111 protein-coding genes, 2 tRNA genes, 1 pseudogene and 2 riboswitches (1 of these 116 cut by a window edge) are annotated in these 112,615 nt (G+C 63.3%); of the genes and pseudogenes, 45 read left to right on the forward strand and 69 right to left on the reverse strand.

The genetic code is table 11. The annotated features are described in order from the left end of the window. Positions 1–120 precede the first annotated feature (120 nt). Positions 121–603: pseudogene (locus U0S50_RS12015) on the forward strand (transposase); the annotation flags it as partial. A 405-nt stretch (positions 604–1,008) separates the two neighbouring features. On the opposite strand, the gene U0S50_RS18535 reads toward U0S50_RS12015, so the two are convergent. From U0S50_RS18535 to U0S50_RS12110, 20 genes are all read right to left on the reverse strand, one after another. Then, positions 1,009–1,119, reverse strand: coding sequence for an SEC-C metal-binding domain-containing protein (locus U0S50_RS18535; RefSeq protein ID WP_416194988.1), 111 nt, complete (start codon positions 1,117–1,119; stop codon positions 1,009–1,011). 164 nt (positions 1,120–1,283) lie between these two features. Then, a tRNA-Phe gene (locus tag U0S50_RS12020) sits at positions 1,284–1,359 on the reverse strand. 96 nt (positions 1,360–1,455) lie between these two features. Continuing rightward, positions 1,456–1,650, reverse strand: coding sequence for a DNA gyrase inhibitor YacG (locus U0S50_RS12025; protein ID WP_322309004.1), 195 nt, complete (start codon positions 1,648–1,650; stop codon positions 1,456–1,458). Continuing rightward, positions 1,640–2,623, reverse strand: coding sequence for a ribonuclease (locus U0S50_RS12030; RefSeq protein WP_322309005.1), 984 nt, complete (start codon positions 2,621–2,623; stop codon positions 1,640–1,642). The genes U0S50_RS12025 and U0S50_RS12030 overlap by 11 nt, the downstream gene beginning before the upstream one ends. Further along, positions 2,616–3,206, reverse strand: a complete 591-nt coding sequence (locus U0S50_RS12035) for a Maf family protein (RefSeq protein WP_322309006.1) — start codon at positions 3,204–3,206, stop codon at positions 2,616–2,618. Before U0S50_RS12035 ends, U0S50_RS12030 begins: the two co-directional genes overlap by 8 nt. Continuing rightward, entirely contained in the window at positions 3,203–3,421 is a 219-nt protein-coding gene (gene infA / locus U0S50_RS12040) for a translation initiation factor IF-1 (RefSeq protein ID WP_003049127.1), read from the reverse strand. Before infA ends, U0S50_RS12035 begins: the two co-directional genes overlap by 4 nt. 141 nt (positions 3,422–3,562) lie before the next feature. Further along, positions 3,563–4,429 carry a cupin-like domain-containing protein gene (locus tag U0S50_RS12045; protein WP_322309007.1) on the reverse strand — a complete coding sequence of 289 codons (867 nt, stop codon included), beginning with the start codon at positions 4,427–4,429 and terminating at the stop codon, positions 3,563–3,565. Beyond that, positions 4,426–5,619 (reverse strand): GNAT family N-acetyltransferase, encoded by a 1,194-nt coding sequence (locus U0S50_RS12050; RefSeq protein WP_322309008.1) that lies wholly within the window; start codon positions 5,617–5,619, stop codon positions 4,426–4,428. Before U0S50_RS12050 ends, U0S50_RS12045 begins: the two co-directional genes overlap by 4 nt. A gap of 79 nt (positions 5,620–5,698) precedes the next feature. Then, on the reverse strand, positions 5,699–7,594 hold the full coding sequence (locus U0S50_RS12055; RefSeq protein WP_322309009.1) for an XrtA/PEP-CTERM system amidotransferase: 1,896 nt from the start codon (positions 7,592–7,594) through the stop codon (positions 5,699–5,701). A 9-nt stretch (positions 7,595–7,603) separates the two neighbouring features. Continuing rightward, on the reverse strand, positions 7,604–9,100 hold the full coding sequence (gene xrtA, locus U0S50_RS12060; protein ID WP_322309010.1) for an exosortase A: 1,497 nt from the start codon (positions 9,098–9,100) through the stop codon (positions 7,604–7,606). Beyond that, positions 9,097–10,302, reverse strand: coding sequence for a TIGR03087 family PEP-CTERM/XrtA system glycosyltransferase (locus U0S50_RS12065; RefSeq protein WP_322309011.1), 1,206 nt, complete (start codon positions 10,300–10,302; stop codon positions 9,097–9,099). Before U0S50_RS12065 ends, xrtA begins: the two co-directional genes overlap by 4 nt. After that, entirely contained in the window at positions 10,302–11,384 is a 1,083-nt protein-coding gene (locus tag U0S50_RS12070) for a FemAB family XrtA/PEP-CTERM system-associated protein (protein ID WP_416194992.1), read from the reverse strand. Before U0S50_RS12070 ends, U0S50_RS12065 begins: the two co-directional genes overlap by 1 nt. A gap of 5 nt (positions 11,385–11,389) precedes the next feature. Beyond that, positions 11,390–12,250 carry an XrtA system polysaccharide deacetylase gene (locus tag U0S50_RS12075; RefSeq protein ID WP_322309012.1) on the reverse strand — a complete coding sequence of 287 codons (861 nt, stop codon included), beginning with the start codon at positions 12,248–12,250 and terminating at the stop codon, positions 11,390–11,392. A 45-nt stretch (positions 12,251–12,295) separates the two neighbouring features. Then, complete coding sequence (locus U0S50_RS12080; RefSeq protein WP_322309013.1) at positions 12,296–13,483, reverse strand: XrtA/PEP-CTERM system-associated ATPase; 1,188 nt, start codon at positions 13,481–13,483, stop codon at positions 12,296–12,298. Between the two features lie 22 nt (positions 13,484–13,505). Then, the gene (locus U0S50_RS12085; RefSeq protein WP_322309014.1) at positions 13,506–15,221 is read right to left on the reverse strand and encodes a hypothetical protein; all 1,716 of its coding nucleotides are present in this window, start codon (positions 15,219–15,221) and stop codon (positions 13,506–13,508) included. Then, positions 15,218–16,261: an AAA family ATPase gene (locus tag U0S50_RS12090; protein ID WP_322309015.1), complete on the reverse strand. Its 1,044-nt coding sequence runs from the start codon at positions 16,259–16,261 to the stop codon at positions 15,218–15,220. Before U0S50_RS12090 ends, U0S50_RS12085 begins: the two co-directional genes overlap by 4 nt. A 14-nt stretch (positions 16,262–16,275) precedes the next feature. Beyond that, positions 16,276–17,820 (reverse strand): XrtA system polysaccharide chain length determinant, encoded by a 1,545-nt coding sequence (locus U0S50_RS12095; protein ID WP_322309016.1) that lies wholly within the window; start codon positions 17,818–17,820, stop codon positions 16,276–16,278. 52 nt (positions 17,821–17,872) lie between these two features. After that, on the reverse strand, positions 17,873–18,529 hold the full coding sequence (locus U0S50_RS12100) for an XrtA/PEP-CTERM system exopolysaccharide export protein (RefSeq protein WP_322309017.1): 657 nt from the start codon (positions 18,527–18,529) through the stop codon (positions 17,873–17,875). A gap of 168 nt (positions 18,530–18,697) precedes the next feature. Further along, entirely contained in the window at positions 18,698–19,927 is a 1,230-nt protein-coding gene (locus U0S50_RS12105) for a pyridoxal-dependent decarboxylase, exosortase A system-associated (protein WP_322309018.1), read from the reverse strand. Further along, positions 19,924–21,465: an acyl-CoA ligase (AMP-forming), exosortase A system-associated gene (locus tag U0S50_RS12110; RefSeq protein ID WP_322309019.1), complete on the reverse strand. Its 1,542-nt coding sequence runs from the start codon at positions 21,463–21,465 to the stop codon at positions 19,924–19,926. Before U0S50_RS12110 ends, U0S50_RS12105 begins: the two co-directional genes overlap by 4 nt. A 35-nt stretch (positions 21,466–21,500) precedes the next feature. Here U0S50_RS12110 and U0S50_RS12115 point away from each other — a divergent pair, with 35 nt between their 5' ends. The 4 genes from U0S50_RS12115 to U0S50_RS12130 are packed head-to-tail and all read left to right on the forward strand — an operon-like array spanning position 21,501 to position 24,233. After that, positions 21,501–22,499, forward strand: a complete 999-nt coding sequence (locus tag U0S50_RS12115) for a GNAT family N-acetyltransferase (RefSeq protein WP_322309020.1) — start codon at positions 21,501–21,503, stop codon at positions 22,497–22,499. 10 nt (positions 22,500–22,509) lie between these two features. Continuing rightward, entirely contained in the window at positions 22,510–22,770 is a 261-nt protein-coding gene (locus U0S50_RS12120) for a phosphopantetheine-binding protein (protein ID WP_322309021.1), read from the forward strand. A 15-nt stretch (positions 22,771–22,785) separates the two neighbouring features. Further along, positions 22,786–23,454 carry a hypothetical protein gene (locus U0S50_RS12125; protein WP_322309022.1) on the forward strand — a complete coding sequence of 223 codons (669 nt, stop codon included), beginning with the start codon at positions 22,786–22,788 and terminating at the stop codon, positions 23,452–23,454. Further along, positions 23,439–24,233 (forward strand): hydrolase 1, exosortase A system-associated, encoded by a 795-nt coding sequence (locus U0S50_RS12130; protein ID WP_322309023.1) that lies wholly within the window; start codon positions 23,439–23,441, stop codon positions 24,231–24,233. Before U0S50_RS12125 ends, U0S50_RS12130 begins: the two co-directional genes overlap by 16 nt. A gap of 120 nt (positions 24,234–24,353) precedes the next feature. Here the strand turns inward: U0S50_RS12130 and trxB are convergent, their stop codons facing one another. Beyond that, positions 24,354–25,319, reverse strand: a complete 966-nt coding sequence (gene trxB / locus U0S50_RS12135) for a thioredoxin-disulfide reductase (protein WP_322309024.1) — start codon at positions 25,317–25,319, stop codon at positions 24,354–24,356. A 90-nt stretch (positions 25,320–25,409) separates the two neighbouring features. On the opposite strand from trxB, the gene U0S50_RS12140 reads away from it, so the two are divergent. After that, complete coding sequence (locus U0S50_RS12140; RefSeq protein ID WP_322309025.1) at positions 25,410–26,426, forward strand: hypothetical protein; 1,017 nt, start codon at positions 25,410–25,412, stop codon at positions 26,424–26,426. Next, positions 26,423–27,052 carry a class I SAM-dependent methyltransferase gene (locus U0S50_RS12145; protein WP_322309026.1) on the forward strand — a complete coding sequence of 210 codons (630 nt, stop codon included), beginning with the start codon at positions 26,423–26,425 and terminating at the stop codon, positions 27,050–27,052. Before U0S50_RS12140 ends, U0S50_RS12145 begins: the two co-directional genes overlap by 4 nt. A 22-nt stretch (positions 27,053–27,074) precedes the next feature. Here the strand turns inward: U0S50_RS12145 and U0S50_RS12150 are convergent, their stop codons facing one another. From U0S50_RS12150 to U0S50_RS12160, 3 genes are read right to left on the reverse strand one after another with little or no spacing between them, the layout of a single operon-like run. Then, positions 27,075–27,623, reverse strand: coding sequence for a retropepsin-like aspartic protease family protein (locus U0S50_RS12150; protein ID WP_322309027.1), 549 nt, complete (start codon positions 27,621–27,623; stop codon positions 27,075–27,077). A 33-nt stretch (positions 27,624–27,656) separates the two neighbouring features. After that, the gene (locus tag U0S50_RS12155) at positions 27,657–28,655 is read right to left on the reverse strand and encodes a hypothetical protein (protein ID WP_322309028.1); all 999 of its coding nucleotides are present in this window, start codon (positions 28,653–28,655) and stop codon (positions 27,657–27,659) included. Further along, positions 28,652–29,368: a folate-binding protein gene (locus tag U0S50_RS12160; protein ID WP_322309029.1), complete on the reverse strand. Its 717-nt coding sequence runs from the start codon at positions 29,366–29,368 to the stop codon at positions 28,652–28,654. Before U0S50_RS12160 ends, U0S50_RS12155 begins: the two co-directional genes overlap by 4 nt. A gap of 58 nt (positions 29,369–29,426) precedes the next feature. Here U0S50_RS12160 and pyrC point away from each other — a divergent pair, with 58 nt between their 5' ends. Continuing rightward, positions 29,427–30,449, forward strand: coding sequence for a dihydroorotase (pyrC, locus tag U0S50_RS12165; RefSeq protein ID WP_322309030.1), 1,023 nt, complete (start codon positions 29,427–29,429; stop codon positions 30,447–30,449). A gap of 31 nt (positions 30,450–30,480) precedes the next feature. Here pyrC and rarD read toward each other — a convergent pair whose 3' ends face one another. Beyond that, positions 30,481–31,398 carry an EamA family transporter RarD gene (rarD, locus tag U0S50_RS12170; RefSeq protein WP_322309031.1) on the reverse strand — a complete coding sequence of 306 codons (918 nt, stop codon included), beginning with the start codon at positions 31,396–31,398 and terminating at the stop codon, positions 30,481–30,483. Positions 31,399–31,420: 22 nt separating this feature from the next. After that, a complete protein-coding gene (locus tag U0S50_RS12175; protein WP_322309032.1) occupies positions 31,421–31,642 on the reverse strand; it encodes a hypothetical protein in 222 nt (73 codons plus the stop codon). Between the two features lie 179 nt (positions 31,643–31,821). Between U0S50_RS12175 and U0S50_RS12180 the strand changes: the two genes are divergently transcribed. The 4 genes from U0S50_RS12180 (at position 31,822) to U0S50_RS12195 (ending at position 34,267) form a co-directional block, all read left to right on the forward strand. Further along, entirely contained in the window at positions 31,822–32,223 is a 402-nt protein-coding gene (locus U0S50_RS12180) for a glycine zipper 2TM domain-containing protein (protein WP_322309033.1), read from the forward strand. Between the two features lie 219 nt (positions 32,224–32,442). Continuing rightward, positions 32,443–32,988 carry a GNAT family N-acetyltransferase gene (locus U0S50_RS12185; protein ID WP_322309034.1) on the forward strand — a complete coding sequence of 182 codons (546 nt, stop codon included), beginning with the start codon at positions 32,443–32,445 and terminating at the stop codon, positions 32,986–32,988. After that, complete coding sequence (locus U0S50_RS12190; RefSeq protein ID WP_322309035.1) at positions 32,961–33,431, forward strand: DUF1330 domain-containing protein; 471 nt, start codon at positions 32,961–32,963, stop codon at positions 33,429–33,431. Before U0S50_RS12185 ends, U0S50_RS12190 begins: the two co-directional genes overlap by 28 nt. Before the next feature lie 86 nt (positions 33,432–33,517). Further along, the gene (locus U0S50_RS12195; RefSeq protein ID WP_322309036.1) at positions 33,518–34,267 is read left to right on the forward strand and encodes a hypothetical protein; all 750 of its coding nucleotides are present in this window, start codon (positions 33,518–33,520) and stop codon (positions 34,265–34,267) included. A 142-nt stretch (positions 34,268–34,409) separates the two neighbouring features. Here U0S50_RS12195 and U0S50_RS12200 read toward each other — a convergent pair whose 3' ends face one another. The 5 genes from U0S50_RS12200 to thiS all read right to left on the reverse strand — a co-directional run bounded on the left by U0S50_RS12200 (position 34,410) and on the right by thiS (position 37,300). Beyond that, complete coding sequence (locus U0S50_RS12200; protein WP_322309037.1) at positions 34,410–34,592, reverse strand: CsbD family protein; 183 nt, start codon at positions 34,590–34,592, stop codon at positions 34,410–34,412. Positions 34,593–34,719: 127 nt separating this feature from the next. After that, entirely contained in the window at positions 34,720–35,760 is a 1,041-nt protein-coding gene (locus U0S50_RS12205; RefSeq protein ID WP_322309038.1) for a rod shape-determining protein, read from the reverse strand. Positions 35,761–35,970: 210 nt separating this feature from the next. Beyond that, positions 35,971–36,747: a thiazole synthase gene (locus tag U0S50_RS12210; protein ID WP_416194989.1), complete on the reverse strand. Its 777-nt coding sequence runs from the start codon at positions 36,745–36,747 to the stop codon at positions 35,971–35,973. Positions 36,748–36,749: 2 nt separating this feature from the next. Further along, positions 36,750–37,100, reverse strand: coding sequence for a VOC family protein (locus tag U0S50_RS12215; RefSeq protein ID WP_322309039.1), 351 nt, complete (start codon positions 37,098–37,100; stop codon positions 36,750–36,752). Continuing rightward, entirely contained in the window at positions 37,100–37,300 is a 201-nt protein-coding gene (gene thiS / locus U0S50_RS12220; protein WP_322309040.1) for a sulfur carrier protein ThiS, read from the reverse strand. The genes U0S50_RS12215 and thiS overlap by 1 nt, the downstream gene beginning before the upstream one ends. An 80-nt stretch (positions 37,301–37,380) precedes the next feature. Here thiS and U0S50_RS12225 point away from each other — a divergent pair, with 80 nt between their 5' ends. The 8 genes from U0S50_RS12225 (at position 37,381) to U0S50_RS12260 (ending at position 44,049) form a co-directional block, all read left to right on the forward strand. Continuing rightward, complete coding sequence (locus tag U0S50_RS12225; RefSeq protein WP_322309041.1) at positions 37,381–37,821, forward strand: type II 3-dehydroquinate dehydratase; 441 nt, start codon at positions 37,381–37,383, stop codon at positions 37,819–37,821. 70 nt (positions 37,822–37,891) lie between these two features. Beyond that, positions 37,892–38,380, forward strand: coding sequence for an acetyl-CoA carboxylase biotin carboxyl carrier protein (accB, locus tag U0S50_RS12230; RefSeq protein WP_322309042.1), 489 nt, complete (start codon positions 37,892–37,894; stop codon positions 38,378–38,380). Between the two features lie 13 nt (positions 38,381–38,393). Further along, a complete protein-coding gene (gene accC, locus U0S50_RS12235) occupies positions 38,394–39,755 on the forward strand; it encodes an acetyl-CoA carboxylase biotin carboxylase subunit (protein WP_322309043.1) in 1,362 nt (453 codons plus the stop codon). 115 nt (positions 39,756–39,870) lie between these two features. Continuing rightward, the gene (locus tag U0S50_RS12240) at positions 39,871–41,232 is read left to right on the forward strand and encodes a L,D-transpeptidase family protein (protein ID WP_322309044.1); all 1,362 of its coding nucleotides are present in this window, start codon (positions 39,871–39,873) and stop codon (positions 41,230–41,232) included. 73 nt (positions 41,233–41,305) lie between these two features. Beyond that, on the forward strand, positions 41,306–41,767 hold the full coding sequence (locus tag U0S50_RS12245; RefSeq protein WP_322309045.1) for a GNAT family N-acetyltransferase: 462 nt from the start codon (positions 41,306–41,308) through the stop codon (positions 41,765–41,767). Positions 41,768–42,056: 289 nt separating this feature from the next. Next, positions 42,057–42,626, forward strand: a complete 570-nt coding sequence (locus U0S50_RS12250; protein WP_322309046.1) for a hypothetical protein — start codon at positions 42,057–42,059, stop codon at positions 42,624–42,626. A 44-nt stretch (positions 42,627–42,670) separates the two neighbouring features. Then, positions 42,671–43,186, forward strand: coding sequence for a hypothetical protein (locus U0S50_RS12255; RefSeq protein WP_322309047.1), 516 nt, complete (start codon positions 42,671–42,673; stop codon positions 43,184–43,186). Positions 43,187–43,338: 152 nt separating this feature from the next. Beyond that, positions 43,339–44,049, forward strand: coding sequence for a hypothetical protein (locus tag U0S50_RS12260; protein WP_322309048.1), 711 nt, complete (start codon positions 43,339–43,341; stop codon positions 44,047–44,049). Positions 44,050–44,086: 37 nt separating this feature from the next. Here the strand turns inward: U0S50_RS12260 and U0S50_RS12265 are convergent, their stop codons facing one another. Continuing rightward, on the reverse strand, positions 44,087–44,815 hold the full coding sequence (locus U0S50_RS12265; protein WP_322309049.1) for a murein L,D-transpeptidase catalytic domain family protein: 729 nt from the start codon (positions 44,813–44,815) through the stop codon (positions 44,087–44,089). Positions 44,816–45,014: 199 nt separating this feature from the next. Here U0S50_RS12265 and U0S50_RS12270 point away from each other — a divergent pair, with 199 nt between their 5' ends. Next, positions 45,015–45,359 carry an ArsC/Spx/MgsR family protein gene (locus tag U0S50_RS12270; protein WP_322309050.1) on the forward strand — a complete coding sequence of 115 codons (345 nt, stop codon included), beginning with the start codon at positions 45,015–45,017 and terminating at the stop codon, positions 45,357–45,359. Between the two features lie 96 nt (positions 45,360–45,455). Here U0S50_RS12270 and U0S50_RS12275 read toward each other — a convergent pair whose 3' ends face one another. The 3 genes from U0S50_RS12275 to recF form a co-directional block, all read right to left on the reverse strand. Next, positions 45,456–46,298: a hypothetical protein gene (locus tag U0S50_RS12275; protein WP_322309051.1), complete on the reverse strand. Its 843-nt coding sequence runs from the start codon at positions 46,296–46,298 to the stop codon at positions 45,456–45,458. A 69-nt stretch (positions 46,299–46,367) separates the two neighbouring features. After that, on the reverse strand, positions 46,368–46,841 hold the full coding sequence (locus U0S50_RS12280) for an NUDIX domain-containing protein (protein WP_322309052.1): 474 nt from the start codon (positions 46,839–46,841) through the stop codon (positions 46,368–46,370). 154 nt (positions 46,842–46,995) lie between these two features. Then, positions 46,996–48,105, reverse strand: a complete 1,110-nt coding sequence (gene recF / locus U0S50_RS12285; protein WP_322309053.1) for a DNA replication/repair protein RecF — start codon at positions 48,103–48,105, stop codon at positions 46,996–46,998. A gap of 242 nt (positions 48,106–48,347) precedes the next feature. Between recF and U0S50_RS12290 the strand changes: the two genes are divergently transcribed. Beyond that, a complete protein-coding gene (locus U0S50_RS12290; protein ID WP_322309054.1) occupies positions 48,348–48,476 on the forward strand; it encodes a hypothetical protein in 129 nt (42 codons plus the stop codon). Between the two features lie 55 nt (positions 48,477–48,531). Then, positions 48,532–48,711, forward strand: a complete 180-nt coding sequence (locus U0S50_RS12295; RefSeq protein WP_322309055.1) for a PspC domain-containing protein — start codon at positions 48,532–48,534, stop codon at positions 48,709–48,711. Between the two features lie 279 nt (positions 48,712–48,990). Here the strand turns inward: U0S50_RS12295 and rpoC are convergent, their stop codons facing one another. Both rpoC and rpoB read right to left on the reverse strand, forming a co-directional pair. Further along, complete coding sequence (rpoC, locus tag U0S50_RS12300; protein ID WP_322309056.1) at positions 48,991–53,274, reverse strand: DNA-directed RNA polymerase subunit beta'; 4,284 nt, start codon at positions 53,272–53,274, stop codon at positions 48,991–48,993. 51 nt (positions 53,275–53,325) lie between these two features. Next, positions 53,326–57,498, reverse strand: coding sequence for a DNA-directed RNA polymerase subunit beta (gene rpoB / locus U0S50_RS12305; protein ID WP_322309057.1), 4,173 nt, complete (start codon positions 57,496–57,498; stop codon positions 53,326–53,328). 365 nt (positions 57,499–57,863) lie between these two features. On the opposite strand from rpoB, the gene U0S50_RS12310 reads away from it, so the two are divergent. From U0S50_RS12310 to U0S50_RS12325, 4 genes are all read left to right on the forward strand, one after another. Then, the gene (locus U0S50_RS12310; RefSeq protein ID WP_322309058.1) at positions 57,864–58,655 is read left to right on the forward strand and encodes a hypothetical protein; all 792 of its coding nucleotides are present in this window, start codon (positions 57,864–57,866) and stop codon (positions 58,653–58,655) included. A 162-nt stretch (positions 58,656–58,817) separates the two neighbouring features. Then, the gene (locus U0S50_RS12315; protein ID WP_322309059.1) at positions 58,818–59,321 is read left to right on the forward strand and encodes a DUF2975 domain-containing protein; all 504 of its coding nucleotides are present in this window, start codon (positions 58,818–58,820) and stop codon (positions 59,319–59,321) included. Further along, complete coding sequence (locus U0S50_RS12320) at positions 59,321–59,545, forward strand: helix-turn-helix transcriptional regulator (protein WP_322309060.1); 225 nt, start codon at positions 59,321–59,323, stop codon at positions 59,543–59,545. The genes U0S50_RS12315 and U0S50_RS12320 overlap by 1 nt, the downstream gene beginning before the upstream one ends. Beyond that, entirely contained in the window at positions 59,535–60,302 is a 768-nt protein-coding gene (locus U0S50_RS12325; RefSeq protein ID WP_322309061.1) for a hypothetical protein, read from the forward strand. Before U0S50_RS12320 ends, U0S50_RS12325 begins: the two co-directional genes overlap by 11 nt. 10 nt (positions 60,303–60,312) lie before the next feature. On the opposite strand, the gene U0S50_RS12330 is transcribed toward U0S50_RS12325, so the two are convergent. Continuing rightward, positions 60,313–62,097, reverse strand: coding sequence for a diguanylate cyclase (locus U0S50_RS12330; RefSeq protein WP_322309062.1), 1,785 nt, complete (start codon positions 62,095–62,097; stop codon positions 60,313–60,315). Positions 62,098–62,180: 83 nt separating this feature from the next. Continuing rightward, positions 62,181–62,801, reverse strand: coding sequence for a TetR/AcrR family transcriptional regulator (locus U0S50_RS12335; RefSeq protein WP_322309063.1), 621 nt, complete (start codon positions 62,799–62,801; stop codon positions 62,181–62,183). Between the two features lie 50 nt (positions 62,802–62,851). Between U0S50_RS12335 and U0S50_RS12340 the strand changes: the two genes are divergently transcribed. Both U0S50_RS12340 and U0S50_RS12345 read left to right on the forward strand, forming a co-directional pair. Beyond that, positions 62,852–64,294 carry a carotenoid oxygenase family protein gene (locus U0S50_RS12340; RefSeq protein WP_322309064.1) on the forward strand — a complete coding sequence of 481 codons (1,443 nt, stop codon included), beginning with the start codon at positions 62,852–62,854 and terminating at the stop codon, positions 64,292–64,294. A gap of 668 nt (positions 64,295–64,962) precedes the next feature. Next, positions 64,963–65,589 (forward strand): hypothetical protein, encoded by a 627-nt coding sequence (locus tag U0S50_RS12345; RefSeq protein WP_322309065.1) that lies wholly within the window; start codon positions 64,963–64,965, stop codon positions 65,587–65,589. 109 nt (positions 65,590–65,698) lie between these two features. Here U0S50_RS12345 and rplL read toward each other — a convergent pair whose 3' ends face one another. The 3 genes from rplL to U0S50_RS12360 form a co-directional block, all read right to left on the reverse strand. Next, complete coding sequence (gene rplL / locus U0S50_RS12350; protein WP_322309066.1) at positions 65,699–66,070, reverse strand: 50S ribosomal protein L7/L12; 372 nt, start codon at positions 66,068–66,070, stop codon at positions 65,699–65,701. Between the two features lie 59 nt (positions 66,071–66,129). Next, positions 66,130–66,645, reverse strand: coding sequence for a 50S ribosomal protein L10 (rplJ, locus tag U0S50_RS12355; protein WP_322309067.1), 516 nt, complete (start codon positions 66,643–66,645; stop codon positions 66,130–66,132). 337 nt (positions 66,646–66,982) lie between these two features. Then, entirely contained in the window at positions 66,983–67,621 is a 639-nt protein-coding gene (locus tag U0S50_RS12360; protein ID WP_322309068.1) for a TetR/AcrR family transcriptional regulator, read from the reverse strand. A gap of 119 nt (positions 67,622–67,740) precedes the next feature. Here U0S50_RS12360 and U0S50_RS12365 point away from each other — a divergent pair, with 119 nt between their 5' ends. Then, positions 67,741–68,232, forward strand: coding sequence for a DUF2218 domain-containing protein (locus tag U0S50_RS12365; protein ID WP_322309069.1), 492 nt, complete (start codon positions 67,741–67,743; stop codon positions 68,230–68,232). On the opposite strand, the gene U0S50_RS12370 is transcribed toward U0S50_RS12365, so the two are convergent. The 4 genes from U0S50_RS12370 to U0S50_RS12385 all read right to left on the reverse strand — a co-directional run bounded on the left by U0S50_RS12370 (position 68,222) and on the right by U0S50_RS12385 (position 73,547). Further along, on the reverse strand, positions 68,222–70,999 hold the full coding sequence (locus U0S50_RS12370; RefSeq protein WP_322309070.1) for a DUF3857 domain-containing protein: 2,778 nt from the start codon (positions 70,997–70,999) through the stop codon (positions 68,222–68,224). The two genes, U0S50_RS12365 and U0S50_RS12370, sit on opposite strands and share 11 nt — an antisense overlap. Positions 71,000–71,119: 120 nt before the next feature. Continuing rightward, the gene (locus tag U0S50_RS12375; RefSeq protein ID WP_322309071.1) at positions 71,120–72,517 is read right to left on the reverse strand and encodes an amino acid permease; all 1,398 of its coding nucleotides are present in this window, start codon (positions 72,515–72,517) and stop codon (positions 71,120–71,122) included. A 93-nt stretch (positions 72,518–72,610) separates the two neighbouring features. Then, on the reverse strand, positions 72,611–73,252 hold the full coding sequence (locus U0S50_RS12380; protein ID WP_322309072.1) for a YoaK family protein: 642 nt from the start codon (positions 73,250–73,252) through the stop codon (positions 72,611–72,613). A 7-nt stretch (positions 73,253–73,259) separates the two neighbouring features. Continuing rightward, positions 73,260–73,547 carry a 4a-hydroxytetrahydrobiopterin dehydratase gene (locus U0S50_RS12385; RefSeq protein WP_322309073.1) on the reverse strand — a complete coding sequence of 96 codons (288 nt, stop codon included), beginning with the start codon at positions 73,545–73,547 and terminating at the stop codon, positions 73,260–73,262. Positions 73,548–73,599: 52 nt separating this feature from the next. Here U0S50_RS12385 and U0S50_RS12390 point away from each other — a divergent pair, with 52 nt between their 5' ends. From U0S50_RS12390 to U0S50_RS12410, 5 genes are all read left to right on the forward strand, one after another. Continuing rightward, entirely contained in the window at positions 73,600–74,028 is a 429-nt protein-coding gene (locus U0S50_RS12390) for a metallopeptidase family protein (protein ID WP_322309074.1), read from the forward strand. Beyond that, positions 74,025–74,609, forward strand: a complete 585-nt coding sequence (gene ccmA, locus U0S50_RS12395) for a heme ABC exporter ATP-binding protein CcmA (protein WP_322309075.1) — start codon at positions 74,025–74,027, stop codon at positions 74,607–74,609. The genes U0S50_RS12390 and ccmA overlap by 4 nt, the downstream gene beginning before the upstream one ends. Beyond that, complete coding sequence (locus tag U0S50_RS12400) at positions 74,606–75,253, forward strand: heme exporter protein CcmB (protein WP_322309076.1); 648 nt, start codon at positions 74,606–74,608, stop codon at positions 75,251–75,253. Before ccmA ends, U0S50_RS12400 begins: the two co-directional genes overlap by 4 nt. Further along, a complete protein-coding gene (locus U0S50_RS12405) occupies positions 75,250–75,660 on the forward strand; it encodes a VOC family protein (protein WP_416194993.1) in 411 nt (136 codons plus the stop codon). Before U0S50_RS12400 ends, U0S50_RS12405 begins: the two co-directional genes overlap by 4 nt. A 345-nt stretch (positions 75,661–76,005) precedes the next feature. Next, positions 76,006–76,746, forward strand: a complete 741-nt coding sequence (locus U0S50_RS12410; protein ID WP_322309077.1) for a hypothetical protein — start codon at positions 76,006–76,008, stop codon at positions 76,744–76,746. Positions 76,747–76,819: 73 nt separating this feature from the next. Here U0S50_RS12410 and rplA read toward each other — a convergent pair whose 3' ends face one another. The 7 genes from rplA to U0S50_RS12445 all read right to left on the reverse strand — a co-directional run bounded on the left by rplA (position 76,820) and on the right by U0S50_RS12445 (position 81,046). Further along, positions 76,820–77,518: a 50S ribosomal protein L1 gene (gene rplA / locus U0S50_RS12415; protein ID WP_322309078.1), complete on the reverse strand. Its 699-nt coding sequence runs from the start codon at positions 77,516–77,518 to the stop codon at positions 76,820–76,822. Between the two features lie 4 nt (positions 77,519–77,522). Then, positions 77,523–77,954, reverse strand: a complete 432-nt coding sequence (rplK, locus tag U0S50_RS12420) for a 50S ribosomal protein L11 (RefSeq protein ID WP_322309079.1) — start codon at positions 77,952–77,954, stop codon at positions 77,523–77,525. Between the two features lie 281 nt (positions 77,955–78,235). Beyond that, positions 78,236–79,171, reverse strand: a complete 936-nt coding sequence (locus U0S50_RS12425; protein WP_322309080.1) for an acyl-CoA thioesterase II — start codon at positions 79,169–79,171, stop codon at positions 78,236–78,238. A gap of 60 nt (positions 79,172–79,231) precedes the next feature. Further along, positions 79,232–79,768, reverse strand: a complete 537-nt coding sequence (gene nusG / locus U0S50_RS12430) for a transcription termination/antitermination protein NusG (RefSeq protein WP_058454563.1) — start codon at positions 79,766–79,768, stop codon at positions 79,232–79,234. 31 nt (positions 79,769–79,799) lie between these two features. Then, entirely contained in the window at positions 79,800–79,997 is a 198-nt protein-coding gene (gene secE, locus U0S50_RS12435; RefSeq protein ID WP_322309081.1) for a preprotein translocase subunit SecE, read from the reverse strand. 206 nt (positions 79,998–80,203) lie between these two features. Continuing rightward, the gene (locus U0S50_RS12440) at positions 80,204–80,524 is read right to left on the reverse strand and encodes a multidrug efflux SMR transporter (protein WP_322309082.1); all 321 of its coding nucleotides are present in this window, start codon (positions 80,522–80,524) and stop codon (positions 80,204–80,206) included. Between the two features lie 204 nt (positions 80,525–80,728). After that, positions 80,729–81,046, reverse strand: a complete 318-nt coding sequence (locus U0S50_RS12445; protein WP_322309083.1) for a zf-TFIIB domain-containing protein — start codon at positions 81,044–81,046, stop codon at positions 80,729–80,731. A 387-nt stretch (positions 81,047–81,433) separates the two neighbouring features. Here U0S50_RS12445 and U0S50_RS12450 point away from each other — a divergent pair, with 387 nt between their 5' ends. From U0S50_RS12450 to U0S50_RS12480, 7 genes are all read left to right on the forward strand, one after another. Further along, on the forward strand, positions 81,434–82,483 hold the full coding sequence (locus U0S50_RS12450) for an AraC family transcriptional regulator (RefSeq protein WP_322309084.1): 1,050 nt from the start codon (positions 81,434–81,436) through the stop codon (positions 82,481–82,483). 189 nt (positions 82,484–82,672) lie between these two features. Continuing rightward, complete coding sequence (locus tag U0S50_RS12455) at positions 82,673–84,229, forward strand: acetolactate synthase large subunit (protein WP_322309085.1); 1,557 nt, start codon at positions 82,673–82,675, stop codon at positions 84,227–84,229. A 2-nt stretch (positions 84,230–84,231) separates the two neighbouring features. Beyond that, positions 84,232–85,413 carry an L-lactate dehydrogenase gene (locus tag U0S50_RS12460; RefSeq protein WP_322309086.1) on the forward strand — a complete coding sequence of 394 codons (1,182 nt, stop codon included), beginning with the start codon at positions 84,232–84,234 and terminating at the stop codon, positions 85,411–85,413. A gap of 82 nt (positions 85,414–85,495) precedes the next feature. Next, a complete protein-coding gene (locus tag U0S50_RS12465) occupies positions 85,496–86,890 on the forward strand; it encodes an FAD-binding oxidoreductase (protein WP_322309087.1) in 1,395 nt (464 codons plus the stop codon). Positions 86,891–86,902: 12 nt separating this feature from the next. Beyond that, positions 86,903–87,685: a 2-keto-4-pentenoate hydratase gene (locus U0S50_RS12470; RefSeq protein WP_322309088.1), complete on the forward strand. Its 783-nt coding sequence runs from the start codon at positions 86,903–86,905 to the stop codon at positions 87,683–87,685. Between the two features lie 10 nt (positions 87,686–87,695). Then, positions 87,696–88,478, forward strand: coding sequence for an HpcH/HpaI aldolase family protein (locus U0S50_RS12475; protein ID WP_322309089.1), 783 nt, complete (start codon positions 87,696–87,698; stop codon positions 88,476–88,478). A 167-nt stretch (positions 88,479–88,645) separates the two neighbouring features. Then, positions 88,646–90,799 carry a PQQ-dependent dehydrogenase, methanol/ethanol family gene (locus tag U0S50_RS12480; protein ID WP_322309090.1) on the forward strand — a complete coding sequence of 718 codons (2,154 nt, stop codon included), beginning with the start codon at positions 88,646–88,648 and terminating at the stop codon, positions 90,797–90,799. A 46-nt stretch (positions 90,800–90,845) separates the two neighbouring features. On the opposite strand, the gene U0S50_RS12485 is transcribed toward U0S50_RS12480, so the two are convergent. The 5 genes from U0S50_RS12485 to U0S50_RS12505 form a co-directional block, all read right to left on the reverse strand. Further along, positions 90,846–92,210: a GntP family permease gene (locus U0S50_RS12485; RefSeq protein ID WP_322309091.1), complete on the reverse strand. Its 1,365-nt coding sequence runs from the start codon at positions 92,208–92,210 to the stop codon at positions 90,846–90,848. Next, complete coding sequence (locus tag U0S50_RS12490; RefSeq protein WP_322309092.1) at positions 92,207–93,154, reverse strand: D-glycerate dehydrogenase; 948 nt, start codon at positions 93,152–93,154, stop codon at positions 92,207–92,209. The genes U0S50_RS12485 and U0S50_RS12490 overlap by 4 nt, the downstream gene beginning before the upstream one ends. 4 nt (positions 93,155–93,158) lie before the next feature. After that, positions 93,159–95,012, reverse strand: coding sequence for a dihydroxy-acid dehydratase (gene ilvD, locus U0S50_RS12495; protein WP_322309093.1), 1,854 nt, complete (start codon positions 95,010–95,012; stop codon positions 93,159–93,161). A gap of 186 nt (positions 95,013–95,198) precedes the next feature. Next, positions 95,199–96,065: a pyridoxal kinase gene (gene pdxY / locus U0S50_RS12500; protein ID WP_322309094.1), complete on the reverse strand. Its 867-nt coding sequence runs from the start codon at positions 96,063–96,065 to the stop codon at positions 95,199–95,201. Further along, positions 96,062–97,288, reverse strand: coding sequence for a benzoate/H(+) symporter BenE family transporter (locus tag U0S50_RS12505; protein ID WP_322309095.1), 1,227 nt, complete (start codon positions 97,286–97,288; stop codon positions 96,062–96,064). Before U0S50_RS12505 ends, pdxY begins: the two co-directional genes overlap by 4 nt. 112 nt (positions 97,289–97,400) lie before the next feature. Here U0S50_RS12505 and U0S50_RS12510 point away from each other — a divergent pair, with 112 nt between their 5' ends. Next, a complete protein-coding gene (locus U0S50_RS12510; RefSeq protein WP_322309096.1) occupies positions 97,401–98,885 on the forward strand; it encodes a PLP-dependent aminotransferase family protein in 1,485 nt (494 codons plus the stop codon). A gap of 50 nt (positions 98,886–98,935) precedes the next feature. Here the strand turns inward: U0S50_RS12510 and U0S50_RS12515 are convergent, their stop codons facing one another. Further along, complete coding sequence (locus U0S50_RS12515) at positions 98,936–100,705, reverse strand: tetratricopeptide repeat protein (RefSeq protein WP_322309097.1); 1,770 nt, start codon at positions 100,703–100,705, stop codon at positions 98,936–98,938. A gap of 510 nt (positions 100,706–101,215) precedes the next feature. Next, positions 101,216–101,291: transfer RNA gene (locus U0S50_RS12520), tRNA-Trp, on the reverse strand. A 92-nt stretch (positions 101,292–101,383) separates the two neighbouring features. Here U0S50_RS12520 and U0S50_RS12525 point away from each other — a divergent pair. Both U0S50_RS12525 and U0S50_RS12530 read left to right on the forward strand, forming a co-directional pair. After that, positions 101,384–102,319: a DMT family transporter gene (locus U0S50_RS12525; RefSeq protein ID WP_322309098.1), complete on the forward strand. Its 936-nt coding sequence runs from the start codon at positions 101,384–101,386 to the stop codon at positions 102,317–102,319. Continuing rightward, positions 102,316–102,936 carry a glutathione S-transferase family protein gene (locus U0S50_RS12530; protein WP_322309099.1) on the forward strand — a complete coding sequence of 207 codons (621 nt, stop codon included), beginning with the start codon at positions 102,316–102,318 and terminating at the stop codon, positions 102,934–102,936. The genes U0S50_RS12525 and U0S50_RS12530 overlap by 4 nt, the downstream gene beginning before the upstream one ends. A gap of 40 nt (positions 102,937–102,976) precedes the next feature. Here the strand turns inward: U0S50_RS12530 and U0S50_RS12535 are convergent, their stop codons facing one another. From U0S50_RS12535 to gcvT, 9 genes are all read right to left on the reverse strand, one after another. Then, positions 102,977–104,170: an acyl-CoA dehydrogenase family protein gene (locus U0S50_RS12535; protein WP_322309100.1), complete on the reverse strand. Its 1,194-nt coding sequence runs from the start codon at positions 104,168–104,170 to the stop codon at positions 102,977–102,979. 12 nt (positions 104,171–104,182) lie between these two features. Next, on the reverse strand, positions 104,183–105,742 hold the full coding sequence (locus tag U0S50_RS12540; protein WP_322309257.1) for a fatty acid--CoA ligase: 1,560 nt from the start codon (positions 105,740–105,742) through the stop codon (positions 104,183–104,185). Between the two features lie 152 nt (positions 105,743–105,894). Further along, a complete protein-coding gene (locus tag U0S50_RS12545; RefSeq protein ID WP_416194994.1) occupies positions 105,895–106,539 on the reverse strand; it encodes a DUF938 domain-containing protein in 645 nt (214 codons plus the stop codon). A gap of 14 nt (positions 106,540–106,553) precedes the next feature. Beyond that, positions 106,554–107,018: an ABA4-like family protein gene (locus U0S50_RS12550; RefSeq protein ID WP_322309102.1), complete on the reverse strand. Its 465-nt coding sequence runs from the start codon at positions 107,016–107,018 to the stop codon at positions 106,554–106,556. A gap of 28 nt (positions 107,019–107,046) precedes the next feature. Continuing rightward, positions 107,047–108,600, reverse strand: coding sequence for an aminomethyl-transferring glycine dehydrogenase subunit GcvPB (gene gcvPB, locus U0S50_RS12555; protein WP_322309103.1), 1,554 nt, complete (start codon positions 108,598–108,600; stop codon positions 107,047–107,049). Continuing rightward, positions 108,597–109,955, reverse strand: coding sequence for an aminomethyl-transferring glycine dehydrogenase subunit GcvPA (gene gcvPA, locus U0S50_RS12560; protein WP_322309104.1), 1,359 nt, complete (start codon positions 109,953–109,955; stop codon positions 108,597–108,599). Before gcvPA ends, gcvPB begins: the two co-directional genes overlap by 4 nt. 3 nt (positions 109,956–109,958) lie before the next feature. Next, entirely contained in the window at positions 109,959–110,780 is an 822-nt protein-coding gene (locus U0S50_RS12565) for a glycosyltransferase family 2 protein (RefSeq protein WP_322309105.1), read from the reverse strand. Positions 110,781–110,877: 97 nt separating this feature from the next. Next, positions 110,878–111,249 carry a glycine cleavage system protein GcvH gene (gene gcvH, locus U0S50_RS12570; RefSeq protein ID WP_322309106.1) on the reverse strand — a complete coding sequence of 124 codons (372 nt, stop codon included), beginning with the start codon at positions 111,247–111,249 and terminating at the stop codon, positions 110,878–110,880. 3 nt (positions 111,250–111,252) lie between these two features. Further along, entirely contained in the window at positions 111,253–112,389 is a 1,137-nt protein-coding gene (gene gcvT / locus U0S50_RS12575) for a glycine cleavage system aminomethyltransferase GcvT (protein ID WP_322309107.1), read from the reverse strand. Between the two features lie 53 nt (positions 112,390–112,442). Continuing rightward, positions 112,443–112,578: riboswitch (glycine riboswitch) on the reverse strand. Beyond that, positions 112,579–112,615, reverse strand: a riboswitch (glycine riboswitch); it runs 63 nt beyond the window's last position.

The following is a 112,615-nucleotide window of genomic DNA, read 5'->3' on the forward strand; positions in this document are numbered from 1 at the left end:
TCCCCGCCTCATGCTCCTTCAATATCGCGATGATCTGCTCTTCGCTGAACCTGCTTCGCTTCATTACGTCCGACTCCTTCGCGCCGGACTCTACTCAAAATCGGTCACATTTCAGGGGAGCACGTCATCGCCTGGAAGCTGTGTACCAACATGCGCGCCGAGGACGTCACCGACACGCTGGACCTCGCCCTGGCGGCTTCCGGATGTGACAGCGCCACAGTGCTGCACAAACCCAGGCTGCTCAGCGACAATGGTCCGAGCTACATCGCGGGCGAACTGGCCGAATATATCGAGGCCAACAAGATGACCCATGTCCGCGGTGCTCCGATGCACCCGCAGACCCAGGGCAAGATCGAGCGCTGGCAGCAGACCCTCAAAAACCGCATCCTGCTCGAGAACTACTTCCTGCCCGGTGACCTCGAAGCCAAGATCGAGGCCTTCATCGACCATTATAATCACCGACGTTACCACGAGAGCCTGAACAACGTGACGCCCGCCGATGCCTACTTCGGCCGGGCACCTGCCATCATCAAACAGCGTGAAAGGATCAAACGACAGACCATCGAATATCGGCGCTTGCAGCACCGCAAGCTCGCCGCCTAACATCAAACCCCGGACGAGGCCCACACTCCGCTAATTTACGCCGCGATCTGAGCCAAATGTCCTGACGACGGACAATCGGACCGCTGATCATCGTCCCGTCAGCGACCTGCAGAGTCTTCGCCTGCTCCACCGCACGGGCATACCATTGCATGATCGGATGTCGCGCGTTGACTGGCTTCACCTGCTCGGCGTTGGTCCAATCGGCTCCTAAGCTTCCAAGGAGATAGTCGCGCAAAAAATCGTGAAAAGTGCACCACTTCATCGAATGATAGAGCCGCTTTCCCACAGCGACCGCTCGCCCCCCCCCGCGACTTGCTCGGATATGATCGGGCGACCTAGCCCCTGCTGCTGCTGTCGGCGGCGCTGGAGCGCCTCGATCTCCTGGTGCCTGCGATCAATACCTGCCTAGACAGATCGTGGACACGCAGAGTCCGCCGTTGAGTGCGTGCCGCAGCAATGTTTATGTTTTCTCCTGCTCCCGCAAGGACAATGCTGGTTCCTGCCGATTTTTCCCATGATAGCAACATTGGCGCTCGGCCGTCTTTCATCAAGCTTCGGATTCCGTCCTATGCGGATGTGTTACGGAGGTAGACTCGAAGAGGTTCTTAGAGAGCAGAAACCCTCCCTAAACGTGCAGCTGGCTGATCTTAAGCGAGCGGGATCAATCGATGTCGAGAAAGTGGTGCCTGGGGACGGGATCGAACCGCCGACACTGCGATTTTCAGTCGCATGCTCTACCAACTGAGCTACCCAGGCAAGGCTGCTACGGCCGGACGGCCGTGCTGGCGAGCGGCGGCTATAGGCAGGCCATCGGGTCCTGTCCAGAGGCTTTTGAAACGAATTTTCGCGCGTTCAATCTTCGTCGTAACGATCGACATCGGCCGTGCCGTCGGGCGCCTGATGCGCCGGCACGCGATAGGATTCGCCGAACCAGGAAAGAAGGTCGCGGTCGCGGCATCCGCGGCTGCAGAACGGCTTGTAAACCTCGTCGCGCGGCTGGCCGCAAAGCGGACATTTGCCCGCCTTTTTCGCCACGTTACTGGGCATGCCCCACTCCCTTCGCCTGTTGATCGCGGCAGATTTCCACCGAGCGACCGGTACTGCGTTGCAGCCGCTCGATCCATTGCGGGTGCCGAACGATATGATCGGCGACCGACGGGCGCGCGACGAGCCGCAGCATTCCCGTCCCCTGCGCCCGTTCAGCCTGGCGCAGCAGCAGTGCCGCGTCAGTGCCGACCGGATCGAATCGCACCTGTTCGATCAGCGAGGGGCGTTCACGGCGGCGAATGATCTGCATAAAACCGAAGCCGTTGACAGCGGTGCGCTCGAACGGTGGCGGCAACAATGCGTCGATAGTCTCGGCGATCGCGAGACGGTCGCCCCGCCCGGCCAGCGAAGGGAAATCGATCCCGATCGCGCCGCCCACGCCGCAACAGCGTATCGCCTGTGCCGCGGCAACCGCCCCGGAACGGGCCAGGGCGAACGCGTCGCCGTCGCCGTCGATATCGATCAATAGCATGGCCGGGGTTGCATCGATCCAAAGCTCGCCGCCGCCGAAAGGCCAGCGGCCCGCCCGGATGCGATCGATAAGTTCGGACCAGCCCGCTTCTTCGAGCCGGTCCGGTCCCGCCGGCGAAAGGTCATGAATCGGAAATCCGGTTTGCGCTATCCGCGCGCGCAGATCGGGACCGGCATCGGGTAGCTGGCCCGAAGCGGCGATGCGTCCCCGCGCCGCCTTGTCGCGCCCCCGTTCCCGCAAAGCCATGCGCGTGATCTCGACGATCAGCGACGCACCCACGGAAGCGCCCGGCAGCACCGAATCCAGTGTGGCCTCATACCCCTCCGGGCCGTCCAGCACGGCGCGCGGCCGCGCCCCGCCCTCGGCCAAACGCCCCCGAAGAACAGCACCGATCCGTGGACCATCCCGGTCGCGTTCGACCCGGGCCTCGATAATGTCTCCGCCAGCGACGAGCGCCGCGCGCGCTTCGCCGATCCCGGCTTCGTAGAGCCACTCAGCCAAGCGACACGCCTGCGCCGGTCAGCAGGGAATAGGTTTCGAAAAGAGGCAGGCCGACGACGTTCGAATGGCTTCCCGACAAAAAGCGGACGAATGCCTCGGCGCGGCCCTGGATCGCATAACCGCCAGCCTTGCCCATCCCTTCGCCGCTTGCGACATAGCTTTCGATCTCTTCGGCGGCCAAGGCCTTGAACGCGACGATGGTATCGACAACCCGCACACGCGGCTTGCCATCCCGGCCCACAACGCAGACGCCCGACCACACATGATGGCGGCGCCCGGACAGCAGACCGAGCATAGCGCGCAAATCGTCCTCGTCGGCGGGCTTTTCCAGAATGCGGCGCCCGACCGCTACCGTCGTATCACCCGCCAAGACCACCTCGTCAGCGGCGCGCGCTACGGCAAGCGCCTTGCTCTCTGCAAGGCGCGCGACATAGGCACGGGGGATTTCGCCCCTTAGCGGCGATTCATCGATTTCAGGGGCAGCAATGCGCGCCGGAACGATACCGATGCGCGCCAGCAACTCGCGCCGGCGCGGCGAAGTCGAAGCGAGAACCAGCGCGGGAGATGTCGCCGCGCCGCTCACTTGAAGCGATAGGTGATCCGACCCTTGGTCAGGTCATAGGGGGTGAGTTCGACGAGCACTTCGTCGCCCACCAACACGCGAATGCGGTTCTTGCGCATCTTGCCGGCCGTATGGCCCAAAATCTCGTGGTCGTTTTCCAACCGGACGCGGAACATCGCGTTGGGCAGCAGCTCGACGACCTGGCCGCGCATTTCCAGAAGTTCTTCTTTCGCCATCAATCCTCTATGGGCTCGAAAAAATAGGATGGGCGCCCATAGCTCCAAATGCGCGCAAATGAAAGCCATCTGTCACTTGAGGCGCCGAGGCGGCGACGGCCGTAAACGGCGGCGCCCCCTTTCCCCCTTCCCAAGCCGCGATCAGGACACCAGCCGCATTTTTCGCAGAACCCGCCAGCCCACCGTTCTGACATAGGCGTGACGCGGCCATCGCGGCGGCATTCTCGGGTCGAACCCCAGTCTCCGCAGCGCCGCATTGGCGGCGTGCGCCTCGGATTCACGGTAGCTCCACTCGCTGCGCCAGGTGATCGACAAGGAGATAGACGGAGCGTCGCCATTGGCGACGAAATGCGGCGCCATGACCGGCATCAGCACCGCATCGCCAGGCTCTAGCGCGATAGCCTGCTGGTCGCCGTCGAACCCATCGCGCCAGGGAAGATTGCGATGCCCGCCGGTATGATAGCGTTCATGCTCCCGGCGGTCCGCAAACCGCTCGTCGCCTGCGGGCCAGACATTCATCACCTTCGCCCCGCGAAGCTGAAGGAGAATATTATGCTCCGGATCGAAGTGGAACGGCGTGATCGATTGCGGCGAGGAAACGAAGATGAACCCCTGCGGCGTCAGCATGGCTCCGGTGCACGGCTCGACGACAGGTCGCAGTTCGTTCAGCAGGTCCATCAACAGCGTGCAATAGTCAGGCTCAGTCTCGATATTCTTCAGCACCGCCCAGCTACGGTTTGTTTCGATCGTGCGGATCGTTTCGCCGATCGACAAACCGTTCGACGGGACATCCTCGGGCGCGATGCCGATCGGCAAGTCGCCCGGATTATACTCGACCTGCGCCGCGGGCAGCGCATCGGCAAGGTCGGCCAACGCATCGATCGACAGAAGCGGATGGTCGCGCAGTTGATGGCGCAGCGGACCCGCGCGGCCAGGGTAGAGGGCGCCCATCGCCTCCAGCGCATCGGCGGCAAAGACAGGCGGAACAATCGGTTGGCAAAGTGTCATGGCGCGTCCTGTTGCTTGGCGGTCGTTGTCCGGTTTTTCCAACGCCGCCAAAAGCCCTCCGCCCTGGTCAGCAAAGCGAATCTTATGCGGTCCGCCGTTCCGGACAGGGGCACATTCACCCAGACTAGGCGCCGACGTTCGCGCCATACGCTGTCGATCATCGGATGATCCGGCGCCGCGCAACTGTCGGCCCACCGGATACGATCATCGGAAAGAATATCCAGATTGTCCTGCTGGAGCAGCACGCCGGGCGAAAAGCGAGCATAATCTTCGTCGAAGGCCGTCTTGAACGAAAAGGCCCCGGGCGGACTGAGAAAATTGATGAGCATCGCCAGCGGCCGACCATCGAGTTCGAACGCTCGCATATCGAGCCGGCCTGCCTCGGCCCCGGCGGCTATGATGGCTCGAAACCAGGCAGCGGTGTCATTTTGGCTGGCGAGCGCCGAACGCTCGCGCCCTTTCCACCCGCTTCCTTCCAGTTGCAGAAACGCATCAACCCAATCGTCGACCCGTTCGCCCACCTGCCAGCGCCGAAACCCTATTGCGCCCAGTTCGGCGAGACGATTTGCCTGCCGGCGCAACTCCTTGCGCTTCTTGGCGCGCACCGATGCGTTCCAATAGTCGCCGGGCGACAGGTCGCTGTCGAGAAAGGCGCGCTCTTCGTGGTGCACGGTGACGGCTTCCCTGCCCCTTACGCGCGCAACGTCCATCAGCGCGCAATGCAAGGGGCCGTCCTCGGTCAAGCGCGGGGCATGCAGCAGCGTCCGCGCCCAATGCGACGCATCGCACCAGCCGAGAAGTATCGACCAGAACAACCGTTCGAATCCGGCGCGAACCAGCGGCGCGCCGTGAAAGTGATTGGCATGCACCCAACCCGCAACATGGCGGATCGGGACGCGGCCGTAGCGCGCGGACAATATGAGCGGCATCACGCCGATCACCGGGCCATCAGAACCGTCACGAACCATCACGAGACGCGCCTGCCGATCAGGGTCGAGCAGATGCAACGCTGATTGCAGGCACCAGCGTTCGACAAAGGGGTTGGGCTCGCTCGCCTGTGCCGCAAGCCGATCCCATGCCTCTGCCAACATCGGCGACAGTGCCAGCGGATCCACGACACGCACCGTCAGCGGGGCCAATTCGGGGTCCACTGGGCTGCTGTCGGCAGGAAAGGCGGGATGCACGGTCATCGCAGGCGCGCATAACAGCCAAGCGTTAAGATCGGGTGGCAGCGCCGTCCATGCCCGGACTGTGTTCCGGGCATGACCCTCAGATTCCGAACAGCTTGGCGAGAGATTTTTCGAGCATGAAAAACTGCCAGATCAATCGCCCGTGATCGCGCCGCCCCGATTGGTGCGCCGCAACGATACGTTCGATTTCCGCCATATCGAACCAGCCTGAACGCGCCAGCGTCGATGAGGTCGCAAGCCCGCGGGCCTGATCGGTCAGCGCACCGCGAAACCATTGCGACACCGGGGTCACAAAGCCCATTTTGGGGCGATAGAGAATCTCGTGCGGCAAATAGCGCTCCATCGCCTGTTTCATGATCGCCTTGCCGGTGCCGCGCTTCACCCGCATCGAAGCCGGCAAGCTGGCGGCGAATTCAACGAGCCGGTAATCGAGCAGGGGCTCACGCGCCTCCAGGCTGACCGCCATGCTCATTCGGTCGGTCTTGGTCAGAATATCGCCGGGCAACCAGATTTTGAGGTCGGCATATTGGGCGCGGTCGAGCGGTTCACGCGCCGGCGCCTCGGCCATCGCCCGCCAATAGCGCGCCTCGGCGACATGATCGCCCAATCCCCGAAGCGCCGCATCGTTGAACAGCCGCGCGCGCTGGCCGGGGCCGGTGACACCGACCGCTTCGGCATATCCCTCTGCCCCGCCTTTCGACAGGCTGGCGAGCGTCGCGCGAGCACGCAGCGGCCGCGGCGCCCAGTCCATCTGGGGCCATATTCGTGCCAGCGGTCCCAGTACGCCGCGTCGCAGCGCCGCCGGAATCAAACCACGCAGCCGTTCTTCCTGATGCTGGAATACCAGTCGGCGATAACCGGCGAACGCCTCGTCGGCGCCGTCGCCAGACAGGGCGACCGTCACTTCTTCGCGCGCCAGTTCGCAGACCCGGTAGGTCGGCAGCGCGCTGGCGTCGGCAAAGGGTTCATCAAACATGTCCGCGATCCGGTCGATCAGCCCGAAATCGGACGCGGCGACGGTCCGCGTACGATGGTCGGTCGCGAACCGGTCGGCGATCATCTGCGCATAGGCCGTTTCGTCGAGCGCCGCCTGATCGAAGCCAATGGTGCAGGTTTTGACGGCCTTTGCACTCGCCTCCGCCATCAGCGCGACGACCGCGCTGGAATCGACCCCGCCCGACAGAAAGGCACCGAGCGGCACATCGGAAACCATACGATCGGTCACTGCCGTGCGCATCAGATGGATCAGATGCTCGGCAGCTTCGGCTTCGTTCGCCCGGATGCGCTTCGAAAAATCGGGCGCCCACCAGCAGGTCGGCGCGGGCACCGGCTTGCCGCGTTCGAGCAGCAAGAAATGACCCGCCGCCAGCTTCTCGACCCCCGCCACGATACAATTGTCGTCGGGAACATAGCCGAGCGCCAAATAGTCCTCCACCGCCGACAGATTGGCTTCCTGACGCAAGAGCGGGTGCCGCAGCAGCCCCTTGAGTTCCGACGCAAAGGCAATCGAACCATCCGACAGGCGGGCATAGTGGAGCGGTTTCACGCCCAGGCGGTCACGCGCGAGAAACAGGCATCCGCGGATATGGTCATGGATCGCAAAGGCGAACATGCCATTGAGCCTGGACAGGCAGTCGGGACCCCATTGCCGCCACGCGGCGATGATGACCTCGGTATCGCCCTCGGTGCGAAAACGATGGCCGCGATCCTCCAGTTCGGCACGCAGCGCACGGAAATTATAGATCTCGCCATTGTAGGTGAGCGTTACCGCCTCGTCATCGCTGGCCATCGGCTGGGGACTGCCCGCGATGTCGATGATCGAGAGCCGCAGATGCGCCAATCCCACGCCGGGAGCGGTCCATTCGCCCGCCCCGTCAGGACCGCGATGCTGCATCGGTTGCAGCATGGCGCGCACCCGCGCCGGATCGACCGGCTTTGCCGTTTCCAGATGATAAAGACCTGCGATACCGCACATATGGGCTGTCTAGCGGCTTTTGAGCGCGCGGTCAGCCATTGCCTGCGCACCGCCCGAAGCGGACACGAATGCGGCGATCGCGTCGCGCCCCCCCTGCCCCTGTTCGGCAGAGACGACCAGCGACAAGGCGCGCGGGTCGCCGCTGAACAATCGGGCCGACAGTTCGGCCAGTTTGGCGCGGCGCGGGTTGCCCGTTACGCGGCCGTCGACGACATACCAGGTCGCAGCATCACGCAGCACCGGTCCAGCGTGCAGCAGGCGTTCGCTTCTGGCACCATCGATCGGGTCGAGCGCCGCGCTCCACGCCCAGCCGCCATCGGGATCGATCGCGCCTTGCCCGAATGCGACCACCTCACGCCCTTCGGACTGGCGTTCATAGCCGCCGATCGCAACGGTGACACGTCGGCCATCCGGCCCTTCGAAATGGCGAACCAACCGCCGGTCGGCGCCGTCGAAGCGCGCGGCCCACGGTGTTCCTTGTTGCGGCGCCCGGCTCCACCCCGGAGGCGCCGCGACCGTCATCATCGGCGCCAGCGGTGCAGAGCGACCACCGACCAGCATCGCCCATCCGGCAAACAGCAAGGGTATGGCGACCGCAATAGGCAGCGCGGCGCCCGCCGAGGCGGTGAAGCGCGGAGTGCCTTCTAACCCAGACACGTCGACCGCCGCATCGTCGGCAGGCCGGTCGAACCAGCGCCGCGCGACCAGCATCACCAGCAGGATCACCAATCCGAAGAATATCCAGCCATAGAAAATATGGTCGATGCCGCCCGCCGCCTCTATCCCCCAGATTTCGGCCGCGACCATCGTGCCATAGGCGCGCAGTGCATTGGCGAGGATCGTCGTCGCAAGCGCACAGACGACAAAGACGATCCGCCGCGTCCAGCTGCGAAAACACAGATGTGCGGCAAAGACCGAATAAGCGAGCATCGCGATCAGAAAGTTGACCCCCGAACATTCCTCCGCGACTTCGAAGAAACCCGCCCGCGTCGTGATGAACACTCCTTCCATTTCCGCCGACAGGCCGGTCAAATGAAGCAAGGCGACACTGATATGGGCTGTGAAATTCTGGAGCAGCGGCACCAGTTCTTCGCCAAAAGGTATCAGCAAAAGCGCATAGGCGAGCGGAAACAGCAGAGCGCGCACCAGCTTTTCGCCCAGCGTGACCGCCACTGCACCCTGCAGCATCAGGACCAGCCCGAGTTGGCGGAACAGCGCAACCCCCGCAGCTTCGCCGACGAGCCACACCAGCCCGCCCCCCGCCATCCAGACGAGCGCCGGCCACCACCAAGCCGGCACCAGCGGGCGCAGCAGCGCGATGCGCTGCGACACCAGCCAGCCGATCATGGGGACCATCAGCAGACAGTGGGTAAAGGTCGAACTGTGCCACCAGATGCCCGCCATATCCAAAGCATCACGGTGAAACAGGAGAAGTATGAGGCCGGCCAGCAAGACGAGCGCGGTCAGATGCCGCTTCCAGAGCGCCGCAGAGGGGGCAACGGTCATGCGGCGAGCCCCAACAACGCGCCAAGCGGAGCCAGGCGGGCGTCCCAGCCATAGCGCGCGATCATCCTGGCCCGTGCCGCATGGCCCATTTTTTCCGCCGTAGCCCGATCGCCGAACAATCGCCCCGCCGCCTCCGCCATTGCTTCGGCCGTGTCGGCGACGAGCAAATGCGTGCCGTCCTGTGCATCGATGCCCGTCGCGGCGGCGGCGCTGGCAACGACAGGCCGCGCCATCGCCATTGCTTCGAGCAGCTTATTCTGCACCCCGCGGGCCAGCAAAAGCGGCGCAACCACCACATCGGCGGCGGTCAGCCAAGGCCGGACATCGGGCACTTCGCCCGTGACGATCACCCCGGGTATCGCGCCAAGAGTCCGGACCTCGTCGGTCGGCGCTCGGCCAACAATCGCAAAGCGGGCGGCGGGATGCTGTCGGCGGATTAGAGGCAGAACGTCGGCCACGAACCAGCGCACCGCGTCGATATTCGGCCGATAATCCATCTGCCCTGTAAACACCGCCAGCGGCCCTTCGCCCTGGCCTACCATTTCCATCGGCTGCGCCGGGTCGAAGCGCGCCGTGTCGATGCCATTTTCGACCGCGCGCACCCGGTCGGTCGACAGGCCGCTGCGGGCGCGGAACAGCGCGGCTTCGGCCTCGCTGACGAACAGGCTGACATCAGCGTCACGCGCAACCTTTGCCTCGAAAGCGCCGAGCACCCGCGCTTCGCGCGCATGGACCCAGTGGAGCGGCTGGCGCTTGTCCTGTTCGGCGTAGCTGGCAAATTTCGCCGAATCGACATCGACGAAATCCATGATCACCGGCCCGCCGAAACCAGCGGGAACATATTGCGCCATCTGACCCGAAAAGGCCACGATGTGGGTGATCGTGCCGCGCGCCAGCAGCGCCTCGACATGGCGCCCAAGCGCGCGGCTGCGGAACAGTCGGTTCGATACCGGTTCGCCGCGCAATACCGCGTGCGCCAGCGCGAGCGGCCGCGACACGCCGCGAACCTCGACCGTCAGACTCCGGCAAAGCGGCGCCATCTTCTCGCGCGCCAGCGCCGCATCAGCGGAATTGTCGGCAAGCGCCGCAACATGAACCGGCGCCAGCTTTGCCAGTGCTTCGAACATGTGCCAGCTGCGGATGCGGTCGCCGCGATCGGGCGGCCATGGCGCCCGGTGAACGAGGAACAATATTTCGGCCATCAGCCAAGCCCGCGCGCGATCAGCGGTCCGACCCGGTTCGCCGCCCACAGGGGGAGCCGTTTCCAAAGGTCGACCTGCAGCCGATATTTGGCACTGTTGGGATTGGTGTCCCGCGGTTTTTCACCCGGCGCCAGCCAGCGCGCATAGACCAGCGAGCGCGGTTCGAAACCCCAATTCTTCTTATAGGCATAGGGGCCGGTCCCAAGCTTTGAACGACCGAAATCGAAGCGCATTGCACCGCGTCGCCGCGCATGGCCCATCAGCGCATAATACATCAGCTCATTGGCTCGCAGCCCGCGTGCTTCGGCAAGCCCACCGCCCCAATAAGGCATGACTGTGCCGCGCCAATAGAGGCTGAGAACGCTCGCAACCGCGCGCCCGCCTCCGTCGCGCACCGTCAATATGTCAGCATCCGTGCCAAAGGCATCGAGCACCGCATCGAACAGCGACCGCGGGAACACCGGCGTTCCAAGGTTGCGCACGCTGGTCGCATAGACATGATAATGGTCACGGCGCTCGTCGGCATCGCGTCCCGTTGTGACGCGCAATTCGCTTGCCAGTGCCTTGCGCACTTCAGCCCGCTGCTTGCGCGGAATGGCGAGCAATTCGCTGTCATCATCGGCCGCGAGGTCGCGTACGAAACCCGCATAGACATCGGCTTCGCGGCACCAGCCATCCCCTTCGGGCAGCGCACCGCCGCGCAGTTCAACCGACGGCACGCCGAGCGTGCGTGCCATATCTGCCACGCCAGCGGACAATGTTGCGGCAATAGCGGGATCGTCGGCCAATATGCCGCCATCGACTGCAAAACCGCTCCCCACCAGCGCCTGTCCGAACAGCGGCGAGCGGACATGATGAAGCGGCAACAAGCCGGTGAGCGCGCCATCGGCCGCGCGCGCCGTTACGAGATGGCATTGATGCCCCGTCGCCAGGGTAATCGCCTCGCACCAGGCGCGGCTGTGGAAGGGTGTAGCATCGGGGTGGGCCGCGACATAGGCATCCCACGCGGCGCCATCGGACAACGGCACAGCGGACGGAATCTTGCCACCTGCCCCTTCCGCCGCGATCACTTCCGGCTGCAACCCACTCACGCCGCCGCCCGCCACGGCTGCGCGCGGCCTTGCTGCGCGGCCAACAGGGCGTCGGCACGGGTCCATTCGAAATCGACAAGAAGTTTTCGTAACTTGCCGGCCATTGCCGACAAGCCGCTGTAATGACGTATTTTCGATTTAAGCGGCGCTCCCGCGACACGCGGCTGATCGGGGTCGATTTCCCAGGGATGGAAATAGAGAATGGCAGGATGCCCCTCCGCATTCATTCGGGCAACCGCCCAGCGGGTAAAGGCATAGGGGAGCATCCGCATAAAACCGCCGCCGCCCGCAGCCAGCGTCCGCCCGGCGAAGCGCGCCGTCGTCACCGGCCATTCCACCAGATCGCTGTCGGGCAATGGCATCCACGCATGGCGCGGGCTTTGTGGCCAGCCATAATGATCATGGACGACGGGCGCGACACTGGAAGAATAGGCATAGCCTTGTTCGGCGAGCACCATATGTGCCCAAGGGGTGCGCGCGTCGACCGAAAAGCTGGGTGCGCGATAACCGCGCACCGCCGCTCCGCCCAGATCCTCCAGGATCACCTGCGTCCGTTTGAGGTCGGCGGCAAACTCATCGGCGGTCATCGTGAAAACGCGCTTATGATCGTAACCGTGGCTTGCGAGTTCATGCCCCGCCGCGACAATGCGCCCGATCAGCGCCGGGTAGCGCTCGGCGATCCAGCCCAAAGTGAAGAAGGTACCCCGCACCCCGGCATCGGCGAAAATCTGAAGCACCGCATCGCAATTCGCCTCCACCCGGCATTCGAGTGTGGGCCAATCGGCACGGTCGATCGTCCGCTCAAAGGCGCCGACCTGAAACCAGTCCTCCACGTCGACCGACAGGCCGTTCTGCATTTTCCTTCACCTTCATCGACCGCATAGCAGAGGAAGGGCGGACCGTCAGGCCGCCCAGACCTGCGACGTTGCCGGATTCGGCGCATTTTCCGGATCGCGCTCAACCCATTCGATCAGCAGGTCGAGGACGCGGCGCAATGCCACATCCTGTTCGGCCAAACGCCCCTCCAACGCCGTGATCCGGTCGCGCAGCGCCGTCACTTCTTCTTCACTCGCCCCCGAAGGCAGCGAAGAGGCAACAGCCGCCGCTGGCACCAGTTCGAGCACATCTTCGTCGTTCCCGACTGGCGGCGCCGCAAAGGGACCACGCGATTCAGGCGCCGCCGCAGGCTGCGGCCATTCGACCGGAGCTGTCACGACGACCGCCTCCGCGACAATCTCTTCGACTGGAAGCGGCGCCAGCGACGCTTCGTCGATACCCCGATCGGATTCGATCTCGGCGATGACGCTACGCACATGATGTCCGCCGATACGGTTCAATTCCTCGACCGCGCCAAACAGCAGCAGGCGGCTGACCAATACGTTCAACTTGCGCGGTACACCCTCGCTATAATCGAAGATCAGTTCGAACGCCTCGGGGCTGAAGCTAGGGTTACCGGTCCATCCGACCTTGCCAAGCCGATGAAGGATATAGGGCTCGACCTCTTCGGGCTCCATCGGGTCCAGATGGTGAGTAGCGATTACCCGCTGGCGCAGCTGCTCCAGACTCGGCGAATGGAACAGGGTCTGACGGAATTCGGGCTGGCCGAGCAGGAATATCTGCAGCAGCGAATGGCCGCCAAGCTGAAAATTGGAGAGCATACGTAGCTCTTCGAGCGCCGAGATCGCAAGATTCTGCCCTTCGTCGACGATCAGCAGCGTGCGCTTTCCAGCACGCGCCTGTTCGCGCAGATATTGTTCCATCGAACGCAGCAGTTCGGCCTTGCTCTGCCCTTCCCACTCCAGACCGAATTGTTCGGCTACCAGACGCAGCAGATCGTCGCCTTCGACCTGCGTGGACACCAGTTTCACAGCCGTCAGCCGGTTGGGATCGATTGTGTTCATCAAATGCCCGACGAGCGTGGTCTTGCCAGCACCGACATCGCCGGTGATGACAATAAACCCTTCGCCCTGCGCCAAACCATAGCCAAGATAGGACATGGCCTTGCGATGCGTTCCGCTTTCGAAATAGAAATGCGGGTCCGGTGTGAGCTGGAACGGACGCCCGGTAAAGCCGTAAAATTGATCGTACATCGCAATAATTCCTGTTCCGGGATCAGAAGCTGTAACGCATTCCCACCAAAGCCGATCCGATAAGCTGGCTGTTGAAACCATCCTGATCGAACGCGTTCAGGCTGGCGGCGGCGGTGCCGCTGAGGCCGCGCCAGAAACGCCGCGAATAGGATGCCGTCAGCCCCGCCGACTGAACATCGCTGGCCCCCGGCGCCCCATTGTCGAAATAGTTGAGATATCCCGACAATGTGATGTCGGAATCGGCGTCCAGACGGCGGCCAGCCGTGACGAAGAGATAGTAGTTTTCATCGACAACCCCGTCGAGCGAGGCGATGACCGATGATGCCGGAACCAGCAAGCGGCGGCGATCATAGCCGACGCCAACGCCATAGCTCCATCCGTCAAATCGCGATGCCAGCGACGCCTGAACGCCGCGATTACGGAACTGCGCCGCACTGGCATTGCCAAGGCGATTCGAAAGGCAACTGCCCCCTTCCGCCCCGAACACGCACGGATCGACATCCCCGCCGATGGGATTGCGCGTCGGATCAAACTGGGTCGGCAGCGCCGCCAGTCCTCCGGACAGACCACGCCCGAAGCTGGACAGGCCGTCATAGACGCCGATTTGCAGCTGCGTGGCATGATTGGGGCGATAGGTAAAACTGCCCGTATATATGGTGTCGCCATAGCGACGACCGACCTTTGCAGTCAGCGACGTACGGCGGCTGGGCTGCCACATCACGCCTGCGTCCCAAATCAACCCGTCGACATCGAAGGAGAGGACGCGCGGGCTCGACTTGTCGGTGACGAAGCGCCCGTTGCTGTCGCGAACGGGCACGCCGTTTGAATCCAGTACCGGTTCGCGCTGGCCAATCTCGATATCCTCATACCCCACGCCGCCAAGCAGCGCGAGGGTCGGGCCGATCGGCACCGTCACGTCGGCGCGGGCATATTTCCCCTGAAAGCGTTGGTCGAGCTGGCTCGCATCCTCGCGCTCATATCCCCCCGAGACTTGCCAGCCGAACGGCAATTCGCCGGGGCGGGCACCGATGCTGGCATAGGCCACATGGTTGGTCGAGCTGTCAAAAATATCCTGCCGGACCGCACCCGACGGCAGCAGGGCCGGGCTGTCGATATCGGTTTTGGTATAACCGAAGCGATAGCCAGCACCAATGTCGAGCCCGCCGATCCGCTGGGTCAGCGTGGGGCCCGCATAGACCGAATAGATATTGGCCACATTGCTCGAACCGCCGTTGATGATGCCATTGTCGGCGCCCTGACCATCGGCGCGCGTGCGCGTCGCGAGTGCCCCCGCCTCCAGGTTCAGGCCTTGCACCAGTTCGACACGCCCTCGGGCCAAGCCGCTGATCACGTCCTGATCGCGAAGATTACCGCCCCACCCGAATTGGCGTTCGTAGCGCAGCGATCCCGCCAGTTCGACCCGGCGCGTGATGATCGCGGCATCCACCCCAATCGCAGCCGTGGTATAGGTCAGCACGTCGCCGCCATTCTTCAGGTCGGCGCTGAGTACCTGTCCGATCTCCAGATAGGGGGTAACGTCAACGCGGCGTTCCGTCCGCTGTCCGCCGCGCTGGACCGTCCGCGGATCAGCCGATGGTGCCGACGCCCCCGACGGCTCGCCTGCCCCGCCACCTTGCTCTCCCGACCATTGCGCCTGCGCGCTGCCCGCGGTTCCCACGAGCAGCAGGGTCGCAATCATCCCGATGCGGCGTATCCCGACGTGTCTGTTGCGCATCATGATGCGCCCCCCTGTCCATAATAGGTACCGAAACGGCGGCCGCCCGGCGAAAACTTCACGCCGTTCAAAAGCAACTGGATATGCGGGCATCCGCCCATCAGGCCGATCGCATCGCGCAGCGAGGATTCCAGCGTTTCGTCGGCGCGCACAACCATGATTAACTGGCCGACATGACCGGCCAGGACCGCCGCAGGCGATGCTGCGAGCACTGGGGGTGAATCGAGGATCAGAATACGCCCGGGAGCACCCTGTTCCAACCGGGCCAGCAACGCCTCTGTCCTGGCCGAGGCCAGCAATTCGGTATCGTGCATATGCTGGGTGCCCGCAGGCATCACCTTCAGCCCCGGGATGTCAGTCTGGATCAGACATTCGCCGAGCGGCAAGCGCGCGTCGGCAAGCGCATCCATCAAGCCCGGTCCATCCTCCAGGCCCAATGCGCCCAGAACACTGGGCTTTGCGATATCGGCATCGATCAGCAGCACATCGTGATCAGCCTCGGTCGCGAGGCTGAGCGCGAGATTGACCGCCGAAAAAGTCTTGCCTTCGCCCGGATTTGCCGACGCGATCAGCACGCGATGCCCCCGTGGCAGCACCGGCCGATTGCCGCTACCGGAGAAATTGCGGATCAGTTCGCGCTTCACGATCCGATATTCTTCCGAAATGCCCGTCACCGGCATTCCTGGCACGATCATGCCGTTCGCCGCGAGGCGATCACGGTCGATAACGCCCTGGCGCTGCGGTACCACTGCGGGTTCGGACCGCGCGATTTCCTTGCTGACGGAAGGTTTGGGTGCGGGATCGATCGTCGGTGCGGCCTCTACGGCCGGGGAAACGGGATCCAGAATTTCCTGCTTTGCAACCGGCTCGGCCGCGATGGCAGCGCTATCCGCCTGCCCGGCCTTCTTCGGCTTTTTCTCCGGCTCCGGGGGAAGTTTCGACACGTCGATGGTCGGCGCATTTTTTGCCGCATCGATACCGAACATGTCGGCAGCGCGCTCCAGCAACGAGGGCTGACGCTTTACGGGGCGTTGATCATTCATTTCCTTATCCCCCGTCACGCAACCATGCCGCGCTGGATGAACTCGGCGACCAAAAGCAGGACATAGAGGCCAAACAGTGCCCCGGTTCCACCGGCCAGCCAAACCAGCTTCTTTTTCCGATCGAGATGCCTTTCGGGCGTCACGACCTCCGTAATCGAACCGATAACCGGCAAGCCGCTCGCCCGTTCCAGCTTCGCAGCCGTCGAATAGCTTGCCCGCACCTGAGAGAGAGCGAAAGCCCCGCCGACCCCGGCGCCGATCCCCGCGAACAGCACGAGGGTCAGGAACAGCGGGCGGTTGGGTGCCGCGGGGCTCGTCGGTTTGGACGGCGGATCGAGCAACTCAACCCGAATTGCGTCGGTTTCCGTCTGAACCTCGCCGCGGATACGTACCTGTTCCCGCTGGGAGAGGAGCTTGTCATACTGAGCCTTCAGCGCATTATACTCACCATTAATGCGATCATATTCGGCCGCGATCCCAGGATTTTGGATTTGCTGGGTGGTGATCTTCGAAATGTCACCCATCAGCTGCGACTTGCGCGCCGACAGAGCGCTGACGGTTGCCTGCCGCTCCGCCCGCATCGCGGCAAGCGAAGCATAGGCGGGGTTCTGCGCATTGCCGCCGCCGTTGCCGCCGGAGCCTTCGCGATCGGCCTGCGCCTTCAACGAGGCGATCTGGCTCTTGATCGCAATCACGTCAGGGTGGGCGTCGGTCAGCCCTCTGGCGCGCATCGCCGACAGTTCGGCCTGCGCCCCCGCCAGTTGCTGACGCGCGACACCGCCACCGGTCGATCCGATCCCGGGGACGTTAATCGTCGCCGGGGTCGAGGCGAGCTGACCGTTCGCGGCCGCGAGCGCGGCCTGCGCGGCGACGAGCTGCGAGTCGATCTGGCTGATCTCGGCACGCGCGGCCTCCACACGCTGTGCGGGGGAACCCGTACCGCCTGGAATCAGGCCGATATTCTGCGCCTCGAAGGTCGCCCGGCGCGCTTCGAGGTCGCGCAGGGCCTTTTCACGGTCGGCAATCTGTGCATCGAGGAACTTCAGCCCTTCGCGGGCATCGATCCGTCCACCGCGCAGCTGATCGTCCCGAAAAACGGTGATCAGGCTGTCGAGCACCCCGGCCGCGAGCTTCGCATTGTCGGCATCGGACAGGCTGCTGACCGCGATGCTCGAGGTGATTTCAAAGATATTATCCTGCTGCGGCTCGACCTTGATGCTGGTGCGCAACATGCCAACCGCTCCCGCCTTTTCGCGTTCGCTTGCGCCGGCGGGGACGAGCCCCGTCGTTACGGCAACCTTTTCCAGGTTGCGCGTGCTCGTCAGCGTCTCGCGTATCTGGTCGAGTTGTTGCCGCCCGCCGAAGCTGGGCTGCGCATCGTCGGGCAGGATCTGGTTGACGTCGACCAGCAGCCGCGCCCGCGAATCATAACGGTTGGGAATCGAGGCAATCGCCAGCCAGCCGAGGATACACACGCCCCAAGCGATCGCCAGCACCAACCACCGGCGCGTCCAGACGCTGTGCAGCGCCACCCGGATTTCGTCGTAAAGGCCGTTCATCGTCTGGTATCAATCCTTGGCTGTCGGGCGTCGGGGAGCGGCTTGCGCGCCGTCAGAACATGCTTTCCGGGATGATGATCACGTCGCCGGGCTGCAAGCGGACATTCGCCTTGATATCGCCCCGCTTGATCAGATCGTTCAGCCGCAGCGCATATTCCTTCTGCTTGCCTGTTCCCTTGTCGAAACGGACGAGCCGCGCCTTGTTGCCGGCGGCATATTCGCCGAGCCCGCCAACTGCGATCATCGCGTCGAGCACCGTCATATTGGCACGAAACGGGATCGATGCGGGCTTTTCGGTGGCACCGACCACACGAACCTGCTGTGAAAAGGTACTGTTGAAGCTGGTAACGATCACGCTGACGATCGGATCGGTGATATATTGCCCCAATTGCAGCTTGATATCCTGCTGCAACATCGTCGGCGTCTTGCCGACGGCCGGCATATCGGTGATCAGCGGCGTGGTGATGCGCCCGTCGGGCCGCACCTGGACCTTTCCGCCGAGTTCTGGGTTGCGCCACACGAAAATCTGGAGCTCGTCGAGCGGGCCGATGATATATTCCTCACCCGGCCCTTCGCGATTTTCGACGAAGTTCGCGCTGGGAAGTTCCGGCGCGGCCGTGCCGGCTCCCATGCAGCCGCTCAGCGCGGTCGCCACAATGCCCGACACCAACGCGACACGCGCGACGCGGAGGGAGAAAGAGGAAGCCATATTCATCAACCTTTCGAGCGACCGGCGGTGCCGCATCTGATCATCGGGCGCGCAACAACCATTGCGTCAGGGTCCGCCATTGCTCAAAAAGGGTGAACATACCGTTAGTATTGAGACTTTTTCGGATCGCGCCGATGCGATTCCGTCCCAATGCGGAACAAAAGAGCCCTAGACGAGCATTTCGCAGGCCGGCCCCTGCCCCAGAAATGCGGCGGGACTAGCCGATGCTCCATAGGCGCCCGCCTGAAAAATCGCAACCAGATCACCAACTTCGGCGCGTGGCAACGCGACCTGATCACCCAATCGGTCGAGCGGCGTGCAAAGGCACCCGACGACGGACACGGTTTCCGCCGGAGCGGCGTCGAAGCGATCCGCCACCGCGATCGGATAGTTGCGACGGATCACCGTCCCGAAATTCCCGCTGGCCGCAAGCTGATGGTGCAGGCCGCCGTCGGTGACGAGGAAGGTCTCGCCATGACTGATCTTTCGGTCAACGATGCGGGTAAGATAGACCCCTGCCTCGGCCACCAGCCAACGGCCAAGCTCCATCGCGAAACGGCTTTTCGCCAGCATCGGGTCCCGCGCCCTAAGCGTAGCGGCCAGAGCCTGCCCCACCGCACGCGCGTCAACGGGATGGTCGCCCGGAAAATAGGGGACGCCCATTCCCCCTCCCAGATTGACGAGCGGCGGCACGGCGCCTGCTTCGCGCGCCAACCGCGCCGCGAGCTCCACCGTCTGTCCCTGTGTTTCCGCGATCGCATCAGCATCAAGTGCCTGCGAACCCGAAAAAATATGAAAGCCTCGCCAATCGGCACCGCGATCGATCAGCCACCTGACGAGTTCGGGGACGGCGGCGGCATCGATCCCGAAGGGCTTTGCACCTCCCCCCATTTTCATTCCCGACCCTTTCAGATCGAAATCGGGATTAACCCGCACGGCCAGCCGCGGTGTCACGCCGAGCCGTGCGCCGATCGCAAGCGCTCGCTCAGCCTCTCCCGCCGATTCCAGATTGAGCGTAACGCCGGCAGCGATTGCAGCCTCGAGTTCGCGGTCGCGCTTGCCTGGGCCGGCAAAGCTGATGTCCGCCGCAGCCATGCCACTATCCAGCGCCGCCGTGAGTTCGCCGCCCGATGCAATATCGAACCCATCCACGATAGCCGCCATGACGCCAAGCAACGGCGCAAAAGGATTGGCTTTCATTGCATAGTGAAGCTGAACGCCATCGGGCATCGCCGCGCGCCATTCCGCAACGCGCGCGCGCATCATTGCACCGTCATAAACGAACAACGGCGTGTCGCCGGCTACCGCGACAAGGTCGTCGGCCCGGCGGTCGCCGATCATCAACATGCCGTCGCAGTCGGCGGAAAAGCCGGGAGGAATCGGACCATGAGGCTTCATGCCGCAGTTGCCTTCGTCCAGTCAGCGGCGATCATCACCCGGTCCAGCTTGCCATTGGGATTACGCGGAAGGGCATCACGCCATACGACCGCCTGCGGTTGCATGAAGTTGGGCAAGCTTTGCCGCATATGCGCTGCAAGCGCCTCTTCGGCAGCGGGTTGATGCTCTTCGCCCTTCCCCCGCACGATCAAGATGATCGCAGCCCCCAGCCGATCGTCGGGAACACCGAAGGCAACGGCCTCGTAAACAAGACCCGAAGCCACCGCCGCCTCTTCTACCTCGGTCGGACTGACGCGGTTGCCGGCAGTCTTGATCATGGCATCGTCGCGCCCGACGAACGTAAGCAGGCCATCGCGATCACGGCGCACCGTGTCGCCCGACCATACCGCAATTCCGCCATAGCGCGACGCTGGCGGCGCCGGTCGGAAGCGCTGCACCGTCCGTTCCTTATCCTGCCAATAGCCCTGAGCAACCAGCGGGCCACAATGGACCAGTTCACCGGGTTCGTCATCGGCGCAGACCGTGCCGTCGGGGCGGCACACCAGAATCTCCGCATGCGGAATGGCGCGCCCCATGGATGTCGGATGGTCGGCCACCAGCGCCGGGTCGAGGTAGGTGGATCGAAAAGCCTCGGTCAGCCCGTACATCGGGTAGATGTCGGCACGCGGAAACAACCCGCGCATCGCATCTATCAACGAGGGGGTCAGCGCCCCACCGCTATTGGTCAGCCGCCTGAGGCAAGCCGCCGTTTCCGCCGGCCATTTGCTTTCGACAAGCTGGACCCACAGTGGCGGCACCCCCGCAAGCGTCGTCGCCCGGTGCCGCGCCACCGCCTTTACAACGTCGCGCGGGGCCAGATAGTCGAGCGGCGCCACCGCCGCCCCAGCGTACCAGGTCGATAGAAGCTGGTTTTGGCCGTAATCGAAGCTGAACGGCAATACGCCCAGTACCCGATCATCCGGCGCGATCTTCAGATAGGAAGCAACGCTGTCGGCACCGAGCCAGAGATTAGCATGGCTCAGCATCACACCTTTGGGCCGCCCCGTCGAACCGCTGGTATAAAGGATCGCGGCAAGGTCACCGGGCGCAGCCGCCGATGGCGGAAGGCCCGGAGCATCCGCGTCGATCGCCGCCTCTGCCGCTCGCAAGTCCACAAAACCTGCGCCTGTCGGCTGGGCCGCGCCCAGCGTTTCGGCGCGCGCCGCATTGGTGATCAATAGCGCTGCGCCGCTGTCGGCCAGGATATGCCCGACCTGCGGCGCCTTGAGCAGCGGGTTGACCGGCACATGGATGAGCCCCGCCCGCGCGGCGGCCAGCGGCATCAGGCAAGCAAGGCGTGTCTTCGCGCTCCAGGTCGCAACCCGCGCGCCCGGTCCCCCTGCCCGTTCGCGCAGCCAGGCCGCAAGACGCGACACGCCGGCTTCAAGCTCGGCAAAAGCAACCTCCCGATCGCCGAGCAATAGCGCAGGCGCATGAGCGTCGCCACGCAGGGCGAGATGGTCGATCGGGTGCGACATCGGGTTTCCGGCTTTGGTCATCGGCTGTTAGGAGAATGGTGATAGAGGGCCGCAGCATGCAAGGGAACGGTGAACATCCCGCTAATAATAACGCTTCATCCGTCACGGCACCGACGGAGCGCTTCGCCTCGCCCTTCGATCGCGCGGCATGGTTCGACCTGCTGACCGCACACGGATTTGCCGGTGCAGGACGCGCCGATGCCCGCGGCGCAGAGGGAGAGACGAGCGCCCATTTGCCGCTGCGCATCGAAACGCCGGGACATTTCGCGGCCCTCGCCAATTGGTATAGTTTTTCGATCCGCCCGCTGTTCATTGGCGACGGCAACCGTGACGCGGCCCAGCTCGATTTGTTCCGAAAGTTGCGCGCGCGCGCGACCCGACTGACGCTGTATCCGGTGTCCGACGCCGAAAAGGACGGCATCGCGGCTGCCCTGCGGTCAGCGGGTTGGTGGGTGCACACCGCACCGAAGGGCGACCGCCACTGGCTCGACCTTAAAGGCATGAGCCATGACGACTGGTGGAACAGTCGCCCTGGAGCATTGCGCAGCACTGTTAGACGCAAAGAAAAAAAGGGCATCGTCGACGTCGCGCTCTACACCACCTTCGATGCAGAAGCCTGGGCGGCCTATGAGGCCATATATGCGGCCAGCTGGAAACCAGCCGAAGGGTGCCCGGCGCTGCTGCGCGCCTTTGCCCAGGACGAAAGCAAGCGCGGTACGTTCCGCATGGGGCTCGCCCGCATCGAAGGCACGCCGGTCGCCGCACAATTCTGGACCGTCGAGGGCGGCACGGCCTTCATTCACAAGCTCGCCCATACCGAAGACAGCATCCGAGCCTCTCCCGGCACCTTGTTGTCAGCCGCCTTGTTTCGGCATGTTATCGAGGTGGACGGCGCCGTTCGCGTGGACTTCGGCACCGGCAACGATGGCTATAAGCGCGACTGGATGAATCGCCACGAACCGCTGTGGCATATCGATGCTTTCAATCGGGCACGCATCGCGGCATGGGGACCAGCGTTAAAGACGTTTGTTCGCTCGGCAATCGGGCGCAAGTAAGGATTGTTACGTGACCGATCATGTCGATGCCAATCTCCGCGCCCTGCTCGCCGACGTTCTTGGCCTGGGTGACGAACGCGCCGCCGCACTGACAAGCGACAGCGGCCTGTTCGGCGAACTTCCCGAGTTCGATTCGATGGCGGTCGCCACGGTGCTCACCGAAATGGAGGATCGACTGAACATTCTGATCGACGACGATGACGTCGATGGCGAGATTTTTGAGACATATGGCAACCTGCTCGAATTTGCCGAGCGCAAGATCCGCGGCTGAGCCGGAAAGCGGTCTATGGGCGAATATCATCTTCGCATAGGCCCCGATGCCTCCCCGCACGCGACGATCCTTTTCGTCCCGCCGCTGTTCGAGGAGGCCAACCGAACACGGCGAACCATCGTGCAGGCGATGCGGCTTCTTGCCGAACATGGATTGCTGACGATCCTGCCCGACCTGCCGGGACAGAATGAAAGCCCGACCCCGCTGGTCGATGTCGATTTGTCATGCTGGCAGCAAGCCCTGGCGGACGTGGCACGCGGCACCGACGGCCCGCTGATCGTGGCGTCGTTCCGCGGCGGCTGCCTGATCGACCATGGCGCCAAGGCCGATGCCTGGTGGCGCCTGGCGTCGGTCGGCGGCGCATCGTTGCTGCGCACTCTGCTGCGCGCCCGCGTTGCTGCGGACCGCGAAGCCGGAATTGCCTCATCGCTGGACGGCCTGCAGAACCGCGCGGCAAACGAACCGCTGCTGCTCGCCGGCAATCTTCTGTCGCCGGCAATGCTGGCCCAACTCGCCAGCGCACAGGCCCAGCCAGTCGAACCCTTGCGGAGCATCGGCCTCGGGCCCGATGGCGTTGCCGGGACATCGCTGTGGCTACGTGCCGAACCCGGCGAGGACCGGGCCATGGCTGCGGCGATCGCGCACGATATCGACGCATGGGGGCGCTCGTGCGGCATCATCTGACCTTCCTTTGCGAAGGCGCAACACTCGCCGCGACATTGGACGCCGCACCCGGCACCAGCGGCCTGCTGATCCTATCGGGCGGCAATGAGATCCGCAGCGGCGCGCACCGCGGCATGGCGATGCTGGCGGCGCGCGTCGCAGCGGCGGGTCATCCCGTCTTTCGTTTCGACCGGCGCGGCATTGGCGACAGCGAAGGCGATAATGGCGGATTCAAAAGCAGTGCTCCCGATATTAACGCCGCGATTGCCGCCTTTCGCGAAACGGCGCCGCAATTGGTACGCGTCGTCGCCTTCGGCAATTGTGACGCCGCAAGCGCACTACTGCTGCACCAGCCGCTATCGCTCGATGCTTTGATTCTCGCCAACCCATGGTCTTATGAAAGCGGTCCCGACAGCGACAATCAAACAGATACCCCCGCCCTGCCTCCAGCGGCCGCTATCCGTGCGCGCTATCTTGCGCGCCTCAAAGACCCGAAGAGCCTAGTTCGACTGTTGAAAGGCGATGTCAATTTCGGAAAGCTGGCGCGCGGCCTCGCTGCCCTCGGCCGACGCAAATCGGCTGCAACGCCCGATAGTTTGCCGGCGCGGCTCGACCACGCGATAGCGACACTTCCCTGTCCAGCGACGATCCTGCTCGCGACCGGGGATCGCACTGCACAAGCCTTTGTGGCCAATTGTCAGCCAGCCGATGTGCCGACCGAGCGGATCGACAGCCGGTCTCACAGCTTTGCCGGTGCCGACGCAGAATGGCTCGCGACGCGGATACTGACGATGCTCTAGGTCGGCAGGTAACCACCGGTCCAATGAAGGGCCGGCGAGATAGCAGCCGGCACCTTCAGTATTGTTCGCTAGCCAGCCAAAGCCAACCGATCCGGTCACGTCCGCCCGCAGAGGTTGGTACTATGCGTCCGCCATTGCGTGAAATTCCGCCTCGGCCAGAAAGCGTTCGGCGTCCAGCGCCGCCATGCATCCCATACCAGCCGCCGTCACCGCCTGACGATAAACCTTGTCGGTCACATCGCCTGCCGCAAACACTCCCGGAACCGCCGTTAGCGAGGTGCCCGGCGTTACGACGAGATAGCCGTCATCGTCGAGCGGCAGCTTGCCCTTGAACAATTCGGTTGAGGGGCTGTGGCCGATGGCGACAAAGCCGCCATCGGTCGGCTCATGGCTTGCCTCTCCGGTCACCGTGTCGATCAGATCGACCCCGACGAGTCCCGCCGTGCCTTCGCCGCCGACGAACCGTTCGACCTGCTTGTTCCAAAGCACCTTGATCTTCGGGTTGGCGTGCAGGCGGTCCTGCAATATCTTTTCGGCGCGCAGGCTATCACGGCGATGGATCAGCGTCACATCGTCGCTGTGGTTGGTCAGATAGAGCGCCTCCTCGACCGCAGTATTGCCGCCGCCAATCACCACGACCTTTTTGCCGCGATAGAAGAAACCGTCGCAGGTGGCGCAGGCCGATACACCCTTGCCACCCAATTCCTGCTCGCCCGGCACGCCGAGCCATTTCGCCTGCGCGCCGGTGGCGATGACGAGCGTCTCGGCAAGATAGATGTCGCCGCCGTCGCCGGTCAGTTTGAACGGTCGCTGCGAAACATCGACATCGACGATCGTATCCCAGATCATCGACGTTCCAACATGCGTGGCCTGTGCCGTCATCTGTTCCATCAGCCAGGGCCCCTGGATCACTTCAGCAAAGCCCGGATAATTTTCGACATCGGTGGTGATGGTCAACTGGCCACCGGGCTGCAGCCCCTGAACTACGATCGGGTTCATTCCGGCGCGCGCGGCGTAGATGGCGGCGGAAAGTCCCGCGGGGCCGGAGCCGAGAATGAGCATCTTGGTGTGATGGGTGGTGGGCATGACGATCCTTAACAGCGGCGAACTAATGCCTAAATGGGTGTTGCCAAGCGCGCTAGCAAGGGACAGGCTGCGCGCCAAGAGGGAGCCAGCGTGACATCGAAAGACCTGACGGACGACACGGCCCCGGCAGAGCGACGCCGTGCCAACTGGAAATTTGTGGCGGCCATGATCACTGCGCTCGCCGCCGCGCTCGCTGTCTATCTGCTTGCCGAGGCAGGTTCTGGTGGTGCGATCGGCTATGCGCTGATGGTCGTGCTGCCGGCGACGCTAACCGCCTTTGTCGCCTGGGCCGGCAGCGCGCGGCGCAGCTGGTCACGCACGACCTTCTTGATGGTGCCGTTGTGGCTGGCACTTGCCGCCACGGCAATCGGTGCGATTTTCCTGCGTGAAGGGGTCGTGTGCCTGGTAATGGTCCTGCCGTTCTGGATCGGGTTCGGCTATATCGGACTCTGGCCCGTCTATCTCTATCGTCGCAGCCAGCGACATGTCGATCCCGCGACCTTTCGTGCGCACGTGATGCTGCTGCTTCCCTTTTTCGCGCTGCTTGTCGATCAGCATATCGCGCCACCGCGCGAGACACGGACCGTCGCAAGCGAGATCATTGTCGATGCAGCGGCTACGACCACCTGGTCCCACCTGCTGGCCATTCCGGCCATTGCGTCCGACGAAGGGCGCTGGAACATCAGCCAGGACCTGCTGCGCCTGCCGCGCCCGGTTGCAGCGCACCTGTCGGGCACCGGCCCAGGAGCGGTGCGCGACGCGCGCTGGCAGGACGATATCCGTTTTCAGGAAATCGTTACCGAATGGCGGCCAGGCGAAGCGCTGGAATGGCGCTTCGCCTTTCCCGACCCGTCAATCCATGAGCGCACGGACCGACATATCGAACCCCACGGTCGGCACCTGTGGGTCGATAGTGGCGGCTATCACCTGACCCCGCTGCCCGACGGCAGGACAAAAATTCGGCTGTGGACTCGCTACCATATTGCCACGCCATTCAATGGTTACGCCGCCTGGTGGGGAGAGCGGATATTGGGCGATATCCAGAACAATGTTCTTGCCATCGTGGCGGGGAGGATCGACGACGGGCGCGGGGGAGGCAAGCGATGAGCAATTGGTGGGACAGGCACGGTGTACCCAGGCTGATCAAATGCGCCTGCTCGCAGGGCCAGATCATGAAGGCACGCAGTAAGGTCGTCCCCCATGCAAGAGGCGACGTGCTCGAGCTCGGCTGCGGCGGCGGCATCAACATGGAGTTTTACGACTGGCCTCGCATCGCCAGCTTTGCCGGGCTTGACCCCTCCGCCGAGCTGTTAGACATGAGCCGAGCGGCAGCCGCCGCCTATGGGGTGGACGCCGACATTCGTGGCGGTGTCGGCGAGGCCATGCCCTTTGACAGCGGCAGTTTCGATACCGTCGTCACCACTTTCACTCTCTGTTCGGTGACCGATCAGGCCGCCGTCCTTTCCGAAATTCGTCGGGTTCTGAAGCCCGGCGGGATCGCATTGTTTCTGGAGCATGGCCGCGCCCCGGACGCAGGCGTTGTCAAATGGCAGGGACGGATCGAGCCGGTATGGAAGCGTATCGGCGGCAATTGCCATCTGACGCGCTCAATCGCGGAGGCCTATGGAGGAGCGGGTTTTGCCGTCGACCGGCAGGGCGCCATGTACATGCCCAAGACCCCGCGCCCTTTCGGATGGATCGAATATGGAGCCGCGCAGCTGAGCCAGCGCTGACAAAGGCCAAAGACGATGCGCCTCAGCGCAGCGTCATAGTATCGCCCTCGACTTCAACCGCATCCAGACGCGACAGATAGCTTTGCCCGAGCAGCGAAACGCCCATGTCGGCATCAATCACCGCCGCCTGGACCCTGCGCACCTCGACCCCGTCGATATCGATACGGTCAATCATCACCGGGCGTAGCGGCACGACGCCGCCCGCCGTACTGGCGCGGCCGCCCACCGGCAGGCGATCGACATCTATCCCGATTGCCTCTGCATCGCCGCGGGTCAGCGCGACAATCGACGCGCCGCTGTCGACCAGCATACGAACGCGCGTGCCATCGACATCGGCGTCGGCATAAAAATGCGAATCGGCCGCGCGGCCCAGCCGAACCTCGCCCGAACGCATCGTCTGGGACGACGGCCGATCCTGTCTGGACGATGGCTTGGTCCAATTGTCGTGATTTTCGGTCGTCGCCGAAACAGTCTCACGGCCTCCTGTATCGGCCGTACGACCCGCGAGGTGCGCCATGCCGACCGACAGCGCGGCGATCAACGCCGCCAAGCCAAGAAAGCGCCCGATCATGGCACCGCATCGCATATCGAGGTTTGGGATTGGTTAATCCGGCTCGCGGATCGTTCGATTTTCCGGGAAAATTTCGTAGTGCGCCACCCCATCCGCACCGATGAATATCCGTGCGCAAACATAAGGACGCCCGGCGGCGTAACCGCCATCGCCGGAAGATATCGGCCACAGCTTGCGTTCGGCGGTCAAGGAGGGCCCTGCGCAGGCCAGCCCGGTAACCGTTTGCTCTATATCTTCCGCATTGCCAGCGCGGCTGTCGGCATCCGCCCACGCCGGTTCGCGCCATCCGAAATACTCAACGGCAACATCGCCCGTTTTCGGCAAAGCAGCGCTCAGCGTGTCGCCCTCCGTCAGCGCCGCGACCCGTTTCGTCAGTTGATCCTCCGGCAGGGCAACGCCGTCCACCTGCCCCAGAAAGTCACGCAAAGCCACTTCGTCACGATGGCGAAGCGCAACCAGCAAAGGCGCAAATGCCGCGGCAAGCCGGTCGCGCGCGCCTCCCCTTTGGATCGCAGACAGGTTGCCCAGATCAGGCCGAGCCAAGCGAGCTGGAATACGAACGAGGTCGAGTTTTCCTATCTCGGCGACGGTCTCTGCCTTTAGGACATATCCTTTATAGTAATGGCAAAAGCCGCCGAGGAATGGAACGCCCCCCGCTGCGACAACCCGATCATAGATGGCCTCGCAGCTGTCGATGCGGCCCGTGGCCCGGATGATCGCCGGATCGAGGTTGAGGTCGCGGCCATATAGGCCCAATATCGCGCCGGTGCTCGAAAAGTCATTGTAAATAGACTGTTGGCGATAGCGAGCCTCGTTGCCAGCGTGGACAAAAATACCTATCGCCCAACCATCGACCGTGACGCATTTGCCAATTGCAGCGTCGCCAAGGCCGATCACCTCCGGTATTGTCGTTTCCACGCTTTCCGCAGGGACGCAGGCCCGTTCTTTTTCTTCGTTCTTCTCCATCGCCAGTGCGGGCGCGGCCATAGACACGGAAAGCGTTCCCGACAAAAGAAAGAGAAGCCGCTTCATTCGTGCGTCCTTTCCCACCAGCTGGGTGTAATGGCGCTGGTGATCGCTTCGACTCGCCGATGCTCGATCGACCAGCCAAGTTCCGGATAGGCAATCAGTTGCCGCTTTTCATCGGCTTCTGACAGCGGCACCACAATCAGCCGCCGGTTCACCTTTTGCCGCCAGTTCATCCGGGCCGTATTTTCCTGCCCGACGTAACACCCCTTCGCGAAACTAACGCCGTTCAACTCCGCTGCGTTGCATTCGAGCCACAATGTCGTGCCGTCGCCCAGCTCCGCGCGCCCTTCGGTCACGCCGAGCGACAGGCGATGAGCGCGCCACGCGGCATCCGCGCAGTTCCCCTCTCCCGGGGGGGCAAGCCAGCGCTGGCCGAGATCGGGCAAACGCGGATCGACGACACCCAGGTCGCCTTCTCGCGCCCAGTGGACCGCCACATCATCATCGCGAGCGATGGTAATCGCACGTCGCAACCGGTACAATGTCAGCCGCCTGGCCAAATCGTCCGCGGCCACCCGTTCACAGTCGATGAGAATATCGTCCGCATCGGCCCAAATCAGAAAATCGAACAGCGCCTTGCCCTGCGGCGTCAGCAGCGCGGCCCACACCGGCAAATTCCCGGCAACATCGTTCGTCACCAACCCTTGCAGAAACCCGCGGACGTCTTCGCCCGACAGACGGAGAATTGCGCGATCGTGAAGGGTGGTATTGGCCATGACGATAATCTAGGGACGCGGCAGCCAAAGCCAAGCCCGCAAAACGAATGAGTACGCCATGACCGAACGCCTGACCATCCGTCGCCCCGATGACTGGCATGTCCATCTTCGTGACGGCGCCATGCTGGCGCATGTCGCGCCCTATACGGCGCGCCAATTTGCCCGCGCGATCATCATGCCGAATCTGGCACCGCCGGTAACGACCGTGTCCGAGGGAATCGCCTATCGTGAACGGATTCGTGCGGCAGTGCCGACAGGGATGGACTTCACGCCGTTGATCGTCGCCTATCTGACCGACGCAAGCGATCCAGAGGAAATGGCGCGCGGCCATGCCGAAGGCGTGTTCACCGCCGCCAAACTTTATCCCGCCCATGCGACCACAGGCAGCGCGCATGGCGTGACCGACATTGCCAACATCCGCCGCGTGCTGGAAAAAATGCAGGATATCGGCATGCCCCTGCTGATCCACGGCGAAGTGACCGACCATGATGTCGACATTTTCGACCGGGAAGCCGTTTTCATCGACCGCACGCTGGCGCCGCTTGTCCGCGAAATGCCGGCGCTGAAGATCGTGTTCGAGCATATCACCACCGCGGAAGCCGCGCAGTTCGTTGCCGACGCCCCCGCCAATGTCGCCGCGACAATCACTCCGCAGCATCTGCATATCAACCGCAATGCGATGCTTGTAGGGGGCATCCGTCCCCACGCCTATTGCCTGCCGGTCGCCAAGCGCGAACATCACCGGCTTGCGGTGCGCGCCGCGGCCACATCGGGTTCGTCAAAATTTTTCCTTGGCACCGACAGTGCGCCCCATGCCGCGCATACCAAGGAATCGGCATGCGGCTGCGCAGGCATTTTCAACGCGCCCTTCGCTCTCGAATCCTATCTTGCCGCCTTTGATGAAGACGGCGCGATTGATCGTTTCGAGGGCTTTGCAAGCGAGCATGGCCCGCGTTTCTATGGCCTGCCGCTGAATGAGGGCACCGTGACACTCGAGCGCACGCCCGTGACCGTCCCGGACCGGATCGGCGAAGTGGTTCCGTTCCATGCGGGTGAAACGCTCGGCTGGCGGATGACCTGAAGCCACCCCGCCGTAATTGCGGAGGGGCGACCTAGGGCGTCGGAGGGATTTTCTGCGCTCGCGATTTTTGCCACATGTCGAAGCTGAAGATCGCAACGCTGATCCAGATCAGAACGAAGCAGAAAAGCTGGGCGGGTTTCAACGGTTCGTTGAAAACGAACAGTCCGATCACAAGGGCAATGCTGGGCGCCAGATATTGGGTGAAGCCAAGCACCGCATAGCTCATGCGCCGGGCGGCGGTCGCGAACAGCAGCAACGGCACCGCCGTCACGACCCCCGAAGCGGCGAGCAACAAGCTGGTCGAGACGTCCGATCCAAAACCCCGTCCGTCGCCAATCCATAGATAGTAGGCGGCAGCGACAAACACGACGGGAAGCAACACCGTCGTTTCGACCGACAGTCCCGGCAATGCCCCCACCGGCACAATCTTGCGGATCAATCCATAGGTTCCAAAGGACAGCGCCAGCGTCAAGCTGATCCACAATGTATCCAGCGCCCCGGCCAGCAATATGGCGACGCCCAACGCCGCCACCGCGACCGCCACACCCTGTAAGCGCGACAGACGTTCCCCCAGGAACAACATGCCAAGCAGGACATTGATCAGCGGGTTGAGATAATAGCCAAGGCTGGCGGCGAGCACATGGTCGGTAAAGACCGCATAGATGTAGACGAGCCAATTCCCCGCGATCAGCAAGGCGCTGGCGAGTAGCATCCGTAGAACGCGCCAGTCCGCAAGCGCTGCCAGATACTCGCCAAGCTGGCGTCGGAACGCCATGATGACGAAACAAAGCGGCAGCGACCAGATAACCCGCTGCGCCAGCACCTCTCCGGCCGGGACATTTTCCAAGAGCTTGAAGAACAGGGGAACAACGCCCCATATCCCATAGGCAGCAAGCGCATAGGGCAAGCCGTTCTGACTGCCCCCGGAAGGGGCCGGACGCTGTGACATGATATCGCCTTTTGCGGGAGCGTCAGATGATGCCGCCACCCAACATCAGGCGGATGACACCGACAACGATGACGACGATATTGAGATTGCGTCCGGCATTGCTGTCCGACATCGCCCCCAACGCCAGACCGACGACGGCGAAGGGGATAATCACCCAATTGGCCCACCCCAGCAGCGGGATGAAGGCCACAAGAGCCAGAAGGAGCGCGACCGCTCCGATCACGAGCGAGACGATGTTCAACATAGGGCAACATGTCGCATGGCTCTCGACAGGCGGCAAGCGCTTTTCGGTTCATCGACGCCAGCACTCGGCTGATCTTGTTGCCCTAGGTTCATGCAACACAAGGCAAATTTCACTCGTTCTCCCCACGAAGCGGTCGATCCATAAAGAGATCGAAACGCGAGACCAGGAAAGGATAAGCCATGAACATGTTTGCCAAAGGCCTGATGAGCGCGGCCGTTACCGCAGGCGTAGCCATGACCGCTCCGGCATTTGCCGGCGTTCCCACCGACGTGCGGGCGCCTGGCTTCAACAAGCTGGAAACGACGAGCGAATATCATCGCAAGCGCAAGAAAGATCGCCGCTATTATGCGCGCGACGAACGCATCGACCGCGACACACGCATCTGGCGCGGCAATGATGGACGTTATTATTGCAAGCGCGACAATGGCACCACGGGCCTGTTGATCGGCGGCGCGGTGGGCGGCCTTGCCGGCCATGAAATCGCCGGGAATGGCGACAAGCTGCTCGGCACGATTATCGGTGCGGGCGCCGGCGCACTGATCGGCCGCGAGATCGACCGCGACAAGTACCGCTGCCGATAAAATCCAACAGCTTTGTCACGCGTGCGAGGGCTCCCCCCTCCTCCCGCACCTGTGACGGAAGAGGGCGCCCACCTTTGCGGGCGCCCTCTTGTCATTTAAGGGATGGGGAGCGCGCAGACCAACGACGTCGCGGGCCCGTCACACCTTGCCCTGCCCGCCGACTTGCCCCAAAGGCATAGTTATCCGTCCTCCCCAATGCCCTTCTTGGAAAGGATCGCCATGCTCAACGGCCCTCTGCTTGTCACCGAGCGGTTGATCCTCCGCCCGCCCGCCGCCGAGGATTTCGACGCATTTGCCGCGATGTGCACTGAAGAGGAGACAATGCGCTTCATCGGCGGCGCTTGCTCGCGATCGGCGGCGTGGCGGCAATGGTGCACCCTTGCCGGTGCATGGCACATTCGCGGCTTTTCGATGTTTTCGGTTATCGAACGCAGTACCGGCGAATGGGTCGGGCGGCTGGGCCCATGGGAACCCGACGGCTGGCCAGCCCCCGAGGTCGGCTATGGTGTCCGCGCCAGTTTCGCGGGCAAAGGCTATGCGTTCGAAGGGGCCGTCGCGGCCTGTGATTTCGCCATCGAATTCCTGAAATGGCCGCAACTGATGCACTGCATCGATCCCGCCAACACGCGGTCGCAAGCGCTTGCCAAACGACTTGGCGCGGCGAACGCTGGCGCGACGCGCCTTCCGCCCCCCTTTGAAACGGCGCCAGTCGATGCCTGGACCCAAAGCGCAGATCAGTGGCGCCAAAAGCGCAAGGAATTTTAGATATGACGGACCGTTTCGTCGATCCCGAACGCGCCCAATTCGACGCTTTCAAGGCACTGCCGCGCGACACGCCCATTCATATGCTGAACCTCGTCCGGTTCAAGGCGCACGCCACATATCCCTCCGATCACCCGCTGGCCGCCAAACAATTGAGCGGCGCGCAAGCCTATGCGCGGTACGGACAGGATAGCGGGCCAATCTTTCAACGGGTCGGCGGCAGCATCCTGTGGCGGGGCGCCATGGAGGCCATGCTGATCGGTCCGAGCGAGGAATATTGGGACGCGATCTTTGTGGCCCAATACCCCAATTCCGGCGCCTTCATGGAGATGGTAACCGATCCGGTATATCGGCAGGCGGTCGTGCACCGGCAGGCGGCTGTCGAAAGTTCGCGGCTTATCCGCTGCGGATCCGGCGCGTCTCGCTCCGGTACAGTTTTTGGATAATAAATCCTTACCCATTAACGATTTTTGCTCACATCTTCTTAACCGTTCAACGGCAAGCCAGATCAGAGATTAAGGGAGTGTTAGCGATGATGTTGCGCGGAAAATGGTTGGTTGCAGGGCTGCTGGCCGCCACAATGGGGCTCGGCGGATGCCGCGACAATCCGGACAACAAAGCCGAACTGACACCGCTTGACGACGGACTGACCGACGCCGACCCCGCGATCAAGGGGGCGCTGGAAGACAAGATCATGGTCGACCCCAAGCTGACCGGCCAAGCAAACCAGAATGCCGCAGGCCCCGGCAATCGACCGGTCGATGGCGGAGTTCCCGGAGCGCCGGGCGGCAAGGCCGCGACCGTCGCCGAAGCAGCGGCGGCGCTGAAAGCCGGCAAACTGCTGACCGCCCCCAGGGCATTACCCTTCGAGGAGAATTGCGACGGGTGCGAAGCAAAGAAAAAACCGGTTACGATCGGCGCGCTCGCACGCGAACAATCCAAGGGCGCATGTGATGCCAAGCTGACCTATGGCAATCAATGGGCAGATCGCCTGCCTGCGGCTTTCAAGGTCTATCCGCGCGCTACTTTACGCGAAGCGGCGGGAATTGCCGGCGGCAAATGCAATTTGCGCGTCGTCAATTTTCAGACTGCCGCGTCGATCCAGTCCGTATTCGACTATTATCATACCATGGCGATCCGCGCCGGTTACACGAGCGACCATCGGCTGCGGGACAATGAACATATGCTCGGTGGCACAAAGGGCGATCTGGCCTATGTCATTTTTGCACGCCGCGACGGCAATATGACAGACGTCGATCTGGTCGCCTCCGGCGGCAAATAGGCCGCCTGCCGGTACAACCGCACACTCGCGCCGGAGCGCCCGGCGGCTACGCCGCGACACGGCTGGAACGCGAAGTCAGGCCAACCGAAAAAGGCTCCGGGAAACCGGAGCCTTTTTCACTTTCAGGGGAAGATACAGAGCGTCAGATTTTGTCGCCGAGAGCCCCGGCAATATCGCCTTTCAAATTCTGCGCCTCGCCCTTGCGCTCCTGGGCTTCGCCTTCGGCCCGCAACCGTTCATTGTCCGTCGCCTTGCCGATCGCTTGCTTGGTGTTGCCGGCAGCCTCATTTGCGAGACCCTTGGCCTTTTCCTTGAGTTCACCCATCGGCTTTCTCCTTGCTTTACAGAGGCCTGATCGCCTCATGTATCATCAACGAGCGCGAACTGGTGGATGTTCCCCGCTGTCCGGCAGGACGTTCGGAAGCCGAGCCAAGCGGCACTCCAGCAAGGCCTCAGGCCGCCATCAGCACACCCTGATAGACGCGATTCTCGAACGCCAACCCCGCACCCATCGCGACGCACACCAACGCATCGTCGGCCACACGCACCGGTAGCCCCGTCGCCCGGGCGATTGCCTCGTCCATCCGACCGAGCAAGGCACCCCCGCCGGTCAACGTGATCCCTTCATCGATAATATCCGCCGACAGTTCGGGCGCCGTTCGTTCGAGCGCGGCCCGAACCGCACCGATGATCTGCCCGATCGGCTCGGCCAGCGCCTCTGCCACCTCTGCCTCGGTCACGGTGACTTCGGAGGGACGACCATTTACCAGGTCGCGCCCCTTGACGATCATGCGCTGCCCTTCGTCCTGCGGGGCGACCGCGCGCCCGATCGTGAGCTTCACTCGCTCGGCCGTCATCTCGCCGATCATCATGTTATGTTTGCGGCGAATATAGGCGGCGATCATGTCATCCATCTTGTCGCCGCCGACCCGCACCGAACCGCTATAAGCGACACCGCCGAGCGACAACACGGCAACCTCGGTCGTACCGCCCCCGATATCGACAACCATCGCCCCGCGGGGCTCCGCAACGGGCAACCCTGCCCCGATCGCCGCCGCCAGCGGCTCCTCCAGCAATTGAACCGCCAGCGCACCGGCATTGGACGCGGCATCGCGGATCGCGCGGCGTTCGACAGGGGTTGACCCCGACGGCACGCACACCACCACATTGCTGCGGCGGCGCAGGCGACTGGGACCGCCCAGCGCCTTGTCGATGAAATGCTTGATCATCTGTTCGGCAATTTCGATGTCGGCAATCACGCCGTCACGCAGCGGACGCAACGCTTCGATATTGGCAGGCGTCTTGCCCATCATCGGCTTCGCTTCGTTGCCGACGACCTTGACATGACGACGGCCATCGCGCGTTTCGAGCGCGATGACGGACGGTTCGTTGAGCACAATGCCTCGTCCCCGGACGTATATAACGGTATTCACGGTTCCGAGATCGATCGCGACATCGTGCCCGCTCGATGCGAACCGGTTGAAGATATTCATAGGCGGCGGCCCCCGATAATATGAAAAATGGGTCCGCCAGACTCCCGCGCGGGGGCCATTCGAACCCCCTGTCGCGGCATGTGGACAAGGCCGCGCGGCGTCAATCGCACCACCGGCCCAGTCGTTGGTTTCTTAGGGTTGATGGAGTAGCGAGCACCTCTGCCCGCCGCTCCGGTACATTTCATCCGCGTTCTAGCGCGTCTTTCGCGGTCAGATCAGCCCCGCCAGCGGACTCGATGGATCGGCGTAGCGACGCTGTCCCATGCGGCCGGCCAGATAGGCGTCCCGACCAGCTTCGACCGCCGCCTTCATCGCGCGCGCCATGCGAATGGGATCCTTGGCTTCGGCGATGGCTGTGTTCATCAGCACCCCGTCGCAGCCGAGTTCCATAGCCACTGCGGCATCGCTAGCGGTACCGACCCCCGCGTCGACCAGGACCGGAACCGACGCCCCCTCTACGATCAGCCGTATCGTCACGCGATTCTGGATACCCAGTCCGGAACCGATCGGCGCGCCAAGCGGCATGATCGCAACGGCGCCCGCATCCTCCAGCTGTTTCGCGGCGATCGGATCGTCGACGCAATAAACCATCGGCAGAAAGCCTTCCTTGGCCAGCACCTCGGTCGCCTCGAGCGTCTCGCGCATATTGGGGTAGAGCGTCTTTACTTCGCCCAGCACCTCCAGTTTGACGAGATCCCATCCGCCGGCCTCACGCGCAAGGCGCAACGTGCGGATCGCATCATCGGCATTGAAACAACCGGCCGTGTTGGGGAGATAGGTAATCTTTCTGGGGTCGATGTAATCAGTCAGCATCGGCGCAGATGGGTCCGACACATTGACGCGGCGGACCGCAACCGTGACGATTTCAGCCCCCGACGCAGCAACCGCCGCGGCATTCTGTTCAAAATCCTTATATTTCCCGGTGCCCACGATCAGGCGCGAGGAAAAGGTCCGGCCAGCGACGGTCCATTGATCGGTCTTGTCCACATTCAGTCCTTATTCTGTATCACATTCGCAATGTCGCCCAGCGGATCGCGAACGAAAAAGCGGCGAACACCCCAGGGTTCATCGCGCAGCGCGTAGATAATGTCGTGCCCGGCCGCGACCGCGCGCGCATATACGGCATCGACATCATCGACCCCCACCGAATAAGCGGGGCGCAGTCCGGACGGGTCATCCGTCAGAATGCTGATTTGCGCCATCGGCTGGCTGCTCGATCGATAGGTGGTGATGAAATCCATCTCCATCGCGGTTTCCAGCCCCAACACATCGCTGAAAAAGCCCTTACCGTCCGCCGCATTCGCGGTGTAGCGATTGGGTACGATCCGTGCCACCGGCATCAACCGCCTCCCACGAAATGAACAATTTCCAGCGTATCACCATCCGCCAGCGCGACATCAGCAAGCGTCGAACGGGGAACGATATCGCGATTGCGCTCTACAGCGACCTTCTTCACATCAAGCCCCAGCGACGCGACCAGATCCGCAACGCTCCCTTCACGCACCTGCCGCGCTTCGCCATTGAGGATGATAGAAATCACCGTGGTATCCGCCTTGCTTTGCCTTTTGACGCAGAGCCCATATAGGGGGGAGCAGCATCGCCGCAACCGAAAGGCCGACTTTGTCGCACTCTCCGATCGTCTTTGTCCTGTCTGGCCCGAACCTGAACCTACTGGGCACCCGCGAGCCCGAAATTTACGGCCACGACACATTGGACGACATCCATATTCGCCTCGCCACGCAGGCGAATGAACTGCGGCTGGAGATCGACTGCCGCCAGTCGAATCACGAGGGCGATCTGATCGACTGGTTGCATGAGGCGCATTTCGCAGGCGCGAAAGCGGTCCTGCTGAATGCAGGAGGCTATACACACACATCCATCGCCCTTCACGACGCGATCAAATCGATCCGCGTGCCGGTAATCGAAGTCCATCTATCGGACCCGATGAAACGCGAAACTTTTCGTCATATCAGCTATGTGGGCATGGCAGCGACCGCACATTTCGCGGGCCATGGCGCCGAAAGCTATACGCTTGCGCTGGACGCCGCCGCGCGACTCTGACAAGAGGGCGCGATCAAAACAGGGGTCAAGCCGCCAGGTTGCGGCGACATAACGACAGGACAATATTCTCATGGGTGACCATAACGACCATGGCATCAACATCGATCCGGCCTTCGTCCGCGCGCTCGCGGAATTGCTGGACGATACGCAGCTTTCGGAGATCGAGGTCGAGGATGGCGACCGCAAGGTGCGTGTCGTGCGCACGCTGACCGCCGCCGCTCCCGTCGCGATGGCCCCGCTGGCCGCCGCACCGGTTGCAGCGTCCGTCGCCGCTGCACCCGCCCCGGCGGCCGCAGTCGCTGCTGCTCCGGCAGCCGACAGCTTCGCCGACGCCGTAAAATCGCCAATGGTTGGCACCGTCTATCTCGCTCCCGAACCGGGCGCGCCCAATTTCGCGAGCACCGGTTCCGCCGTGAAGGAAGGCGAGACCATCCTCATCATCGAGGCGATGAAGGTCATGAACCCAATCACCGCGCCCCGCTCCGGCACGCTGAAGGCCGTGCATGTCGAGAACAGCCAGCCGGTCGAATATGACCAGCCGCTGTTCACCATCGACTGAGGCCACGCCGACCATGGCTATTGAAAAACTGCTGATCGCCAACCGGGGCGAGATTGCGCTGCGCATCCACCGTGCAGCGCACGAAATGGGCATCAAGACGGTTGCGGTCCATTCGACCGCCGACGCCGACGCCATGCACGTGCGACTGGCCGACGAGGCCGTGTGCATTGGCCCGCCGGCCGCGAAGGACAGCTATCTCAATATCCCGGCGATCATTTCGGCCGCCGAGGTGACGGGCGCCGACGCCATCCATCCTGGCTATGGCTTTCTGTCGGAAAACGCACGTTTCGCAGAGATTATCGAAGCGCATGACATGGTCTTCGTCGGGCCCAAGCCCGAACATATTCGGACCATGGGCGACAAGGTCGAAGCCAAGCGCACTGCGGTGTCGCTGGGCCTGCCGGTCGTCCCGGGCTCGCCCGGCGCCGTCACTTATGGCGAAGAAACCAAAAAGCTCGCCGAGGAAATCGGTTATCCGGTACTGATCAAGGCAGCATCGGGCGGCGGCGGGCGCGGCATGAAGGTCGTGCCGGAAGAAGCTGGCCTGGAAAGCCTGATGGGTCAGGCGTCGAGCGAGGCGGCGGCCGCCTTTGGCGACCCGACCGTCTATATGGAGAAATATCTCGGCAATCCACGCCACATCGAATTTCAGGTGTTCGGCGACGGCAACGGCAATGCGATTCATCTGGGCGAGCGCGACTGTTCGCTACAACGCCGCCACCAGAAGGTGCTAGAGGAAGCCCCCTCGCCAGTCATATCCGCCGAAGAACGGGCGCGCATGGGCGGCGTTTGCGCCGACGCCATGGCAAAAATGGGCTATCGCGGCGCCGGTACCATCGAATTCCTTTGGGAAAACGGCGAATTCTATTTCATCGAGATGAACACCAGAATTCAGGTCGAGCATCCCGTGACCGAGATGATCACCGGGTTCGATCTGGTCCGCGAACAGATTCGCATCGCTGACGGTCGCGGCCTGTCGGTGCGCCAGGAGGATCTAGAATTTCGCGGCCATTCGATCGAATGCCGTATCAATGCCGAAGATCCACGCACCTTCATGCCTTCGCCGGGCCGGGTCACGGCTTATCACCCGGCAGGCGGTATGCATGTACGCGTCGATAGCGGACTTTACGCCGGTTATTCGATCCCGCCCTATTATGACAGCATGATCGGCAAGCTGATCGTTTATGGTCGCAGTCGCGAAAGCTGCATGATGCGTATGCGTCGGGCGCTCGAGGAAATGGTCATCGCGGGCGTCAAGACGAACATCCCGCTTCACCAGGCGTTGCTGTCGGCCCCCGACGTGATCCATGGCGATTATACGATCAAGTGGCTCGAGGAATGGTTGGCCAGCAGCGAGGATGATGCGGCGGCCTGAAACCGCTGGTGATCTTTGCTGAACCGACGGCGGCCGCGGCCGCCGTCACATTTGCCACGACGCCGGCCTGCAGCTCACTTTCGCCACCTCTTTTTTTTGGCTATGGGCTTTGGCTATGGCTAAAAACCCATCCATTTACTCACGCGGCGCCGCTACGCTGATCCTCCCCTTGATGCTTTTCTCCGCGCCCGCGACCGCGCAGACGAGAGACGTAAAAGAGGATTCGGTTGTCATCCAGCCCGACAAGGTCGCCGACGATGCTCCCGTCGTGGAGGCGGTTTCCGGCCTGCCGAGCTGGGACGAAGATAATGCAACCGCTCTGCTGCGTTTCATAGAAAATGTCGGTGACGAAGGGCTGTTTGCGAAGGATTATAATCCCGACGCCCTCGCCGCCGCGATCCTTGAAGGCAATCAAATCGCGCTCGACAAGGTAGCCACGGACAGCTTTCTGCTACTCGCAACCCACCTGCGCGACGGACGGACCCCCAATGCCGCCCGCAAACAATGGTTCATGACCGACAATGATGCCGATCATATGCCGTTGCTGCACCTGTTGGCGACGGCGCTGGCGACCAACACGATCCCGGACACGCTGGCCGAGTTCGATCCGATCCATCCCGATTTTCTGGTCCTGAAAAAGGCGCTGAAGGCGGCCAGGACGCCGGCCGACGCCAATGCGATCCGGGTCAATATGGAACGGTGGCGCTGGATGCCCCGCGACCTCGGGCCGCGCTATGTCGTCAGCAATGTGCCCGAATATATGACCCGCGTCGTCCATGGCGGCACGACCATCGCGACGCACAAAGCGGTGGTAGGCAAGGCGTCGACCCCGACGCCCCAGCTCAACCCGATGGCAACGGGCATTATCGTCAACCCGAACTGGACACTGCCGCGCAGTATCATCAACGAAGGCATCGGAGCCACGATCGCCAACAATCCGGCGCGCGCCCGCGCGCAGGGATATACATGGACGGGCAGCGGAAAGTCGCTGTCGGTGGTGCAAAAGCCCGGTGCCAATAACGCCCTGGGCGTCATGAAGATGGAAATGCTGAACGAACATGCCATCTATCTGCACGACACTCCTTCGAAGGGCGCATTCAATGCCGCCGCCCGAGCCTTTAGCCACGGATGCATCCGGACCGAACGCGCCCTGCATTTCTCGGGGCTGATGGCCGTGATGTTCGCAGGACGCAGCCCCGAGGAATTCGGAGAAGCGATCGCCAGCGGGAAGACCACAAGATTCGGTTTCGAGGCCCCCTTTCCCGTCTATGTCGCCTATTGGACGGTCATTCCGGACGGCAAAGGCGGTGTAAAAAAGCTGTCTGACCTATACGGCCGTGACGCACCCGTGGTTGCCAGCTTTGCCAAGCCCGGGCGACCAACAGCGGCGATCATCGCGCCCAAGCCCCCAGAAATCGCACCGACGGTGCAGACCACATCGCGCGTGACGACGCCCGGGACCAGCGGCATATATTGATCGGCAAGATGGCCGGGCAAGGCGCACACCTTCGTCCAGCCGGCTCCATTATTGCCTTTCATTCTTCCCTTCGATGACGATCACACGCCCCTATCGACCGTCTGACAAGACTGCGTGCCTGGCGTTGTTCGACAGCAATGTGCTGCAATTTTTCGCCAGCAGCGAGCGGGCCGACTTTGCCGATTTCCTCGACCAAAAGGAGATCGAGCAATGCTATCTGGTGCTGGTCGACGGAGCACGCATTGTCGGGTGTGGCGGCCATATGACGACCGGCGACGGCCAAAGCGCCATGCTGTGCTGGGGGATGGTTGATCGCACCCGCCACGGGAGCGGTTTGGGAACAAGCCTGGTCGAGGCGCGGCTCGACGCGATTTTCCGCGTGCCGGGCGTTCATCGCGTGCTGATCGACACCAGCCAGCACAGTCAGGGCTTTTATGCACGCCTTGGCTTTCGTGTCGTCAAGATCACCCTGGATGGGTACGCGCCCGGGCTCGATCGCTGGGACATGATGCTAAGCGCCTTGCATCGGGCCTGACCGCGCCGCCCGTCGGCCGAAACAAGCCCCCCCCCCCCCCAAGCTCAGCCCAGGCCGCCGATGCCGAGAATGACGTTGCGATTGCAGTATCAGACACCCCTCGCAAAGCGCTTGCCGGCTTCGCAATCAGACCGCGAGCCAACACCATATAATCTCTGGCTTTTGGGTGATCGCGCTCACAGAATTATGTATCGATACACCCCAAAACTTGAACATGGTCGACAATCCCCCTTGGCTGACCACGAGGAAGCGAGGCGCCACGTCGGCGCGGATCAGGAGAATTCATGTCATGATGCCAAAAGCCGCCATCCTCATTGGCGCAATGCTTTGGACCAGTGCCTGTTCGGCGGCGACGCCGACGGAACAGTCCGGCGACGGACACACGGAAAACCGTATCGGAACCGAAGATGCCACCCCCGAAGCGAGCCCGGCGGCAGCGCCCGCCCTTTCGGCCTATGTCGGAAAATATCCGTGGGACAAGGTCGACGGGGTCGATTTCCTGCACCACCCGGCAGTGGTTGCTGCGGTCCGACGCTCTGTCTCCGATCCGGAGATCCGCGATAGCCTGCTCGTCGAAACCGCGAAATCGACGGCCGGACCGATTATCGAGTCCGAAGGGCGCCTGCTGATGAGCGCGTTTGAGCCTGCGTCCGGTGGCGATGTAAACTGGTCGATCCTGATGGCCCTCGACGGCGACGCAGCGGCCGTCTGCTGGTCAACAGGCGTTATCGAATATAGCCAGGGCGCGGATTGGTACCATGACGGAGAGAAGCGTTTCACGCTCTATTCACGCTGCTCCTATGACGCGGAAAGTCTGGCGCCGCTTGGTACGTGGCCCATCGGCCCTATTCCGGGCTGATCCTCAGGTTGCCGGTCACTGACGAAGGTTTGAAGGATCATCCCATGAACGGAAATGCGAACCGCTGGATTTCCAGCCTGATCTTTGGCCTGATTGTCGGCTATACCAGCGGCACGCCGCTGATGGCGGCACTGGCCCTGGTGCTTGGCATTTTCGGCATTTCATATGATGCGGGGCTCGACGATAACGGGCTGCTCGTCGCGGCGCCCGTCATCCTTCAATTGTCAGCCGCCGTTGCCGTGACCTTCTTCCTGCTTCGCATATCGAATGGTTATCGCAGAGCGGGTTGGGGCTGCATAATCCTTGGCATTCTTGCCCTGCTTTCGATCGCCTCGATCTTTGTGTTCACCGGCGATCTAGACCGCGACAGCGCGACAGCCGCCTTCTTCGTGCTTTTGATCTTTGGTCTGCCCTTGCTGGCTGTCGCCATCGCCTGCCTTGTTGGTGGCTGGCTCCTCTTTCGCCGTGCCGCCCGTGAAGACGAGGGCCAAGCGGAACAGGACAGCGCGGCGCGTTCGGCGGCCGCCAACAACCGCCCCGATGCGGGAGAAATGGAATGAAAGGTAGAGGGGTGTTCGTCGCTTTGTCCGCGACTGCGTTGCTTGGAACCTTTTCCGGCGATTCCGCATCGGTGGGCGCCGCGGAGCGATCATCGACTTCCCAAAAGAACAGCGAAATTGTCCTCGATTCCGCTGTCAAGGACATCGCGTTCGTGGCGATCGATCGATTGCCGCGCGCACCGCGCGCCGCGACGCGGGACGCTTGTGATTGGAAGCAGACGGAGCCCCGATCGGCGCCGGGCAAGCAGGTGGCCGCCGCCGGATGGGGCGTGACGAACGATCTCGCGGTCGGCCGGTTCCAGGCCGTCAGCTTCGCCGGTTCTTTCGACCCCGGAACCAGCGGATCATGCGAAATTCGCGATGGCAATGTGGCGATTTTTGACGGTGGCCACTTGATTGCGCTTGCCTACGTCCGACGGTCCACCGCGCGATCGATCGGCTTTGCAGCGCCATTGGAAGGCGGCGCCCTGCGATTGTGGGACGGCGACATTCTGCCCCAGCCGCTGGCCGACATCCGGATCAGCAAGGCGCGCATGACGGTCGGCCCGGTCGCGGCCGCTGACCGGGTGTGCGGCGGCAAGGCAGTTGTCCCCAACATCTATGGCCAGCCGATCAACAAGGCCCGCATCGCGTTGCAAGCGCATGGCTGGACGCCAGTGCCAGGCGGCACGTCGATCAACCGCACAGACCCGCGCGAGGCCGAACTGGCGCGTCGGGGCGTCCCCGAGGTAACGGGCTGTTCAGGCACCGGATTTGGATTTTGCGCGTTCGAATATCAACGACAGGGCGCGACGCTGTCGGTCACTACCGCCGGCGAGGACATGTTTCCAAGCGTTTCGGCCTATAACGCCGACTGCGGCTGACCTGCCGTCGGTCCGCGCGCCATATGACTGGCGGCGGTCAATCGGCCTTCGCGGGGAGCCCCGTGGTCCCCGCCCCGGTGCGGATCAGATTTTCCGTGCCCGGCAACGGCTCGGTCGGCAGGTCGAAAGGCCGCGATACCGGCGGCACGCTCAGCTTGTCGGCAAACAACAGGCGGCCCGGCCCCAATTTGTAGAGGATCATAGGCAACAGAGCCTCGCCAAAGACGAAACACCCCTCGCTGCGCCCCAGCTTTCCCTGCGTCGCGATCAGCGATGGTTCGGCATACCAGGCGCCGTGAACGACGATGGCGCGCACGTCGGCGTTGTTGTTGTCGGGTTCCAGCCCGGCCAGCCGCATCGACGACCCATTTGCACCCCAATAATAGTCGCTGGTGCGATAGGCGCCGCGCGAGGTGGCGAGGCTGCCGACACGGTTCGAAAAACTTTTAAGCCAGCCATCATGTTGTGGGTCCGACCCCCGCCCATGCGTCACCGGAAACAGATCGATGGTCCCGGCGACCATGTCGACCAACGCAAAACGCGGGCGTGCCGACGGCAAGCCGAAATCGACGATGCCGACACGATCGGTCTGCGCGATATTGCGCCCCTGCCGGTCCAATTGCCGCTTTGCGACAGCCAGATAATCGACAGCCGGCGTAGCGGGCGCCGGTTGCTGAACCCAGCCGGGCATTTGCGCGCGAAGTGGCGTCGCGGCCACCGCGCCTGCCCCGGCAAGCCCGGCCAAAATCGCTCTGCGATTGATCATTTCATTCATCAAATTGCCACCCAGCCCCGCCGTGGCCGTCTTTTGACGGTCCCTCACCGGGTCCATAAGCCGCAGTTTCGCGAGCAAAGGCAAGAAGGCGTTGCCACTTCATGCGGGCAAATGTGGCATATTTGCTGTGAATGGCGCGTTTACGTCGCCAAACTTGCGACACGTCGCCCCAAGGGATAGGAGCCGCATCATGAAAGCAACCATCTGGCACAACCCCGCCTGCGGCACGTCCCGCAAGACGCTGGCCATCCTTCAGGACACGCCGAACGTCGATCTGACGATCATCGAATATCTGAAGCAGCCCTATAGCGAGGCAAAGCTGCGGCAATTGTTCGCCGATGCTGGCATGAGCGCGAAGGATGCGCTTCGCCTGCGCGGTACCGACGCCGCGGAGCGCGGGCTGGACGCGGCGGACGAGGATGCCATCATCGCTGCGATGGTCGACAATGCCGCGTATGTGAACCGCCCCTTTGTCGAGACCGACAAGGGCGTGCGCTTTTGCCGCCCGCAGGACATCGTACACGAAATTCTGTAACGCCAGAAGATTGGACGCCAATGGGAAGCGTTCGGCGAAGCTGCGGCCATATGGTGGGCAAAGCCGAGCAATACGCGGCAGCGGCGCCTTCGGACGTCACCGGGCGTCTTGGGAGACTCCCGCCGCGTCTCGATGAGGGGGCGCATCGCCAGCGTCCAGCGCTGGTTCGGCCGCCGTCGTGGGCAGGCCCAGTTCATAGATCGCATCCCAACGGTCGTCCGACGAGGCACTGAACCGGATCCCGGCTGCGGCGCTGCGCGGCGGTCCGTTACCATTGACGCCGCATCCGTCCGCGCGGCAATTCCAGGCCGTGCCCCCATTGCCGACCACATTGACGGTCATGGTGCGGGCACGCGGCAGCAACGATCCTGCGGTTTCGATCGTCCGCTCCGTCAGGGCAAAAGGCCTGCGCATGGCGTGGACATTGCCGACAAGGATCAGGATCAGCGCGTCATCGGGTGCCGCGACAGACTGCCAGGCCTGCGCCATCGCAAAATCGCGTGTCCCTTCATGTGGAGCCCGGCCGCTGACGTCGAAACAGGAAACGCCCGCGACAAGTCCCGCGCGCCGCATCAGGCGGAAACGCTCTAGCATAGCCATAAAGGCCCTGCTCGCCCGGCCGTCCTGATAATCGGACCGCCAATGCGGCAGCTTGAGCAGGTCGCGCCGTGCGGCCTCGTCGCCATCTGACGCCAGATAGGCATCCACCGCCGATTGCCAATCGGACGACCATTCAATCGCGACAACCACCGGACGCCCGGTTCCGGCCGCGAGACATGCGAGATTCGCAAAGGCTGCCGGCGTTTCGTTGGTGCCGTGCATTTCACCGACCACCACCCAGCGCATCTCCTGCCGCCAGAGCTGCGCGGCGCCGGGGACGGGAGTGCAAGGCGAAGGGGCGGAGGCCATTGCGAGTGCAACCGCGAGTGCAAGGCTCATGCTGTGCCATATCCCTGAAAAGCGGCTATCATCGCGTTCACCGGTATCCTCCGATACGAATTGACATCGTCACCAAGCTCCCAAGCCTACGGCGTTCGCGCCATATTCGGCAAGGCGGCGACGGGTGGCTGGCGATGTGTCGGCGGGCAGGCCATCGAGCGGGAACCAGCCGACCTGCTCAATCTCCATCACATCGGCACGCCGCATGGCCGCCGCCGCTTCGCCGGACACCCGAACCGCAAAGATCACCACATGATCGTCCTTTGCCTCGCGGCGGCTGTGATAGACGCCGACGATGCGTTCGACGCGAACGTCGTGCAGCGCCACCTCTTCCTGCAGTTCGCGGCGCAAGGCGCCCTCGAAACTTTCGCCCTTGTTCACGCCGCCGCCGGGCAGATACCAATGATCGGCGTAGCTGTGCCGAACCAGCGCCACCCGGTCGTCGGGGTCAAGCACCACCGCCCGCACGCCCAGCGTTCGCGGCTTGCGGACCCGCCAATAAAGACCGGCGGCTTTTCCGATCAGCCGATGATGCAGCGCCATATTCCGATCCCGCCGATACGATTCGATACAGGAGCCAGATTTGCACAGGTCAGGCGGGAGGCATAGGCGGCAACCCGGCCGAGCTGTGAAACGCTCCACAGGAACGGCGGGCGACACGCCCCCGGTTTCGGGTTCGTTTCCGAAAGATCGATTGCTATCCCGCCGCGATGCGCCCGCCCGCGATACGAAAACGCGTCACAGGGCCGGGCATATTCGCGAACAGGCCCTCTTCGGTGCCGGTCAGCCAAGCTTGCCCTCCCTGTCCCGCCAGCCGCTCGTACAGCGCTCCGCGGCGCGAAGGGTCGAGGTGCGCGGCCACCTCGTCGAGCAGCAACACCGGCCGGGCTCCCCGCGCCCGTGCCACGCAATCGCCATGCGCGAGAACGAGCGACAGCAGCATCGCCTTTTGCTCGCCGGTCGAGCAGCGCGCCGCCGCACGCCCCGTCGCGGCATGCAGCGCCGATAGATCATCGCGATGCGGCCCTGCAGTGGCGCGCCCGGCCGCGGCGTCGATCCGGCGCCGCGCGGCGAACAGCGCCCTGAGCGCATCGGGGGCATAAGGTTCGGTCCGCGCCGCGCCATCACCATCCACCAGCGTGAGCAACGGCCGCGCAAAGGGCGCGTCGGGCTGTTCCGCCAGCTCGGCCGACAGCGCCGCGAGCGTGCGCTGCCGCGCCGCGTCGATCGCCGCACCATGGTCGGCGAGTTGCGCCTCTAGACTAGTCAGCCATTGCGCATCCGCAGCGGCGGGATCGGCGAGCAATTTTCCGCGCGCACGCATGGCCGCTTCATAGCGATTGCCGTGCTGTGCATGACGTGGCTCCAACGCCAGAACGAGACGGTCTAGAAAGCGCCGCCGATTGCCCGCGGTTTCGACGAACAGCCGATCCATCGCCGGGGTCAGCCACAGCAGCGACAACCAGTCGCCGAGCGCGGTCGCCGCGGCCGCCGCGCCGTTGATCCGCACGATACGGCGGCGCGGCTGCGCCGCCTCTATTCCCGTGCCGAGTGCGACCGGCGGCAGCGCGGGATCGCTCTGCACTTCGGCAAATATGGCAAAGCCGCCGCCCGCGCCATCGCGCACCATGTCGGCGAGCGGTGCCCGGCGCAGCCCGCGCCCCGGAGCTAGCAGCGAGATCGCCTCCAATATGTTGGTCTTTCCCGCCCCGTTGTCGCCATGCAATGCGACGATGCCTGACGCAGCCGCCATGTCCGCCCCGGCATGATTGCGAAAATCGGTTAGCGAGAGGCGAGTCAACGTCATCTTATCCCGCGCCTACCGTACCCGCCCGGGAGGCGCCAGCCCCGCTCGCCTCATAATTCACATGCGGCAATGTTTATATATTGGTTATTTTTCCGATATTTCGGTATTTTTTTCATTTCACCACTTGTCCTGAAACGGAAAAATGGCGCTTAACTGCGGATGAACGAAATTGGCACGGCTCCTGCAAAGTAACAGGCATCCACCGGATGGTCCGGATGGGAGGACAAAGAAGGATTAAAATCATGGCCAGTATCAACCTCGACAACGTCAAAAGCTACGCCCTCGCCGCTTTCGCTTCGCTCTACGCCTCGGTCATGCTGCTGGCGATCGCCGGCCAGAATGGTGCGCAGGTCGGTTCGCTGGTCATCTGACCAGCGGACACCCCTCCATTAACGCCGGCCAAGCGCCGGGATTGAAAGGACAGAAATGAAACAGGGTTTTCGCAAGAATCGTCGCGACGGCATGATCTTTGGGGTCTGTGCCGGGATAGCCGACCACTTCGGCATCGACGTCTTGTGGACGCGCGTCGGCTTCGTCGGCCTGACGCTCTTGGGCTTTGGCCTGCCGTTGCTGCTGTACATCACGGTCGCGATCCTCGCACCTTAGGCAGCCCGGGCCGAAACGTCGCCTGGGCGCAAATCCGTCGGCCCGCATTTTCCACGCACAAGGGCCCGCCGGTCTGCCCGGTGGGCTCTTTTCATGTCCGCGCGCCGCGCATCCCTCTTTGGCGCCAATCGCCGCCCCCCCAGACGCCGCACGCCGGGAGCGAAGCGGGATGGAAAGGGAGCTCCAGACACACCCAAACCCCAGAGCATTTTCCACACAAGAAAAGCCCCGCCGGATCGCTCCGGCGGGGCTCTCTTTTAGGCTTGCGAGCCGAGGGGCTTATTCCTCGCCGTCATCCTCGGGACGATCCAGCACCACGACATCGTCGGTGGTGAAGTCTTCGCCCTGAACCTTGCCGAGCGGATCGTCGCCGATCGCCGCTTCGGGGCCCTGTGCCAGTTCGGCAGCATGCTCTTCGGCCGCGGTCTGCGGCGCGATCAGATGCTCCTGGTTCGCGGCGCGCATCGCTGCACGCAGCGCGGCATCCTTCGACGAGGCGGTAACGCGGACGCGGTTCATCGCCGCGCCGGTGCCCGCCGGGATCAGACGGCCGACGATGACGTTTTCCTTGAGGCCCATCAGCGAGTCGACCTTGCCCTGCACCGAGGCTTCGGTGAGCACGCGGGTCGTTTCCTGGAAGGACGCCGCCGAAACGAAGCTGCGGGTTTGCAGGCTCGCCTTGGTGATACCGAGCAGGACCGGGCGGCCCTCTGCCGGCACGCCATTCTTCGGCAGCTTGGCGTTATATTCCATCATCTCCAGATAATCGAGCTGTTCGCCCGGCAGCAGTGTGGTGTCGCCGCCCGACGTGATCTCGACCTTCTGCAGCATCTGGCGAACGATCACCTCGATATGCTTGTCGTTGATCTTCACGCCCTGGAGTCGATAGACTTCCTGGATTTCGGCAACCAGGAACTCGGCCAGCGCCTCGACGCCCATGACGTCGAGAATGTCGTGCGGGTTCGGCGAGCCCGAGATCAGCGCGTCGCCGCGCTTCACATAGTCGCCTTCCTGCACTTCGAGGACCTTCGACTTGGGGATCAGATATTCGATCGAATCGCCTTCTTCCGGAACGATCGCAATCTTGCGCTTCGCCTTGTAATCCTTGACGAATTCAATGCGGCCACTGATCTTGGCGATGACCGAATTATCCTTCGGAATGCGCGCTTCGAACAGTTCGGCGACACGCGGCAGACCGCCGGTGATATCGCGGGTCTTCGACGCTTCGCGGGTCACACGGGCGAGCACGTCGCCCGCCTGTACTTCCTGGCCGTCGTCGACCGAGATCATCGTGCCAACCGCGAGCAGATAGCGCGCGGCTTCACCCGACGCATCGTCGAGCAGGGTCAGGCGCGGCTGAAGGTCTTCCTTCTTGCTGCGGCCCGCGGCGCGATATTCGATCACGACGCGCTGCGCGATACCGGTCGCTTCGTCGACCTGTTCGGTCAGCGTCTTGCCATCGGCCAGATCCTGATACTTCACGATCCCCTGCTTTTCGGTGATCAGCGGCATGGTGAACGGATCCCATTCGGCAATCCGGTCGCCCTTCTTCACCTTTTCGCCGTTCTTGTGCATGATCTGTGCACCATAGGGCAGCTTGTGCGACGCACGTTCGCGGCCCTCGGCGTCGATGATCGCGATTTCGCCCGAACGCGACAGCGCCAGACGGCGGCCACGCTGGTCGACGATCGTTTCCATCTCGCGATATTCGATCGTCCCGTCCGAAATCGCTTCGGCGTTCGACTGTTCGTTGACCTGCGCCGCGCCACCGATGTGGAAGGTACGCATGGTCAGCTGGGTGCCAGGTTCACCGATCGACTGGGCGGCGATGACGCCGACCGCTTCGCCGATGTTCACCGGCGTACCGCGGGCAAGGTCACGGCCATAGCATTTGCCGCAGACGCCCATCGTCGCTTCGCAGACCAGCGGCGAACGGATCTTCACCGACTGGACTTCGGCTTCCTCGATGCGCGCCGTCGTTGCTTCGTCGAGCAGCGTGCCGATCGGGGCGATGACATTGCCATCCTTGTCGGTGACATCTTCGAGCGTCGTACGGCCGAGGATGCGCTCGCCCAGCGAGGCGATCGTCGAACCGCCCTGGATGATCGCGCGCATTTCCATGCCGCGTTCGGTACCGCAATCTTCCTCGATCACGACGCAGTCCTGCGACACGTCGACCAGACGACGGGTCAGATACCCCGAGTTCGCGGTCTTGAGCGCGGTATCGGCCAGGCCCTTACGCGCGCCGTGGGTCGAGTTGAAATATTCAAGAACGGTCAAGCCTTCCTTGAAGTTCGAGATGATCGGCGTTTCGATGATCTCGCCCGACGGCTTGGCCATCAGGCCGCGCATACCCGCAAGCTGCTTCATCTGGGCCTGCGAACCACGCGCACCCGAATGCGCCATCATGTAGATGGAGTTGATCGGGGCCATGCGGCCATTGTCCAGCTTTGGCGTCGCGCGGATTTCGTCCATCATCGCGTTCGCGACCTTGTCGCCGCACTGCGACCAGGCGTCGATCGCCTTGTTGTATTTTTCCTGCTGCGTGATCAGGCCGTCCTGATACTGCTGCTCGAAATCCTTCACCAGCGCGCGGGTTTCGTCGACCATGCCTTCCTTCGAGGCCGGGATGATCATATCATCCTTGCCGAACGAGATGCCGGCGCGGAATGCGTGGCGGAAGCCCAGCGCCATGATGGCGTCGGCGAACAGCACCGTCTCCTTCTGGCCGGTGTGACGATAGACCTGATCGATCACGTCGCCGATTTCCTTCTTGGTAAGAAGACGGTTGACGACGTCGAAGGGCACCGTGTGCGATTTCGGCAGGCATTCGCCGATCAGCATGCGGCCCGGCGTGGTTTCGAAGCGCTGCAGATATTCATTGCCCTGTTCGTCGGTCTGCGGAACGCGGCTGATGATCTTTGAGTGCAGCGTGACCGCGCCGACGTGGAGCGCCTGGTGCACTTCGGCCATGTCGGCGAGCAACATGCCCTCACCCGGTTCGCCTTCGCGTTCCAGCGACAGATAATAGAGACCCAGCACCATATCCTGCGACGGAACGATGATCGGCTTGCCGTTGGCGGGCGACAGGATGTTGTTGGTCGACATCATCAGGACGCGCGCTTCCAACTGCGCCTCCAGGCTCAGCGGGACGTGGACCGCCATCTGGTCACCGTCGAAGTCGGCGTTGAACGCGGCGCAGACCAGCGGGTGAAGCTGGATCGCCTTGCCCTCGATCAGCACGGGCTCGAACGCCTGGATGCCCAGGCGGTGAAGCGTCGGCGCGCGGTTCAGCAGGACCGGGTGCTCGCGAATGACTTCGTCGAGGATGTCCCAGACTTCCTTGCGTTCCTTTTCGACCCACTTCTTCGCCTGCTTCAGGGTCATCGACAGACCCTTGGCGTCGAGGCGCGCATAGATGAACGGCTTGAACAGTTCGAGCGCCATCTTCTTCGGCAGGCCGCACTGGTGCAGCTTGAGTTCGGGACCGGTCACGATGACCGAACGGCCCGAATAGTCGACGCGCTTGCCGAGCAGGTTCTGACGGAAGCGGCCCTGCTTGCCCTTGAGCATGTCGGACAGCGACTTGAGCGGGCGCTTGTTGGCACCCGTGATCGTGCGGCCGCGGCGGCCGTTGTCGAACAGCGCGTCGACGGCTTCCTGCAGCATGCGCTTTTCGTTGCGGACGATGATGTCCGGCGCGCGCAGCTCCATCAGGCGCTTCAGGCGGTTGTTGCGGTTGATCACGCGGCGATACAGGTCGTTCAGATCCGACGTCGCGAAGCGGCCGCCGTCGAGCGGCACCAGCGGGCGCAGTTCGGGCGGGATCACGGGAACGACTTCGAGGATCATCCATTCGGGGCGATTGCCCGATTCGATGAAGCTTTCGACGACCTTCAGGCGCTTGATGATCTTCTTGGGCTTGAGCTCCGACTTGGTGGTCGCGAGCTCTTCCATCAGATCAACGCGTTCCTGCTCGAGATCGAGATTTTCGAGCAGCACGCGGATCGCTTCGGCGCCGATGCCGGCGCTGAAAGCGTCTTCGCCATATTCATCCTGCGCATCGAGCAGTTCATCTTCGGTCAGAAGCTGAAACTTTTCGAGCGGCGTCAGGCCGGGCTCGAGAACGATATAGGCCTCGAAATAGAGAACGCGCTCGAGCTGCTTCAGCTGCATGTCGAGGAGCAGGCCGATGCGCGACGGCAGCGACTTCAGGAACCAGATGTGCGCGACCGGCGCGGCGAGCTCGATATGGCCCATGCGCTCACGGCGAACCTTGGTCACCGTGACTTCGACACCGCATTTTTCGCAGACGATGCCCTTGTATTTCATGCGCTTATATTTGCCGCACAGGCATTCATAATCCTTGATCGGGCCAAAGATGCGCGCGCAGAACAGGCCGTCACGTTCGGGCTTGAACGTGCGGTAGTTGATGGTTTCGGGCTTCTTGATCTCGCCGAACGACCAGGAACGGATGCGCTCGGGGCTCGCGATGCCGATCTTGATCATGTCAAAGGTTTCGGGCTTCGCGACCGGGTTCATGAAGTTGGTAATCTGGTTCATAGTCTGGCTCCGCTTCCCCTTCCGCCGCGGGCGGAAGGGGTGAGGCAATGATTATTCGGCGGCTTCGGGAAGGGCGTCGGGGCCTTCATCCTCGTCCGAATAGGACGAGAGTTCGACGTTGAGGCCCAGCGAGCGCATTTCCTTGACGAGCACGTTGAAGCTTTCGGGAATGCCGGCTTCGAAGGTGTCGTCGCCCTTGACGATCGCTTCGTACACCTTGGTACGGCCGATCACGTCGTCCGACTTCACCGTCAGCATTTCCTGCAAGGTGTAGGCCGCGCCATAGGCCTGCAGCGCCCAGACCTCCATTTCCCCGAAACGCTGGCCGCCGAACTGCGCCTTACCGCCCAGCGGCTGCTGGGTGACGAGGCTGTAGGGGCCGATCGAACGCGCGTGGATCTTGTCGTCGACGAGGTGGTGAAGCTTGAGCATATAGATATAGCCCACCGTCACCTTGCGGTCGAACCGGTCGCCGGTGCGGCCGTCATACAGGTCCGACTGGCCCGAGTCATCGAGGCCGGCCAGCGTCAGCATGTTCGACACATCGATTTCCTTGGCGCCGTCGAACACCGGGGTTGCGAACGGCACGCCGACCTTCAGATTTTCGGCCAGTTCGACGACATTGTCGGCGGTGCGCGACTTGATATCCTCAAGATATTCCGCGCCATAGACATGCTCGAGCGCCTCGCGAACCGCTTCGGGCATCTGACCGCCGGTCGCATCGGGATTGGCGTCGCGCCATTCCTCCAGCGCGTGCGTCACCTGCCGCCCGAGGCCGCGCGATGCCCAGCCAAGGTGCGTTTCGAGGATCTGTCCGACATTCATACGCGACGGCACGCCCAGCGGGTTGAGCACGATGTCGACATGGGTGCCGTCTTCGAGGAACGGCATGTCTTCGATCGGCAGGATACGCGAGATGACACCCTTGTTCCCGTGGCGGCCGGCCATCTTGTCGCCCGGCTGCAGCTTGCGCTTCACCGCAACGAACACTTTGACCATCTTGAGGACGCCCGGCGCCAGTTCATCACCGCGCTGCAGCTTTTCAACGCGGTCTTCATACTTTGCGTTGATCCGCTTGATCGCCTCGTCATACTGCGCCTTGATCGCTTCCAGCGCGGTCTGGGTGTTGTCCTCGACCACCGCCAGTTTCCACCAGTCGGCACGGTCGAGTTCGACCAGCATTTCTTCGGTGACGACGTCGCCCTTCTTCAGCCCCTTGGGCACCGCGCTGGTCGTTTCGCCGATCAGCAGGTCCTTGAGGCTGGAGAAGGTCGCGCGGTTGAGGATCGCGCGCTCGTCGTCGGCGTCCTGCTTCAGACGCTCGATTTCCTCGCGTTCGATCGCGATCGCGCGCTCGTCCTTGTCGATGCCGTGACGGTTGAAGACGCGCACTTCGACGACCGTGCCCGACACGCCCGGCGGCAGGCGGAGCGAGGTATCGCGCACGTCGCTGGCCTTTTCACCGAAGATGGCGCGCAGCAGCTTTTCTTCCGGCGTCATCGGCGATTCACCCTTGGGGGTGATCTTGCCAGCCAGAATGTCGCCCGGACCGACTTCGGCGCCGATATAGACGATGCCCGCTTCGTCGAGGTTGCGCAGTGCTTCCTCGCCGACGTTCGGGATGTCGCGGGTGATGTCCTCCGGCCCGAGGCGGGTGTCGCGTGCGGTGACTTCGAATTCCTCGATGTGGATCGAGGTAAAGACGTCATCCTTCACGATGCGCTCGGAAATGAGGATCGAGTCCTCATAATTATAGCCGTTCCACGGCATGAAGGCGACGAGGACGTTCTTCCCGAGCGCCAGTTCGCCAAGTTCGGTCGACGGACCGTCGGCGATGATGTCGCCAGCACGGACCACATCGCCCACCTTCACCAGCGGACGCTGGTTGATGCAGGTGTTCTGGTTCGAGCGCTGGAACTTTTGCAGGCGATAGATGTCGACGCCCGACTTGCCGGGTTCGATCATATCGGTCGCACGGATAACGATACGGGTCGCATCGACTTGGTCGATGATGCCGCCGCGGCGGGCGGCGATCGCGGCGCCCGAATCGCGTGCCACGGTGCTTTCCATGCCGGTGCCGACGACCGGCGCCTCGGCGCGCAGCAGGGGCACGGCCTGACGCTGCATGTTGGAGCCCATGAGCGCGCGGTTGGCGTCATCGTTTTCCAGGAACGGAATGAGCGAGGCGGCGACCGAAACCAGCTGCTTCGGCGACACGTCCATCAGGGTGATTTGATCGCGCGGTGCCATCAGGAATTCGCCAGCTTCGCGGGCCGAGATCAGCTCGTCGATGAAGCTGCCGTCGGGGTTGAGGTCGGCGTTCGCCTGCGCAACCGTGTGCTTCGATTCCTCCATCGCCGACAGATAGACGACTTCATTCGTCACCTTGCCGTCGATGATGCGGCGGTACGGGGTTTCGATGAAGCCATATTTGTTGACGCGCGCGAAGGTCGCGAGGCTGTTGATCAGACCGATGTTCGGGCCTTCGGGCGTTTCAATCGGACAGATGCGGCCATAATGGGTCGGATGGACGTCGCGGACTTCAAAGCCCGCGCGCTCGCGAGTCAGACCGCCCGGCCCGAGCGCCGAGACGCGGCGCTTGTGAGTGACTTCGGACAAGGGGTTGGTCTGGTCCATGAACTGCGAGAGCTGCGACGAGCCGAAAAACTCGCGCACCGCGGCGACCGCGGGCTTCGCGTTGATCAGGTCGTTCGGCATGACGGTCGAGACGTCGACCGAGCTCATGCGTTCCTTCACCGCGCGCTCCATGCGCAGCAGGCCGACGCGATACTGGTTTTCGAGCAGTTCGCCGACCGAACGCACACGACGGTTGCCGAGATTGTCGATGTCGTCGATTTCGCCCTTGCCGTCCTTCAGGTTCACCAGTTCCTTGACGACCGCGAGAATATCTTCGCTGCGCAGCGTGGTGACGGTGTCCTCGGCGTCGAGGCCAAGACGCATGTTGAGCTTGACGCGGCCGACCGCCGACAGGTCATAGCGCTCGGCGTCAAAGAACAGGCCGTCGAACAGGGCTTCGGCGGTTTCGCGCGTCGGCGGTTCGCCGGGGCGCATGACGCGGTAAATGTCCGACAGCGCCTGGTCGCGATCCTCGGCCTTGTCGGCCTTCAGCGTGTTGCGGATCCACGGACCGGTGTTGTTGTGGTCGATGTCGAGCAGCACGAGCTTGTCGATGCCCGCGGCGTCGATCTTCTCGAGATTCTCGGCGCTCACTTCGTCGCCGGCCTCGATGTAAATCTCGCCGGTCGCCTCGTTGATCAGGTCATAGGCCGAATAGCGGCCGAAGATTTCCTCGGTCGGGATCAGCAGCGTGTCGAGACCGTCCTTCGCCGCCTTGTTGGCGAGGCGCGGACTGATCTTGTGGCCGGCAGCGAAGACGACTTCGCCGGTCTTGGCATCGACGACGTCGAACGCGGGCTTCGAACCGCGCCAGTTTTCGACGACGAAAGGCACTTTCCAGCCATTTTCAGCGCGCTCGAAGACGAGGCGATCATAGAAATGGTTGAGGATTTCCTCGCCCGACATGCCGAGCGCATAAAGGAGCGAAGTGACCGGCAGCTTGCGCTTGCGGTCGATGCGGACGTTGACGATATCCTTGGCATCGAATTCGAAGTCGAGCCACGAACCGCGATAGGGAATGACGCGGGCGGCGAACAGGAACTTGCCCGACGAGTGGGTCTTGCCGCGGTCATGGTCGAAGAGCACACCCGGCGAACGGTGCATCTGCGACACGATGACGCGCTCGGTGCCATTGACGAAGAAGGTGCCATTCTCGGTCATGAGCGGCATGTCGCCCATGTAGACGTCCTGCTCCTTGATATCGAGGACCGAGCGGGTGTCGGTTTCGCTATCGACTTCAAAGACGATCAGGCGGAGCGTAACCTTCATCGGCGCCGCATAGGTAATGCCGCGCTGACGGCATTCCTCGACGTCATATTTCGGCTCTTCGAGTTCGTAGTGGACGAAGTCGAGTTCGGCGGTGCCAGCAAAATCGCGGATCGGAAAAACGCTGCGCAGCGTTTTTTCAAGGCCCGAAACATAGCCGATCGAGGGATCCGAGCGCAGGAACTGCTCATAGGATTCGCGCTGCACCTCGATGAGGTTGGGCATTTCCACCGCTTCGTGGATATTGCCGAACAGCTTGCGGATTCGCTTGTTTGCGGTTGCTTCGAGGGCCTTGCCCACCGACTTCGCCTTGGTCGCCATAAGTGATTGTCTCGCCTCAAAAAAAATCAAGATCGCGGGCGCTCCGACGCGAAAAAAGCCGCAGGCAACCGTCGCCGGTTTACCGCAGCTTTCCTACGCGTGTCGAAATCCCTGCCGCCCTATCCGTACAGCCCGCTGCGCAAGGACAGGCTCTATCTCGGACGATGGGGTATGACGGCGATATAGGATTTGGCGCCCAAACTGTCAATCGCGCACCCTTGCGGCGACACCCCACTGCCTTTCGCCAAATCGGCTCAATTCATCCCGCCCAAGGCACGGCTCGGCAGCATTAGCATGGCCTTCGCGGGCGCCGCGCGTTCACCGCACATGCGTTTGATGGATTTTTTACAAGGAGAACAAGCATAATGCGGAGAATCGCAGCTATAGTCGCATCCCTCTCTCTTGGCACGGCCGCCATTTCGGCCGCGCCCGCGCTGGCGCAGGACGCTGCGGCAGCCGCCGCTAAGTTGACCGTCGGCACCAAGGTTTTCGATTCCGAAAGCAGCGAACTGGGGACCATTTCCGAAACGCAGGGACCGAATGTCGTCGTCGACCTGGGCGGCGGCAAGCAGGTCACGCTGCCCGCAAACGCCTTCGGCATGCTTGAGCAGGGGCCGACGATCGGCGCAACGAAGGCGCAGGTCCTGGCCGCCGTCGATCAGGCCGCCGCAGGCGCCGATGCAAAGCTGACCGAAGCCCTGCAACCCGGCACAGATGTCCACAGTGCGCACGGCGCAACGATCGTGGGCAAGGTCAAGCTGGCCGATGCCGAAGGCGTGGTGCTGACCACCCCGACCGGCGACATCAAATTGCCCCGTGACGCTTTTTTCGTCGGGCAGAAGGGCTTGGCCACCAGCTTCACCGCCGAACAGTTCGCCGACGCGATGCAGCAGGCGAACAGCGCAGCCGCCGCTGATAACGCAGCCGTCGCCGCCGCACTCCAGCCCGGCGCCGAGGTCCGCAGTCTGAAGGGCTCCGCCATCCTCGGCAAGGTCAAGTCGGCCGGGGCTGATACGGTCGTCGTCGCCACCGCAAGCGGCGATGCCGTGACGCTGCCACGCAGCGCCTTTCTGATGTCGCCTGCCGGACTGGCCGCCGCCTATACCGCCGAACAGTTTGCCGACGCGGTCGCCAAGGCCACCGGCGTCTCCAACTAGCACCCAGACCGGACCCAGAGCGAAACAAGGGGCGCGGGACAGCAATTCCGCGCCCCTTTTTCCTGCCCGACGCCCGCGCGATCGCTCGATATATTACTGCCTTGCAATATGAAACATATCGTTTATCGATAATGAACACATTGTTTATCGAGGAACATCGCGATGCTGCTGTGGAGCCGCCGACTGATAGTGACGCTCAATGCCCTGAACTGGCTTGCCCTGGGCTTACTCATGATCCTGCTGGCGGTGATCATGATCCGCCCTGACCTGCCGATCGATGCGATCGCCCAGGCAAAGCCGACGCTCGATGCCGACAAACTGCTGAAGCTGTTTCGCTTCGCACTACTGCTGTGCGTTCCGGTCGCCATCGCCGCGCATGCGATCTTTTCCCGCCTGGTCGCGATGATCGACGCGACCCGCGCGGGCGACACGTTCGCCGACGGCCATGCCCAAACCCTGCGCAGCATCGGCTGGTGGCTGCTTTCCATCCAGGTCGTCGACGCGGCATTCGGCTGGATCAGCTATCAAATGTCGCTCGCCAGCGCCGATCTGTACGGCTGGCAACCGAGCCTGACCGCCTGGCTGGCGATCCTGCTGCTCTTCATCCTGGCCCGCATCTTCGAACAGGGCGCAGCCATGCGCCGGGAACTGGAACAGACGGTCTGATGCCCATTCATATCCAGCTCGACGACCTGCTTTGGCAACGGCGGATGACACTGACCGAACTGAGCGAACGCGTCGATATCACTGTCGCCAATCTATCGGTTCTCAAAACCGGAAAAGCCAAGGCGATCCGCTTTTCCACGCTCGAGGCGATCTGCGGCGCTCTCGATTGCCAACCTGGCGACCTGATCGCCTTTTACCCGGAGGGGACAGCCGATGAAGAATAATATTACGGACGTCTATCGCAGTACATGGCGTTTTGCGCTTTCCTGTTCCCTGCTGTTCCTGATTCCGGTCGCGGTCGAATTCGCTCAGCATGTCGTCGAATGGCGTGCGGGAATGTACGAAGGCATTGCGGGGGCCAAGATGGCCGAAGCCGATCCCCTGCGCCTGCAGTTCGGCTTTGCGAAAACCCTTGCCTTGTTGCTTCCAGGCTACTGGTTCACACGCTTCATCATCTTCGGCGGCGATGCGCGGCGCGCGCGGCGATTGGAATGGCCCGCCTTTGGGCTTTGGCTCATCCTGTTTGCGCTACAGGCGCTTCAGCAATGGTGGACGCTTTTCGGCCCCGCGCTAACCGAGGCGGTCGGCCTTTCCGGGCAGCCGGCGCTGTGGGCTGGCTATGCGCTCAATCTGGCATATTTCGTCCTGAGCATTTATCTGATGGCTTGGTACGCGGCCTGGCCCGCGGGCAATATGCGCATCGGTCCGCTTGCTTCCATCGCCATCATGCTGGGTCATTTCTGGCGCAGCGTCGCGCTGCTCATCATCGGCGCGCTGCCGCTGATGGCGCTCCACTACGCATTGAGTTTCGGCGCGATCTTTGCCCCGGCGGCGCTCGACTGGCCGCTGCTGATCCTGGATTCGCTGGTTGTCGGCCTTTTGGCGCTGACGATGGTCGGCGCGATGACGATCGCTGCGCGCCATGCCGCGCGCGTCAAGGGCATCGACCTCGCCGGCACGGAGGCCGGGAAAGCGGCCTAGCCATCTCGCACTATGCCGCCATGCGCAGACGGTTACGGCCTTCACGCTTGGCGGCATAAAGCGCCTTGTCAGCGCGGTGGAGCAAATCCTCCACATTTTTCTCGCCCGAGTAAACGGCAAGCCCGATGCTGACCGTCACCTTCGGAAGCCCGCCCGTGGTGTCGTCGTGCGACTCGATGGCGCGGCGCACCCGCTCGGCCACAAGTTCCGCCGAGCGCGCGCTGTTCCCCTGGAAGATGCATACGAACTCCTCGCCGCCGAAGCGCCCCACCATATCCTCTTCGCGCAGGGAGCTTTTGGCGCGCAAGCCGACGCAGCGTATCACCTTGTCTCCGGCGGCATGGCCGTGCTCATCGTTGATGCGCTTGAAATGATCGATATCGAAGATTGCAACCGCCAGCGGCGCTCCGCTGTGTGACGCCGCCAACAACGCCTGATCGAGAAAGGCGAGCGTGTGGCGGCGGTTGGGCAGACCGGTCAGCATGTCGGTATTCGCCGCCTCTTCCGCCCGGAAACGAGCATTCTCCAGCATGCGCGCATTTTCGACCGTCTGGGTGACGTCCTGGATCGTACCAAAAATGCCGACCGGGACACCGCCACGGCTCATTTCGATCGAACCATGCGATTTGACATGGCGTATCGATCCGTCGGCCAGCGATATTCGGCCCTGAAATTCGAAGGGCGCCCCCGCCGCAAAAGCCCGTTCCAGCGTTTCGCGAACCCGGGATCGATCCTCTGCTATGTAATTGTCGAGGCTGGATTCGATCGTCACCGTTCCGCCCGGCGGCAGTCCGTGAATGCGATAAGCCTGATCGGACCACTGGATCGTCTGACGCACCAGATCGACGCGCCAATGGCCGACATGTGCGGCTTCCTCTGCCTGAAGCAGCCAGCGATTGCTCTGTTCCAGCCGCCGCGTCAGGCGTTGTCGGACGACAAGCTGCGCCGCCAGCGGAAGCACGACGAACAATATCGTCACCAGATAAAACTGCAGGAAAAAAACGCGAACTTTTGACTGTCCTTCAATCGCCGCGACCGGCCCCATGCCGTGTGCCGTAAACAGCGAGGCGATCACCGCGACCACCAGCATGCCCGTCGCAGCACCAAAGGGCCCAAGCCGATAGGCGGCCACGACCACCGCCACCCCAGGCAGAAACGTCAGTGGAAATTCGGATTGCGCAAAGGTCACGGTCGCGGCCAAGGCGGCGAGAACGAGCAGCAAAATTGCCTCCGCCATCATCGCCGCAGGGACATTCGACATGGCACTGGAATGCACCATGCGCGCCAGCATCACGATCGGCGGCGTCACGATCAGCATGCCCAGCGCCACGGTAGTCAGCCAGGATAGGAAAAAATCGGTACTACCGCCAACCAGCGATACCGCGATACCGGCGCTGACCACGCTGGCGATCAATGCGGCCAGGCAGAAATTGGCAACAGGCCGCGGGGCCATGAAGGACAGTCCTCCCGGCTCGCGGCGGCGCAGCAACCACAGGGCAATTGCAGCTTCGCACCCATTGGCGAAGGAGAAGGCCGCAGACGCGAGGAATGAAGCGCCACCAAGCATGTTCGCCGCGATGCTAGCCACCGCCGCCGCGACGAAGACAGGGCGATAAAAGCGCGACGGCATCAAAAGCAGGAGCGCGAGGAAGTAGCCACTTGAGGGCCAGATCGCCGCGATATTGTCCGCACCCTTCGTCGCATAGAGCGACAGTGCGGCCAGCAGGAAATATCCGGTCGCCGTCAACGCAACCCAGAACCCCGCCTCGACAAGGAAAGGACGCGAACGTGTCATGCGGCCAGAATGCCCCGAACTGGCAAAGGAACTGCTAACATTGTCGCACCGCTTACCGCAAACAGGCGGTCCGGCAAAGCGGGTCAGGCAATTCCGCCGAAGGTCAGTCCGACGACATCGGCCACCAGCGCTTCGTCCCACTCAATCCGTTTGTCGAGGATGAGCATTGCCAGGCCGTGGACAAGCGACCAGGCGTGGAGAGCCGCTCGTTCGGGATCGGCCGCCCCCGGGAGCGCTTCTCCGATCCCGGCGCGCAGCAGATTATAGGCGACATCGCCGCCGTCGCCGCCCGCATCGGCCGCGCGTTCGGGCATCTGGCGGGTGAAGCTCAGCCGGAAAAGGGCCGGTTCGTCATGGGCAAAGCGGACATAGGCGATCCCAGCGGCCAGAAATCCAGCGCTGCCTCCCCCCGCTTTAAGCCAAGCCTGAGCCTGAAGCGCACCCAGCCGACGCAGCCCTTCATCAGCCAGCGCATCGAGCAGCGCCTCCTTGTCCGGAAAATGGCGGTAAAGTGCGGTCGCGCTGACCCCCACGTCGCGCGCGAGCGCACGCAGACCAAGCTCTCGATCATCGCCGCGCGCTAGCCGGGCCATCCCCGCCGCAATCACCGCCGCGCGCAAATCGCCATGATGATAGCTGCTGGAACGCACCGGCGATGTCGGCGCCGCATCATTTATGTTGACGCTGTTATCTTCATCCTTCATGTTTTCATCGTAAACATCGCGACTCGATCCCGCAAGCAAAAGGAACGCCCATGTCCAGCAAAGTCGAAACGATGATCCGCGGCGCCGTTACCAAAGGCATTGGCAAGGTCGCCGATTTCAATCGCAAACGCCTGCCGGTTCCGGCCGACGCCCACCCTTTTCTGACCGGCATACATCAACCGATGACGGAGGAACTGACGTTGGAGGCCCTGCGCGTTGATGGCGAAATTCCCGCCAGCCTTGCTGGCCGCTATATGCGCAACGGTCCCAACCCCGCACTGCCGCCCGATCCCGCCAGCTATCACTGGTTCACCGGCGCGGGCATGGTGCACGGTATTCGGGTCGAAGGCGGGAAGGCCCTGTGGTACCGCAACCGGTGGGTACGAGGCGAAGAGGCGTGCCAGGCGCTGAACGAACCGCTGCCCCCTGGGCGGCGCCTCGACCGTTTCGATGCGCCCAATACAAATGTCGTCGGCATCGCAGGACGGACCTTTGCGATCGTTGAGGCCGGAGGTATGCCCGCCGAACTCAACGACACGCTGGACACGCTGGCTCATAATCCCTTCGACGATACGCTGGCCGGTGCCTATACGGCGCATCCGCATCGCGACCCGTTCACCGATGAAACCCACGCCGTCACCTATAAGGGCGACGAGCCGAACAAGGTCTGGCATGTCGTGCTCGACGCCGACGCGCATGTGATCCGCGAAGAAGCCGTCGCGGTTAGTGACGGCCCGTCGATCCATGACTGCGCAATCACCGAAAATTACGTGCTGGTGCTGGATCTGCCCGTCACCTTTTCGATGAAGGCGCTGCTCGCGGGATATCGCTTTCCCTATGAATGGAACACCGACCACCCCGCACGTGTCGGCCTGTTGCCGCGCCAGGGGGCGGGGACCGACATCCTTTGGGTGCCTGTCGATCCCTGCTATGTCTTTCACCCGGGCAACGCATTTGAAACCGCCGACGGCAAGGTGATCGTCGACATGGTCGTCCACGAGACGATGTTCGCCAGGTCGAAGCGCGGACCCGACAGCGAACGCTCACGGCTCGAGCGCTGGACGATCGATCCGGCCGCAGGCAAGACCCACCGCGCCGTGATCCACGATCATCCGCAGGAGTTTCCGCGCTATGACGAGCGGCGGACGACGCGCCCTTACCGCTATCTCTATACGGTTGCGCTGCCCGACTGCGACGCGGTCGAAATGGCCATCGCCGATACCCGCCTGTTCCGGCACGATACCGAGCGCTGCGAAACGATCGTCCGCGATTTCGGTCCCGGCCGCCATCCCGGCGAATTCGTCTTCGTTCCGCGCGGCCCAGATGGCGCCGAGACGGACGGCTGGCTGATCGGGCTGGTCGTCGACATGAATGATCAACACAGTGAACTGGTAATTCTGAACGCCGACGATTTCGCCGGCCTACCCCAGGCCACCATCCATCTGCCGCACCGAATTCCACCCGGCTTTCATGGCAATTGGGTCGCGGACTGAGGCGTTGGTTGCCGCCGCGTGCGACCGGTTTTATGGTCGTACGCGGTGGACGAACACCCCGCACAGCAGGGTGAATGACATCTCCGAATCCTCATTCAGTCGCCCCGCGCGCACGGCTCGTCGTGGAAACGAGCCTGATCGGGCAGCACTTTGCAGCGACGGTCCGTTGCTTGGCTATGATGATCAAGAAACGCCCCCTCTCCCGCCCTGCCACGAGCGCGATTGCCGCGTTCCTGGCCTTTTCTGCACCAGTCGCCCTTGCCCAAGAGGCGCCCAGTCTGCCGATGACGTCCCCAGTCGCCGTTCCGCCCGCCACGCCGGTGTCGAACCCCACGGCGCCTACGACGCCCCCCGCGACAAGCGGAGCCCCCCTGACGAGCGGGGCACAGCCTCCCGTCATAGCCCCGCAAAGCGCGCAGTCGGCGCCGGTAGCTCCGGTCATTCGTGTACCTCTGACCATTACGACGGAGCCGAGCGAGCCTGCCGCGCAAACGGCAGCGCGCACGGAAACGGCACCCCCGGCGCGCGCCGAGCGCGCCACACCAGCCCAAGCGCCTCGCCGCGACACCGACAGCCGTCCGGTCACCTCTGCTTCGGCGGCAAGCCCCGTCACGAATTCGGCGGCCGAGGTACCCGACACGGCAAGCGCAGCGATCGCAGGGCCAGCCGTGACATCGACCATGGCCCCGGCCGCGCCGCTTGAGGCGGTGCCCGCCGATGCACCGCCGCTAGAAGCCACCGACACATTCCCTTGGAGCCTTGCGGCAGGTCTTGCCGCACTGGCAATCGCAGGTGGCGCGGCGGTGGCGTTCATGCGCCGCCGCCGTGACGGCAGCATCGATACAGCGGACGTTCCGCCGACAGCCTATTCGTCGCAGCCGCTGGCAGGTGTATCGCAGAGCGTGTCGGGCGTGCACCCTAGCCCGAGCCTGAACTCCGGCTCTGTCTCGGCCAGCCCGTCACAGTCTGCGCTACGCTCCACCCCCAGCTTTGCCGCCGCGCCGCATGGCAGCATGGGGCGCCACGAAGCGATGGCAATGGCAGGCCCGACCGCTGAAAACCCGTTTCTGACGCTAAAGAAGCGGTTGAAGCGCGCCCGTTTCCATGACCGGATGGAGCGGCTCGAATATGATGCGCTGCTCGCGGGACAGGTCGATCGGCGCCGGGAACCCGCGAGCGCGTGGGAGATTGCCCAGCGTCCAGCCCCCGCCGCCGGCACCGCGATGCAGGACGTCCGCCGTCCTGGTCCGGCACGCACCGCTCCAGGTTTCAAACCTGGCTTTTCTCGAAGCTGATACCCCGCAGGGCTTGCGGACATGAAAAAGGGCGGCGCCATCGCGGCACCGCCCTTTTTCTTTTAGCTCGGCCCGGCTGGGTGAACCAGCCGGAACCTCCGCAACCGAATTACTTCAGTTCGACGGTCGCACCAGCGGCTTCGAGCTTCTTCTTGATGTCTTCGGCTTCGGCCTTGTTGACACCTTCCTTGACAGCCTTCGGCGCGCCTTCGACCAGTGCCTTGGCTTCGCCCAGGCCCAGACCGGTGATCGCACGAACTTCCTTGATGACGTTGATCTTCTGACCACCGTCGCCGGTCAGGACGACGTCGAATTCGTCCTTTTCTTCAGCAGCCGGAGCAGCGGCAGCAGCCGGGCCAGCAACGGCGACGGCAGCAGCGGCCGAAACGCCCCACTTTTCTTCGAGCAGCTTCGAAAGTTCAGCAGCTTCCAGAACGGTCAGCGCCGACAGGTCTTCAACGATCTTAGCAAGATCAGCCATTTTCATTCTCCATCAGAACCGGGACAAAGCCCGGTGAATTGTTGCAAAAGTAACGAGGATTACGCCGCTTCCTTGGCGCCATAGGCACCAAAGACCCGCGCCAGCTGACCAGCCGGAGCTGCCGCAATCTGGGCAACCTTGGTGGCCGGAGCCTGGAGCAGGCCGACAAGCTTGCCACGCAGTTCGTCAAGCGACGGCAGCGATGCAAGCGCCTTCACGCCTTCCACGTCGAGGATCACATCCCCCATGCCGCCACCGACGATCTCAAGCTTGTCGTTGGTCTTGGCAAATTCCACGGCGATCTTTGCCGCGACCACCGGATCGGTGGAAGCCGCAATGGCCGTCGGGCCGGTCAGCATGTCGCCGATACCGGTATAGGGAGTGCCTTCGAGCGCGATCTTGGCCAGGCGGTTCTTCGAGACCTTGAAGCTCGCCCCAGCGTCGCGCATCTGCTGGCGAAGCACCGTCGACTGGGCGACAGTGAGGCCAAGGTTGCGAACGATCACAACCGAGGCGGCATCCGACAGCGTAGCATTCAGCGAGGATACGGCTTCGGCCTTTTGAGCACGATCCATGCCTGTTTCTCCACTCATGCCCGGAGAACACGCCCATCGAAACAGACGCGCCGCCGGGCGGCTAACAAACGCAGATGTCGGCGAAGGGCAGAACCCGGCCGTCATATGCGCAACGATGTCCGATGGGGTCGGTCAAGCCGCGAACGCCATGACAAGGCGAGCGACCGAAAAAGACTGTTCCCCGTCTAGGCTGGAAATTAAGCGGGGCAAATCCCCCGCACCAACTGTCTCGGACGGAATTGCCATGGGGCACGCCCCGCGACAATTTGCGCGCCTAATAGCGGGCAGAGCGCAGGAGTCAAGCGCGGGACCAAAGACCGACAGCCCCGAGGGAGCTTCAAAAGGCCAAGGAGCCGTGACGGCGACGCGCCTTGTCAGCGACCGTTCGACCGAACAGTTGCAACAAGACACGATCGACCGACGCCTGTAACGACGCCCGCGGCTCACCCGCCCGCGCACGTAATGCGACGGCAGCGTGTGTCGAAAGGAGAATGTCGACAAGGGCATCGATCTCCGCCGCTGCGGAAAGCTGCCCCTCCTCCTGCCCAGCGGCCAACCGCGCCGTCAGTCGATCCACGGCCCTAGCCATCGCGTCTTCCACTCGGCATCCGATTTCGGGATAACGCGACGCTATCGGAACCGCGGTCGACAAGAAAAAGCACCCCTGCCCGCCGTTCCGCTCGAAGAGATCGAGCCCCGCCTCAAAGAAAGCATCGAGAGCGCTCATCATATCTGGCAACGACAGCGCAGCGGCGGCCGCTTCGTCGGTTGCTTCAAGATACATGTCCAGCGCCGCACCATATAGCGCCAGACGATCGCCGAAGGCGCCATATAGGCTGGGCTTGTGAAGCCCCGTCGCGTCGCTCAACTCTCGCAGTGTCGTCGCTTCCAGCCCTTGCCGCCAAAATAGCTGCTGCGCCGCCATTACGACGCGCGTCGGATCATATTTGGGCGGACGGCCTCTGCGCTTCGTCATCATATTCCTGCCAAATAGTCCGGATCTTGGCGGACACATTTTTTGTGTCGCCGGGATAAGATGAGCATTGACGCAATTTCCGCCATCCCGGGACAGAATTTGACCGGGAGGCCGATGCCATGTTTGTTCACCCTCCCCAATCAGCCTTGGCGGCGATCGACACGCGATGCCGGTCAGTTGTTCCGTCCACCGCGACATTGGGAAGGAAGCGCTACACCAGCGCGTCAATCCGGCCGACAGGACGACACGGCACCATCAACGATACAAGGGAAAGAGGCATGTCATTTTCAGCACAAGCCGACGTGCCGACCGGGCTGGCGGCGAAATATCTGCAACAACTTTGCAAGCACTGGCAACATGGCATGCCGGTCACCTTCGATGCGAGCCAGGGTTGCGTCACCTTCCCACGGGATGCCAGGGGCTCCAACTGGCAGGGCGACGGACAGGCCCGCTTCGAGGCCAGTGCCGACAGGCTGCACATCCGCATCGACGCAAGCAGCGCGGCGCATCTTGAAACGCTGCAACAAGTGGTCTCACGCCATCTTGATCGCTTTGCTTTCCGCGAGGCGCCGCTGCCCTTTCACTGGACGACGCCGAGCGTCACGGCTTGAGCCCAAACTTCGCATAGTCGCGTTCAACCGCCGGCTCCAAACGCCGCGACGCGGCGAGATCCGCCGCTGCAGCGTCCCCGCGCCCCAGCCGGCCAAGCACGATCGCCCGCAAAAAGCGGCTCGACCCCATGCTCGGCGACTGCTGAAGCGCGGCATCCAGATCGCGCAGCGCGTCCTCGTTGCGGTCCATCCGCATCCATACCAGTGCCCGGCTGTCGAGGATGGACGCCGTGCTGTCCGAAAGCTCGAGCGCCGATGTACAATCCTTGAGCGCGGTATCGATCGCAATGTTGCGGGTCGCCTTTATCCAGCAGCGCGAATTGAGAAGCATCGGCGTGCCCGGCTTGGCAGCGATCAGCGCATCCAGTTCCTCAATCGCTGCGACCGCATCGCCATGTTCGCCGACAATCTGCGCCTTTGAATGACGCAAATTGTCGCGTTCCTTGCCGCCCACCGCGATGCGTTCGTCAAGCATAGCGATCGCCTTTTCCATGTCGCCCCGCTCAGCGCTCAGCATGGCCAACGCCGTGACGGCCGACGAGGATGACGGATCGAGCTTTCGCGCAGCATCCGCGTCGGCGTGGGCTCCGGTAACATCACCAAGCTGGCGCCGCACTTCGGAACGTTCGAGATAGGCATTAATCGTGGGCAGCAAAGCGATTTGGCGGCTCAACGACTGTTCGGCACCCTTATAGTCCCCGATTCCGATCCTGAAGGAGATATCGCTGGTAAACGCCGTGATATTCTCCTCATCCGCCTCCTCTATCTTCTTGGCGAAGACGGCCTTTATTGCATCGAGCTGCGATCGCGATTCGGCGCCTGCAAGATCCCAGCGGCGGCGCGCATTTTCGGGCGCAATCAGACGCGGAACCCGTCCGATGGCCGCAGCGACGCGCTCGCGCTGTTCGGCTAGGTCGGAGGCAGCGAGTTCCATCCCGGACGCCGCGAGCGTTTCGTCGACCGTGACATAACCATCGGCCAGAACCGCGCTGCGCGTAATGCCGATACCGCCGATCAGCGCATCGAACGCGGAGTCGCCTTCCATCCGATACCCTTGCCCACCGTCGGGCAAACGAATGCGCAAGCGATATCGCATTCGATCCGGCGCCTGGGTCTGAACCGGGATGTCGGCCCAGGCGGCCCGCGCCCGATCCGGCGTAAACCGGACGAGTGTCGGGACCCGTGACAGCCATCGTTCGGTCCGATTATCGTCGCGCGACCAGCCGCTCCCGAACACGCCGCGTGCCTTGATTGTCATTGTGGCCGCGTCGGCATCGAAAACGGTCTCTAGGGCATCATACTGCGCTTCGCCCACGAAATTTTGCAGTACCCGCTCCATCAGGTCCCGGCGTTCTTTTTCGTTCAACCGCGATTGCGCCAGGGTCGCAAGGCTTGCGAGCTGCCCCCGCGCAACCAATTCAACCTTGATCACCGAGGGCAAATCGATGCTGGTACTTTCGTCGGCATCGAGCGAGAGGTCGAGTGTCGGACGCGCTGGCGCCCGCGGTACGATCTGCAACAAATCCGCGCCCTGTGCCCGCACCGGCAGGACATATCCGAATGGCGGCGTGTCGCCCAAATCGGCGCGCCTGGAGCCAAGACCGGTACCGTCGAGCCATAATGTGTCCCCCGCGACAGTCGCCTTTACCACAACGTGGTTGAACGCCAGCGCACTCGGGACACGGCCTGGTACCGCATCACCCATTTCCGCATGGGCGAGAACCGCTTCGGCTTCGATCCCGAGCGCATGGAGCATCGATAACAGCAACAGCGTCTTTGCCTTGCAGTCGCCGTACCGCGCATCCCATGTCCGCTCCGGCTTGGCGGGAACATAGTTTCCGCCGTCCATACCCACGGCCAGATAGCGGATCTTGTCCTGCGTCAATTGCAGCGCCATCGCTGCGCGTTGCATCGGATCGTCGGTCGCCGCCCGTATCTTTTCCACCTCGGCCGCCAGTTGGCCACCGTCAGCGATCAGCCCTTGCGTCGCATAGAGTGGCGCCATGATCCGCGAGACGTCCGCCCAATTGGAAAAGGTCGACGCCTCGAGAACCGGCGTCCGCCGGAAACGAACCGGTGCATCCGCCGGCATTTCAGGCTGCTTGGCAATCGGCAGCGCAATGGGCACTTCCCAAAAGTCCCCGTTGCGACGCGGCGCGAGCGAAGGACTGGAGGGCAGCGCCTTCCACGCCAGCTTGTCATCCTTGCGCCACGACAAACGATAGGACGCTACCCCGATCCGTACCGGTTCGGCTGGAAGCGGGATCGAAAGCTGCGACCGCCCGCCGAGCGCATCATCCTTTGCCGTGATCGACATCTGAAGCCGCAGCACATCCCCGACCCGCAATCCTTCCACCGCCAGGGTCGCCGACAATATGCCGGTCATTTCGCGCTGTTCCAGGGCCTCTTCGCGGCGTAGCACGGTGAACTTCTGGCCGTTTACCAACGCATCGATCTCCATTCCATCGCGAACGATGGTCAGGCGATGGATGATCAGATCGCCCTTGTCAGGCGCCCAAGGCAAGGTAACATTATTATTCTGCGTCAGTTCTTCGGGCGTGCTTATCCGCACGGCCGTGTCGCTGTAACTCCAGACAGTCGCACCTTCGAGGCGCTGCTGTAGATCAAGCACGACAAGGCCGCCTAGCTTGTCATCCGCAGGCAGCGGCTTGGGGGCTGTCACCCAATCCGGCGCTGGCGAATAGAGCGGCTGTTCGCCCGCAAAAGCCGCGCTCGTGTAAAACGCCACCAGCGAAACAAATATCAATCGCGTCCCCACAACCACCCCCAACCCCGAACAGCCTATTATTTTTCGGAAAATAGAAGGGGGTGGCGCGCCGTGGCAACCTTTATTCGCGCGCCGTCCGAAAATCCTTAAACGATAAAGTCACCGCGCCACGGCCCGCTTGCGGGCATAAAGGAAATACAGCGCCAGCCCGCCAAGGTTCCAGTAGAGGAACCATCGCTGGGTCTGCGCCGGCAGGCTGAAGAACAAATAGATGCAGCCCAGCACCGCCACTCCCCCGACCAGCCAAGGCAAGGGCGCACGGAAGGTTCGCGGCGCATCAGGGGCGCGGCGACGCATGACCAGCATGCAGACCGCCACTGCCGTAAAGGCCGCAAGCGTCCCTGCATTCGCCAAGGCGGCCAGTTCGCCAAGCGGGATGAAGCCGGCCAACACCGCGACGACGAGCGCGGTAAAGATGGTGATGCGCACCGGAGCCCCACGCGAGGAAAGCCGGGCAAGGCTGGCGGGCAGCAACCCGTCGCGCGCCATGGTGAAGAAAATCCGGCTTTGACCATAGAAAAAGGCCAAGATGACAGTCGGCAGCGCGATAACCGCCGACACGGCCAGATAATGGGCGGCGAGCGGCTGCCCCAGTTCGCGCAGGATCAGCGCAAGCGGTTCGGGGCTGTCGGCAAAGCGGCTGTAAGCAATCGCTCCGACGGCAGCCACCGCAACCGCGATATAGATCAGGACGCAGACGAACATCGATCCGACGATGCCGATCTTGAGATCGCGGTCAGGGTTCTTCGTTTCTTCCGCCGCCGTCGCAATGGCGTCGAAACCATAGAAAGCGAAGAAGATGATCGCCGCAGCGGCCATCACACCACGCTCGACGCCGTCGGGGCCCATATGTTTGGCAAAGCCATAAGGGCTGAATGGTTCCAGGTTAGCGGCGTTGAACGCAGGCAGCGCAAGCGCAACGAACACCACCAGCGCCAGCACCTTGACGATCACCAGGACCGCGTTGAGCGTCGCGCTTTCACGCGTCCCGACGAGCAGCATCCCGGCGACAACCGCGATGATGGCAATGGCGGGCAGGTTCACGATCCCACCGAGTTCGGGCCCCTGCATCAGCGCCATGGGGACGCCTGCCCAAGCCTCCAGCAAGGGGGCCGCATAGCCCGACCAACCGACGGCAACCGCACTGACCACCAGCGAATATTCGAGAATCAGGCTCCACCCCACAACCCAGGCGATAATCTCTCCGATCACCACATAGCTGTAGGTGTAGGCGCTGCCCGATGCCGGTATCATCGTCGCCATTTCGGCATAGGCGAGCGCGGCGCAAGCGCAGATCAGCCCGGCGATGGCGAACGAGAGGATGACGGCCGGACCGGCCTTATCCGCGCCGACCCCGATCAAGGTCAGGATGCCCGTCCCGACGATGGCGCCGACCCCGAGCGCGATCAGGTGCGGCCACCCCAGCGTTCGCGCCAGCCCCTGCTCACCATGCTCGTCACGCACCACGGTTTTCCGGCGCAAAAGGCTGTCGGTCATTCCTTGCTCCCCTAAAATTTTTGGTGCTTGTGAAACGCTATTGTCACGAACGCAACCATCTCCTGCGCCCGGACGCGAAAAAGCATAGCCCGATCAAGCGCCGCGCCGCGACGACCGCAAGGCCCACAGATAGAGCCCAGCAGCAAGCAGCAGAGCGAGGAGATATGCGGCCGGCACGGACCAGAAGATAGCGTGGGCACCCGCCACTGCGCCGCCCACCAAGCCCATCCATAGCCACAGATGCGCATGCCAGCGGCCATCGCCGGTGCCACGCAGGGCGTTCGCGATCTTGTGCCCCATCTGAACAAGCGTCCCGGTCATATAGGTGACGCCTACGACGGCGCCACCCTGCCCCTCGAGCGCAGCGTTGGCGACCCCCATCGCCAAGGCGAGACAGGCGACGGCAGGCCAGCCGGGGATTGCGATCCGCAGCAAGGCGGCGAACGCGAGCAGAGCGCAGACGAGCAGAAGCACCGCCGCCGTCCGGCGCGCCGGATATCGGGCAGCGACAAGGACACCCGAAACGACGCCGACCACGAATACCGCGATGATTCCCGCAGCGACTGCGCCCGCGTGCTGCCATTCCGCAGCCCCAACCGCGAGGCGAGTCGAATTTCCGGTCATGAAGGACACGAAAAAGCCGGACGATTCCACGAAACCGACCGCGTCAACGAACCCCGCCAGAAGGGCGATACCGATCGCCAGCGCCTGTTGGGAACGATCGAACCGGATCATCGAACGATCAGAACAGCGCCTCGATCGCTTCCGCGAGCTTCGCGTCGCGTTCGGACAATCCGTCGGCGTCATGCGTGGTCAGCAAAATGTCGACCCGGTTATAGACATTCGACCATTCGGGATGATGGTCCATCTTGTCCGCGATGATCGCGACGCTGGTCATGAAACCAAAAGCCTGCGCAAAATCGCCGAACTGAAAACGCCGCACAATCGCATCACGCGCAGGTTCGTGCGTCCATTCCGGAAAACGAGCCAGCAAGGCGGCGCGCTGTGCGTCATCGAATTTCTGGACCATCTTCCTATCTCCCGCTGGCCATTGGCTTTCGTGGGCCATAAGGAAGGTCGCGATGAGCGACAAGCCCGCCCCTTCCTTTCTGCCCGACGGCTGGACCGGCGGCGCGCCCGACAGCGACGCCTTTCACACCATGGCCGAAGCCGCCCTGGCCACCCTGCCCGAGGTATTTCGGCCGCACATCCAGGGCGTAGTGATCGCGATCGAGGAATTTGCCGACGAGGCGACGCTCGCTTCGCTCGATATCGAGCATCCCTATGACCTGACCGGCCTGTATGAAGGCCGCCCGCTAACCGAGCGCAGCATCGACCAGAGCGGAGGAATGCCCGACCGGGTAACGCTGTACCGAATTCCCATATTGGTCGAATGGATCGAAGGTAGAGAGCGGCTCGACTGGCTGATCCGCCATGTCCTGATTCACGAAATCGGCCACCATTTCGGCTTTTCGGACGATGACATGCACGCGTTGGAAGATATGGCGTGAGCGAACTGCTGCGACTGGACGGAATCGCGTGCATCCGGGGCGATCGCCTGCTTTTTGAAAATCTGTCGCTATCCCTGTCACGCGGCGACGCGATCTGGCTGCGCGGCCCGAACGGCGCGGGCAAGTCGAGCCTGATCCGGCTCGCTGCCGGATTGTTGCGCCCGGCGGCCGGGACGGTCGTGCGCCGCGAACGCTGTGCGTTCATCGACGAAGCTTCGGCGCTCGACCCCGAATTGCCACTGCGGCGCGCACTCGATTTTTGGAGCCGCGTCGACACCATCGACGGCCCGGTCACCGAGCGGGCAATGGACGCCATGGCGCTGGCGCCGCTGGCCGATGTACCGGTAGCGATGCTCTCGACCGGCCAGCGCAAGCGCGCCGCCATGGCGCGGGTCATCGCGTCGAGCGCGCCGATCTGGCTGCTCGACGAACCAGCCAACGGCATGGACATTGCGGCCCAGTCGCGGCTGGTGGCCGCCATCGCCGCGCATCGCGGCAATGGCGGCGCCATCTTGCTGGCCTCCCATTTCGCGCTGGGCCTCGACAATCTGGCCGAATTCGAGATGGGGGGCGCCGCATGACCGCGCTGATCGCGCTTTTCGCACGTGACCTTCGTCGGGCCTGGGGCAGCGGAGCACTGTGGCTTCCCGTAGTATTTTTCCTGCTCGTCGCGACCGCCTTTCCCTTCGCCGTGGGCCCCGATGCGCCATTGCTTGCCCGCACCGGAGGCGGAATGGTGTGGGTCGCCGCACTGCTCGCCGCCCTGCTTCCGATCGACCGGCTGGTCCGCCCGGATCGCGAAGCCGGCGTGCTCGATCAACTCGCGGTACGCGGCATCGCCGATGAAACCGTCGCCGCCGTCAAGATCGCCGCCCATGCCGTGGGCTTCGGCCTTCCGCTGCTCCTTGCCTTGCTGCCCGCTACGGCGCTGCTGGCCCAGGATGGCGGCCGGGTGGTGACGCTCGCCACCGGCCTTGTGCTTGCCATTCCGGCGCTCGCCGCACTGGCGGTGCTGAGCGCGGCATTGACCGCCAATCTGAAGAGCGGGAGCGCGATCGGCGGTTTGCTCGTCCTCCCCCTGGCGGTGCCTATGCTGATCTTTGGCGCCGGGATGCTCGATCCGGCGGGACGGGGGGCGGAAAAGCTGCTCGCCGCTTCGAGCCTGCTTTTGACGGTGATCGGCCCCTTTGCGGCCGGGGCGGCGCTGCGCGGATTGCGCGAATAACCTGCCAGTCACTGGCGCATGTCGCGTTGGTCGTCCGCGACTATGATGAAGCCATCGCCTTTTATGTCGGGACCCTTGGCTTCACATTGGTGGCCGACGAAGATCAGCCCCAGCAGAACAAGCGCTGGGTGGTCATCGCACCGCCGGGCAATCCGGCTGGGGGAGCCACGATTCTGCTCGCGCGCGCCGCAAATGAGGAACAAGCCACATTCATCGGCAACCAATCGGGCGGAAGAGTTTTCCTGTTCCTGGAAACCGACGATTTCGACCGCGATTATCAGCGCCTGCTGGATAAGGGCGTGCCGATCGAGCGCGAGCCGGTCGTGGCCGATTATGGAACGGTCGCGGTGTTTCTGGACCTTTATGGCAACAAGTGGGATCTGATCGAGTTTCGCAAGCCCGGCTGAAACTCGGCTGACCTGCCAGGGCAAGCCGCCATCCGCGGCAACGCTCCCCTCGCGCTTATCATCGCACCCATCTGCTTGACAAATTTATTGAAAAACCTCTCCTTGCTTTGCTTCTGCGGCAGATTCGAGAGGCAAATTCGTGCGACACGTCCCCTATGCGGGCTCCGGCCCCTATTGTTACGCAAACGCTTTCGCGATGATGTTCGGTAACGACGCGCCCGGAACCGCCGTCATAGAATTTACGACCAGCAGCGCGTTCGGGATGCAACTTGTCGGCGGCACCTGCCCTTTTTCGATCCCTTTGGCTGGACACCCGAAACGGGCTTTGATGCCGCACTGGATGCCATGGGCTGGACATCGACCGTGACGGCGGGCGGTGCGCCGAACGACGCCCTGGAGCGATTGCGTGCGGCCCTTTCCCGGGGGCCGGTTTGGGTTGGCCCGGTCGAGATGGGCTGGCTTCGCCAGCAACCCGGAAAGAACGGTCCGACCGGCGCCGATCATTATATCGTCGTTCTGGAGGTCGCGGAGGATCGAATATGCTTCCATGATCCCGAGGGGCATCCATTCGCCACCCTTCCGACCGCCGATTTCATGGCGGCCTGGCGCGGCGAGGCGCTGGATTATGGCACGCCCTTTACGATGCGCTGCGACTTTCGCCGGGTGCGACCGGTTCCCGAGGAAGAGATGATCCGAAGCGCCCTTCCCGCCGCTAGCCGATGGCTGTCGATGCGGCATCCCGTGCACCTGCCGCCCGGCACGCTCGGCAATGCCGGGGCGGCCGAACGGCTGGCGGATATGATAGAAGCGGCGTGCGGCGACGATTTGCGCAGCCACCTGGTCGATTTCGCGGTCCGCGCGGGTGCCCGGCGGCTTGCCGATGCGGCGACCTGTCTTTTCAGGATTGGATATGCCGAAGCGGCCCGCATCGCTTCGGAACAGGCGGCGCTGGTCGGCGCCCTGCAATATCCGCTCGTCACGGGCAAAGACGCCGAAGCGGCCGCCCTGCTGCGGCGGCTCGCTCCGACCTATCGGCGCCTGGAACGGGCGTTGCAGACCGGCGAGACGGCACCGGTGACGGTTTGAACAGCGCAAAAACCGCCCAAAGGAAAAGGGCCGGAGTTTCCCCCGGCCCTTTCCCAAATCTTCGTGCCTGAAATCAGGCGCCGGCGACGTCGGCGGTATCGACCTTGACGCCCGGACCCATCGACGACGACAGGGCGATCTTGCGGACATATTTGCCCTTCGCACCGCTCGGCTTCGCCTTGACGATCGCGTCAACGAAAGCGTCGAAGTTCTGGCGCAGCTTTTCTTCGCCGAACGACAGCTTGCCGAGACCGGCGTGGATGATCCCGACCTTTTCGACGCGGAATTCGATCTGGCCGCCCTTGGCTGCCTTGACCGCTTCCGCGACGTTCGGGGTGACGGTGCCGAGCTTCGGGTTCGGCATCAGGCCCTTCGGACCCAGCGTCTTGCCGAGGCGGCCGACGATGCCCATCATGTCCGGCGTCGCGATGACGCGGCCATAGTCGAGGTTCCCCGCGAGCATGTCTTCCATCAGGTCTTCCGCACCGACCTTGTCGGCACCGGCGGCCAGTGCCTTTTCGGCGTTGTCGCCGCGTGCGAACACGGCAACCTTGACATCCTTGCCAGTGCCAGCGGGCAGCGTAACGACGCCGCGGACCATCTGGTCGGCGTGACGCGGATCGACGCCGAGGTTCATCGCGATTTCGAGCGTTTCGTCGAACTTCGCCGAGGCGAGATCGCGCACCATCTTGATCGCTTCGTCGACGCCATGCAGCTTCAGCGCGTCAACCTTGCCCTCAAGGGCCTTCTGCTTCTTGGTCAGCTTTGCCATCGGTTCAGCCCTCCGTCACTTCGAGGCCCATCGAGCGGGCGCTGCCTTCGATGATCTTGGTCGCCTGTTCGATGTCGTTGGCGTTCAGATCCTTCATCTTGATTTCGGCGATTTCGGCGAGCTTCGAGCGCGCGATCTTGCCACCGCTGATCTTGCCGGGCTCCTTCGAACCCGACTTCAGGTTCGCGGCCTTCTTGATCAGATAGGTTGCCGGGGGCGTCTTGGTGACGAAGGCAAAGCTCTTGTCGGCAAAGACGGTGATGATGGTGGGCGTCGGGGTGCCCTTTTCCAAGCCGTCGGTCGCCGCGTTGAACGCCTTGCAGAATTCCATGATGTTGACGCCGCGCTGACCCAGTGCCGGCCCGAGCGGCGGCGAGGGGTTGGCGGCGCCGGCGGGCACCTGCAGCTTGATATAGCCGGTAATTTTCTTGGCCATGACGGCCTCCTTTCTTTCTCTCGGCCCGCCGCTGGCGGCGAACCTCAAAATAAGCGGTCAAACAGAGGGTTATCAGTCCTCCTCCCGCGCGGAATCGCGCCCGTTTTCGACGCGAAGCGGCGCCAATAGGCGCGCGCGATGAAAATAGCAAGTGCGCACCCGCACCCAAACAATGGAAAGCCGCAGAAATCTGCGCAACTTCACTCGCAATTCGCTTTTCGCTGCGCTCCCCATCACTGCATCCTGACACGAGAGCACGGACAACAAATGTAGGACAGTCCCTATTCGGCAGGCGGCCGGTATCGCACCAACCCTTCCTGGACCGCCGTCGCGATCAGCGTACCGTCCTGGCGATAGATGGACCCCCGGCACAAGCCGCGATCGCCCCCGGTCCACGGGCTGTCCATGACGAAGACGAACCAGTCGTCGACGCGCACCTCGCCATGGAACCACATCGCATGGTCAAGGCTGGTCGATACCATGCCCGGCGACCAGAAGTTCACCCCATGCGGCAGCATCGCCGACGAGAGCAGCCCCATATCGGAGGCGAAGGCGAGAAAGCCGGTGTGGACCAACGGATCGTCGCCGATCGGCGCCGCGACGCGAAACCATTGATAATGCTGCGTGCCCCCTTCCGACGCGGGCGGGCGATAGCTGCGAACCTCGAACGGGCGCCGACGCGCCATATGGGCAAGATGCCGGTCCGAAATATGGGGATCGGCCGCGATGAAATCGGTAAAATCCCAGCACTCTTCGGGCGGCAGCAAAGTGTCGGGCATGGGGACTTGATGCGACAGGCCTTCAGCCGGAATCTGGAACGAGGCGGTCAGGTTGAAGATGACCTTGCCATCCTGGCGCACGACGACGCGGCGGTTCGAAAAGCTGCGTCCGTCAAAGTCGCGGTGGATGCGAAAATGAAGCGGCTTCGTTTCATCGCCGCCACGCAGAAAATAGGCGTGAAGCGAATGAACGCGCTTGCCCTGATCCACCGTGCGCGCCGCGGCCATCATCGCCTGCGCAATCACCTGTCCGCCGAAAATGCGTTCGCGCGCGGTGGTGGGGAGTGCGGGAAAGGTGAATTCATCCTCGAGCCCAGGCACCGGGTCGAGATCGAATAGCCGCGCGACCGCGCCGACCACCTTTGCCGCATCGACGCTGGCGTTGATTTCGCGCGCGCGATCGACGCGGGCCTGAATCTCGGCGGGAGTCAGGCTCATGCGATCATCCTGTCATTCCGTGGATTCCCGCATCGGCGGGAGAACGAACCGCAGGGTTCGTCACTTCATCCGTTCAACCTGTTCGAAGTCGAGTTCGACCGGCGTAGCGCGACCAAAGATCGACACCGACACCTTGACCCGCGCCTTGTCGAAGTCGAGTTCCTCGACCACGCCATTGAAGCTGGCGAACGGACCTTCGAGCACCTTGACCTGATCGCCGATTTCGTAATCGACGCGAATTTCGGTCTTCGGCCGCGCGGCGGCTTCTTCCTTGCTGTTCAGGATGCGCGCCGCTTCGGCCTCGCTGATCGCCTGCGGCTTGCCCGACGACCCCAGGAAGCCAGTGACTTTCGGGGTATTCTTGACGAGGTGATAGACATCGTCGGTCATCGTCAGCTTGGCGAGGACATAGCCGGGGAAGAACTTCCGCTCGGCCTGAACCTTCTTGCCGCGCTTGACCTCGGTGACGGTTTCGACCGGCACCTCGACCGCTTCTACAAGCTGGGTCAGCCCCATGCGTTCGGCTTCGGCGATCACCGAATCGCGCACCTTGTTCTCGAAACCCGAATAGGCGTGAATAATGTACCAGCGCGCCATATGTGCTGTCCTGTCCTGTGAAAGCGCGCGATCAGCGCGCGAGCGACGTCAGCCAGCTGACGATCGCGTTGAAAACCGTATCGACGCCGAGAAAGAACAGCGCAAGCAGCGTCGTCATGATCAGCACCATGATCGTCGTCTGCACCGTTTCGCGGCCGGTGGGCCACACGATCTTGCCGGCTTCCGTCTTCACCTGGTTGACGAATTCGCCGATGCCGGGCTTTGCCATGTCGATCGTCCTGTCCTTCGAGCGTCCAAATTTCCAGCCAGATGGGTTGCCGCCCCCGGCGCGTCAAGCGTGCTTTGGGCAATAGTCCGCCCACCCTCCCCGAGCAGCTCGGCGAAAGGCGGAAAGAGAACGGCGCATCTGTCCGAATGGGCGGCCTTTAAACGCGCAGGCTGCCGATGGCAAGCGCTTGCGGCATCGGCCCGTCTTCACCCCGCCGATGACAATTTCATGAGCACCAGCCCGGCGACGATCAGCACCGCCGCGGCGACGCGCATCGCGCTGAATTGTTCGCCCAACAGCATGATACCGACAAGAAAAGCCCCGACCGCGCCGATTCCCGTCCAAATCATATAGGCCGTGCCGAGCGGCAGCGACCGCATCGACAATGACAGGAGCAGAAAACTGCCCGTCATCGTCACCAGCGTTACGGCGGTTGGAACGGGCCTTGTGAACCCGTCCGATTGCTTCATCGAAAAGGCCCAGACGATTTCCAGCATGCCAGCGATAACAAGATAGACCCAAGCCATGGGCAGCCTCCTTCATTCGGCTGCCGGGCCGTCCCGGACCTGGAACCCGCCATGCCGGCGGGCGGGGACGTGGCCCCTTTCGCAATGTCGGCGCGAAGCGACCGCCCCGCGCGACCGCGCCATAGCAACGCCCCGCCGCCAAGCAAAGACCCGGCATCGGAGCGCGACAAGAAAAGGGCCGGCATCGCTGCCGGCCCGTCATTGTCAGTCGAACAACTCCTCGAGAAAGGATTTGCGCCGCTTGTGATAACCCTTGTGGTAGCCGCCATGTCCATGGCCATGCCCCCAGGGCGAGCCGGCGGGCGGCGGCGCATATTGCGGCGGCTGCTGCGGCGGCGGCGGGGCTGCCTGCACCGCGGGTTCGGGCCCCCGGCTTCGCTCGATGATCTTGTCGAGTTCGCCGCGATCGAGCCACACGCCGCGGCATTGCGGGCAATAATCGATTTCCACGCCCTGCCGGTCGCTCATCACGAGCGGAACGGCGCAGACCGGACACGGCATTCCAACACCTGCGTTCGTCATGCCGCCGCCCCTTCCAGAATGCGGCTCCGCGCCGGACACCATATTGCTTCTGTCATAAAAACCTCCGGTCGATAACATTTACCGGGATCACGATACGGCCGAAGAAGGGCAAAAGCCGAGCCGACATCGAGAATACCCGATGCGGTCCGACATCACGATGAACATCATCGTCAGAGGGGCCCGGCCCGCCCCCTGAATCTAGATGGCCGCGCGCGTCTTTCAAGGGGGATACACAGAGGAAGGGATAGCGGCCCTGCACAGCGGCCGGGTCTTTCGTGTCTTTATGTTTTCGCGCTGCACCGATAGGCTGGCCCGGCCCGGCACCGGCCCCGAGCTTTTCGGCAAGTCCAGCGGCGGGCGAACCGAGCGCGGTCGGAGACAAAAACTATGACGGATCGCATCGCCGATGATCCCCCGTCCGCATCGCTGGCGCAGGGCACGGTCATCCGGTCGGGCAGCATGGAGGGATTTCGCGGCCTGTTGCTGGAACTGGGCGCCGAACCCTCCCCGATTCTGAACCGGGCGGGACTGGACGACGAGACGCTGAACAAGCCCGATCGAAAAATTCCGACCGAGGCCTATCGCCGCGCGCTGAACCTCGCCGCCGACGCGAGCCGCACCCGCCATTTCGGCCTCCTCCTGTCGCAGCGGCAGACCTTCGAAAAGCTGGGCGCGGTGGGATATCTGGTTCGCCATGCCCCGAACCTTCAGATATCGATCGACCGGCTGATCGCCCATTTCCGTACCCATGACACGGGATCGATGACCCGGCTGGAACGCGATGGCGCACTGGCCCTTTGGAAACATGGGCTCGCGGGAGTCGGCAACGATCCGGCGATCCAGCAGACCGAACTGGCCATCGGGTTGGCTTGCAAGTTCGTCCGTTCCGCACTGGGCGACACATGGCACCCCGATTGCGTCTATTTCGAACATGGCGCCCCCGCCGATATCGCCCCCTATCAGGCGGTGTTCCGTTGCCCGGTTCTGTTCGGTCAGGCGCTGACCGCGCTCGAATTTCCGGCCGCCGACCTCGACCGTCCGCTGCGCCTGTCCGATGCGGGGCTGTTCGCGATATTGGAGGACCATGTAGCGCGCATCGGCGAAGGCCTTGGCGAAGACTGGACCAACCGGGTCCGCCAGACCGTCCGTGACAATATCGAGGACGGGATGATCCGCATCGACGACATCAGCCGGGCGCTGGGGGTCAAGAAACATGTTCTGCAGCGCAAGCTGAAAGCCGAAGGCGCCAATTTCCAGTCGATACTGGACGATATGCGATTCGAGATCGCCCGGCGCTTCCTGCGCGAAACGACCCTTCCCATCGCGCAGATTGCAGGAATTCTTGGTTATGCCGAATCCGCCGTGTTCACGCGCGCCTTCGCCCGCCGTGCCGCCATGTCGCCGCGCGAATGGCGGGCAGCGCATTCGGTCCGCTGATCGCTTGCCGCCCGGTCGCCTGCCGCTGCGCGACGCCGATTGCCCCGATGATACCCTTTGTGTCAGGTTCGAAGCTGACATTTGGAAACAGCGAGTCTTGTCCAGGGTCACATCGGGGCGATGGCGGCAACCTAAACCCGGCCGACCGAGCCCTCGCACAAACGAAGCCAATGCGCACCAAGGGAGAGAATGTCGATGAATGGAGCCGAAGCACTGGTCGAAACCTTGTTCCGCAGCGGCGTGGACACATGTTTCGCCAATCCGGGGACATCCGAAATGCAGCTGGTCGCCGCGATCGACGGCCAATATGGGATGCGCGCGATCCTGGGCCTGTTCGAGGGCGCGGTCACCGGGATGGCCGATGGCTATGGCCGGATGGCCGACAAGCCCGCGATAACGCTGCTCCATCTTGGCCCCGGCCTCGCCAACGGACTCGCCAATCTTCACAATGCGCGGCGCGCCGGATCGCCGGTGATCAATGTCGTCGGCGACCACGCCACCTATCACCTGCAATATAATTCGCCGCTGACCAGCGACCTTGCCGGGGTTGCGCGCCCGATGTCGGACTGGCTGAAAGCCTCCATATCCGAGCGCGACCTGCCGCAGGCCGGTGCCGAAGCCTATGCCGCGGCGATGCACTATCCCGGCCGGATCGCGACGCTCGCCGTGCCCGCCAACCATGCCTGGACCGAGGGCAGCAGTCCGGCCGCCCCCGCCGCGCTGTCCGCCGCGCCGCAATCGCCCGACGCCGCGATCACCGATGCCGCGGCGGCGCTGCGCGAAGCCCATGGTCCCACCGCGCTGTTCCTTGGCGGACGCGCGCTGCGCGAAGGCGCGCTCGAACAGGCGGGGCGCATCGCGGCGGCAACCGGGGCGCGGCTGATCTGCGAAACCTTTACCGCCCGCCTGCAACGCGGCGCGGGGCGCGTCGCGGTCGAGCGCCTGCCCTATTTCGGCGAGCAGGGCGCCGAATATCTGAAGGACATGAAGGCGATCGTCTTTTGCGGCTGCGAACCGCCGGTGTCCTTTTTCGCCTATCCCGGCAAGCCGAGCTGGCTGTCGCCCGAGGGCGCGCGGCTGGTCCGTCTCGCGTCGATGGACGAAGACACCGAAAACGCCCTCACCCGGCTTGCCGACGCGCTGAACGCGCCCGCCGAACCGGCACTGGTTCAGGCGGCGGCAGTCCCGGCCGCCGATGTGACGGGGCCGCTCGATCCGACCAAGATCGCCGCGATCGTCGCCGCGCTGATGCCCGATAATGCGATTGTGTCCGACGAAGCGGCAACCGCCGGGCTGATGATCTTTCCGGCGACCGCGGGCGCGCCCAAGCACGACTGGATGATGCTGGCCGGCGGGGCGATCGGCCAGGGCCTGCCGCTCGCCGCGGGCGCCGCGGTCGCCTGCCCCGACCGCAAGGTCATCGCGCTTCAGGCCGACGGCAGCGGCATGTACACGTTGCAGGCGCTGTGGACGATGGCACGCGAGAATCTGGACGTCACGACACTGATCCTCAACAATGGCAGCTATGCGATCCTCAACATCGAACTGATGCGCGTCGGGGTGCAGAATCCGGGACCCAAGGCGCTGTCGATGCTCGACCTGCGCAACCCGGCGCTCGACTGGGTGCAGATGAGCGAAGGGCTCGGCGTTCCGGCGCGCCGGGCGACGACCGCCGAAGAGCTGCGCGAAGCGCTCGCCGAAGCACTGGCGCACAAGGGGCCGCGCCTCGTCGAAGCGATACTCTGACCTTGGACTCGCTGAACCTCGTCCCGGCCAGCGTTTCCGATTTTCGCCGGATCGCCGAAAAGCGGCTGCCGCGCATGTTGTTCGACTATGTCGACGGCGGCGCCGGCGCGGAAGTCACGCTGCGCGACAATGTTGCCGATTTCGAACGGATCCGGCTGGGACAGCGGGTGTTGCGCGACATTTCGGACATCCGAACCGAGGTCGATTTTCTGGACGAAACGCTGTCGATGCCGGTGATCCTGGCGCCGGTGGGGATGGCCGGAATGATGGCGCACCGCGCCGAAACCATGGCCAAGCGGGTCGCCGACCGGATGGGCATTCCCTTTACGCTGTCGACGGTCAGCATCTGCCCGATCGAGGAGGTGGCGCGGGTTTCGGACCGGCCGATGTGGTTCCAGCTTTACATGCTGCGCGACCGCGGGGTGGTGCTGGAAATCTTGCAGCGCGCCTGGGATCATGGCGTGCGCACCCTGGTGTTCACGGTCGATCTCAACGTCCTGGGCACGCGCTATCGCGACATTCGGAACGGCATGGGCGGCGGCGCCAGCCGGTGGGGCAGATTGCGCGGCGGCCCGATCGACTATCTCGCCCATCCGCACTGGTTGTGGAAGGTCGCGCTGACCGGCGGCCCGCTGACCTTCGGCAATATCGCGCGCTACGCCCCCAGCGCCAAGGCGCTGCCCGATTTCAAGCAATGGGTCGACAGCCAGTTCGACGGATCGGTCGATTGCGAGGATATCGCCTGGCTGCGCCAGCAGTGGAAGGGCAAGCTTATCCTGAAGGGCATCCTCGATCCGCAGGATGCGCTTGGCGCCCGCGACGTCGGCGCCGATGCGCTGGTGGTGTCGAACCATGGCGGGCGCCAGCTCGACGGCGTCGCGTCGGGCGCGGCGATGCTGCCGCGGGTTGCCGATGCAGTCGCGGGCAGCATCCCGCTGATCGTCGATGGCGGGGTCCGATCAGGCCAGGACGTCGTCAAGGCGCTGGCGCTGGGGGCAAAGGCGGTGATGATCGGGCGGCCGTGGATCTATGCCCTCGCCGCGCAGGGCGAGGCGGGGCTGGCGCGGCTGCTGTCGATCTTTCATCTCGACATGAGAACCGCGCTGGGGCTGAGCGGCTATCCCATCGCGGATAGCGTCGATCGCGGCGCGCTGCTGGACAGCGGAGAACCGCCCCGAAATTGATTTTCGAAAACAGAGATGTCGTCAAAGTGCAAGCCGGGGTTCGGACGGCCCGCTAGGCTCGCCTGGTCAGGGAGAGAGGATCATGGCATTGCTCGACAGGCTTCGCGACATTTCGGGAGAGGGCGGCGTCCTGACCGGCGCCGATCTCGATACCCGGGCCGGTGACTGGCTGGGGCAGACGCGCTGCGGCGCCGCGGCGGTGGTGCGTCCGCGCTCGACCGCGGAGCTGGCGGCGATCATGCGGCTGTGCGACGCGGCGGACCAGCCGGTGGTCGCGGCGGGCGGGCTGACCGGCCTGGTGCATGGCGCCGATGCGACCGCCGAGATGATCCAGATTTCGTTCGAACGCATGCGCGCGATAATCGACATCGACCCGGTCGGGCGGACGATGGCGGTCGAGGCGGGCGTCCCGCTGCAAATCGTGCAGGAAGAGGCAGAGAAGTACGGGCTGATCTATGCCGTCGATCTGGGCGCGCGCGGATCGGCGACGATCGGCGGCACGATTGCGACCAATGCCGGCGGCAATCAGGTCGTTCGTTACGGCATGACGCGCGACAATATATTGGGAATAGAGGCGGTGCTGGCCGACGGAACCATCCTGTCGTCGATGAACCACCTGCTCAAGAACAACGCCGCCTATGATCTGAAACAGCTGTTCATCGGCAGCGAGGGCACGCTGGGGCTGGTTACCAAGGCGGTGCTGCGGCTGCATCCCCAACCGCTGACGATCAGCACCGCGCTGCTCGCCGCGCCCGATTTCGACACGCTGGCGCGGCTGTTTTCGAAGACCGGTAGCCGCCTTGGCCCCATGCTCACCTCTTTCGAGGTGATGTGGCAATCGCATTACCGGACGGTCGCGGTCGAGAGCGGCCGCCACCAGCCGCCGCTGCCGGGCGATTATCCCTATTATATCATCGTCGAGGCATCGGGGATGGACCCCGACCGCGACGAAATTTTCTTTACCGATCTGATGACCGCGCTGCTCGACGACGGCTTGGCGGTCGATGCGGTGGTCGCCGCGTCCGAGGCGCAGCGCCGGGCAATCTGGGCGATACGCGAAGATATCGAAGGATTGCTGCACGCCCTCGCCCCGGTCGCCGTGTTCGACGTCAGCCTGCCGATCGCGGCGATGCCGGTCTATATCGACGGGCTGGAAAAGGCGGTCGCCGCCGAGTGGGGCGATGCCGCGCGGACCATCACCTTTGGCCATCTTGGCGACGGCAATCTGCACATCGGCGTCGCGCCGCGCCCGTGGAACGAGGACGCCCGGCACCGCGCCGAAGCGCTGGTCTATCGTCCGCTGGCGGCGATCGGCGGTTCCATCTCTGCCGAACATGGCATCGGCCTGGAAAAACGCGCCTGGCTGCATCTGTCGCGGACGCCCGAAGAGATTGCGACGATGCGGCAGATCAAAAACGCGCTCGACCCGAAGAATCTGCTCAATCCGGGCAAGGTCTTTGCCGTCGAGGCCCTTTAAAAGGAAATGGACATGTCCGCCGCCCTTCCTCCCTTGTCCGATGCGCTTTATGCCGCGCTGCGCAACCGGGCGCCGGTCCCGCTGATCAGCGCGCGCCATCCCGAACTGACGGTCGATGACGCCTATCGCATCTCGCTCGGCGTGCTCGAAAAGCGGCTCGCGGCGGGCGAGAAGCTGGTCGGCAAGAAGATCGGGCTGACCGCCAAAGCGGTGCAGGAAATGGTCGGCGTCGATGAACCCGATTTCGGTTTCCTGACCGATGCCATGGAATTCGCCAATGGCGCCACGGTGGCGATCGCCGAGCGGCTGATCACCCCGATGGTCGAGGCCGAGATTGCGCTGGTGCTGAAATCGGATCTGCCGACCGCGGGCGTCACCGCCGCCATGGTGCTGGAGGCGACCGATTATGTCGCGCCCTGCCTGGAGATCGTCGATACCCGCTTTGACACGCCGCGGATCGGCATCGTCGATACGGTCGCCGACAATGCCAGCAGCGCGCTGTTCGTGCTGGGCAAAGGGCGCGTCGATCCGCGTGAATGCGATCTGGCGGCGGTGCGCTGCGCCTTGTTCCGCAACGAGGTGAAGCTATCCGAAGGGGTCGGCGCGGCGGTGCTCGGTTCGCCGCTGATCAGCGCCGCCTGGCTGGCTAACCGGCTGGGCGCCTTTGGCGTCGCGCTGACCGCCGGCGATGTCGTGCTGCCCGGATCGCTGGTGCCCTTTGCGCCGATTGCGGCGGGTGACACCTATGTCGCGCGCTTCGAAAATCTGGGCAGCGTGACCGCCAAATTCGCCTGAGGATGATGAGATGAAGAATGAAGCACTCGCCAAATGGCAGTCCGGGGCGTTTTCGGTCGGGGCGTGGATCAACCTGCCCGACCTGCACATTGCCGAGACGCTGGCGCGGATGGATTTCGACTGGCTGTGTTTCGACCTGCAGCACGGCCTGTTGTCCTATTCGCACCTGCTGGCCCTGATTCCCGCCATATCGGCGACCCGAGCGACGCCGCTGGTGCGCGTCGCCGACGCGCAGGCGGCGGGCATCGGCCGCGCGCTTGACGCCGGGGCGCATGGCGTGATCGTGCCGATGGTCGATACCGCGGATCAGGCCGCGCAGGCCGCTGCCGCCTGCCGCTATCCGCCGCTCGGCACCCGATCGTGCGGGCCGATGCGCGGCCTGTTGACCGACGGAATGGGCTATCTCGCCTCGGCGAACAGAGAGGTCGCCTGCATCGCGATGATCGAAACCGCGCGCGGCCTCGACAATGTCGAGGCGATTGCCGCGACCGAAGGCCTGTCCGCGCTGTTCGTCGGACCGGTCGACCTGTGTTTCGGCCTGGGGATTGCGCCGGGCGATTTCGGCAATCCAGCTTTTGTGAAGGCGATCACCCGCATCGTCGCGGCCGCCCGCGAGGCCGGGATCGCGGCGGGACTGTTCGGATACAGCCCCGAATCCGTCGCCACCGCAAAGGATCAGGGCTTTGCCTTTGCCTCCGCCGGGACCGACATCGCCTTTTTGCGCAAGGGGGCCGCCGATGCCCTTGCAATCGCCAGGGGAGAACCCGCCAGAGCGACCAGAGGCGGTTATTGAAACAACGCCCGACCGCGCATCGCCGTCAAATTGATGATTCACAGCGCCCCGCCTGACCAAAGGTCAAAAGGCGGGCGCCGACATTTGCTTAGACGCTGTGGGACGTCGCGCCCTCGATCCACGCCGCCAGAACGGCAGGACGAGATGCGAAGCATGGGAGTGGGTCGATGAAGGCATATGGGTGGGTGGCCGCGTTGCTGGTCGGAACGGCACTGGCTTCTTGTTCGCAGGATATCGGGGCGGCCGACGGTCCGGCGAGCGGTGTCGATACGGCGCGTATCGCCGCAGCCGACAAGACGCCCCAGGACTGGCTGACCTATGGCGGAAACTATGAAGAGCAACGCCATTCGCGCCTGACGGCCATCGGTCCCGACAATGTATCGGACCTGGGCCTGGTCTGGAGCCACGACCTTCAGACCTCGCATGGGGTGGAAGCAACACCGATCGTCGTTGATGGCATGATGTATGTCACGGGCGCCTGGTCGATCGTCTATGCCCTCGACGCCCGGACAGGTGAGCAGAAGTGGATCTATGATCCATCGGTTCCGCGCGAAACGCTGGCCAAGGGATGTTGCGATGCGGTGAACCGCGGCGTCGCCGTTTATCGCGGCAAAGTCTATGTCGGCACCTATGACGGCCGTCTGGTGGCGCTCGACGCCGGGACGGGCAAGATGCTGTGGAGCAAGGTCACGGTCGACCAGTCCAAACCCTATACGATCACCGGCGCCCCCCGCGCCTTCAAGGACAAGATCATCATCGGCAACGGCGGGGCCGAACTGGGTGTGCGCGGCTATGTCACCGCCTATGATGCGGCGACCGGCGATGAGGAATGGCGGTTCTATTTCACGCCGAACCCCGACAAGAAACCCGACGGCGCCGCATCAGACGACGCCCTGGCCAGGCTTGGCAATGCAACCTGGGGCGACACGGGGGCATGGACGACCGATGGCGGCGGTGGAACCGCCTGGGATTCGATGATCTTTGACGAGATCAACGATCAGGTGATCGTCGGCACCGGCAATGCCTCCCCCTGGAATGCCAAGGTGCGCGATCCGCAGGGCAATGGTGACAATCTGTTCCTGTCGTCGGTCGTCGCGCTCGACGCCGACACCGGCAGCTATAAATGGCATTTCCAGGAAACGCCGCGCGACATGCTGGATTATACCGCGACGCAAACCCTGATTCTGGCCGACCTGCCGCTGGGTGATGCCGGGGCGAGGCGTCGTGTGGTGATGCATGCGCCGAAAAACGGCTTTTTCTATGTGCTCGACGCCCGGTCGGGAGCCTTTCTGTCGGGCAAGGCCTTTGCCAACCAAACATGGGCGAGCGGGCTCGATGCCAAAGGCCGTCCGATCGAGAACCCCGCGATGCGCCAGTTCGACCGCACGCCGTTTCTTGCCATTCCGGCACCGGCCGGGGCGCATAACTGGAACCCGATGGCCTATAGCCCCAAGACCGGCCTTGCCTATATCCCTGCGCAGGACATGGCCCAGATGGTCGGCGAACGGCCGGGCGGGACCAAGGCCTCGCTGCGATGGAATCTGGGATATGATATGGCGGCGGGCCTGCCGCCGACGTATTCCGCCGGAACATTGGAACAGATACGCAAGACGATTTCGGGCAAGCTGATCGCCTGGGACCCTGTTCGGCAAAAGGCACGCTGGACCCGCGCCTATCCCACCCCCTTCAATGGCGGGGTGCTGACCACCGCAACCAATCTGCTGTTTCAGGGCGATGCCATGGGGACGTTCCGCGCCCTTGATGCAGCGAATGGCACCGAACTATGGTCGATGAACCTGAAAAGCGGCATCCAGGCCGCCCCCATCACCTATGAAATCGATGGCGAGCAATATGTCGCGATTGCCACCGGCTGGGGTACGTCCTGGGCACTCAACTGGGGATTCGCATGGGACAAGGCAACGGCACCCGACGTCGGCCGCGTGTTCGTGTTCAAGCTGGGCGCCAGGGCGCGCGTCCCCGATCCGATGGCCTATCTGGTCGAAGAAACGCCCAAGGGTTCCCGTTTTGGCTCTCCGACACAGATTGCCGCGGGTTTCCGTCACTATTCGGAAAATTGCATGGTTTGCCACGGTCCGATGGCGATCAGTTCCGGGGTAACGCCAGACCTGCGATGGAGCGGCGTATCGGCCGACAGGAATGTCTGGGACCAGGTGGTACGCACGGGCATATTGTCCGGCAACGGCATGGTTCCGTTCAAGGACCAGCTGAGCCCGGACGAGGCCGAGGACATTCGCGCCTATGTCCTGGATCAGGCGTGGCTAGCGGTCGAGAACGGCGACGCGAAGCCGCCGAAATCATGACTGCTGCCGCGAGGAGATGGGCCACGATCGGGCACGCCGCCCGCGCCTAGAACATCGCGGCGAGCGCGATACAGGACAGCGTGGCCACGACGGGGATCGCCACCGTTACGACGGCGACGTCGAAATAGGCCTGCCGATGGCTGAGCCGTGTGATCGCCAGCATCGCGATCACCGCACCGCAATGCGGCAGCGAGTCGAAACCGCCGCTCGCCATCACCGCCAGCCGGTGCAATTCGTCGGGGGCGATACCCATGGCCAGATATTGCGGAGCCAGTGTCTGCATGAATATCTGGAGCCCGCCCGATGCCGATCCGGTAATCCCCGAAACGGTACTGACGGCGCCGAACATCGATAGCAGCGGGTAATCGTCGAACGCGACCAGCGCCGATGCGAAATGACCGAAACCCGCCGTTTGCACTACGACTCCGCCGAAACCGATGACCACCGAGGTCGCGAACAGCGGCACGACCGCATCCTGCACCCCGTCGCCCATTACCGCCAGCATCCGGCGCCGCACCGCCGGAAACAGCAGCAAGCCGACGAGGCTGCCGACCAGCAGCGCGAGCGAGGGCCACATCACCGGCTGGGCTGCGGCGAAATCGGCGATCGGCGCGGAAAGCGCCGCCCCGGCGAGCCGCGGCGCGAGGATGATACCGATCACCACCGCCAACGGCAGCAATGCCATCCCCCAGGATGGCAATCCGCCATCGACGGCCTGTCCATCGGCGCCGACGGTCGTTCCGACAGGATCGCCCGGTGCGGGATCAAAGCCCTCGCCAACGGCTTTGGCCCTACGGCGCTGCCACTCGAGATAGAACATTCCGAGCGCAAACATGATCGCCCCGCCGGCGACCCCCAGCAACGGCGCCGCATACAGATCGGTGCCGAGCGTCAACGTCGGAATGATATTCTGGATCGACGGTGTGCCGGGAAGCGCGGTCAAGGTGAATGTCCCCGCCCCCAGCGCCAGCGCCGCGCAGAACAGGCGCTTGGGTATGTCCGCTTCCTTCAGCAGACGAAGCCCCAGCGGATACATCGCAAAGATCACGACGAAAACGACCACCCCGCCATAGGTGAGCAAAGCGCTGGCCGCGACGGTGATCCAGAGCGCGCGGTCCGCGCCCAGTCGCCGGACGAGCGCCATGGCAATGCTGGCGGCCGCACCGCTGTCGCCCATCACCCGGCCAAACATCGCCCCGGCGGCAAAGAGCAGAAAGAATTTCCCCGCGAAGGTAAAGGCGCCGAGTTTACCGAACAGATAGCCGTCGTCGAAGGTCGCCCCCAGCGGCAACCCACTGGTCACGATTACCAGCAGCGAACAGAGGATCGAGGCCAGAATGATGTTCACACCGCGCAACGCCAGCCAGATCAGCAAAGCGAGGCTGGCGACCAGTCCGAGCGCCGAAATCATGCGATGGCCTCCGGTAACGGGACCGGATCGAGCACCGTTCCGGTTTCGAGGAAGTGGGCGATGTTGGCGATCCCGCGCTGAACCACGTCGAACCGGCATTGCGCGGTCGCGCTGCCGATATGCGGGGTCAATACCACCTGATCGAGCGCCAGAAAGCCCGGTGATATCGCCGGTTCCCCTACGAACACGTCCAGCCCGGCAGCCGCGATATGCCCGCTATGCAGCGCCGCGATCAGCGCATCTTCGTCGACCAGCGCGCCGCGCGCGCTGTTGACCAGCACTGCGCCCGGCTTGCACGCCGCGAGCGCAGTCGCATCGATCATCCCGCGCGTCGCATCGCTAAGCGGCGCGTGGAGCGACAGGATGTCGGCGGCGCCCAGCAATTCGTCCAGGGTAGAGCAATATCGGGCGCCGAGCACGGCGGCTGCCGCAGGCTTTGGGTGCGGGCAATGATAGAGAATGTCCATCCCGAACCCCTGCGCACGCCGCGCCACTGCCTGTCCAATCGCCCCGAAACCGACGAGGCCAAGCTTTGCGCCATGAACGCGGATACCGACACGCGGTGGTTGCCCCGATTCGGACCAGCCGCCGCCGCGCACATAACGCTCGCCCTCCCCCATTCGCCGTGCAGCGGCGAGGATCAAGCCGAAAGCGAGGTCGGCCGTATCTTCGGTCACGACCGGCGTGTTCGAAACCTGGATGCCCCGACGCGCCGCTGCCGCACGGTCGATATTGTCATAGCCGACCCCAAGATTGGCGATCAGCCCGATGCTGCCGGGGAAGCGGTCGATCAGCGCCGCGTCGACGGGATCCACCGCCGTCCCCAGATAGACGCGGGCGTTATCGGGAATCCCCTGTTCCGGCGGCACGAAATGCACCGCCTGTCCGGCGAGTTCGATCGTCGGCAAGGGCATCGGCCGACTCGTCGCAATCGTGATGCTCACAGGCTCAACCCTCCCCTGCCGGCGGCAAACGCACACCACCCTTATCCGCACTCGTCGCGAAGTGGGCATATATTTTCAGGGCGTTGGAGATATGTCGATCGCGCTTTCCCTTGGGTTTCCAGCCCTGAGCATGGGCATTTTCCTCGGCGCGGCGGCGATCAAGCTCTTCGGCGGGGACGAGCAGGTTGATCGCGCGGCCCGGGATGTCGATTTCGATCAGGTCGCCTTCCTCGACCAGCGCGATTTCCCCGCCCGCCGCCGCCTCCGGCGAAATATGGCCCACCGACAGACCAGAGGTCGCGCCCGAATAGCGCCCGTCGGTGATCAACGCACAGCTTTCGGCGAGTTGCATCCCTTTCAACATGGTCGTCGGCATCAGCATTTCCTGCATTCCCGGCCCGCCCTTCGGGCCTTCGTAGCGGATGACGATAATGTCGCCGGGAACAATCACGCCCTTTTTACCGATCGCCTTCACCGCCGGATCCTGCGCGTCGAACACCCGCGCCCGGCCAGTGAATTTGAGCATGTGGGGCTTTACCGATCCCGTTTTCACGACGCATCCATCGCGCGCGATATTGCCGTAAAGAATGGCGAGGCCGCCTTCCGCGCTGTGGGCATGATCAATGTCGCGCAGACAGCCCGCCGCACGGTCGAGGTCGAGCGCGCCGCGCGTATCGTGCGACAGCGCCTGCGCGCCGGTGCGGCCCGACGCATCGGCGGCATACCATTGCAGCACCGCGGGATCGTCGGTGCGCCTGACGTCCCACTTCTCGAGAACATCGCCGAGCGTTCCACCCGGCGCCGCCAGGTGACGGGCGGCGGTGTCAATCTTGCCCGCGCGGTCGAGTTCGCCGACAATGCCGAGCACCCCGCCTGCCTTGTGCACATCTTCCATGAAATAATCGGAGGTTGCCGGGGCGACCTTGCACAAGAAGGGCACCTCGCGGCTGAGCCGGTCGATATCGGCCATGGTGAATTCGATCCCGCCTTCCTGCGCGATCGCCAGCAGGTGGAGGATGGTGTTGGTCGAGCCGCCCATCGCAATATCCATCGCCATCGCATTCAGAAAGGCGGCGCGGGTCGCGACGCTGCGCGGCAGCACGTCATGATCGCCCTGATCATAATAGCGTTTGGTAAGATCGACGATCGCGGCCGCCGCCTGTTCATAAAGCCGTCCACGATCGGCGTGGGTCGCGACCAGCGAGCCGTTTCCGGGGAGCGCAAGCCCCAGCGCCTCGGCCAAACAGTTCATCGAATTGGCCGTAAACATGCCGCTGCATGACCCGCAGGTGGGACAGGCATTTTCCTCGACCGCCAGCGCCTGCCCGCCCAGATGGTCGGGGTTGAGCGAGGAAATGACCGTATCGGTCGCATCCATGCGGTGGGTCTTGCCATCCACCTCGATCCGGCCCGCCTCCATCGGCCCACCCGACACATAGATGGTCGGCAGGTTGAGACGCATTCCTGCCATCAGCATTCCGGGGGTGATCTTGTCGCAATTGGAAATGCAGATCAGCGCATCGGCGCAATGGGCATTGACCATATACTCGATCGAATCCGCGATCAGATCGCGGCTAGGAAGCGAATAGAGCATCCCGTCATGCCCCATGGCAATCCCGTCATCGATGGCGATGGTATTGAATTCGCGGGGGATACCGCCCGCCGCCCAGATCGCGTCGCAGACGATCCGTCCGACATGGTTGAGGTGAACATGCCCCGGAACAAATTCGGTAAAGCTGTTGGCGACCGCAATGATCGGCTTGCCAAAATCGCTGCCCTTTACCCCGCCCGCGCGGAACAGCGCCCGCGCGCCCGCCGAGAGTTTCCCCGTCGTGACCTTGTTCGACCGGTATGCCATATCCTCTATCCCCAGATTGTTTTGACGGGCGCGAGCCTAGATCGGTCGGGAGGCATGGTTTGATATTGAAACAGGCCGCCGCGTCACCAGATGACAATTTGAGGTCCGGATGCACATCGACGGTGGCCGAAAAAGCCGCGCTTCCTGGGAGGGCACCGCCCACCCGTCACCGGCAGCGATGTCCGATCATCTTGCGTGCTTCGACGATGCCGGGCGCAGTAGGTCGATAACGCTGGCCAACTGCATCTCATTCTTGCCTTCCGCCATGGTGCACCCCAGAATATCGAGAACCACGGCCGCGGCTCGGCGCGCTGCATCGACCAGGGTGAAGTCCCTGGCAAGGCCGGCGACCAAAAGCCCGGTATAAAGATCGCCCGTCCCGGCCGGAACCAGCGGCAGTCGCGGCGACGACAGCCGCGTGCAGCTGCTATCCTCGAAGAGAATATTCTCCAGCATGTCGGGCGGCGTATCGGCCAGCGCACAGCTTGTGACGACCAACCGGGCGCGCCGGTGCGCCTGGATCTCGATCGCCGCGGCCTCCAGATCGCGCCAGGTCGACGGCTGGCAGCCAGCGATCAGCCCGACCTCGAACTGGTTGGGCGTCAAAAGGTCGGCGATCGGGACGAGCCGTTCGCACAGACAGTCGACCACCTGATCGGCAACGAAAATACCCAAATGAGCGTCGCCCATGACGGGATCGCAGACATATATGATATCGGGATTGATCTGCCTTGCCCGCTCGACGAAGTCGGCCACGACTTCTCCATTGGCGCGCGACCCGAGATAGCCGGACACGATATAGCGGCTGGTCTCGATCAGTCCGCGCTCTTCGACCCCGCGCAACAGGTCGCCGACAAGGTCGGATTCCAGCACCCGGCCGCGCATGGTCGCAAAACCCGGATGATTGGACAGCAGCGTGGTTGGCACGGCGGCGACATTCAGCCCATGCGCCTGCATCGGCAGGACCGCCGCGCTGTTGCCGACATGGCCATGCACGACCTGGCTCTGGATCGAAATAACGGACGTATTCATGGGCATCGAACGGATCGTCATCGGGCACCTCCTGCGCGGACGAGCGGGTTGGAAACCGGGCGCCACATCGGGCGGCCGTACAGAATGAAATGAGCGAAGATGCCGATTGCCAATCCCCAGAAAGCCCCGCCGATGCCGAGCATCTTGATATTGGCAGCCGACGCCAGAAAGGTGATCAGCGCAGCCTCGCGCGAGGTCGGATCGGCGATCGCCCCGGCCAGACTGCCGCCGATGGTGCCGAGCAGCGCCAGCCCGGCAAGCGTGGTGATGAAGGTCGCTGGAAACGCCATGAACACAGCGGCCAGTGTCACCCCGAACACACCGACCAGTACATAAAAGCCGCCTGCGGCGATTCCGGCGACCCAGCGCCGCGACGGATCAGCATGGGCTTCTTCGCCAGTTGCAATCGCTGCGGTGATCGCCGCGATGTTGAACGCATGAGACCCGAAGGGCGCCATGAGGAACGACCCCAGGCCGGTTATGGTCACGATGGGATTGGCGCTCGTCCGAAATCCGTCGTTTCGCAGGACGAGCATGCCGGGCATATACTGCCCGGTCAGGGTGATCAGAAACAGCGGAAGCGCGACCGACAGCAGCGCATTGAAAGAAAATTCCGGCCTGGTGACGACGGGCGCCGCGAACTCCAGCCGAAGCCCCGACAGATCGACGCGCCCCTGCAGCAGCAGGAATACAAGCCCCAGCGCTAGAATACCGACGATCGCATAACGCGCCGAGAAACGCTTGAGCACGAGATAGGCCGCGATCAAAAGACCGACCAACAGGGGATCGACGCCCGCCCCGCCAAAGGCCCCGATACCGAAGGGAAGCAGAATGCCCGCGAGAAGCCCGGCCGCTATGCCGGGCGGGATCAGACGGATCACCCTTTCGAAACAGCCTGACAGGCCGAGCGCAACGAAGCCGGCCGCCGAAATCAGATAGGCCCCCACCGCCTCGGCATAAGGGGTGGTGGCCAGCGCCGTGACCAGAAATGCCGCCGCCGGTGTCGACCAGGCGGTGATGATCGGTTCGCGATAGCGCCAGCTGAGGAACAGTCCCGTCACCCCGACACCGATGGAGACCGACCATACCCAGGACGCGGTCAGCGCAGGATCAAGGCCCGCTACCTTTGCCGCCTGAAAGACCAGAATGAAGGTCCCGCCATAGTTGACGATGACCGAGATCAGCCCTGCAACGACGGGATGCACGATATCGCTGAGGCGAAGGGAAATGAAACCGGGCGGCATGGTCGTGGCGACGCTCCTACAAGTTTCGTCGCTAGGGCGACGGGCCGTCTTGACAAATAGCCCTTAAATGGCCCGATGTTTCCATCCATTTTTTCACCAAGGTCCAGACCAATTGTTTAAACATGCCCAGCTGGAAAGCGTAAAGGCCGCGATCGCCCAACCCGCCCATGCGGCGATGCCGCTTCATGCGCGAATTCAGCGTGCCATCCGGAAGTTGATCGTCGACGGCGCGCTCGGCCCCGGCAAACCCCTTCCCGCCACGCGCGCGCTCGCCCGCTCGCTGGAGGTGTCCCGTGACACGGTCGAGGCTGCCTATGCCCAGCTTCACGCCGAAGGATTCATCGACCGGCGCGTTGGAAGCGGCAGTTTTGTGGCGGAGATGATCGAATTCGCCTCGGGCGCCCGCCTGTCCCGGCGCGCGCGCCTGTCCCGCAATCAGGCGCCGAACCTCAGCCGACGCGGAGCCGCGATGTTTCAAAGCGGCGGGGTTCGCGAACGCCTGTCCCCGCGCCCCTTCGCCCATGGCATTCCCGAAACGCGCAGCTTTCCACTCGCTCTATGGGAACGTCTCGAACGGCAGGTCCGCAAGGACGCCGGTACCCAATTGCTGCTGCACGGCGACCCCCAGGGCATGGAAGCGCTTCGCCGTGCCATCGCCGATTACGTCAATCTCGAACGCGGGGCCCGTGCGACCGCCGACCGCATTTTGATCCTGACCAGTTCGCAACAGGCAATGTCGCTCTGCGCCAACATGCTGTTCGATCCCGGCGACCGGGTCTTCATCGAAGATCCAGCCTATTATGGCGCCCGCAAGGCGTTCGATGCGGCGGGCCTGGAGTGCATTCCCGTGCCGGTGGACGGGCAAGGCATCGTGGCCGATCGGATACTCGCCTCTCCCCAACCCGCGAAGGCGGTTTTCCTGACCCCGTCGCACCAGTTTCCGACCGGCGTCACCCTGACGCTGGACCGGCGACTGGCGCTGATCGAATGGGCGATGCGCAACCAGGCGTGGATCATCGAGGATGATTATGACAGCGAGTTTCACTATGCCGGGAAGCCGACGGCGTGCGTCCAGGGCCTCGACCCCTATGAACGCACCATCTATATCGGCACCTTCACAAAATCGCTCTTTCCGGGATTGCGGATCGGCTATGTCGTGTTGCCGCCCCAACTGGTCAAGCCGATGACGGTGGCGCGTACATTGCTGGACGGCCACACCGCGCCGATGACGCAGATGACATTGGCGCGCTTCATGGAAGGTGGGCATTTCGGCGCGCATGTCCGCGCCATGCGCGGCGTCTATGCCAAGCGGCTCGACCTGCTGGCGCGCCTTGTCCGCGACCATCTGTCCGATATCGTCGAGGCCCAGGTGCCCGCGGGCGGTCTGCAAATGCCCTGTCTGCTGACCGGCGACCTGTCCGAAAGCCGCGCCATCGATGCGGCGCAGCGCGTCGGGATCGAACTTCTCGGCCTGTCCGGCCTTCATGCCGCAGATGGCGGCAAGGCGGGGTTCCTGATGGGGTTTGCAGCCTATACGCCGCTGGAAATCGAAACGGCGGTCCGCAAATTGAAATCCGCGCTGCAAGCCATCGGCTGATCGGCTCCCCCGAATCTCCAGCAGCCCTGCGCCAGCATCGACATCGCGCGCTACAGTCGGTCCATGCGCAACCAGCCCCGGTCGCCGATCCAGGCCTTTGCCAAAGCCTTGTTGGCCGCTGCGGCCTCCAGCCGGTGCCCTTGGGCGGCCTCGCTGCGGCCAAGGCCATAGAGGGCCCAGCCATTGTTGGGCGTTTGCGCCAGCGCGGACCGAAACGCCTCGCTGGCGTCGGCGTAGCGTCCCGCCTTGTACAGCGCGGCGCCCAGCGATTGCTGCACCGGATAATACCAATAGGGCGGCTCCTGATAGGGAATGCCCGCCTCCATCTCTATGGCCTTTCGGTAAAAGCCGATGGCCTCGTCAATGCGCCCCTCCGCGCTGGCGAACCGGCCGCGCGCGACATGTTCAGCCAGCGACACCAGATCGGGCGCCGGAACGCCCTGTTCGACCATCGCCTGCATCGCCTCCGAAGTCCGTATCCGGTCCATGGCGCCGAGTTCGCGTTCGAACCCCCTGCGATCGCGCAGTTCGACATAGGCGATGCTCCGCGCAAAATGCCGCATGGCCGCCGGGTAGGCGAGCCGCGCATCCGGCGGTGCCATCGCCAATATCGCCCTCGGCTCCGCAAACTGCGCCATCGCGAAATAGGGCGCGGCGTCGATCGACTGAATCCAGGCGATCTGCGCCGACGTTTCCGGGTTGAGGACGCCTCTCAGCCGCCGGGCTTCGCGGATCGCGGTTTTCATGTCGCCCGCCATCTGCGCCGAGGTGACGATGAAATGAATATTGTGCGGGTAATAGCCGTAACGCACCAGTCCGCTGTCGCCGGCGGAACGGAAAAACGCCTCATCCGCGCGCGCCGCCGCGATATTCACGCGGATGGAATCAGCGTGGCGCCCGCGCAGTTGGTAAATATGCCCCGGCATATGCACCAGATGCGCGGCGCTGGGGGCCGAAGGCGCCCCCAGTCGATCGGCGGCCGCCTCCGCCCGCTGAGGATCGCTGGCCTCCATCAGGTGGATATAAAGATGGTTCGCCTGGACATGACCGGGATTGCGCCTGAGCACCGCCTCGACCAGCCGGATCGCTTCGCCGCTGCGACCGACAGAGGTTTTCTTGTCCGTTTCCCAATAGTTCCAGGGGCTGGTGTCCATGGCCGCTTCGGCTGCGAGTACAGCCACATCATCGTCACCCGGAAAACGGCGCGCGACGTCGAGCATGGAATCGGCATAGGCGATGTCGAGCGCGGCACGGTCGCTTTGCGGATCGCGCGAATATCGGCGTGCCACGGCGTCTATCAGCGCGCGTTCCAGTGGGGTCGCGGTGTCGCGCAACGCAACGGCGCGGTCCATCGCGCCCAGGGCCGCGCCGCGATCGCGGTCGTCCATCGGCGCATTGATATTCGGCCCCAGGGCAACGGCCTCTCCCCACCAGCACATGGCACAGCCCGGATCGAGCCGCTGCGCTTCGCGAAACGAACGCACCGCCCCCGCGTGGTTGAAGCCATAGGTGAGCAGCAACCCCTGGCTGAAATAGCGCCGGGCGCCATCGTCCGCCGACGAAATCGGAAAAGGCGATGTCGTCAGGTCGAGGAACAATGGTATCCGGCCACCGGCACTCGCCGGCGCCGCATGGGCGGCCGCGATAAGCAGATTATGGGCCAATGACGATCCCGCCTTTTTGCCGCCGCACAGAAGAGGCGCAAGCCGACTGGGATTCAACGCTTCAAGCGCCGCCTCCGAAAAACTCGGCCACGGGGTGGAACTGGTCAACGACAGGCCGAGACCGGCCAACATCACCATTTTGACTGGATGGTGCATTACAATCCCCCTTTCCCCAAAGGTGATCGAAAAAGCCCCGCATAAATACCACAAAGCGGGCCGGGCGCCAAACGCCGCGACACGGCGAAACACCGCAGCGCCAGCCGATGGACGAGAGGCTGCGACCGTCCCGCCTGCATCAGAGGACGCGCAAGAAGTGCCGACGGCACGCGGCTCATTTCATGTTGTTGGACATGGGCTTGGCCCGGCCGTCGGCCCATATGTGAGCATAGCCGTCCCACGCAGCCTCGGTCGACGCCGCACGTCCTGCCGGACGCTGGGCATTTCTTTGGAGGACAGTACCCCCCGCGAGGTGTCTGTTGCTGCGCACCGCAGCCAGCTAAGTCGAGCTTTCCATTTCCGCCGAGTCGCGCTGACTTTTTGAAGGCCCGCAGGTCCATGAACCGGACCCGGTGCCATATGGGCGGGCCATCGATGCCCAAATTATCCCGATGTCCAACGACAGAAAGCCGGACGCCCCGCAGGCTCGTGAGGCTTTCTGTAACGGCCTGGCAGGGGCAGCAGGATTCGAACCCGCGACCCTCGGTTTTGGAGACCGATGCTCTACCAGCTGAGCTATACCCCTAGGCCGGAAGGGGCCCCTAGCCCGATTGACGCCGGGGAGCAAGAGGGATGACGGGTTGCTTGATGCAATGGGCCTGATATGCGCCTTGCGACATGCCATCCGCCTTCACCCCCGCCGCCCCGCAAAATTATCTGGCGGGCGTCGCGCTGCGCCTGATTGCGATGATCGCGCTGGCGATGATGTTCGTGCTGGTCAAATTCATCGCGGCCGCCGACATCCATATTCTGGAGAGCCTGTTCTGGCGCCAGGCCTTTGTCCTGCCGTTCATCGTGGGCTGGGCGCTGTTATCGGCCGGCGGCCTGGCATCGCTGCGTACCCGGCGGATCGGCGCGCACGCGCGGCGCGCCGCCATGGGGCTGTTCGGCATGGCCTGCAATTTCGGCGGGATGATTTTTCTGCCGATGGCCGAAGCGACGACCATCAGCCTGTCGGTGCCGATCTTTGCCGTGATCTTTGCCGCTCTGTTGCTGGGCGAACCGACTGGATGGCAAAGATGGGGTGCCGTCATCGTCGGGTTTGCCGGGGTATTGGTCGTCCTCAACCCCGGTGCCGGATTCGCGGGCGGCTTTTCGGGCGACCATGGGCTGGGGTTGGCGATCGCGCTGGCCGGAGCGCTAATGACTGCGCTTATCACCATCGCGATTCGCGACCTCGGCCGCACCGAAAGCTCTGCGACGATCGTGTTCTGGTTCAGCCTGCTGTCGATGGTGCCGCTGGGGATTGCCCTGCCCTTCGTCTTTCGGCCCTATGACCTCTACGAATGGATGCTGCTGTTCGGCCTGGGCCTGTCGGGTGCGATTGCGCAGATGGCGTTGACCGCCGCGCTGCGCCTGGCCCCGGTCGCGGTCGTGATCCCGATGGACTATTCGGCGTTGCTCTGGTCCATTGCGGCGGGTTGGTGGTTCTTTGGAACCTTTCCCGCCGAGACCACCTGGATCGGTGCGCCACTGATTGTTGCGAGCGGATTGTTCATCGCCTGGCGCGAACATCGCCGCGCCATCGAACGCGCCAAGGAGATTGCCGCATGACGCCGCCGGTCCTGTATCATTGCCCCGATTCCCGGTCGCTGCGCTGTTTGTGGGCCGCCGAGGAAACGGGAATGGCGATCGACCTGCGGACCCTGCCCTTTCCACCCCGCGCCTTCGCGCCGGAATATCGCGCGGTCAACCCGCTGATGACCGTGCCCGGCTGGGTCGAGGACGGACGTTTGATGACCGAATCGGCGGCGATCTGCGAACGCATCGCCGTCGGCACTTCGCTTGAACTGACCCGTGACGAGGCAGATTATTGGCAATGGCGCAACTGGCTGCACCGCAGCGACGCCACCCTGACCTTTCCGCTCGCCGTCATGATCCGCTATAACCGCGTCGAGCCCGAAGAACGGCGACTGGCGCAGGCGGTCGAGGATTACAGGGCCTTTTTCGGCGGACGAGCCAAGAGCATCGAGGCCGCTCTGTCCGACGGGCGCGAATGGCTGGTCGCGGGACGCTTTACCATCGCCGATATCGTCATTGCCTATGCCGCCTTTCTGGCAACGACGCTGGGCGCCGACGATGTGCTGGGTGATGCGACCCGTGCATGGCTGGCGCGCTGCACCGCCCGCGACGCCTTTCGACGCGCCCGTGAAAGGCAAAAGGCCGGATAGCGCGGACCATGCCGAAAGGCTGAGCGCGCGGTCAGGGCCGTCACAGGCCAAGCATCAACTTGGCCATGATATTGCGCTGTATTTCGTTCGACCCACCGTAGATGGAAGCGGCGCGGCCATTGAAATAGCGGGCCGAGGCGGTGAGGTCGTCTTCGAGCCCCACCGGGTCGATGTTGCTGCCGGTTACGCGCGCCGCGGGCTGATGGACGGCGGCATAGGGACCGGCGATTTCGAGCGCCAGCTCCTGGATATGCTGCTGCGTTTCAGTGCCCTGCACTTTCAGCATCGAAGAGGCAGGGCCCGGACTGCGCCCCTTCGCGATCGTCGCCATCATCCGCTGTTCGGCCGCGTGGATCGCCTGAACGTCGGTGTAGAGGCGGGCGAAGCGCGCCCGGATCGCGCGGTCGTCAAGCAACCCGCCGCCCTGGCCGCCCTCGCGCGCGGCGGCGCTGACAAGCAACCGGTCCAGACTTGCCGCAAGCCCCGCCGCATAGGCGGCCGTACGTTCGAACTCGAGGAGGTATTTGGCAACGCCCCACCCCTGGTCTTCCTCCCCCAAAAGATTCGTGCGCGGCACCCGGACGTCGTCGAAGAACACCTCGTTAAAGTCATGATCGTCCGACAAGGACAGGATCGGGCGCACCTCGATCCCCGGCGAGGCCATATCGAGAAGGAGGAAACTGATCCCCTGTTGCGGCCGTCCGTCACGATTGGTGCGCACGAGACAAAACATGCGGTTCGCATAATGGGCATGGGTGGTCCACATCTTGGACCCGTTCAGGACATAGTCGTCGCCATCGACGTCGGCGCGCATCGACAGGCTGGCAAGGTCAGACCCCGATTGCGGTTCCGAATAGCCCTGGCACCAATAATCCTCCCCCGACAGGAGGCGGGGCAGATAATGCGCCTTCTGCTCCGGCGTTCCGAACCGCATGATGCAGGGCGCAACCATGCGCAATCCCATCGGCGACAGGCTGGGTGCCCCCGCCGCAGCGCATTCGGACGCAAAAATATGGCGCTGTTCCTCGTCCCAGCCCGTGCCGCCATATTCGCGGGGCCAGTGCGGCGCGACCCATCCCTTGCGGTTCAGTATCGCCTGCCACGCCAGAACGTGAGGCCGATCGACGAACACGCTGGTCGCACGCGCCGCTGCCTCGCGCAGTTCGTCGGTCAAGTTGGCGGCAAGCCAATCGCGCACCTCTGCGCGAAAGGCGTCCAATTCCCCCCTGTGCATCGGATCGGTCCTTTAGTTCACCATGCGCTCATAGCCCTGCCAATAGGGCGCCCGCAGATCCTTGCGCAGAATCTTGCCGCTGGCATTGCGCGGCAGCGCCGCAATCACGTCAACGCTGCGCGGGCATTTGAAAGGAGCAATCCGATCCCGCGCCCAGGCGATGACATCGGCTTCGTCGATCGTCGCACCGGGTTTGGGAACGCACACGGCCTTTACCGTTTCGCCCCACTTCGCGTCGGGTATGCCGATTACCGCCACCTCCTGCACCGCCGGGTGGCCGAAGATCGCGCTTTCGACCTCCGCCGGATAGACATTTTCGCCGCCGGAGATGATCATGTCCTTCACCCGATCGTGAATGAAGAGATAGCCGTCCTCGTCCATATATCCCGCGTCACCAGTACGGATCCAGCCATCACCGGACATGGTGTTCGCGGTGGCATCGGGCAGGTTCCAGTAACCAAGCATATTGTTCGATGATCGGGTCACGACTTCGCCCACCTCGCCGACAGGAAGCTCCGCCCCGTCGGCCCCGACGATCTGGATCTCGACCCCCGGCAGCGGCTTGCCCGCCGAACGCATCCGCTTGTTGCCCGCCGGGTCATGATCCTCCGGCGGCAGCATCGAAATGGTGCCGGTGGTCTCGGTCATGCCATAAGCTTGGATAAACTGCGCCCCGAACATCTGAATGCACTGGCGCAGCAGCTCCAGCGGGATCGGCGCCGCGCCATAGAGGATATATTTCAACCGACCGTAATCGACGCTGGCGCAGCGCGGGTGCATCAGCAACATCTGCAAGGCTGCGGGCACCATGAAGAAACGCGTGACCCCATGCTGCTCGACCGCGTCGAAAACACCGTCGGGGTTGAATTCGGCAAGCACAATACCCGGCAAACCCGCCGCGAGTGCCATGATACCAAGACCGGTGCCGCCGATATGCGCGCACGGCATCGCCACCAACACCGCCTCGTCCTCTTCCCATTTCGTATAGGGCAGGTCGAGGTCGTTCGAATGTTTGCGCAGCGCAAACAAATTGCGGTTCGATAGCACCGCCCCCTTGGGGTTTCCGGTCGTTCCGGACGTATAGAGCTGGAGCACCGCATCATCGGGACCGGCCGGATCGAAAGCCGTCCGTTCCGCACCGGCGATCATCGCGCGCGCCGCATCGGCGGTTACGATTTCGGGCGCGTGATCCAGCTTGTCCGCCAGTTGGCCTGCCAATTCATCGAACCCCGGCCCGGCAAAAACCATCTTGGCGCGGGTGTCGTTGACGATGAAGGCCCATTCGGCCGGTGCAAGCCGCCAGCCGATGGGCGCCATCACGATGCCCGCCCGCGCGGCGCCGTAAAAGAGAATGAAATAAAGGTCGCTATTCTTGCCGATCCACGCGATACGATCGCCCTTGACGAGGCCTCTTGCGAGCAGCGCCGATGCAACCCGTGCCGTCAGATTATCGAGATCCTCATAGCTATAGACATGCCCGTCCTCGCGCAGGGCTGTCCGCTCCGGTCGATCCGCCGCCCAGTGAATCAGAAACTCGTCGAAAGTCACCAGATCGGAAACATCGCGCGCCATCATCGCTCTCCTCGAATCGCGTCTTTTCGCGCGATTGAGGGGGCAGGCTAACGAATGCGTCGGCGACGTAAAGTCGCCATCGCCCTACCCTGCCACTTGTGCCAGCCCCGCCAGCCAAGCCTCTCGCAGGCCTGTTTCACAGCCAAGCCGCGTCAGTCGCGGCGGAAAAGCAGCATCAGATTATTGGCGGGCATCACCCGGCGTTCGCAAAAGCGCAGGGCGGATGCCGCCGCCGCCTGCTTCACCTCGCCGAGGTCGCGAAGCCCCCATTCGGGATTGCGCTCCCGCAGATTGGCATCGAAACTCAGATTGCTCTCCGCGGTTGGCACGGCGGCATCGAAATAGGCGCCATAGAGGATCAACGGCGCGCCAGACGAAAGCAGCCGCGCAGCGCCGGAGAACAACCCTAATGTCGCCGCCCATGGGCTGATATGCACCATGTTGATGCACAGCAGCGCATCGGCCCGCGTAACCGGCCATTCGGACGCCGAGGCATCGAGCGCGAGCGGCGACAGAAGATTGGCACGACAGCCCCCTTCGAAGCTCTCGTCTGCATTCCCTTCTGCGCTCCACGCCGCGATCGAGGTCAGCGCATCACGATCGGGGTCGCTTGGCTGCCAGTTGAGGTCGGGAAATATCGATGCGAAATGGACGATATGCTCGCCCGACCCGCTCGCCACCTCCAGCACCATTCCCGTTTCGGGCAGCCATTCGGCGAGCACCGCGGCAATGGCGTCACGATTGCGCAGCGTTGCCGGCGCGTGTCGTTTGGCCGCCGCGCCGCCATCAGCCGGCATCCAGGGCTGTGGCGTCACGCCGCCTTCGCCTGCGCTTTTGTCTGGGCTCGCGCGCGGCGATCGCGCACCACGAGCCAGCCGAGCAGGCCGATCGGGCCGAACATCAGCGTCAGGAACAGGAAGGGGAATTGCGCCACGCGGCTGAAGCCCTTTTGATCGGCATCGCGGGCGATCCACATGCCAACGAACAGGTCGAACGCCAGGTAATGCGTCCAACCGATCACCGCTCCGCCCTTTGTGTCAAAGAGCGCCATGACGCCGGACAATGTCGTAAAGTCAGTGGCGGCGCGCGGCCCCTGGGGGTCCATCCCGCCCGACATGACGCCGATCAGCGCCGTCATATAGGTAAGGCACAACAAGGCGACGCCCAGATAGAGGATCAGGGCCAACGTCTTTGGTCCGCGCGGCAGGAAGGCGAGCGCCGCCCAAGCCGCGAGCGCCCAGCCGTTGGTCAGGGTGAACAGCGTGTCCCAGTTCATCCAATCGCCTTCCTTTCCGCTTTCCCGCCTATTCGCCGTCGCTCCATGCCAGCACTGGCTTGCGCGCCGCCGCTGTTTCGTCGAGCCGCGCGCGCGGTGCAAAATGCGGCGCCGATTTGAGTGCGGGGTCGCCGTTCTTGGCCCGCAGCGCGATGCTGCGCAAGGCGCCGATGAACTGGTCGAGAACCGCCTTCGATTCGGTCTCGGTGGGTTCGATCAGCATCGCACCATGGACGACGAGCGGGAAATAGACCGTCATCGGGTGATAACCCTCGTCGATCAGCCCCTTGGCGATGTCGAGCGTTGAGAAACCCTCTGCAAGGCCGCGATCGCTGAACAGCGCCTCGTGCATGCACGGGCCCGACGTCGCGAAAGGCGCGTCGAGCACGTCTTCGAGGCTGCGCAGCACATAGTTCGCGTTCAGCACGGCATCTTCGGCGACCTGCTTCAGCCCGTCAGCACCGTGGCTGAGGATATAGGTCAGCGCGCGTGTAAACATACCCATCTGGCCGTGGAAGGCGGTCATACGGCCAAAAGTATCGGGATGTTCGTCGCCCGCGCTTTCCTCTTCGACCAGTTTGAATGACCCGTCGGCATAGCGCGCCGAATAGGGAATGGGGCCATAGGGTGCTAGCGCTTCCGACAGGACGACCGGCCCCGAACCCGGACCGCCGCCGCCATGCGGGGTCGAGAAGGTCTTGTGGAGATTGATGTGCATCGCATCGATGCCGAGGTCGCCAGGGCGCACGCGGCCGACGATCGCGTTGAAATTGGCGCCGTCGCAATAGACATAGCCGCCCGCCGCATGGACCGCGTCCGAAATCGCCTTCATGTCCCGTTCGAACAGGCCGCAGGTGTTGGGATTGGTGATCATCACCCCTGCAACATCGGGGCCGAGCCGAGCCTTCAGCGCCGCCAGATCGACGCGCCCTTCCTTGGTCGCCGGAATATCCTCTACCGTAAAGCCCGCGAACGCCGCAGTCGCCGGATTGGTGCCATGGGCGCTTTCGGGCACCAGCAGCACGCGCCGATCCTCTCCGCGCGCTTCGAGCGCCGCCTTGATGCAGAGGATGCCGCACAGTTCGCCATGCGCCCCTGCCTTGGGCGACATCGCGACACCGTACATGCCGGTGAGTTCGATGAGCCACACTGCAAGTTCGTTGATGACGGCGAGCGCGCCTTGCACCGTTTCCTGCGGCTGCAAGGGGTGGACGTCGGCAAAGCCCTGCATCCGTGCGACCTTTTCGTTGAGACGGGGATTGTGCTTCATCGTGCAACTTCCCAGCGGGAAGAGGCCGAGATCGATCGCATAATTCTGACGCGACAGGCGGGTGTAATGGCGCACCGTTTCGGACTCGCTGAGCCCGGGCAGGCCAATGGGGTCGCTGCGCATCAGCGAACCAAGATCGGCGGTCGGCACCGTCTCGTCGAAATCGACGCCGGTGGTCGCCGTCGATCCGATTTCGAAGATCAACGGTTCTTCGAGCATCAGCGCGCGATTGCCGGTGAAGGTCACATTGTCGTCGGCACCACCCGCGACATTCATTTCAGGACGCCAGCCGGCGGGGTTGAGCGCGGTCATGCCAGCACCTCCTTCAGCGCCGCGGCAAAGGCGGCGATATCATCTTCGGTCACGGTTTCGGTTACGGCAACGACCAGCCCGTTCGCCAGCCCGGCGTTGTCGGGATAGAGGCGACCGAGCGATACGCCGCCGAGCACGCCCTTTTCGGCGAGCGCGTGGACCACGGGGCGCGCCGCGGTGGGAAGCCGCAGCGTGAATTCGTTAAAAAAGCCGTCGTTCATCAACGACACACCCGGAACTTTCGCCAGTTCGCCGGCTGCAACCTTTGCACGGCCATGGTTGATTGCGGCGAGTTGGCGCAGGCCAGCTTCGCCGAGCAAGGTCATGTGAATGCTGAAGGCCAGCGCACAAAGCCCTGCATTGGTGCAGATATTGCTGGTCGCCTTTTCCCGGCGAATATGCTGTTCGCGCGTCGACAGGGTCAGCACGAAACCGCGCTTGCCCTTGGCATCAACCGTTTCGCCGCACAGGCGACCCGGCATCTGGCGGACATATTTGGACTTGCAGGCGAACAAGCCGACATAAGGTCCCCCGAATTGCAGCCCGACGCCAATCGCCTGCCCTTCGCCCACGACAATATCGGCGCCCATTTCGCCCGGCGCCTTGATCAGCCCCAGAGCAACAGGTTCGGTCACGACCGCAATCAGCAGAGCGCCATGCGACTGACAGGCCGCAGCCAGCGCCGTCATATCATCGATCCGCCCCAATATGTCGGGATATTGCACGACGACGCAACTCGTTTCCTTGTCCACTGCCCCCGCGAGTGCGGCCCAGTCGGTGGCGGCATCCAGTGTCGGATCGCTATCAACAAGCTGGTCCCCGGTATATTTCGCCATCGTGCGCGCGACACTGCGATAATGGGGATGCAGGCCGTTCGACAGGAGCGCCTTGCTGCGCTTCGTGATGCGGCGCGCCATGACGATCGCTTCCCAGCAAGCAGTCGAGCCGTCGTACATCGACGCATTGGCGACATCGGTTCCGAACAACCGCGCGACCTGCGACTGGAACTCGAACAACATCTGCAGCGTGCCCTGCGCGATTTCCGGCTGATAGGGCGTATAGGCGGTCAGAAATTCGCCGCGCTGGATCAGATGGTCGACGCTGGCCGGAACATGATGGCGATAGGCCCCGGCCCCAAGGAAGAAGGGCCCATCGCCCGCCGCGCGATTCTGCCGCGACAGCGCCGCCATATGGCGTTCGACGGCGAGCTCGCTCGCGTGCATCGGCAGGCCTTCGATCGGCCCGGAAAGCCGCGCTTCCGCCGGAACGTCGGCGAACAGATCATCGATGGTCGATGCGCCGACGGCGGCGAGCATCGCCGCGCGGTCATCGGCAGTCAGGGGAAGATAACGCATGAACTACTCCGCTGAAGAAGCTGAATTTGCAGCCTGAAGCTGCGCAAGATCGGGAAGCGAACCCCGGAAGATCATCGGCCCGCTGTGGGTGGTACGCACCCACGGGGCGAGCCAGATACGAAAGCCGGCGGCGCGGGCGCGTCGGCAGAAGGCATAGTCTTCGGACAGCAGGGCCCTGCTGTCCGGATCAATCGTCGGCTGAAAGAAGGCATGGGCTTCTTCGCCCGCCCCGTGCGCCTGGCGTTCGGCGGGGTCGGGACGAAAGGCCAGATCCTTGCCCGCCGCGCGCAGATTTTCGAGCACGTCACGGCGGATCAACATCAGTCCGGTCCCGAGCCGCGTCAGTTCCACCAGATCGGTCAGCGAGAAATGCAGTTCGGGATCGAGAAAGTGCAAGGCGAACTCGCCGCCGAAACGCGCAAGATCGGCGGGATTATGTGCCGCTACCCCGGTCTCGACAGCCCGCGCGACATGGCCCCAGTGAATCATCCGCCGCGGGCAGGCAGCGCCCAGCACCGCGCAATCTTCCCGCTCGGCCATCGCGCGCAGCATCGCGAAAATATCCTCGGCCGCAAAATCGATATCGGCATCGACGAACAGCAAATGGGTGCAGTCGCTGGCGAGAAACATCGCGCTCAGCATGTTGCGGGCGCGCGATACATCGGGCTGATAGAGAATGAATTCAAAGCGCACGGCGACCCCCTCCGCCTGCGCCTTGAGCGCGAGGTCGAGGGCCGCCCGGACATAGCTGCCCTGCGCGCCGTCATAGATCGGCGTCGCGACCATCAGGCGGCACGCGCCCCGCACGGAATCCGCCGCGCTCATCGCGCTGCGCATTCCGTCTGGCGGGCCATCATGCTGGCAAAGGACAGCGATGTCATCATCCCACTCCCCCTTCCTTCAAGCAGGAAGTGACTATCGATCACAGATCGGCGATGAATTCCTTGTACGCCTGGGCGTTCATCAGACCATCGAGCTGGCTCTTGTCGCCAAGCGTCATGCGAAAGAACCAGCCTTCACCCTCGGGATCGCTGTTCACCAGCGCGGGATCTTCTTCCAACTGGCCATTGCCTTCGGTCACGACGCCATCGACGGGCGCATAGACGTCACTCGCCGCCTTCACCGATTCAACCACGGCAGCGTCGCCGCCCGCGGTCAGTTCGGCGCCGGCATCGGGAACTTCGACGAACACGATGTCGCCAAGCTGGCTCTGCGCGAAATCGGTAATGCCGACGGTCGCGACGTCGCCATCGACATCGACCCATTCATGCTCTTCAGTATAGTAACGCGGCATCGCTCAAGCTCCTGTTTTACGGACATAATTATGAGGGACGAACGGCATGGCCGCGACCGTGACGGCCACGGGCTTGCCACGAACCTCGGCCGCCAGCGCGGTGCCGGGTTCGGAAAGGCCGGTGGGGACATAGCCCATCGCAATCGGCGCACCGACGCTCGGCGCGAAACCGCCGGAGGTAACGACGCCGACTTCGCTGTCCCCGTCGAACAGCTTGGCGCCCTCGCGCACCGGCATCTTGCCATCGACCAGCAATCCCACGCGCTTGCGCGCACTGCCGTCAGCAAGGTGCCCAAGAATACGCGCGGCGCCCGGAAAGCCGCCTTCTTCGCGGCGGCGCTTCGAAATGGCGAAACCCAGATCGCCCTCGACCGGATCGATCGCGGGATCGAGATCATGGCCGTAGAGCGGCAAGCCTGCCTCGAGCCGCAGGCTATCGCGCGCGCCAAGTCCGATCGGCTTCACCTCTTCCATCGCGCACAGTGCATCGGCAAAGGCCGTCAATGCCTCAAACGGCAGCGAGATTTCGAACCCATCCTCGCCGGTATAGCCCGAACGGCTGAGCGCGATGGCATGCCCCTGCCAGTTGGCACGGCAATGCTGCATGAAGACCAGACCAGCCGCTTCGGGGACGAGCCGCGAAAGCGCCGCAACCGCCTTCGGCCCCTGAAGCGCGAGCAGGCCATACTCGTCATGGTGATTGAGCGTGATCGCATCGGGCAGATGTTCGCGCAGATGGGCAATATCATCCCATTTCACGGCGCCATTGACGACGATGCCAAGCTGGTCGCCCTCGTTGGTGATCATCAGATCATCGAGAATGCCGCCGTCCTCGGCAAGCAGCAGCGAATAGCGCATTCGCCCCGGCTTCAGCGCCGAAATATCGCCGGGAACCAGCGTTTCAAGCGCGTCGGCAACGCCTTCGCCGCTCAGCGCCAGCTGCCCCATGTGGCTGACGTCGAAAAGGCCCGCATTCTCGCGGGTCCACAGATGCTCGGCCATGATGCCTTCATATTGGATGGGCATCCAGTAGCCCGCGAACTCGACCATTCGCGCGCCCTTTGCGCGGTGCCAGGCGTCGAGCGGCAGCACCGCCGTCTCCAGCGCGCCTTCGCCGTCCATCTGCTGCGTATCCGTCATGTCAGTCTCCCGCGGTTGACATGGCAAGGCACGGCCCTGTGCCGTCCTGCTGCCATGCCCCCTCTGTCACGGGAACCTGAGAGTTTTCCCCCATCCGCCCGCGGGGTGGGACGGCGGCGGGGTTACCCCTTCGGTGGCTCCGCCCCTCCCGCATCGGCGGGCGACGGAACGCTTTCCAGAGTGCCCGTTCCAGCCAGCGCGGTCCTTTTGACCTGAGAGTTTCCGG

Source organism: Sphingopyxis sp. (genome assembly GCF_034380315.1).
Taxonomy (GTDB): Bacteria; Pseudomonadota; Alphaproteobacteria; order Sphingomonadales; family Sphingomonadaceae; genus Sphingopyxis.

What these genes read in the sequence shown, in the direction of transcription:
- U0S50_RS18535 (WP_416194988.1), bottom strand. Translation starts at nt 1,119, where the DNA reads ATGGGAAAAATCGGCAGGAACCAGCATTGTCCTTGCGGGAGCAGGAGA.
- U0S50_RS12025 (WP_322309004.1), bottom strand. Translation starts at nt 1,650, where the DNA reads ATGCCCAGTAACGTGGCGAAAAAGGCGGGCAAATGTCCGCTTTGCGGC.
- infA (WP_003049127.1), bottom strand. Translation starts at nt 3,421, where the DNA reads ATGGCGAAAGAAGAACTTCTGGAAATGCGCGGCCAGGTCGTCGAGCTG.
- U0S50_RS12045 (WP_322309007.1), bottom strand. Translation starts at nt 4,429, where the DNA reads ATGACACTTTGCCAACCGATTGTTCCGCCTGTCTTTGCCGCCGATGCG.
- U0S50_RS12050 (WP_322309008.1), bottom strand. Translation starts at nt 5,619, where the DNA reads ATGACCGTGCATCCCGCCTTTCCTGCCGACAGCAGCCCAGTGGACCCC.
- U0S50_RS12055 (WP_322309009.1), bottom strand. Translation starts at nt 7,594, where the DNA reads ATGTGCGGTATCGCAGGTCTTTATCATCTGGAAACGGCAAAGCCGGTC.
- xrtA (WP_322309010.1), bottom strand. Translation starts at nt 9,100, where the DNA reads ATGACCGTTGCCCCCTCTGCGGCGCTCTGGAAGCGGCATCTGACCGCG.
- U0S50_RS12065 (WP_322309011.1), bottom strand. Translation starts at nt 10,302, where the DNA reads ATGGCCGAAATATTGTTCCTCGTTCACCGGGCGCCATGGCCGCCCGAT.
- U0S50_RS12075 (WP_322309012.1), bottom strand. Translation starts at nt 12,250, where the DNA reads ATGCAGAACGGCCTGTCGGTCGACGTGGAGGACTGGTTTCAGGTCGGC.
- U0S50_RS12080 (WP_322309013.1), bottom strand. Translation starts at nt 13,483, where the DNA reads ATGTACGATCAATTTTACGGCTTTACCGGGCGTCCGTTCCAGCTCACA.
- U0S50_RS12085 (WP_322309014.1), bottom strand. Translation starts at nt 15,221, where the DNA reads ATGATGCGCAACAGACACGTCGGGATACGCCGCATCGGGATGATTGCG.
- U0S50_RS12090 (WP_322309015.1), bottom strand. Translation starts at nt 16,261, where the DNA reads ATGAATGATCAACGCCCCGTAAAGCGTCAGCCCTCGTTGCTGGAGCGC.
- U0S50_RS12095 (WP_322309016.1), bottom strand. Translation starts at nt 17,820, where the DNA reads ATGAACGGCCTTTACGACGAAATCCGGGTGGCGCTGCACAGCGTCTGG.
- U0S50_RS12100 (WP_322309017.1), bottom strand. Translation starts at nt 18,529, where the DNA reads ATGGCTTCCTCTTTCTCCCTCCGCGTCGCGCGTGTCGCGTTGGTGTCG.
- U0S50_RS12105 (WP_322309018.1), bottom strand. Translation starts at nt 19,927, where the DNA reads ATGAAGCCTCATGGTCCGATTCCTCCCGGCTTTTCCGCCGACTGCGAC.
- U0S50_RS12110 (WP_322309019.1), bottom strand. Translation starts at nt 21,465, where the DNA reads ATGACCAAAGCCGGAAACCCGATGTCGCACCCGATCGACCATCTCGCC.
- U0S50_RS12115 (WP_322309020.1), top strand. Translation starts at nt 21,501, where the DNA reads ATGCAAGGGAACGGTGAACATCCCGCTAATAATAACGCTTCATCCGTC.
- U0S50_RS12125 (WP_322309022.1), top strand. Translation starts at nt 22,786, where the DNA reads ATGGGCGAATATCATCTTCGCATAGGCCCCGATGCCTCCCCGCACGCG.
- trxB (WP_322309024.1), bottom strand. Translation starts at nt 25,319, where the DNA reads ATGCCCACCACCCATCACACCAAGATGCTCATTCTCGGCTCCGGCCCC.
- U0S50_RS12145 (WP_322309026.1), top strand. Translation starts at nt 26,423, where the DNA reads ATGAGCAATTGGTGGGACAGGCACGGTGTACCCAGGCTGATCAAATGC.
- U0S50_RS12150 (WP_322309027.1), bottom strand. Translation starts at nt 27,623, where the DNA reads ATGATCGGGCGCTTTCTTGGCTTGGCGGCGTTGATCGCCGCGCTGTCG.
- U0S50_RS12155 (WP_322309028.1), bottom strand. Translation starts at nt 28,655, where the DNA reads ATGAAGCGGCTTCTCTTTCTTTTGTCGGGAACGCTTTCCGTGTCTATG.
- U0S50_RS12160 (WP_322309029.1), bottom strand. Translation starts at nt 29,368, where the DNA reads ATGGCCAATACCACCCTTCACGATCGCGCAATTCTCCGTCTGTCGGGC.
- pyrC (WP_322309030.1), top strand. Translation starts at nt 29,427, where the DNA reads ATGACCGAACGCCTGACCATCCGTCGCCCCGATGACTGGCATGTCCAT.
- rarD (WP_322309031.1), bottom strand. Translation starts at nt 31,398, where the DNA reads ATGTCACAGCGTCCGGCCCCTTCCGGGGGCAGTCAGAACGGCTTGCCC.
- U0S50_RS12175 (WP_322309032.1), bottom strand. Translation starts at nt 31,642, where the DNA reads ATGTTGAACATCGTCTCGCTCGTGATCGGAGCGGTCGCGCTCCTTCTG.
- U0S50_RS12180 (WP_322309033.1), top strand. Translation starts at nt 31,822, where the DNA reads ATGAACATGTTTGCCAAAGGCCTGATGAGCGCGGCCGTTACCGCAGGC.
- U0S50_RS12185 (WP_322309034.1), top strand. Translation starts at nt 32,443, where the DNA reads ATGCTCAACGGCCCTCTGCTTGTCACCGAGCGGTTGATCCTCCGCCCG.
- U0S50_RS12195 (WP_322309036.1), top strand. Translation starts at nt 33,518, where the DNA reads ATGATGTTGCGCGGAAAATGGTTGGTTGCAGGGCTGCTGGCCGCCACA.
- U0S50_RS12200 (WP_322309037.1), bottom strand. Translation starts at nt 34,592, where the DNA reads ATGGGTGAACTCAAGGAAAAGGCCAAGGGTCTCGCAAATGAGGCTGCC.
- U0S50_RS12205 (WP_322309038.1), bottom strand. Translation starts at nt 35,760, where the DNA reads ATGAATATCTTCAACCGGTTCGCATCGAGCGGGCACGATGTCGCGATC.
- U0S50_RS12215 (WP_322309039.1), bottom strand. Translation starts at nt 37,100, where the DNA reads ATGCCGGTGGCACGGATCGTACCCAATCGCTACACCGCGAATGCGGCG.
- accB (WP_322309042.1), top strand. Translation starts at nt 37,892, where the DNA reads ATGGGTGACCATAACGACCATGGCATCAACATCGATCCGGCCTTCGTC.
- accC (WP_322309043.1), top strand. Translation starts at nt 38,394, where the DNA reads ATGGCTATTGAAAAACTGCTGATCGCCAACCGGGGCGAGATTGCGCTG.
- U0S50_RS12240 (WP_322309044.1), top strand. Translation starts at nt 39,871, where the DNA reads ATGGCTAAAAACCCATCCATTTACTCACGCGGCGCCGCTACGCTGATC.
- U0S50_RS12245 (WP_322309045.1), top strand. Translation starts at nt 41,306, where the DNA reads ATGACGATCACACGCCCCTATCGACCGTCTGACAAGACTGCGTGCCTG.
- U0S50_RS12250 (WP_322309046.1), top strand. Translation starts at nt 42,057, where the DNA reads ATGATGCCAAAAGCCGCCATCCTCATTGGCGCAATGCTTTGGACCAGT.
- U0S50_RS12255 (WP_322309047.1), top strand. Translation starts at nt 42,671, where the DNA reads ATGAACGGAAATGCGAACCGCTGGATTTCCAGCCTGATCTTTGGCCTG.
- U0S50_RS12265 (WP_322309049.1), bottom strand. Translation starts at nt 44,815, where the DNA reads ATGATCAATCGCAGAGCGATTTTGGCCGGGCTTGCCGGGGCAGGCGCG.
- U0S50_RS12270 (WP_322309050.1), top strand. Translation starts at nt 45,015, where the DNA reads ATGAAAGCAACCATCTGGCACAACCCCGCCTGCGGCACGTCCCGCAAG.
- U0S50_RS12275 (WP_322309051.1), bottom strand. Translation starts at nt 46,298, where the DNA reads ATGAGCCTTGCACTCGCGGTTGCACTCGCAATGGCCTCCGCCCCTTCG.
- U0S50_RS12280 (WP_322309052.1), bottom strand. Translation starts at nt 46,841, where the DNA reads ATGGCGCTGCATCATCGGCTGATCGGAAAAGCCGCCGGTCTTTATTGG.
- recF (WP_322309053.1), bottom strand. Translation starts at nt 48,105, where the DNA reads ATGACGTTGACTCGCCTCTCGCTAACCGATTTTCGCAATCATGCCGGG.
- U0S50_RS12290 (WP_322309054.1), top strand. Translation starts at nt 48,348, where the DNA reads ATGGCCAGTATCAACCTCGACAACGTCAAAAGCTACGCCCTCGCCGCT.
- U0S50_RS12295 (WP_322309055.1), top strand. Translation starts at nt 48,532, where the DNA reads ATGAAACAGGGTTTTCGCAAGAATCGTCGCGACGGCATGATCTTTGGG.
- rpoC (WP_322309056.1), bottom strand. Translation starts at nt 53,274, where the DNA reads ATGAACCAGATTACCAACTTCATGAACCCGGTCGCGAAGCCCGAAACC.
- rpoB (WP_322309057.1), bottom strand. Translation starts at nt 57,498, where the DNA reads ATGGCGACCAAGGCGAAGTCGGTGGGCAAGGCCCTCGAAGCAACCGCA.
- U0S50_RS12310 (WP_322309058.1), top strand. Translation starts at nt 57,864, where the DNA reads ATGCGGAGAATCGCAGCTATAGTCGCATCCCTCTCTCTTGGCACGGCC.
- U0S50_RS12315 (WP_322309059.1), top strand. Translation starts at nt 58,818, where the DNA reads ATGCTGCTGTGGAGCCGCCGACTGATAGTGACGCTCAATGCCCTGAAC.
- U0S50_RS12320 (WP_322309060.1), top strand. Translation starts at nt 59,321, where the DNA reads ATGCCCATTCATATCCAGCTCGACGACCTGCTTTGGCAACGGCGGATG.
- U0S50_RS12325 (WP_322309061.1), top strand. Translation starts at nt 59,535, where the DNA reads ATGAAGAATAATATTACGGACGTCTATCGCAGTACATGGCGTTTTGCG.
- U0S50_RS12330 (WP_322309062.1), bottom strand. Translation starts at nt 62,097, where the DNA reads ATGACACGTTCGCGTCCTTTCCTTGTCGAGGCGGGGTTCTGGGTTGCG.
- U0S50_RS12335 (WP_322309063.1), bottom strand. Translation starts at nt 62,801, where the DNA reads ATGAAGGATGAAGATAACAGCGTCAACATAAATGATGCGGCGCCGACA.
- U0S50_RS12340 (WP_322309064.1), top strand. Translation starts at nt 62,852, where the DNA reads ATGTCCAGCAAAGTCGAAACGATGATCCGCGGCGCCGTTACCAAAGGC.
- rplL (WP_322309066.1), bottom strand. Translation starts at nt 66,070, where the DNA reads ATGGCTGATCTTGCTAAGATCGTTGAAGACCTGTCGGCGCTGACCGTT.
- rplJ (WP_322309067.1), bottom strand. Translation starts at nt 66,645, where the DNA reads ATGGATCGTGCTCAAAAGGCCGAAGCCGTATCCTCGCTGAATGCTACG.
- U0S50_RS12360 (WP_322309068.1), bottom strand. Translation starts at nt 67,621, where the DNA reads ATGACGAAGCGCAGAGGCCGTCCGCCCAAATATGATCCGACGCGCGTC.
- U0S50_RS12365 (WP_322309069.1), top strand. Translation starts at nt 67,741, where the DNA reads ATGTTTGTTCACCCTCCCCAATCAGCCTTGGCGGCGATCGACACGCGA.
- U0S50_RS12375 (WP_322309071.1), bottom strand. Translation starts at nt 72,517, where the DNA reads ATGACCGACAGCCTTTTGCGCCGGAAAACCGTGGTGCGTGACGAGCAT.
- U0S50_RS12380 (WP_322309072.1), bottom strand. Translation starts at nt 73,252, where the DNA reads ATGATCCGGTTCGATCGTTCCCAACAGGCGCTGGCGATCGGTATCGCC.
- U0S50_RS12385 (WP_322309073.1), bottom strand. Translation starts at nt 73,547, where the DNA reads ATGGTCCAGAAATTCGATGACGCACAGCGCGCCGCCTTGCTGGCTCGT.
- U0S50_RS12390 (WP_322309074.1), top strand. Translation starts at nt 73,600, where the DNA reads ATGAGCGACAAGCCCGCCCCTTCCTTTCTGCCCGACGGCTGGACCGGC.
- U0S50_RS12400 (WP_322309076.1), top strand. Translation starts at nt 74,606, where the DNA reads ATGACCGCGCTGATCGCGCTTTTCGCACGTGACCTTCGTCGGGCCTGG.
- U0S50_RS12410 (WP_322309077.1), top strand. Translation starts at nt 76,006, where the DNA reads ATGGGCTGGACATCGACCGTGACGGCGGGCGGTGCGCCGAACGACGCC.
- rplA (WP_322309078.1), bottom strand. Translation starts at nt 77,518, where the DNA reads ATGGCAAAGCTGACCAAGAAGCAGAAGGCCCTTGAGGGCAAGGTTGAC.
- rplK (WP_322309079.1), bottom strand. Translation starts at nt 77,954, where the DNA reads ATGGCCAAGAAAATTACCGGCTATATCAAGCTGCAGGTGCCCGCCGGC.
- U0S50_RS12425 (WP_322309080.1), bottom strand. Translation starts at nt 79,171, where the DNA reads ATGAGCCTGACTCCCGCCGAGATTCAGGCCCGCGTCGATCGCGCGCGC.
- nusG (WP_058454563.1), bottom strand. Translation starts at nt 79,768, where the DNA reads ATGGCGCGCTGGTACATTATTCACGCCTATTCGGGTTTCGAGAACAAG.
- secE (WP_322309081.1), bottom strand. Translation starts at nt 79,997, where the DNA reads ATGGCAAAGCCCGGCATCGGCGAATTCGTCAACCAGGTGAAGACGGAA.
- U0S50_RS12440 (WP_322309082.1), bottom strand. Translation starts at nt 80,524, where the DNA reads ATGGCTTGGGTCTATCTTGTTATCGCTGGCATGCTGGAAATCGTCTGG.
- U0S50_RS12445 (WP_322309083.1), bottom strand. Translation starts at nt 81,046, where the DNA reads ATGACGAACGCAGGTGTTGGAATGCCGTGTCCGGTCTGCGCCGTTCCG.
- U0S50_RS12450 (WP_322309084.1), top strand. Translation starts at nt 81,434, where the DNA reads ATGACGGATCGCATCGCCGATGATCCCCCGTCCGCATCGCTGGCGCAG.
- U0S50_RS12455 (WP_322309085.1), top strand. Translation starts at nt 82,673, where the DNA reads ATGTCGATGAATGGAGCCGAAGCACTGGTCGAAACCTTGTTCCGCAGC.
- U0S50_RS12465 (WP_322309087.1), top strand. Translation starts at nt 85,496, where the DNA reads ATGGCATTGCTCGACAGGCTTCGCGACATTTCGGGAGAGGGCGGCGTC.
- U0S50_RS12470 (WP_322309088.1), top strand. Translation starts at nt 86,903, where the DNA reads ATGTCCGCCGCCCTTCCTCCCTTGTCCGATGCGCTTTATGCCGCGCTG.
- U0S50_RS12475 (WP_322309089.1), top strand. Translation starts at nt 87,696, where the DNA reads ATGAAGAATGAAGCACTCGCCAAATGGCAGTCCGGGGCGTTTTCGGTC.
- U0S50_RS12480 (WP_322309090.1), top strand. Translation starts at nt 88,646, where the DNA reads ATGAAGGCATATGGGTGGGTGGCCGCGTTGCTGGTCGGAACGGCACTG.
- U0S50_RS12485 (WP_322309091.1), bottom strand. Translation starts at nt 92,210, where the DNA reads ATGATTTCGGCGCTCGGACTGGTCGCCAGCCTCGCTTTGCTGATCTGG.
- ilvD (WP_322309093.1), bottom strand. Translation starts at nt 95,012, where the DNA reads ATGGCATACCGGTCGAACAAGGTCACGACGGGGAAACTCTCGGCGGGC.
- pdxY (WP_322309094.1), bottom strand. Translation starts at nt 96,065, where the DNA reads ATGACGATCCGTTCGATGCCCATGAATACGTCCGTTATTTCGATCCAG.
- U0S50_RS12505 (WP_322309095.1), bottom strand. Translation starts at nt 97,288, where the DNA reads ATGCCGCCCGGTTTCATTTCCCTTCGCCTCAGCGATATCGTGCATCCC.
- U0S50_RS12515 (WP_322309097.1), bottom strand. Translation starts at nt 100,705, where the DNA reads ATGCACCATCCAGTCAAAATGGTGATGTTGGCCGGTCTCGGCCTGTCG.
- U0S50_RS12525 (WP_322309098.1), top strand. Translation starts at nt 101,384, where the DNA reads ATGCCATCCGCCTTCACCCCCGCCGCCCCGCAAAATTATCTGGCGGGC.
- U0S50_RS12530 (WP_322309099.1), top strand. Translation starts at nt 102,316, where the DNA reads ATGACGCCGCCGGTCCTGTATCATTGCCCCGATTCCCGGTCGCTGCGC.
- U0S50_RS12535 (WP_322309100.1), bottom strand. Translation starts at nt 104,170, where the DNA reads ATGCACAGGGGGGAATTGGACGCCTTTCGCGCAGAGGTGCGCGATTGG.
- U0S50_RS12540 (WP_322309257.1), bottom strand. Translation starts at nt 105,742, where the DNA reads ATGGCGCGCGATGTTTCCGATCTGGTGACTTTCGACGAGTTTCTGATT.
- U0S50_RS12545 (WP_416194994.1), bottom strand. Translation starts at nt 106,539, where the DNA reads ATGCCGGCTGATGGCGGCGCGGCGGCCAAACGACACGCGCCGGCAACG.
- U0S50_RS12550 (WP_322309102.1), bottom strand. Translation starts at nt 107,018, where the DNA reads ATGAACTGGGACACGCTGTTCACCCTGACCAACGGCTGGGCGCTCGCG.
- gcvPB (WP_322309103.1), bottom strand. Translation starts at nt 108,600, where the DNA reads ATGACCGCGCTCAACCCCGCCGGCTGGCGTCCTGAAATGAATGTCGCG.
- gcvPA (WP_322309104.1), bottom strand. Translation starts at nt 109,955, where the DNA reads ATGCGTTATCTTCCCCTGACTGCCGATGACCGCGCGGCGATGCTCGCC.
- U0S50_RS12565 (WP_322309105.1), bottom strand. Translation starts at nt 110,780, where the DNA reads ATGAGCGCGGCGGATTCCGTGCGGGGCGCGTGCCGCCTGATGGTCGCG.
- gcvH (WP_322309106.1), bottom strand. Translation starts at nt 111,249, where the DNA reads ATGCCGCGTTACTATACTGAAGAGCATGAATGGGTCGATGTCGATGGC.
- gcvT (WP_322309107.1), bottom strand. Translation starts at nt 112,389, where the DNA reads ATGACGGATACGCAGCAGATGGACGGCGAAGGCGCGCTGGAGACGGCG.